Genomic DNA, 115343 nt, shown 5'->3' on the forward strand with positions numbered 1-115343 from the left:
TTAAACATTTAAAAGTAAGAATTCACGTTCCCATGAACTGATTACTTCATTAAATGTTTCGAATTCTTTACGCTTAACACCAATATAGGCATCGACGAAAGATTTACCCATGATGTCGGTTAGCTCAGGGCAATCCTCAAGCATACGTAAACCTTCTTCCAGTGTACGTGCAATCTCAACTTCATCATCAGGTGATGTTGATGTAGGCGCAGTTGGTTTTAGTTTTTCTTTCATACCAAGGTAACCACAGGCTAGGCTTGCTGCAATGGCAAGATACGGATTACTGTCGGCACCAGGAAAGCGATTTTCAATGCGTGTGGCTTCGGCTTCGGCTTCAGGTACACGAAGGCCCGCTGTACGGTTATCGATGCCCCAGTTCATGTTAATCGGCGCTGCGATTTCAGGTGCAAATCGACGGTATGAATTCACATTCGGTGCAAAGAAACTAATGGCACTGCCCGTGTATTTTTGTAAGCCACCAATGTAGTTCATGAAAACATCGCTGTAGCTACCATCTTCGTTAGCGAAGATATTATTACCGGTTTTCACATCTAATAGGCTTTGGTGAATATGCATAGAGCTGCCCGGCTCTTTTTGCATAGGCTTGGCCATAAACGTAGAGTAAATACCATGCTTTAATGCCGTTTCACGTAATGTGCGCTTGAATACGAACACTTGGTCGGCGAGACTTAAGGCGTCACCGTGTAAAAAGTTAATTTCCATTTGTGCCGCACCTGACTCATGGATCAGGGTGTCTACATCTAAACCTTGCGCATGGCAGTATGAATACAAGGTATCTATAACCGGGTTGAATTCATTAACGGCATCAATACTGTAAGACTGACGTGCGTTTTCTGCACGGCCAGAGCGGCCTGTAGCGGGTTTTATTTCATAATCAGGGTCGTGATTAGGCTGAATTAAATAGAATTCTACTTCTGGTGCAATAACCGGTTGTAATCCTTCTTTTTCATACAGAGCAAGCACTCGGCGCAAAACCGAGCGGCTAGAAAGAGGGTGAAGCTCACCTTTATTGGTGTAACAGTCGTTGATGACTTGTGCGGTTGGCTCATCTGCCCAAGGTACAACCCTTAATGTATTTGGGTCAGGCACTAGGAACATGTCTTTATCTGTGGGATCGACAATATCGTCGTGGTTACTGGCCCAGTCACCGGTTACGGTTTGGACCAATAGGGTCTCTGGAATGCGACCGCCTTTCTCACTCAGGAATTTTTTAGTTGGGTAGAATTTACCACGTGCATTACCTGTCATGTCTGGCAGAGTTGATTCTACCTCGGTAATGCCATTTTCTTTAAGAAACCTAGCAACGGCTTCCATAAATCACCTTCTTGGTCTGTATTGACTGCTTAGTAGTATTGACGAAATCACTTAATTAGCAAATCGTGTCACTATAAATAGAGCTACAATAGATAACTAATTTGATTAAAACAATACTCTTATAATTATTTGAATTCATATACCTCATAAGGGGTATTTGAATCAAGCATGTAAATTTATAAACCGAATTATTATTCGAATTACAGCCTATTTTAAAGACTTCTAAAAAGCAACAAATAGACACGCTTAATATGAAAAAGTTGTGTACTTGTTAGAAAACCAAATTAGAAGTATTATTCGGTTTTATGCAGATCAACTGCGCCGTTTTAGCGCTTGATAATTGACGGAGGTGCACATGTCATATGTAGAATCCTATTACTCGGCCACAGCCAATCAACACTTTAATTTACCAAAGCTTGAAGGTGAAACTCAGGCTGATATTTGTATTATTGGTGCCGGTTTTACGGGCTTGTCTGCTGCGTTGCACTTAGCCCAAATGGGGTACAGTGTAAGCGTACTAGAAGCCGAAAAAGTGGGTTGGGGGGCTTCTGGGCGTAATGGCGGTCAGGTTGCACCTGGGCAAAACATGGACCACGATGAACTCATCAAAAAAGTAGGCAAGCCTATGGCGGATATGCTTTGGGATATGTCGGTTGAGTCGGTTGAGTTAGTAAAAGAACTGATTGCCAAGCACAGTATCGACTGTGACTTGAAAGCCGGTATTTTACATGTAGCCGCTAAGTCTCGCCATGAAAAGCACATTAAAGAAGGCGTTGAGTATAAGCGTAACGTGTTGGGTTATGATGGAGTTGATTACCTTAATCAGTCTGAAGTGCAAGCCATGCTTGGGACGGATCGGTATTTCGGAGGCGAATATGCCAAGGATGCAGCACACCTGCATCCACTTAATTACGCATTGGGCTTGGCAAAAGCTGCCATCGATGCTGGTGTAACGATCTACGAAAATAGCCGTGTGACTGATTATAAAGGCGGCAATGGCGCGTATGTTAAAACAGGCGCTGGTACGGTCAAAACCAAGTATATTTTACTGGCATGCAATGGCTATTTAGGGAAGTTAGAACCGAAGATAGCAGGCAAAATCATGCCGATAAATAATTTTATTATCGCTACAGAGCCATTATCTGATGAGTTGTGCCGTAAAATTAACCGTGATGATGTGGCGGTGGCGGATTCAAAGTTTGTTATTAATTATTTTAAATTATCGGGTGATAATCGCTTGTTGTGGGGCGGTGGCGAAAACTACACAACCAAATTCCCTAATGACATTCCTAATTTTGTTCGCAAATACATGCTTGAATTTTATCCGGAATTAGCCGATGTGAAGATTGATTATGGTTGGGGTGGCACGCTTGCCATTACACTAAACCGTATGCCTTATTTTAATCGCTTAGAAGACAACGTTTTTGCGGCGCAAGGTTATTCTGGTCATGGTGTGGCACTGGCGACACTTGGTGGTAAAATTATGGCGCAAGCGGTGAGTGGCAGTGCTGAAAAATTCGATATATTTGCATCAGTGCCAACACCGACGTTCCCCGGTGGTACGTTATTGCGTTTTCCGGGATTGGTAGCGGGTATGCTGTACTACGCAATGCGTGACCGTTTCTTTTAATGGTTTGAGATGTTTACTGATTATATGACGTCAGTACGATTTTAATGGTTTATGGGATGATATGACCAACTTAAGTAAAAAAGTGTCACCTAGCACCACCAATACAGAGCAAACCAAAGACGTGGCGCCAAGGAATGCGCCTGTACAAGGGCGTTCGAAATTACGCTCTAAGCAAATTATTGATGTGACGGGTGAATTATTAGAGCGTGTTGGGTTGGATGATTTAAATACAATCTTAATTGCCAAAGAAGTGGGTATTTCCATTGGCTCGCTTTATCATTATTTTCCAAATAAGCATGCAATATTATATGCCATGGCCACACGCTGGTTAGACGAAGTCGAAAGCGTGTTGAATGAATTTGAAGCATGGCCTATTGAAACCATGGACTTTGATGAACTGATCAGTAAGTTGCTGAGTACAAACCTTAAGGTTTACAAAAAACAAAAAGCGATTTTAACCTTGGTACAAGCCATGTTTTCAGTGCCGGAGCTACGCCAGTTAGATGCCCAGCATGATGAATTAGTGATCAAAAAAATGGCCAATGTGTTTAAGCGCATGGGTATTAATCATCACTTAAAAGAGCGAGAGCGTCTTGCTCGCGTGTATTTGGAATCCACTCATAGCTTATTTTTAGTGGTCGTAAATCAAAAAGGTGAGCGAGCTAAGCGCAGTTTAAATGACCTTAATCTCATGGTGAAAATGCTGCTTAAAGTGTATCTGAAAGATGAAAATTATTAATCAATAATGTGTGAGTAGATAATATGTCGGCTGTTAAATTATTGCGTGTAAGCCCTTCATTAGACGGGCAAGAACAAACTCCTGTTGCAAAAGAGCGCTTAATAAAAGGTGCGCCCTTAGAGCGATTAAATAACGTATTTACCAACACCAAAGAAAATTTCTTTTGCGGTGTATGGGAGTCAACCACTGGCAAGTGGAATTTAAATTACACAGAAGATGAATTTTGCTACATGATCGAAGGCAAAGCCATATTGACCGACGCACACGGTAATGCAGAAGAAATCAATGCCGGCGATGCGTTTGTCGTGCCAGCGGGTTATCAAGGCACATGGGAAACCATCGGAACTGCGAAAAAGTTTTATTCGATTTATGAAGAAGCTTAATCAATAAACCTAGCCATATATAAAACACATAAAAAGCCAGTCATTGACTGGCTTTTTTGTTTTTTATTGGTGGTTAGCCTAGATTTTTTGCGAGTGCGCAAATAATGTTTTAACCCAGCTTGATGTGAATTGTCGCTTAACCGTAATACCGTAAAAGTTTTCATAAATTTTGGGTAGCGGCATATAGCGAGTCAGTAAGCCTTGTTCAATTTCGTCTTTTACCACGACCTCAGGTAGAACGGCGAGTGCGCCACAATCACGTGCCAGTAATCGCATCATGGCCATGTCATCGGCTTCGGCTAAAATATTGGGTTTAAACTGATATTGGCTGCAAAAACTATCAAATCCTCGGCGAATTTCACTCTTTTCACCCGGTAATACCCAACGAAATTGGTCATAGTTAAGTGGAAAATCAGTATTAGGTTTTTGAAGAGTAGGGCCAACAATGGCCAGTGGCTGACGGGCAATAAGCTGGCTTTGCCAAGGGGTTCCATCGTTTTCGGTATTGATCACCTGTGTATTGGTTAAGATTAAATCAAATTCATGTTTGGCTAGGCCGTTGAGTAAGTTAGACATGTCACGTGAATGCAGGCTAAAGCGTACCTTTTTTTGATCATCTAGCAGGATCGGTTTAATAAAGCCCTCAATAAAATTTCGCGACATGGTTGATAAAATACCAATGCGAATGTGTTGATATTCGGGCTCTACGCCTCTGCGCATAAGGGATTCAAGCTCTTCACCTTTGGTAAAAATATCTTGTGCGTAAGCCAAAACCTGCTGGCCGGCATCGGTCAGCAGCAGTTTACGCGCACGCCGTTCAAATAAGCTGGCCCCCATGTTGTCCTCAAGTTGCTTGATCTGCGATGACAGCGCACTTTGTGAAACATGCAGCGTTTTTGCCACTTGGGTTAGGTTGCCATGGGTGGCCACCTGCCAAAAATAATAAAGGTGATGGTAGTTTAAGCGGCTCATTTTCGTTCACTTAAATAGAATGAATTGTTACTTTATATCTATTTTACTTGTTTGTCCTGTCAAACCCATACTAAGGAAAATCTAAGAGAAGGGACAAACCATGCAGATCTCTCAATACATACCGCTTATGTTGGGTATGTCTATTCCGCTTATCCTCTTACTTGGTATGACACTTTCATTAATCGCAAAGCCAAATAATGTGTGGCGACATGCGCACTTGACCAGTTTTATAGCCTTGATTGCGAGCGTACTTTTATTAGTGCTTACTTTAATTCAGGGGCCTTACGGCGCGTTTTTAGATTGGGTGAACCTGACGAATGTGAGTGCTGTGGTCTTAGTGGCGGTTTCGTTGATAGCGTTTGTTGTTTTACGTTTTAGTGAAAACTACATGGCAGGTGAGCCCAGACAGCAAAAATTTGCGGGTTTATTGCAACTCACCTTTGCGGGAGCATCAATTGTGATCGTGAGTAACCATCTACTAGTGTTAATGGCCGCTTGGATGACCGTCAGTCTAGCCATGCACCAGTTACTTCTGTTTTATCCTGAGCGTCCAAGAGCAGCGCTTGCTGCCCACAAAAAATTCATTTACGCCCGTTTAGCTGAGCTGAGTTTATTTTCAGCGTTTGTGCTTTTGTATATACAAAACGGCACTTGGGTTATCAGCGATTTAATGGGCCACTATTCAACCACGACGCTGGCACTCAACGGTCAAGAAAACCTAGCCGTTTGTTTAATTGCGTTAGCCGTGATTATTAAAAGCGCTCAGTTGCCAGCACACGGTTGGCTTATACAGGTGGTCGAAGCGCCTACACCGATATCGGCGGCCCTGCATGGTGGAGTGATCAACATGGGTGGCTTTATGTTAATTAGCTTTGCTCCGTTATTCGGTTTGTCGAGCATGGCACAATGGCTAGTGTTGGTGGTTGCGGGTTTATCGACACTTATTGCCGCACTTGTTATGACAACTCGTGTGAGTGTTAAGGTTCGCTTAGCGTGGTCAACCAGTGCGCAAATAGGCTTAATGTTAATAGAGTGTGCCCTTGGTTTATATGAGCTTGCGTTACTTCACTTGGTTGCTCATTCATTTTACAAAGCCCACGCATTTTTAAATGCCGGTAATGCGATTACGTATCACATGATGGCGCGCTCAGCGATTGAATGCCCACCTAGAATTTCGCAGTGGTTATCTTCACTTGTGGCTGCGGCCATTATTGTTGGCGGATCGGCGTACGTAGCAACATCCGTGTTTAATATTTTTGATGGCATTGTAAGCCCTTGGTTATTGCTGGGACTGGCTCTTGTGATGTTACTCGCACAACGAAGCAGCACGCACACGGCCATTAATTTTGTGCCTCACATGCTGTTAGCCGCTGTTATTGTGGGGCTGTATATCACCTTAAAAAGTGCGTCGCACACATTACTTCAGCCGTCACAGCATACCTACAATGTTTGGGCCGATGCTTGGGTCAGTTTGTTGTTTGTTGCCTTGTTTATTGGCAGTTACCTTCAGCGCTATCAGTTGCATCGCCTATGGGTGCAAAAATTTAATTTAGTCTTGTTCGCGGGTTTGTATATCGATGAATGGAGCACCCGTACCACATTAGCCATATGGCCTAAATTGTTGCCTGTGCGCATGAATGCAAAAAAAATGAAGCCAGTTAATAAGGAGAGCTTATTATGAACGCACCGCAATCGATAAATAAAGTATTAACGGCGTTTCAAGAACAAGCCATTAATAATGCGTGCTCAAACGTCGCGCCGAGCTGGCCATTGGATCAAAATATTGCAGTGAACCCTTTTTGGAATATGCGTAATGAATCGTTTGAAAATGTATCGGTTAAATTGTCGGCACTTGGAAAAATTAATACATTAATGCCTGTAAGTTATTACATGGCACAATTTCAAAACGGGACGATTACTGAGGATCACTTAAAGTTAGCGGCCCAAAGCTTGGGCTTAAAATACATGAATAAAAATGTATTGAGTGTGATAAATAAGCAGAGCAACCTAAGCCATTGGCATAACGTTAGCGATTTACTGGATAGCGAAAGAAAAAACAAAGTGGCATGGCGTGATGAAATAACCCATCAAATTAGTCAATTTTGTGCAGCTTATTTTCAATATGATGGTCCACTAAAGCCGATTCATGACACACACCAAGCTGGTTTTTATCAAACTTGGCTCAATATCATTCAACGTGATAAAGGCATTGCTATTTTAATGGGTGAGCCTAAGTTAAATCAATATTTTTTGAACTTGCCCAATGATCAAGACGGTTTATTTGCGCAAGCCATAGACGAACTTGGCATCGATGACGATACTATTGAGCTGTATTTACAGTCGTTATTGCTCGAAGTAAATGGCTGGGCATCATGGGTGGCGTTTCAAAATTTTCATCAAGAAAACCATAAAAAAGACGCCACACTGTTTAACTTTTTAGCCATTCGCTTAGCATGGGAGCTGGTTTTATGGCGTTATTATAATGATCAGTCTACCGAAGACAGTCGTCGATTGAGCTATCAATGGACTCAAGAAAAAGTACAGTTGCCACGAGTTATTGATCAACATAAAGAAGTGCAAGAATCACTCTGGGTTTGGCAAAAAGCCATGGAAATAGCGTATCAAAGCTCCGTCGTTAAAGGGTTGCAAGCCACATTACAGCATGACGTTGTGCAACATGATATTAAAGTACAAGCCGTATTTTGTATTGATGTGCGCTCTGAAGTCATGAGGCGTGCCTTTGAGTCGCAAAGCCCATCGATACAAACTTTTGGGTTTGCAGGTTTTTTTGGTATGCCCATAAGCTATTCACAGCAGGGCAGTGATGCGACGCGTCCACAATTGCCTGGGTTAATTCAAGCCCCGTTTAATGCAGAAGAAGAGGCTTATAATATCGATGTTAAGCAAGCCGAAAATGCAAAGGCGTTTAATCGCACTGCGCGTTTGCAAAACTGGTCGCAACAGCCCAGTGCAACCTTTAGTATGGTTGAGGCAAGTGGTTTGTTTTACGGTTATAAATTATTAAAAAATACACTCTTTTCTAAGAAAAAAGAAAAAGATAAAGGCGAGTTTCAGTCGTCGCCTTATTGGTCTTTAAAGCAAGGGCACCGTCCTGTAACGCTTGCGCAAAAATGCACGCTTATTGCCAATGCATTAAAAGGCATAGGTTTAACTCAAGCCTTTGCACCCAAAGTATTAATGGTGGGCCATGAAAGCCAAGGGGTGAATAATCCACACCAGCACAGCTTGAATTGTGGTGCATGTGGTGGTCAAAGTGGTGAACTGAACGTTCGCATATTTTGTCAGCTGGCCAATGACGAAAGCATTCGTGCCGCACTTAAAAAAGACGGTATTAACATTCCTGACAGCACAGTATTTTTGCCAGTGGTTCATAACACAACAACTGACGACATGCGGGTGGTGAGTGACGCCTCCATCGAGGATGAATTGTTATCTTGGTTAGATAATGCGCAACAGATTACGCAAAAAGAACGCGCTACCAACTTAGGGTTATCTGCTAATGACGCTGAATTATCCGCTAAAATTCGTGCACGTAGTCAAGACTGGTCACAGGTTCGCCCAGAGTGGGGGCTTGCCAATAATGCATCTTTTATTATTGCACCGCGCTCGCTCACAGCGGGATTAAATTTAGAAGGGCGCGCATTCTTGCATGATTACAATGCGAGCCAAGATGAAAACTTTAATGTTCTTAGCAGCATTATGACCGCACCCATGATAGTAACCAATTGGATCAACATGCAATACAACGCATCGGTGATGGATAATGCCAAATACGGCAGTGGTAACAAAGTATTGCATAATGTGGTGGGCGGTAATATCGGTGTGTTCGAAGGCAATGGTGGTGATCTCAGAATTGGCTTGTCTAAGCAGTCCATTCATAATGGCGAAAAATGGATGCATCAGCCTTTGCGTTTGAGTGTGTTTATTGCTGCGCCGTGTAATGAAATTGAAAAAATCATTAACGCCAATGAAAGCATTCAAAGTTTGGTTAATAATAACTGGTTGTTTATTTTACAGTTGGACACCCAAACAATGGATGTTAAGCAATACACCAATCAAACATGGCAGCCATTTTTGATTGCAGAAGGAGGTGAGGTTTAAAGTGAGTACTTAGATAATGTGTGTTTTTTTGTAAGAGTACGATTAAAGAACACGGTTAAAGGGTGCAGCAGAAAACAAAAAAATGCGGCTATCTATTTAGATTGGCCGCTTTTTTTATGGTTAATCATGAATCCAATGACTAACCAATAGCCCTAATATTTAAGACCAATTTTTTGAAAAATGAATGACATTAACCAAGCTGGCCCAATCATTAAAAATTGTACGTCTTTTAAAAATGACGGTTTTTTACCTTCGACTTCATGCCCGTAAAACTGCAATGCCCACAGTGCCACAAACCAAATACCTGCAAACCATAATAAATAACCAGGGAACGCGGCATCAAAAGCCAGAACGGTTGCATAACAAACGCCAGTAAAAACGGCCATGCCAATGGCTAATGGAATCGATAAACGCACATAAAACAAAATTGCCATAACCGACACAATGCTTGCCCAATTAAGATGTGGGCTGACCTCAGCCATGATGGCAGGTACAGGGATGGCATAAATAGCCGCCATCACCGTCCAAACAATTTGCGGTACACAAAACCAATGAATGCGTTTATTGGTTTTGTTTTGGTGGCTAGCACCGTATTCGTCTAACCACTGTTGAATATCTCTCGCCATAAGGGCCTCCTATGTGCCTGTTGTTATGATATTGGCAGCTTTTAACAGTAACAAAATTAAACAAATTATCACTGCCATTATGGGCCTTGTTGATTGACCTTGTGGGCCAATTAGGCCTTAATTGCGAAAAATAATGATAATACGGCCCGTTAGAACATGAATACAGATCATAAGCGTGTCTCGATACATTGGGTGAAAGCCATCTTAGCCGCTGCGCAATCACTGGGTGTTGAACCCAGCTCCATTTTAAAAGAGCTGCATTTACACCTTGATTTAGACGCAAATGAACCCGCTTATTTAACGTTGGACCAAACCCAAGATATTTGGGCTAAAGCCGAAGAAAAAAGCGGGCATGATTTTTTTGGTTTAATGATGGGTCAGCGAGTGCGCCCTGCGTATTTTCACGCGGTTGGCTATTTAGCCATGACCAGCGAAAACCTCATGCAAGCCTACGAGAATTTTATGGCTTACATGCCGCTGATCAGTGAAGGGGCAGAGTTGAGCATGTCGTTCGAAGGACAAAATGTTTGGATTTACTTTTCGCCCAAACCAGATAATAAACCGTTTAGTCGCCACCAGCATGAATCTATTATTGCGTTACTGCTCGCCTTCAGTCGGTGGTTATTGGGCGATGAAACTGTGACACCATTACAAGTGACATTTCCCCATGCTGGCGCAACCGATTTAGCATTTTACCAAACGGTATTGTCGGTTGTGCCGACGTTTAAGCAAGCTGAAACCGCGATTCAATTTCCTAAAGAAATCTTAAAGCGCACACTGCGTGAAAGCGATGCGGGTTTGCATGCACTGCATAAAGCGCATGCTGATCAAATGCTAGCCGCCCATGGTAATACCAGTTGGCGCGCCAAAGTGATTCATTGCATTGTTGCCAGTTCCCACTTTCAGTTATCACGGGAGCAAGTAGCGGATAAATTAAATGTTAGCACGCGTACGTTACAACGCCGCTTACAAGAGGAAGCAACCAGCTTTTTAGAGATTTTAGATGAGCAACGCAAGCAAAAAGCAGAAGAGCTCATTTTCAATACATATAAAAGCTTAAAAGAAGTGGCAATGGAATTAGGCTTTGCAGAGTCGTCTACGTTTTATCGAGCGTGCCACCGTTGGTTTGATGACACGCCCAGTGCATTACGAATGAAACACAATGATGCAGATTGATGCTAGATGAAACATGGTTGTTTATGTGTGAAGAATGAAACAGATAAAATGGTTGCCTATTTTTTTAGTGAGCTCGCTGATCGTAAGTTGTGTTCATCAGTGTTTTCGAATTTTATAGACCATGCTTGTTTTTCAATTGGGTGTTCCAAGCGTAGAGTTTTACATGATGTACTTGGTTGCAACCCTCAGCTTTTTCTTTATCAAGCATTGTTGTCGTGAGTTCATAACCTGCCCAGTTTTCTGAGCGCAGGTGGTCGTGATCACATTCATTAATTTCAAGTTTGCTGATCATTGAATCGATAGAGGCTTTTAGTTTTTTAAGTCCACTTAAATCGAGGCTGTTCAAAATTCTGTGTCAGTTAAATTTTCTACAGGTCGATGTGTTCATCCAGTCGACCTTCAAAATGAATCGCCAGCTGCGACAGCGTAAGATTCCAATTTTGCACGGGATGCGTCCAGCGCTCCGAGACTTTTAAAATACCCGCGTACAATAATTTCAGCAAGCTGTTTTCGTTGGCAAAACCGCCTTTGGTTTTTGTCAGTTTTCTAAATTGCCGATGTACCGCTTCAACGGCATTGGTGGTATAGATGGCTTTGCGCACGTAATCAGGGTATTTAAAATACGTTGTAAGGGTATCCCACTTGGTTCGCCAAGACTTAATCACCATAGGGTATCGATCGCCCCACTTAGCTTCTAGCTCGTCGAGAGCGCTTTCTGCAGCATCCAGGTTAGTCGCCTTATAAACGAACTTTAAATCCGCCATGAACGCTTTCTGATTTTTACTGGCAACGTATTTAATTGAGTTGCGGATTTGATGAATAATACAGTGCTGGATTTCAGTGTTGGGGTAGATGGTCGTAATCGCTTCAGGGAAGCCTTTCTAAGCCATCAATACAGCAGATTAAAATATCTTTAACACCGCGATTGTTTAAATCGGTTAACACACTTAGCCAGTGATGAGCGCCTTCAGAGTCCGATAAATACAGGCCAAGCAGCTCTTTTTTGCCTTCAATATTCACCGCCAAAATGGTGTAAATAGCTTTACTCACGTAACGGCCATTGTCTTTTATTTTATAGTGAATAGCGTCAAGCCAAACAATGGGGTACACCGCATCTAACTCACGCGTACGCCATGCCTGAAGCTCTGGCAGGAGTTTATCGGTAACGGCATTGAGAGTGCCATTGGAGAGGTTTACACCGTACAAATCTTCGATGTGTGAGCGGATATCTTGATAGCTATTGCCCAGTGCAAACAAAGCCAATACTTTACGCTCGAGCTCATCCGTAAGCTGTGTCTGATTTTTCTTAACGATTTGAGGCTCAAAGGTTCCGGCGCGGTCACGAGGGGTTTCTAGCTCGAATTTGCCTGCGGGAGATTTCATGGTTTTTTGGGTTTTGCCATTTTTACGATTATGATTGGGATCATTAGCAAGGTGATCTTCGAGCTCAGCTTGCAAGGCGGCTTCAGTGAGTTGCTTGATTAGAGGGGTAAGAATACCGTCTTTTCCAGTGAGGTCTTGACCTTCACGTAGGGCTTTAAGGGCGGCTTCCATATCGAATGTTGGTTTGGTCATATGTCATCTCTTTTTTAGTGATTTTAAAGAAATGACACAGAATTTTGAACACTACCCTTAAATCTGCGTGAAGGTAAACGGCATCACCTTCTTTATTGGTTATAACACTAAGTAATTCAGGTTTTTCAATCATAATTTATATCGCTGTGCTTATTAAGTGCTTCTAGCACTTTTACAATTTTATTTTAAGGAATATAGCACTCAGTTAATTAAATAGCAGTAAACTTCATTCTCAAACTTATTAGCCCAAGAATTTGAGAAACCCACTACTGCGATATTTTGCATATCTTCCTTTGTACTCAGTTAGTACCGCATTAGCTTAATAAAATAGCGATTAATAATGTAAAGCTAATTGGGATTTTAGCCATTTATGTATTTGCATAAATACGTTGGCGCCTATGATGCTAGTTCCCAAGCTACCTGTATGAGCATAGCGATTAATACAAAACACCCAATCAAAAACAGACGAAGCCTCATTGGGACATAATTAGTACCAATATGCACATAAGCATGAGCGAACCGGCTGAGAGTGAATAGCCATGCGAGAATTATGGCTACAATGCCGACAGCATCAATGCTGTAAAGCACCAGACTGAGTACGTAAAACAATATAGGTGCTTCAAATTGGTTGGCAATGTTGTTAGAGACTTTGACCACATAATCAGGCCACTCTCGATTGTTAAGCGCGGTTTGCTTACGATTTACTTCACCTGCTTTTACCGCCTTAGACTTTCTTACCCCCAAGATAATAAACATTATTAGAGTCAGAAAAATTTGCGCTAGAACAGGCCAGATAATGAGGTTTGAGTTCATTGGGTTTCTCCTTAGTTAATGGATAGTAAAGCGCCTAATTTAAGGTTTTGCCCTTTTAGGCCCGATTACCCATTTTCGCTAAAAACACAGGCTGATGTTAAAATGGACAGTGTCAGTATGAATAATAAAATGGACGGTGTCAATTTGAAGGTAAAACAGAAGCGTACCGCTGGGCAAAAGCACGGCGACTTAAGGATGGAGCTGCTTCGAGAGGGGTTAAAATTGCTCGATACTCAAGGAATCGAGGGCATTACTATACGTGCCGTAGCTCGTAACGCAGGCGTGGCTCATTCAGCCCCCGCTAACCACTTCCCTAATAGGCGAGCCATGCTGACGGCCATCGCGGCTATCGTTTTTGCCGATCTGGCTGATTTGATCACAAAAGCCATAACCGATTTAACGGGTAAACCAGAGCAGGCGATTCAGGCCTTTGCTGAAACTTGCTTTCAGTTTGCTTTCGATAACCCCAGTCGCTACCAATTGCTCTGGCAGCGCCAATTAATCGATCAAGATGACCCATCAGTAGCCAAGGAAATGGAGCGTGTTTATTCAGCATTGCTTTCACTACTGCGACAAGACAACGTAAACCACCGTGTGGACACTGAAACAGACGCCATTGCCATATGGTCAATGATTCACGGTTACATAAGTATGCGATTGGATGGCAACCTTGTAGCTGGTGAAGATACAGTGACGAACTTACCACGACATAAAGCAATTCTGCTGTCACTCATTGATGGTATTTATTATCGCGATAATTGAGTGACAGCAGGGACGCTTTTAGATATCAGCAGGGCATAGCGTCTTGCTAAGCGTTCGCAATAATCGATAGAAATAAATGGCTAACTGGAATCAGCTGTTTTTGAATAAAAATTAAATATGGTTAGCAGGGCACTAAACTTGCGGCATGGCCAATTGCGTGTAAAAAAGTATTAATCATTTCGGTCGTTACTTTTGCTTTGTTGAATGCAATATCACAGAGCACTGCGAAAACAAAAGTGAGGTAGCCAATATAAGTAAAACCAGTGTAATTATTGTAAATAATAGTATAAAACCAGTTTTGCTCGAAGATATAAAAATAAGAACATAGCAACGTTGAAATAAACATTAATACACTAGGAAGAAATAGATGTTTAATTGCTGATGGTTTTAAAAATGAAACCAGCATAAGGAATAAAAATACAACGCCATTTACACTAGCAAAAATACGTACATCAAGGGTAAGCTTTTTAACTATCGCCATATATTTAGCCTGCGTAAAATTGATTAGTTTCAATTTGGCTGCCTCTAAGGAGGCCAATTCAATATTCATTGAATTGCGTGATTTCACCTCCCAATATTGACGACACTCACAATCTATATTGCGAAGCTTTGCTATTTGTGTGGCAATTAACGAAGGAATCTCATTTTTAAACTGCTGTTTTAGGTTTTGGATTTTTGCCTCGGTTTTCTTTCTTAGCTCTTTAGTCTTGTTACCTAATAGCCTTTCAAATTTGCTTTCATCGGGGAGTTTTATGGCATCAATTTTGGCATTTGTTGATTTTTCGAGTTTCCATTCAATAAATGCTTTCCCTGAATGCTCAATTAACTGAGGATTTAAAAATGAGAGCAAGAAAATAGGAATGAACAGAAGCATTCCTAGGAAACCAAATAATCTTAATGTGAAATGCTGCATGGATATTCCTTTAGCCATTTAAAGCACAAGTAGGGCTGAGAAGTTATTCCGATATTATAGCAAGCTGGTCTTGTTATATAAATTAGTCTCCACCAGAGTCGCTTGACCCACTTGAATCCGATGACTCATTATATCCTGTAAACCCAGATGTTCCTCCGTATAATAACCAGCCAGAAAGAGCAAAGAGGGTTGTGGTTATTGCGGTCCAAGTCAAAACTTTTTTTATATCGAAAGTACCCGGTTCGAATGATTGAGTTACTAATAGTAACCCAATAAAAAAGCCAATTAGAGCGCCGCCTTTGAGCCCTTTAAAGCGGTATGCTTTTACAATTTTTTGTCCGTTAGTCAAATGACTCTCCTTAGATAATACTTCAATCATGTGCATGCTTATTCCCTAGACGCTCTTAAACCGTAAAACACTTTTTATTAAACAGGGTGGTATTTGTAAATGCCAATCGGTTTGGTAAATTTTTGCATGCCGCTTATTTATCGAAATAGCGAAGTCCGATTATTTCTGAATCTGATTTTATCATTGTTCAAAATTTAATTATTTTTAATTTATTAATTAGGGGGATGATTATTCTATTCAGTGGTTTTGGCCATGCTCTTTTCTTTTTATCGGTTTATGCCAGTTTGAGTATGTAGGGCGGGCATTGCCCGCCGAGAATGACTTTTGTGTCAGGCGGTGCCTGACCTACAGGTTATTTTCGCGTAATAAGCTCCCTCATTGAATGAGGACCTGATTGGTTTTTACAGTATGTAGGGGGGCATTGCCCGCCGATAACGACTTTTGTGTCAGGCGGTGCCTGACCTACAGATTATTTTCGCGTAATAAGGTCCCTTATTGAATGAGGGCCTGATTGATTCTTACAGTATGCGATATGTTTTTTCGAATGATATTGTTATCACAACTCAATATCTTGTAAAAATGCTCGGAACCACTTGCTGCTGGCGTCGTTGTCGTGGGTGGCGTGCCAATATAAATACACATCGACGCTGCTGGCGGCAAAGGGCAGTTCGATTAATTCTACATCATTAAACTTTTCGGCTAATACGTTGGCGTAGCGCTTGGGCATGGTTAGCCATAAATCACTGCTGGCCACTACCTGACACGCAGCAAAGTAATGTTGGCAGCGTAGAGCAATGTCTCGTTTTAATCCTAACGCGCTAAGGGCGTAATCAACCAAACTTGGGCCAGAGGGTCTTGAGCTGACCACAATGTGTTGGGCGGTGAGGTAATCGTTTTGGCTTATGTTTGCTTTGTTTGTTTTGTCGATTCGTCTTAGCACGACGAGCTCATCTTCGATGAGCTTTTGTTGCCTGATGCTCGCAGGGCTAGGCCGTAAGACATCGACTGCAAAATCCCATTCACCGCTGGCCAGTTTAGCGTCTAGGCTTTTGCGTTCCATGGTGACGCTGGCCACTGAAATATTGGGGCCAAGCTCGGTTAATTTACTGACGAGTGGTGGCAGTAATGTGGCTTCTATGACATCACGCATGGCCATGGTGAAGGTTTTATTAGCTTGTGCTGGGTCAAAGCCATGGGCGTGTTGTACCGCTTGGTTTAATTGGGCGAGTGCGCTTTGAATCTCAGGTAATAGATTTTGCGCCAGCGGCGTTGGGCGCATTTTATGGCCATGGCGTATAAATAGCGGGTCATCTAGGCGATCACGCAAACGCCCAAGGGCATGGCTAATCGCAGGCTGAGTTAAATTCAAGCGAGCGGCAGCACGGGTGAGGCTGCCTTCGCTGTAAATGGCCTCAAAGACGGTAAACAAATTCAAATCTATTTTCATAAGCTATTTGGCAGTTTATGACTGCGAGCCTCATTCGTTATGGCTGATTTTTACTATTAATAACACTAATAAATAAAAATTCAAAATATTCATTAGATTTATAGTTGATAGGGTTTTACTGTAGAGGCATATAAACCAAACGAATAAAGGCATCACCATGGATTTTAACCCGTCACCTCAAGGGGCTGAGCTTCTTAAAAAAGTAACTGATTTCATGAATAACGAAATCATCCCGATTCAAGATGCCTACTACAAAGAACTAAGAGCGTTAGAAAATCGCTGGGTGGTATTGCCTGTTATTGAAGAGCTTAAAGACAAGGCAAAAGCTCAAGGGTTGTGGAACCTGTTTTTACCAAAAAGCGAATATGGTGCAGGCGTGAGCAACAGTGATTACGCATTAATGGCCGAGCAAATGGGCCGCAGCTTCATTGCCCCTGAAATTTTTAACTGTAATGCCCCAGATACCGGCAACATGGAAGTGTTGGTGCATTACGGCTCAGAAGAACAAAAAGAGAAATGGTTACTGCCATTACTAGAAGGCAAAATCCGCAGTGCGTTCTGTATGACAGAGCCCGATGTGGCCTCAAGTGATGCAACCAACATGGCCGCCACGGCGATTATTCAAGGTGATGAAGTAGTGCTTAATGGCCGCAAATGGTGGAGCACAGGTATTGGTCACCCAGATTGCCAAGTGCTTATCTTTATGGGGTTAACTCACCCCGATGCACCTAAGCATGCGCAGCACTCCATGGTGCTTGTGCCTAAAGACTCACCGGGTGTCAAAATCGAGCGTATGCTGCCTGTGTTTGGCGAATACGATGAACCTTACGGTCATGGTGAAGTGAGCTTTGATGATGTACGTTTACCATTAAGCGCGATTATTAAAGGCCCAGGTGCAGGGTTTGAAATTGCACAAGGTCGTTTAGGGCCTGGCCGAGTGCATCATTGCATGCGTGCCATTGGTGCGGCTGAGCGCACATTAGAGTTAATGATTAACCGCGGTATTTCACGTGAAGCGTTTGGTAAGCCCATTATTAATTTAGGCGGTAATCGTGACATCGTAGCCAACGCGCGTATGTCTATCGAGCAAGCCCGTTTATTAACGCTTAAGTGTGCATGGTTACTTGATACCAAAGGCGTTATTGGTGCGTTAAGTGAAGTGTCACAAATTAAAGTGGTGGTGCCTAATATGCTGCAAACCATTGCTGACCAAGCCATTCAAATGTATGGCGGCGCGGGTGTGAGTGATGAGTATTTGTTAACCAGTATTTTTGCTTATGCACGCTGCTTACGTTTGGCCGATGGCCCAGATGAAGTGCATCGCGGCATGGTGGCCAAATGGGAAATGAAAAAATACGCGCAAGCCATTAGTAACCAAGCTAAATAAACACGCTAAATAAAAGGTGTCCCATGAAAAGAATTATTATCACTGGTGCGGCGAGTGGCTTAGGTGAAGCGCTCGCAAAAGAATACGCTAAACAAGGTTGGTCGGTGTGTGTGGCCGATATCCAGCAAGAAGCGGGTGAAGTGTTAGCCCGTCAGTTGGCATCAGCACATGGAACAGACTGCTTTTTTCATACGCTGGATGTGACCAGCGAAGATCAATGGCGCACACTCTACAATGCGGTTGCTCAGCGTTGGCAGGGACTTGAAGCACTCATTAATAATGCCGGTGTTGCATCAAGCGGTGACATTGATGATTTACCCCTAAAAGATTTTCAGTGGACGGTGGATGTAAATTTAATGGGTGTAGTGAAAGGCTGTTACTTTTTTGCGCCGTTACTTAAAAAGCAAGGCGGTTATATTGTCAATGTGGCATCTATGGCAGGCTTATTACACGTGCCGGGTATGTCAGCTTACAATGTGTCGAAAGCGGCGGTTGTGGCATTAAGCGAAACCTTGTGCGCTGAACTTGAAAGCTATGGCATTAAAGTATCGGTATTGTGTCCTGCGTTCTTTCAAACTAATTTAACCAAAAATATGCGTGCAACTCATGCTGGTGGTATTAAAGTGGCAAACCGGTTGATGGAAAAATCGTCAATCAGCGCCGCCGATATTGCCGCTAAAGTACACAGACAATCGCTTGCGGGTAAATTTCATATTTTAACCCACACCCGCGAAAATATGTTTTGGCGTTTAAAGCGCTTTTTGCCGCGTATTTATATGATGCAAATTAAACGCACAGGCCAAAAAATGCATAAAAAAATGACGGAGAAAACAGCATGAGTTTAGAAGATACCGCTGGTTTGATTCGCCAAGGTGAAGAGTTAGATAACGCTGCGGTTAAAGAGTTTTTAGCTCAGCACATTGATAACGCCGAAGGCGAATTAGAAATTTCGCAATTCCCTGGTGGCGCCAGTAACTTAACGTATCAGTTATCTATTGCAGGGCAGGACTATATTTTGCGCCGCCCGCCATTTGGCAAAATTGCAAAAAGCGCACACGATATGCTGCGTGAAGCCAATATTATTGATGCGTTAAAACCCGTTTATCAATATGTGCCAGACATCATCGCTAAATGCGATGATCATGACGTATTGGGCTGTGATTTTTACATCATGGAAAAACTGACCGGCATAATACCGCGTCAAAACATGCCCAAAGAATTAAACATGAACAAAGCGGATACCCGCAGCTTATGTTTAAACGTCATTGATAAACTAATTGAGTTGCATCAAGTCGATATCAAAGCGGCAGGACTGGATAGTCTCGGTAAAGGTGAAGGGTATGTGGCGCGTCAAATTAATGGTTGGAGTGACCGTTACATTAAAGCCAAAACCGAAGACGCCACCGATTTTAAAACCGTGATCGATTGGCTAAAGGCAAACATGCCAGACGATGTTGGTCAGTGTTTAATTCATAATGACTTTCGTTTAGATAACGTGGTGCTTGAAACACAAAACCCGCTAAACGTTATTGGTGTTTTAGATTGGGAGATGGCTACGATAGGTGATCCACTAATGGACTTGGGTAATAGCTTGGCCTATTGGGTACAAGCAGATGACGAGCCTCAGTTCCAAATGATGCGTCGTCAGCCGACGCATTTAGCGGGTATGTTAACCCGCGATGAAGTCGTCGCTTATTACTTAGAAAAAACCGGACGCAGTCTTGATTCGTTTGTATTTTATGAAGTGTATGGTTTATTCCGCTTAGCTGTGATTATTCAGCAAATCTATTACCGTTATTTTCATGGTCAAACGCAAGACAAACGCTTTGCAGGATTTGCCCATGCCGCGCGTTATTTAGAAACCCGTTGTTTGCGTTTAATAAAAGGCGAAGGGTAGTCACGTGGCTGAGTTATACTTGATTCGTCACGGTCAAGCCAGCTTTGGTCTGGCCGATTACGATGCGTTGTCTGATCTGGGTGCGCAGCAAGCACAAGTGTTGGGGCACTGCTTAGCGTCTTCTATTAAGCCAACGCAGCTGATTTGTGGTTCGCTTAATCGTCAACAACAAACAATGGATAACTTGCTGGTGGGTTTTGAAAGTGCAAGCGCTGAGAAATTGGCTTTGCCAATAAAAGTAAACCCTGACTTTAACGAGTTTGATCACGAAAATGTACTTGAAGTCTTTAACCCTGAGTTTAAAGACCGCGAATACATGGCCAAGCAAATAATGGCGCAGAAGAACCCTGAAAAAGTATTCCATAAAGAATATCGTAAAGCGGTTTTGCAATGGCTAGACAGTGATCACAGTGATTACAGTGAAAAATTTCAGTCTTTTTATCAGCGAGTTAATCAGGCCGTTAATGCTGTTGTGAGCAATGCTCAACGACAAGAGTGTGTGGTGGTGGTGAGTTCAGCAGGGGCGATCTCAATGTGTTTGCAGCAAGTCCTCGATATTAGCCCGATAAAAGCATTTGAATTAAATGAAATGATGGCGAATAGCGCCGTCACTCGCTTAGTATTTAATGAAGTAGGCGATTTAAATTTATCTTACTTTAATAACTACCAGCATTTATCATTGGCTGGTACCAAGATAACGTATCGCTAAATAAAAATAAGGAGAGCAGTATGTCGACAGAATTATTTAACCTAAGTGGTAAAGTTGCACTCGTCACGGGTGCCAGTCGTGGTATTGGCGAAAGCATTGCCAAGTTACTGGCCCAACAAGGCGCGCATGTTATCGTATCAAGCCGCAAGCTTGATGGTTGTCAGCGTGTAGTCGATGAAATTAAAGAAGCAGGCTACAGCGCACAAGCCATTGCGTGTCACATTGGCGAGATGGATCAAATCAGCGCAGCGTTTGATCAAATTAAACTGGAACACGGTAAGCTCGATATTCTTGTGAATAATGCCGCGGCCAACCCATATTTTGGCCATATTTTAGATACAGACGTCATGGCGTTTCAAAAAACAACCGATGTAAATATTCGTGGTTATTTCTTTATGTGTGTTGAAGGTGGCAAGCTAATGAAAGCCGCTGGTGGCGGCAGTATCATTAACGTTGCATCGGTCAATGGCGTGACACCAGGTTCGCTACAAGGCATTTACAGCATTACCAAAGCATCTGTTATTTCTATGACAAAAGCCTTTGCTAAAGAGTGTGCGCAAATGGATATTCGTGTGAATGCGTTGTTACCTGGGGCAACAGATACCAAATTTGCCGCAACCCTAGTTAAGAACCCAGCTATCTTAAAAAAAGCATTAGAGCATATCCCAATGGGCCGTATTGCTGAGCCAGATGAAATGGCTGGTACGGTTTTATATTTAGCCAGCGATGCATCAAGTTACACAACCGGAGCCTGCATTAATGTAGATGGTGGGTATTTGTTGGCTTAATGGTCAATAAATGATGAGAATGAGCGCGCACGATTAAGCGGTTTTTAACGGACTTAACTTACGTGCGCAGTTTTCTATTTTTATTTTAAAAGCGTTGATTGAAGATTGCCCGTTTCTTCATTCAGCGCTTTTTTATGTGTCAAAAATGTTATTTTAGACAACTATTTTTAGAATAATAAAAACTGAACGTTAATAACGGCACCGAAAAAATATTTTTATAAATTTTAATGCATGTTGTATGAACTAGATCTATTGAATAGTAAATATACTATTTTAAAAACAGATTATCTTTTAGACCCACATTTTCTTTACCCATAAATAAACTCAAAAGACAAAACCCTAAATTGCACTATTTACCTTTGGTTTCCCGCTGTTAACCTTTGCGTCTTTTGAATTTTACGATCAATTTTGGGTTAATTGCATGAATAAAAAACTGTTAAATCCGTTATTAGGGACTGGCATCGTGCTGATTTTGACTGCATGCGGCGGGTCTGGTGGAGGATCAGGGACTGACGATGGATCTGGTGATGGTGGTGGCGAGCCAAAAAACACGGCCCCTAGCGTATCTGAAATAATTATTATTGATAACAACGGCGGGTCTTTGTACACCCGTGACGAATTATCGGTGCAGTATCAATATAGCGATGGGCAGGAACGATCTAGAAGGATCAACCGTTGTGCGTTGGCTTGTTGACGGAGAGCAAGCTGATACAGGCTTAAGCTATATTGTAAGCCCAGCCGATGCTGGTAAGTCTATTTCTGCTGAGGTAGTACCCGTTGCACAAACAGGGTCGATTAATGGCGTTGCGGTAAAGAGTGAAAACGTGACGGCCAAGGCCCGTAGTTTTATCTTATTTGAAGCGCGTGACACTGAAGGTAATCAATCCACTTGGGCGACTGATGGCACAAATGTTGGTACGCAGATTATTGCAAACTTCAATACGAATGAGGACGGTGTTGAGTTAGTGGATGCCATTGATTTTGGTGACAAGAAAATACTGTCAGTTAACTCTGATGGCAAACGAAAAATGGCTGTGACTGACGGGACTACTGAAGGTACTGTTATTTTCAATGATAATGGCCTCGATACATTAAGCCCTGCTGGATTCACAGAGTTTAAGGATAAAGTCTATTTTAATGGTTACAGTGCAGTAAATGGCCATGAGCTTTGGTCTACTGATGGCTCTCAGGAGGGTACATCACTCGTGAGGGATATTGCCTTGGGTAATTTTGTTGGGAATCAACCTCATAGCAGTAGCCCTTCTCATTTAACCGCTCTAAACGATACGCTATATTTCAGCGCGTATACGGCATTCGAAGGGCCTGAACTTTGGTCCAGTAAAGGAACTTCTAGCCAAACAGCAATGGTCGTTGATTTACACCCAGGATTTTATGGTTCATCGCCTACGCACCTTAATGCGCTAAGTGATAAACTTTTTTACACCGCTGAGTTTTACGCATTCCCTGCAAGAGGAGTGTATGTTTATGATCAGTCAAAAGGTACGAACACGCGATTACACAAAGCCTTTTTAAATCGTGCACATCATTTTGCGGCTTATAATGACAAAGCATTTTTTGTTTCTTCTGAGCGTGGTCAAAAAGGTTGGCTAAGTGATGGCACAATGGCAGGAACTCAACCATTAACGATGCCTCAAGGCTCCTTAACCGTATTTCAATCGATTGTTTTCAAAAATTCATTGTATATTGTTGCAGGTAGTAATCTCTATAAGCTAAATGATGACACTAACGTGTTCGAAATAGCCCACGCATCTCTTAGTAACGTAAGCAGTGTGCAAGAATTTAACGGTGAACTGTTCATGGTGGCTGTTAGCACTGAGTCTGTTAATACAGGAGAAGAAGTACACCGCTTCGATGGCAATACCGTTAAGCTTGTAAAAGATATTGCAGAAGGTGATTCTGTCAGTAGTAATCCATATAATTTTCATGTGTTGAATGATCATATGATTTTTACCGCAGAGAATGATGCAAATGGACGAGAGTTATGGATTACGGATGGAACAGAAGACGGTACGCATTTATTAATTGATATTAATGCGGATGCTGCTAGCTCAATGCCCTATTTTTGTTATATTGATGCTTGCAAATAAAAACTTCAGGGCGACTGAAAGATAAACTTTAAACCTCTTAGGTTAATATGATTTATCATTGCAGTGAAAAATTTCGCCGAGTGTCTATTGCAGCTAGCGCGGATGTATTTTATGAGTCAATACATTCGTGCACTTAATGCCGCTTACTAATAATGGGTATACTTATTATATGAGTTTGGTATGCATTTTCATTTACACTCTAAGCTTGAACGTTGATTGATTTTTCAGAGTACCAATATACTGAATTATATTAATTCAGATCTGATCCCGCTTACGTCATGACGGCCTTTAGGCATGGTTATACAGACCACCCCTTGATAATCGCACTAGCTTTGCATGTTCAAATGATTGCTTTAAAATAATGATAAACATTTCTTTATAATCTTATTTTCAATTTATTGTGTTCATTCAATATTTTGTCTGCGCAACAGAACATAGTTGCTATTTATTTCCATTGAAAAAATAAATCTGATATACAAACCTAACGAATGGCTATTTTATGGCTCTAGGGGTCATTTACTCTATGCAAAATAGGGTAGAGTAATGTTACTCTCAAAAATATATGATAAGTCTTTCAAAAATAGTTTGCTTGATTTTGCTTACCTGAGTGAAAGCAGTACAGTTGAGAAAAGATAAAACTAGGTATTGTAAAATTTCAGTAAAATCAATAGCTTACCGTGCTATATTGTAAGTATAAAAATAAAAAATAGGACTTATTGCGTGAAAAAAATAATTATCAGTTCAGCGGTCGTATTGGTTGGTTACCTTGCTTTTTGGCCGGTCAAGATTGAGCCTGTTGCATGGCAGGCACCGGATAATCAAGGCTATACAGGTTCATTTGCACAAAACCAACAGCTGAGCCAAGTTAATCGCATTGAATTGAATGGGGATATCGGCCCAGAAGACCTAGCATTAGACGATAAGGGTAATGTTTATTTTTCATTATTAAGCGGTGATATTAAATACCTAGATCAAAAAGGCCAGATTAAATCTTGGGTTAATACAGGAGGTCGTCCATTAGGTATTGAGTTTGATCAGCAAGGTAATTTATTAGTCGCCGATGCCATTAAAGGGCTGTTGAGTGTGACGGCCACAGGTAAAATTACAACGCTCGTGGACACCGTCGATGGTGTCGCCGTTAATTATGCTGATGATGTTGACGTGGCGAGTAATGGCAATATTTATTTTTCTGATGCCTCGACTAAATTTCATGCAAAAACCTACGGCACTTATGGTGCCAGTTTGCTTGATATAAATGAGCATGGTGGCCATGGTCGCATCATTGAATACAATCCCAAAACAAAAATCGCCACGGTGTTGGCCAATGATATTAATTTTGCTAATGGCGTCGCGCTCAGTCATGACGAGCAATATGTGCTGTTTAACGAGACGGGCAGTTACCGTGTTTTACGCCTAGCGTTAAATGGAGAACTGCGTGGCACGCTTGATGTGCTGATTGATAATTTACCGGGTTTCCCCGATAACTTGGCCCAAGGCAGTAACGGCTTATATTGGTTGGGACTAGTGAGCCCGCGCAGTAAGCTGTTGGATATGATATCGAACTCGCCTGGTTTGCGCAAAATGGTGCAACGCTTACCTGCCTTTATGCGACCTAAAGCCCAGCACTTTGGTCACATCATTGCGATAAACGATGCAGGTAACGTCGTGTTCAATTTACAAGACCCACTTGGAATGTATGGGCAGACCACAGGTGCGATTGAAGTAGGTGAAAAAATGTACATTAGTAGCTTGCATGAAACGGCATTGGCTGTGACGCAAAATATTAATTTGGGTAAAGGCAAAACGTTAAACGTAAAACACGATCTATAAGCCTGCCTGTCATTTAACTGTCATATTTCATGGTTACTGTCCTAAAAAAAGGACATGACCATGAAACCACAAATTAAATACTTTCTATTTACTTCTTCGTTGTTTTTGAGCGCAAAAGCTTTAGGCCAAGAGCCTAATGAGCTAGATACTAACATTTTGAATAATTTAGCTGGAAAATACGATGTGCATTTGTCTGTGCTAGAAGACTTCGTGCAGAGCTATAACTTTAAGTGCCCACAAACATTATCAGCCAATGATCTTGTTGGTATTTTAAACACAGAAGAAGAAGACACAGAGCTGAGCGTCATGATAGAAAGTGATCGTCTTCAGTGGCGTGACATTTATGTCGAAGCACGTTCCGGTATTAGCTGTTTACAAGATGGCTTTGTGTCTAAAGGTTACTGATATTTGCCATCTTGAATCCGCTATTCTTTAGGCAGGTGATCTTTGATTATTTTATAGAGTTCAGGTCGACCTTTGGCCATTTCTTCATTACTCAGCCCTTCAAGCGAATGAGGGTATTTGAGCCATGCTTGTGTCTCATGAATATAAAAGTCAGGTACGCGCCCTGTTTGATTTCGAGAGGGCTTATAATAAGGCACGGCAACTCGCACATCATTGGGCATATTAAGTCGTGTACGGCGTTGCAACTCATCAATAATGGCCTCGATAGAGCGGCCGGTATCAAATACATCATCCACGATTAATAAACGATCATCATATTTGATGTTCTTCATCAGATAGTTCAAACCAAACACTTTAACTTCGCGTGATTGCATATCGATACCGGCGGCATAAGACGCAGTGCGGATCGCAATGTTGTCTGTTTCAACGCCGTGATAAGCCAAAAATTCTTGTACAGCGATACCCACAGGCGCGCCACCACGCCAAACCGCAATGATAAATGTAGGGCGAAAGTTAGATGCTAACACTTGAGCTGCCAGAGCAAATGAGTCGTCTAGTAAACCTTGGGCGCTTAAGTATTGTTTTTCACTCATGTGAGCATCCTATCGTGTGCGAACTATACTAATAACAGTATAAACAGAGGTATAAAAAGGCTATTGAGCTTCATTTTAGCCTATGGCCTAGTTAAAAGCTGACCAATCGGTTATTTTATGTGATTAATGATTCAATCACTTGTCAGCGTTGGAGGCAAGATGGAAAAGCGTTTTTTAGATGAAGAAAACTTGATTCAAGATGCTTTTCGCCTAGGCGTAAAGATTTTAGAAAGTGGGTTTAGACCAACCTTTATTGTGGGCTTATGGCGTGGTGGCAGCTCTGTGGGGATTTACGTACAAGAATGCTTGCAAACTTTGGGTGTGAAAACTGACCATATATCCCTTCGGACATCGTATAAAGGCCAGCCTGCTTACCAAAATATGGTGGATAACCCGGACGAAATCAGAGTGCATGGTACGCAATACTTGGTTGAAAATTTAAATGCAGACGATGGCTTGTTGATCGTTGATGATGTATTTAGTACTGGGCACAACATCAGTGCAGTATTACGTCGTCTTGAAACACATTTAAAGCGCAACTTACCCAATGACATTCGAGTTGCAACGTTGTATCAAAAGCCAAAAATGAATCAAACCAATATTAAGCCTGATTATTGTTTACATGAAACCAATGACTGGCTTGTGTTTCCTTATGAGTTATCTGGTTTAAGCGTAGACGAAATAGCACAGTACAAGCCCAATGTGAGTCCTTTGCTTGCCCATAAATATTTGAGTTGAACAGTCGTAGCGCCATAAAAAAACAGGGATGTTAGTCCCTGTTTTTTTATGTTTATTAAATAGATTCAAAATAGCTAGAGTACGGGCAGGTCGTAAATCTGTTCATAATGCATTTCGATTATCTGCCACTCACCATCCACTCGCTTAAGGTTTACCGCAACAGGCAGTTTGCTGTTTTGACCGGTGACTAATAAAACGAAACTTGCTTCACCGTCATCATTTTGAATAAACAAATTACTGGTGCTGCCCACATCGACCGATTCGATCGGGCCAATTAATTGCGTAATGCCAGGCTCTTCCATGATGGCTTGTTCTGCTATTTCAAATGCCTGTGAATGCTCTACAACGTATTTTGATAAGTCATTAAAGCCTTGCTCTGAAAAATCAATACTGGGCAAGCTAGGCGTGAACATATAAACGCAAATAATGAGTAATGCAGCTAAGCCACGATGACTCGATGAAATCGCCGTATCACGCTTGACCTGTGTGCTGGCTAAATAATCACCTAGGCGGCGTTTATTTGAATTGGCTATCATTGTGATGGTTTCAATTGGCCATGCTATTAACGTGAGGTTACGTATAAACGTGGTGGCAGGTGAGGCGGGTTCGCCGGAGTCTTTGAATACCCGAATGCCCATGACTAATTTACCCAAGCCTAGGCCTTTTATACCGTCTTTATTGGCAAAAATAATAAAACCCATTAAGCCAATCAGAGACTTTAAGCTCATACCGTCTTGAATAAACGGTGCATCCCAAGGTGTTTTAAGCACAAAAAAGACAAAGTATACGAGCAGGGATGTTAAATAACCGTAAAACCAAAAATCAATTAAAAGGGCGGCAATACGGCGTTTACGAGAGGCGATGGGGTTATCCATTAATCATTTCCTAGTACTAGCTAGGAACATGTTAACGGATTTGAAGCAGAAACCATACATCACATACTCAAGATAGGCAGAGCATGTGATGTAAGTTTAGTGCTATTCGGTTACTTCTGCGTAACGTACATATAGATTGCCACTAGGTAATGTACCGTCTTCCCCATAGTTACTTACAACTTGAGCTTTAAAGTAACGGTCGCCATCTTTAAACAAATAAGTGGTGAAGGTTGGCCACATTTTATGCCCACCCGCTACATTGTAATGTAACGCACCATAGTTACCCGGTGCTGAAAGCGCGGTAAGGGCTGTATCATTGAAAAATTTATAAATATCGTTGCCACTGGCTTTAGGGTTAGTGACATCAAAAGCCGAACCAGAGTCAGTTAATACGTGCCCGATACCAGCCGTACCATTACCAGAAACGGATGCATTGACTTGAATGTTCCAGCTTTGGCCTGCGCGTTCTATGCTCAGTTCCCAGTTATCATTTGCAGTAACCAGTGCATTGGTTTCCATGTCCCAGTATTGGCGTTCGTTTGTAAAGTTAATAGCATTTGATTTATCTGCAGCAACAAATACTTGAGCATTATCATCCCATTGTTCGACAGAAAAATTGATCGCATAACTAACACCAGACTGGTAGGTAAGGTCAGAAACTTTTACACGCCCATAATTATAATGACCGTTTCCATCGTCTACAGCGGATCTTACAATCCAGCCATTACTTGTGGTTTCGTTTAATGTGATGGCATGTGTGGCTGGGTTATAACTCGCCCAATCACTAAAATTAATGTAGGTATTAATGCTATCAGAAATGAAGTCTGATTCTTCACAGCTTGTTTTTGTTATGGCATTGAATGCGGCTTCTGTATTGTCACGTGTTAATGCTTCAAATGCTGACTGTACTGGTTTTTTATCCGCATCGTATAGTCCGTCAGGTGTATGCGCCGCACATCCCGTTATATTGCCACTGCCTGAAATACCGCCGTTGACAGTAAAACCAACACTTTTTTGATAAGAGAAGTGCCAATTTTCATTTTTTGTAACGGTTGTTCCAGACTCTAAATTCAAATAAGCCGGCGCTGTTATAGCCTCAAAGGCGGCATATTGTGATTGGCTATTGTCAGTTTTTGGATCGCTGGCTGCGTTATCTGAACTACTGCCACAAGCACTTAGTAATGCACTAAGGGCTACGATTGAAAGGGTAGAAGTGTGTTTCATTGTTAAGCTCCTATATTTTTTTGGTTTGTTTAAATAATTGAAAAACTAAAAATTTAATCGTGTCAATGCGATACCAACATACGTATAGCGGCCAGCATCAGGGCGAAGGTCACTGCCAATACTAAAGTCACGCTGTACGTCAGTGATATTGTCGATGCCGGCAAACACGTTCATATGTCGGGTTGGATAGTAATTCCACTTAAGATCAATTTGAGAATAAGCGGGGGTGATTAAAGTATTTTCTGCGTCAGAGAATTGCTTCGAATAATATTGATATTTAAGCGCCAATTTATTTTTATGGGTAAGGTAAAAGTCGAAACTGGTTTTGATATCGTGCTCTGGTCGACTGGTGAGTGCTTTGCCAGTTTTTTTGTTTTCGGCGTTCAAGTAGGCGTAACCCAGGTGCGTGGTTAACCATGAACTGACTTCATAAGATGTGCTTATTTCAACGCCGGATGTTCTCGCGCGATCAATATTGCCATATACATTTGCAACCACTTCAGTGCCGTATTGGCCGGTTAACTCGTTGGTTTTATCTTGATTTACATAAAAATCGATGAGGTTTTTTATGTCATTTTGATAAATGCTCATATCAAAACTAAGTTGTTGGTTGTTTGAGTACTCTAAGCTTGCTTGCACATTAACGGAGGATTCTGGCTCAAGATTACCATCGCCCATTAATACATAGCCAATGTGGCTATGGTCAAAAAAGTGGTATAGTTCTTTTAGTGTTGGGGTACGATAACCATGACCACCGCCAAGGCGAATATTCAAATATTGATCATTACCCACAAATGGCGTGTATTGCAGGTTTAGCATAGGCGAAAATTCAGTACCGTATTTAGGGTTTTTGTTGATACGGCCGCTAATCAGAATTTCTAAGTCTTGGTTAAACTGATTACCTAATTGGAAAAAATGATTGTAGTTTTCGATTTTTTTACTGTCGACTTCAGTTGTCACCGTAATGGCTGTGCCATCATTCTTGTGCGACGTTGCATTCATCTCGTCTTCTAACAACTCAAGGCCAAATAAAACGTGGCTAGTGTAATTATGGTTGTATTTATATTGAGCAGTGACACCGCTATGAGTAATATCAGTCACACGGTTTTGTTCGACATGAGACGTGTTTATTAAGTCTTGGCGTGATTCATTTTCATAATCTTCAAAGCTATAACTTAGTTTAAACTGACCTGCTGTATCGTTGTCTTTTTCGAATACTGCAACAAGGGCGTTTTTTTCAGTGACGTCTATTTTATCTTGAGGCACATTACCAATACCGCCAATAAAGTTATCTTTAGTTGTTTTGATATCTTCACGATACAAGCGAGGCGAAATCATTAACGAGCTAGAGGGCGTTAACTTAGTGATACTTTTTGCACTTATGTTCGACTTATAGCCTTCCCAGCCTTGCGATTCTGTCGTGTTATCGGCGCGAAAGCCGGTAGAGGTTTGAGTGTCCGAAACAAATTGCAGTGAGCTGCTTTCATTGGCTTGGCTGATATTAATATTCAGGTGCTGTTTGCCAACTGGGACAGCATTATAAGGTAAATCTTGATCCCCCCAAGAGCCGCCGATGTAGCGTACGTTTGCTTGACGACCTATTTCTGGCTTGCGAGTGACTACGTTAACAACGCCGCCCATGGCGCTGGTGCCATAAATGGCTGACATAGAGCCCTTGCTCACTTCGATTCGCTCAACATCGCCAATCGCAATCTGAGAGATATCAACGCTGCTTCCTGTACCAGCTGCCACAGGAGTACCATCAATCAGTACGGCTACTCGGTCTGAGTCATAACCTTGCAACCAAACCCCTACACCGGATTTACCGGTAATCGGTTTTAGTTGCACTCCGGCTGTATAGGCCAGCGCTTCGGCTAAGTTTTGGGCATGACTTTCTTCAATGGCATCACGGCTAATCAGCTCAACCCTGACAGGTTGTTCACTTAAATGAGGGTAATGCTGACCATGACCAGTGACTTCTTGAGTATCTAATTGAACGGCAGCAAAGGTTGTTTGAGATGCAAGCAATCCCATAAGTAAAAGGCACGAAGTTTGGTGATTTATCATAAGTGATATTGATTCTTAAATGCTTATTATTATCGATAGTATTGCATATGATAATCATTCGCAATAGAATGTAGTGAATAATTATGAGTCTTGTATGAATAACAACCATGCAAAATGTCAACTTTGAACCTAATAACCGCTCGGAAATAACCATGATCTCCTCAATTGAATTCTTTATGTATCGCATTAGCGATCTTTTGTTGGCGCCTGTGCTATTGGCCATTTTGTTTGTTTTCTTTTTTGGATTTTACAGCTTGGGACAAGTAGCGATGCAGGCTTGGCAGCGCAGAGCAGGGCAGGCTGTGGCGTTAAATCGTGGTTTTGAATTACACCAATATCAAGCGGCTACGCAGACAAGGGATTTTGACGAGCTAGAACTGTTTGCATTTAAGCGCTTAGAGTTTTTGAAACTAGTCACAAAAGTTGCCCCAATGTTGGGCTTAATTGCCACCATGATTCCTATGGGGCCAGCACTTAAAAGTTTAGCCGACGGTAATATTCAAGGAATCTCTGAAAATTTATCCCTTGCATTTGCAGGGGTTATTTTTGCGCTTGCCGCGGCCTCTTTAACGTTTATTGCTGTGTCGATTAAAAAGCGTTGGTTGGCTCAAGATCTAGTGGATATGAAGCAAACCTTAGAAAATTCGCAATCATCTAGCGTTTCATTGAAAGCTGTTAAAGAGGCTTAATCATGAAGTTTTTAACAGACGATGATGATCTAGACCCAATCACAACCGCGGTGAATTTAGTTGATGTATTTTTAGTAATTATTGCTGCATTGATTATCTCTATTGCACAAAACCCGCTTAATCCGTTTAGCAGCGAAAATGTCACTGTCATTAAAAATGAAGGTGAACCCAACATGGAAATCATTGTGAAAGAAGGTAATGAGATTAAGCAATTTAAATCCAACGGTGACATTGGCAGTGGTAATGGCCAGAAAGCGGGTACCGCCTATCAAATGAAAGATGGCTCTATGGTATATGTACCGCAAAATAAAGATGGAAAAGGAAGTAACAATGATTAAACGTTATTGCTTAGCCCTATTGGGCTGGCTACTGATAGTGGCCACTAGTCACGCACAAAACAGCCAAATTTTGTTTTTAGGTGATAACCATTTATCAAAAGCAAAAAGTACTATTTTAATCGAATCGGCTAAAAAAAATGGCTTAACTCTCGATGCGATGAGTGCAGGTAAATTTGCCAAAGATAAAGGTTTGAAAACACTATGTAATTATCAACTAGTGCTCATGCAAGCGGTAAGTGAGGAAGCCGCAGCGGGTATGTACGGCGCTTATCCTAGAGCGTTATCACAATGTAAGAATGTGAGAACATTAGCCAATGGTTTTAATCAATTTAAAGGCTTAAATAAAGACATTTCAGTAGAGCATAAACAAGCCATCGATATGTATTTGTCGAATGGTTTACGAGTGAATTTTGAAAACATGTTTGCGTACATCAATACTCACTTATTTAATACGCAGCAACCCTATCAGACAGCAATTATTTTACCGCAAAATGGATTTTATCATCCTGAATTCCCGACATTATTAACAGGGGATAAAACCTCATTTTATAAGTGGTTAGATACTAAAAACAGCAGTGACAATAAGGTGGCTGTTTTATTTCACAGAAGTGCAATCGAAAGCGAACAAACAAACGTCGTAGATGCCACGTTAGCGGCCCTTGAAAAACAAGGCGGTAGCGGTTTTGCTGTTTTTTTTGAAGGCTCTGATAATGAAGCGTTTACCTCTTTAATTAAAGGTAAAGTAAACAGCTTAATTAATTATCGTATGTTGCATGAAGCGCAAAAGAATAAAGAAAATTTTTCTGAACTAAACGTACCCGTATTACATGGTTTGATTTATCGCGAAGGGGACCGTGCTTCATTTGATGCAGATCATGCTGGTATTAGTGCCATGATGTCACCTTATTTTTTAATGATGCCAGAAAGCGCCGGTATTATTGATCCAACTATGATTGCAACAACCGACCCGACGACTCGCACCGCTCAGCCTATGCTTGATCATATTGATGCCATTGCACAGCGTGCGATTAAGCAAGGCCAATTGAGTATAAAAGCGAACGCAGATAAAAAATTATCCATGTTTATTTGGAACTACCCGCCAGGGGATAAAAACATGGGCGCGGCGTTTTTAAATATTCCAGACTCCATTTTTAATATTGTTTCAGCCATGAAAGCAGAGGGTTATAACGTTAATTTAAAATCCCCTGAGGTTTTAATCGAAGAAGTGGAAGAGATATTACGTCCGTTTTATTCAAAGCAAGGTTTAGAGTCCTTAATGGATAAAGGCCTAAGCGATTACTTGCCAGTAAAAGATTACAGTAAATGGTTGAATACATTACCACAAACCCTACGCGACGATATTTTAGCGCACTGGGGCGACCCAACTAAGCACCAGTATGTGCGCATGGTTAATGGTGAGCCTGCATTTGTGATTCCTCAAATGAAATTAGGTAACTTAATTGTTATGCCGCAACCCTCACGCAGCGATGAAGCGGATAAACATAAAGCTCTATATCACAATACAAATGCCCCCATAAATCACTTTTACTTGGCGGTTTATTTATACGCTAAGCAAAAGTTTGGCGTGGATGCGTTTATTAATCTTGGTACGCATGGATCACAGGAATGGTTACCGGGTAAAGAGCGTGGGCTATCTATGTACGACGCGCCACAGCTAACAGTGGGTAATGTCCCTGTTGTTTACCCATACATTATGGATAACGTAGGCGAAGCCATGCAAGGCAAGCGCCGTGGCCGTGCCACTATGATTTCACATATGGCACCAGGCTTTGCAGAAGCGGGTTACTACGGCGATATGGCCGAGATAGAAGAATTATTAGAAGAGCACATGTTGCTAGCGAATGGTAAGACTAAGCAAGTGGTTGAAACGAATATTATTGATTTAGCGGCAAAATTAAATATTTTTGAAGATGTTGGTTTTACCGAAGCACAAATGCGTGAAAACTTTGGCGGGTTTATGGATGTACTCCATGACTACATGCATGAGCTAGCAGCGGAGTCACAACCTTTAGGTATGCATACCTTTGGCGATACGCTTAATAATATTCATCTTATGACAACTGTCTCACAAATGTTGGGTTCTGAATTTAAAGTTCAGGCCAGTGCGTATGAAAACATAACGGATATTAAACTGAGTAATCAGCCAGGTGTGTTCTCACAAAAAATGGAAGACAACAACGTTGTGCAGCTTGATGATACACCAGGGTTTAAATTATTGTGGGCCACATTAGTTGAACAACAAGCCCTTGATGTACCCGATAAATTAGCGCAATACCTTACACAAGCCGATGATTTCGCTAAGCGCATACGTGATCAGCAAGAAATGCCAAGTTTGCTATCCGCTCTTAATGGTGAATTTATCGACGTGGGTTATGGTGGCGATCCGATACGCTCTCATGATGCGGTGCCAACAGGCAAAAACTTATTGGGGTTCAATCCAGCTAAAGTGCCATCAAAAGCAGCATGGCAGGTGGGTAAAAAGCTAGTCGAAGACTTAATTGCTAACCATTATGCTGAAAAAGGCCAATACCCAAATAAACTAGCATTTTCCCTTTGGTCACTTGAAACCATGCGCCATCATGGTGTGCTCGAAAGCCAAGTATTAGCGGCCATGGGGGTTAAGCCTAAGTGGGATGAAAACGGCTTTTTACGCGGCACCGAAATTATCCCTTACAGTGAGCTAAAACGTCCACGTGTGGATGTAGTCATGTCGGCAACAGGATTATACCGAGATGCGTTCCCTAACGTCATGCTGATGTTAGCAAAAGCCATTAAACAAGTGGCTGAGTTAAAAGAAGATAACAATTCGATTTATAAAAACAGTGAAATTTTAAAAGCAGCGTTACTGGCAGAAGGTCAAACCGAAGCAGACGCTGAGTACTTATCAAGTGTGCGTATTTTTTCTAATGAGACAGGCGCCTATGGCAGTGGGTTAGCAGATACAAGCTTGGCCAGTGATACTTGGGAGACTGACTCTAAACTATCTGATTTATACCTAAAGCGTATGGGTTATGCTTTTGGTAGTGATGCAAAGCGTTGGAGCGATAAAGTGTCTGGCTTATATGGCAAAGCCCTGTCAGGGACTGACGCTGTCTTGTTTAGTCGCTCTTCTAACTTATACGGCATGATTACCAGTGATGACCCTTTTCAATATTTTGGGGGCATGTCGTTAGCCATTCGTAATCTTGATGGTAAAAGTCCAAAAATGTACATCGCTAATTTACGTGAAAAAAATCATGTGAAAAGTGAAAACTTTGATCGTTTTATGGCACGTGAATTACGCAATCGTAGTTTTCACCCCCGTTGGATTGAAGAAGTACAGAAAGAAGGCTACGCGGGTGCGCTACAAATGCTTGACCGCATGAATAACTTTTGGGGCTGGACCGTCATGCATCCGGATGGTATTACGGATAGCCAGTGGCAAGAATTCGCAGACATTTATGTGAAAGATAAATACGATATGGATATGCGTGAATTCTTTGAAAAATCGAACCCCGCTAACTTAGCGCAAATGATTGAACGCATGTTAGAAGCCGAACGCAAAGAATATTGGCAAACAGATGACGATACCATTAAACAATTGGTTGAAACATATCTTGAAGTTAAACGTGATCACAAAGTATTGACCGATAATCAAACCTTTAATGATTATATGGCTGATAAAGCACAAGGCTTTGGTTTAGGCGCTTTACTCGCCGCCAGTGATTCGGCAGTGGCACAAGATTTAGCCGAGCAAGCACAAACTAACAGTGCAGAGGAAATGGTAGAAGGGCAAAAACTTGAACAGCAACCGGTACAACAAACCGATGATGAATTTGACTGGCAAAGCCTTGGCTTTACATTGATTTTGTTGCTTGCATTTGTAATTGGCAGCTTAGTACAAATTCGGCCAGTACGATTGCAGGGGGCTTAATATCCTTTAAAGAGTCTTAATATATAAAAGGCACTGTATGAATACAGTGCCTTTTTTGTTTTTACGCAGATTGTGATTATAAATTATGGGTGTACATCAAAAATACGCGTTGATCATCGGAATGATTATCAGTATGGGCAATAAAGTCGGCATAGCGAAGTAATATGGTATTGCCGCGGTTGAGTTTCAATATAAGGTCAATATCGAGTTCTTCCCCAATTTTTGAGTCGCTATTATCCGTATGAAATACATGGTAGCGGGCATCGATTTTAAGCGGGTTTTTTCGCCATATATAGTGCAGTTTATAATCGCGTAAGCCTGTATTGGGTGTGGCTAAAAACTTATCTGCCCAACCATTTTTATCATGTAATGAAGCCAAAGGTGTTACAAAGCTAATGCCGTCGTTTTCAGCTAGCCGTTGGTAATTGACTGACATTTCATTCGTTCGATAACCCATGCCTACCCCTATGTCGTGGTATTGTAAATTAGCATTATTATTAACCTCGGTGCGCTGTTGTAATGCAAATTCACCATGAGCAAGTGTGCGCAGTTTATGCCAGCGCCCTTTATATTCGTAACGTATGCCTAAGGTTTGATTAGAAAGTGCATTGGCATCTTTGATGTCCATGTGAAAATAATAAGCGTGTATTTTTGAAAAATCCGATTCGTTTAATTCAGCAAATAATAGATGAGTATTATGGTCATGGTCTCCAAGAAAGGGAGCGGGGCGTACGCCGTTGTTTGCTACAAAGTTAGAATCTGATGGACTTAATTTTTTACCTGCATCTTGGCCATTGATGCGATTAGCATTATCAACGTAGCGATACACCACACTAGATGCAGAGCCAAACTCATACTTAAAGCCTGTAGTATCAAGAGTTTGCTCGTTTTGCCAAAAGCCATTTGTGCCCACGAAGCGTTCATTGCCAAAATTAACGGCTTCACGCCCCAATGTGAATGTGAGGGTGTTTACGGGTGTGTAACGCAGTAATGCTTGATTCAAATCGTTTCCAGCTGTATCGGGTATAACGGGTTTGCCATTAAAGTGCTCGCCATTACTAAATTTGTCTTTCCAGCCCAGTGTCACATGATCAATTTCGAATAAGGTCGAAAATTGTGTATTCCATTCACTTGTGGCATTTAAACGCAATAAAACGGATGCAGCACGGGCATTCTTATCCGCGTTAATGTGTGCGATACGGCTACGGGAACTGAATTCAAATGTGTGGTTGCCATATTCATATTCAAGTGTGAGAACAGGCTGTGATGTACTTAAGAGTGTAACGATAATTGCAATCAACCCAAGAACGAAAGTGAGTGGATTACCAATCTTCGGCGTTACCGTCGTGAAGGAAGGTGACATTATCTTGTTGGTCCATTTCGTCGTAGAGCGAATCTGGCATTGGGTTTTGTCGACAGTCCATGTAGTGTAATGAGGGTACGTCATAAATATTAATGGTTTCTAGTTGATTGTTGAAAATATATATTTTCTCTAGCTGTGGGAGGTTAGAGTAAGTGAAGTGTTCAATTTTATTGTTGTTGGCTTTAAATTGTTTAAGTGTTACTAAATTTGATAGTGTTAAGGTTTTTAGCTGGTTATCAAATACATACAACTTATTAAGCTTGGATAAATGGCTAACCGTTAAATGAGTTAAGTTATTGCGGGCGATGTTTAATATTTTTAAATTTGATAATTGCGCCAGATCAATATCAATGTGTTTAAGTTTGTTGTTGTAAAGCGAGAGTACTTCTAAGTGTTTAAATTTCTCTAAGCCACGTAATGATCGAATTCCTTTGCTGTGGCATTTTAGTTTTAGTACGTTGTTTGTGTGTTGCCATTTATGAGTGTCGGCAAGCTCTTGCAAGCAGGCTTGTAATTGCTCATCTTGCACGTTAAGCGTCGTAGCTTTAACGTGCGTCATCGTTAGCATTACGAGCAGTGTAATAATGATTGGCGAGCCATAATGGTTGCTTGGTATCATGCGCTGTCTTTTGTTTCAGCTAGACGAATACAAACACCTTTCGCAATAATTATGTCACTGGGTTCATCAAGTGATGAGCCTCCCACTTCTTCTTGCGTAATGATTAAGTGAGAAGAATCATGAATTAAACGTAATGTGGCTTCGTCTAATACGATGTGTTTAAGCTTATTGTTGCCAAATACCAATAGCGGTCTGATTTGGCCATCACGACGAGATTTAGCCCACAGTTGCATGCTGTGGTTGTCCATTGACTGCCATTTCTCCCATTTTAACCAAAGAGTACCATTATGGCGGGTAGTAAGCGCGGTTAAAATTGGATTATCACTGTCATCCACAAGTATCGCTACATAGTCGGTATTATGATGTACCTCTGGGTTAAGTGTATTGTTAAGTAATACACCACTAACCACTAATAACATGGCAAAAGCGGCACTGGTGATGATTTTCCAAGGCAGAAGTTTTTCCCATATGCTGATGGGTTTTTCTTTTTTTGCAGAATTCGCAGGGTTAATAGCGGCTTGAATTTTTTTCAATGTACTGGCTTTGGGGGCTAATAATGGCACGCTGTCAGGGGCGGGCATGAGTATGTTTTCCCAATAGTGTACGGCTTCTTTTAAGCTGTCATTGGTGGGTAATTGTTTCGCAAACGCTTTGCGTTCTTCGCCTCTTAATGTACCGAGCACATATTCAAGGGCGAGTGCGTTTTGATCATCTGGGTTAATCATTGTTTGAACCCTCACTTCTGCCTTCCATGCAGTTTTTTAGTTTCACGCCACCGCGCTTTAACCAAGATTTCACTGTATTAACATTTGCCCCTAATGTATCTGCCAATTCTTCACGTGAGTAACCGTATAAATAGGCTAACTCAATACTTTGTTTGAATTTATGATTCATGGCACTTAGACACTCTTGGAGTTGTTCATTTAAGCGAAAGCGGCTAAAAACCTCTTCCTGTGTATCGTCACAGGGCGTGTTTAGTAAAATGTCCGATTCTTCTTCATGGTGGGGACGATTTTGATGACGTTTTTCATGTCTTAGTTTGTCGATAGCACGATATCGAACAATGCTCGTCATCCAGGTGGTTGGGTTTCCTTGAGCCTGAGTATAGCTTGCAGCATTCTCCCAAATTTGTATAAAGGATTCTTGCAACACATCATTGCTACTATCACTTGAGCCGAGAATACGATAAGCCACAGTATTAAGATAAGCGGCGGTTTTTTTGTATAACGTTTCTAGTGCTTTTTGATCACGTAATGCGCAGTGTGCCAATAAATCTGTTAACTCATGGTTATCCAAGGACATGTACTCATATACCTATACGTGCCGCGACCTAATAAAGTTGCAGTCAAGTGAACAATTGTTTGTCATTCTACAATTGAGTTTAATAAAGTGATAGACCTTAAATTTTGAATTGTGGGATGTGTGATGATTATTTCAATTTTATTAATATTTTTTATTGGAAAGAAAATGCTATGTGTATAGTTATAGGAAAAGCTAGCCAATGAGTTTTTAATGGCGTATTTAGTGGAAGTAATAAAATAGGTTGAGGTTTGAATGAATAGTGACAAAAAAGATTAATATTAATGTTTTATTCTTTCTATTTTTTATAGCATATCCAATAATAACCGTAATGCCTGTGGCATGCGCTTACGTGAATGATATACAGCATAAATACCGAGTATTTCTAACTGATATTGAGGTAATACTTAGAGCAATTTACCATTGTTTAAGTAAGGTTGCGCATCTGCTCTGGGTTGGCAAGTTATACTGGCATGATGTAGTGCAGCTTTTAATAAAATTTCTGAGTCGTTTACGACTAAATGCCCATTAACAGGTTGCGAAATTTTTTCACCGTTTTTCAAATCGCCGCAATCATACTGCCACGCTCAACAATTTCTATGAACACTCTCGCGGCCTGAATCCTGTCCATTTGCTTTATCTCAGTTATTAAGCGTATTTAGATTTGAGATTGCTCTATATGTTCGAATTATGCCGCAAACTAGACTGGTTGGTTGGGTTTTTCGATCGATTATAGATACATATACTGCCAGTCAGCTTCTATGAGCACAGATAACTTACTTTAAATTAGGTAATATATGACGAATTTTTGCAACGGTAGGTGCGCTTGTGTTAGCGGCTTTAACGGCTTGTTTAGTGGGCAGCCTGGGGGTACTGCGACGTTTGATTTACAGGTTTATAATCCAGTTGAGCAATTATTATTCCCAGCAACCTCTACTTTAGTGGTAGGTCCGAGTGAAGCGATTTTATTTGATGCGCAATTTCAAAAAATGATGCGCAAAGATTAGTAGAAATGATTGAAGCTAGCGGCAAGACGTTGGCCACTATTTATATCAGCCATGGTGATCCCGACTTTTATTTTGGGTTAGATGTGTTCAATGCTGCGTTTCCTGACGCTCGCATTGTCGCCACTGCTGTAACGGTAGAAAAAATAAAAAATCTATGCAGGACAAAAAAGCATACAGGGAGCCAATTCTTAAAGAGAATACGCCAGAAAAACTACTGTTACTTGAAAAGCTAACAACGACCGACTTATGATTGATGGTAATGAAATTAAAATAATTGTGTTTAATTACCATGGTCCTGCGCATGCATTTGCTTGGATAGCGTCAGATAAAACCGTGTTATGTGGTGTGGTGCTATCTGAAAATATGCACTTATGGATGGCCGATAACCAAACCAGTGAATCTCGAATGGCTTGGATTAAAACACTTGAAAACATGATTGACCTTAAGCCAAACCGAGTAATTGCAGGGCATGTTCTTGGCGATGCGAAGAGAAATATTGATGTTGTCCATGCTACAAAAAACTATGTGTCAGGCTTTGATGATAGTGATAAAAAATCGGACAGTGCCACGTAATTAATAAAGAGTATGTTAGAGAAGTATCAAAATTATGAGGATGCTAAAATATTAGGGTTCAGTTTAAAAGTCATTAAAGGTGATGTTCAGTGGCCTGAGTAATCAACATAAATACTTAGATTTTGGCCTTTCATCGAGAATGAAAGGCCATTTAACGATATGAGTTTATGGTCAATGTATAATCTTAATTTGACGAATTATGGATTAACGGAATAACTAACTTAAATTCGGTTGAAGTTGACCCGTCAGAATCAACGGTTAATTCTCCACCCATTTTTTTGGCTAAATTATAAGAGACTGATAAGCCAAGTCCTGTTCCTTTACCAATCTCTTTAGTCGTATAAAAAGGGTCAAATATCTGTGTCTTAATGCTGCTAGGGATGCCAGGCCCGTTATCAGAAACACTGAATATAATGTTGTTATTGGACTCATATACCTTGAGTATGATGGCTTTATCTTTGTTTTCAGGTTGATCTTCTAATGCATGATTCGAATTTTTAATAAGGTTAGTTAAAATCTGTTGTATAAAACCTCGATGAGATACTAATTCAGAGGATGCGTTAATTGTATGTGAAAGTGTGACATCATCATTTATGTCATATTTTAGTAAGCGCAGAGTTTCATTTATCATGAGTTCAATATTAACGGTGTTTGTTTCAAGTTGATCTTTGCGAGTGAAGCTACTTAGGTCACTGATGATATCCCTTACTCTTAATAAGCCTTCGCGGGAATCGTTAACAATTGCTTTTACATCCGAAATGACAAAGTCCAAATCATTGTCTTCTTTTAGTGCGCTCACTTCATTTTTAACGCCAGAGGTATCCGTAGATTCATCTAATGAGGTTACAAATTTATCATGCAGATTCAACATATCAATAATAGTGCCGACATACTCTTCTAATGGGCCAAAGTTACCAATAACAAAGGCAAGTGGGTTATTTATTTCATGGGCAAGGCCTGCGGCCATTTGTCCAACGGATGCCATTTTTTCTGAGTGAATTAACTGGTCTTGAGTGACTTTTAGCTCTGAGATGGTTTCTTTAAGTCTTTGATACTGACTGGCAAGTTTTGACTCTGAAAATCGTCTTTCAAGTATGATTTGTAACTGATTTGATGTGTCACGCATGACATTCAGTTGAGTGGTGGATATTTTATCTAAATCTTTTTCGGCAATGAAGCACACAATAGAGGCAATTATGTTGTTATATATAACAATTGGAAATGTAATATAACTGCCAATTTCAATGTCGATAATGTGTAGAATTTTTTGGTCATTTAAGTTTTTTGGTAGTAGCTCTATTTTAGGTGTCTTACATTGCATTACGGTATTAATAAAGTCGTTCACGTCTTGCGTGGTCATCTCATTAATGGTGCTCTCAGGAATCTCCCAGTGGACATTTTTTAATGCTTTTATTTTTTTTGGTGTAACTAAAACGGCGGAATAACCATGGCAAAATTGAGTGAGGGCCTCTGCACATGACTGAACTAACTGTTGCATGGGCTGACGATGATGAGAAAAACGATTGATAGAGGATAGCATTTGAGTCTGTGCATCTTTTTCTTCTATTAATTTTTTATTTGTATCAACATGATCAATTAGTTGGGTATTAGACTGATTGATCAGAGCTTTATGATGATTACCCAATATAATGATGTCATTAAATAATGCAGACTGGCTTAATTTTTCTTGTTCGTTAATTAAACCCTCTTCAATGAATATACGTAACCATATTGACCCGTTACTTAACCCTGATCGTATATATTCTCCGATGCCTAAGACAATATCGACTTGATCTAATTCTGTGATGTGCAAAAACAATTCAGTCGGAGCGTTGGATCGCACCGTTTTGTTCAGTGACTTTGCATTGCTAAAAAATATGGATTCATATTGTTTAGGTATGAAAGGTTGTAGTTGATCAGCTTCAGTCGAGTAAACGAGAAGTTTGCGCATCTATGCTACTGCCTTTAGTTGATGTTTAGTAAATGTTGGGCTAATACTTCAAACTATAAACCATAAAACTGAAATAGCATGGTGTTGATATAATGAATTCTTTGGTCCGTTTACTTTATTATAGTTCTGCTAGTCGAGAGATGTCGCTTTCAGATATGAAGGACATCTTAACCGTCGCTAGAGAGAATAACAGTGGCAAAGGCTTATGCGGCATGCTGTGTTATGACAATCGCTATTTTGTACAAGCACTCGAAGGCGAGATTAATGCCGTTAATGAATTGTTTTTTCATATCGTTGATGACCCAAGGCATTCTGACGTTATAATTGTAAGTTATGAATACATTGAGAAACAGACGTTCAAGGAATGGAATATGGGGTATGCCGGGAGTACACCTGTTTTTATGCAACTACTAGCAAAGCTAAATCAAAGTGTATTTGAACCGGCTGATTTGTCACCCAAGCAAGTATATGCATTGTTGCGACACTTGGCTGCCAATCAAGATAATACTTAATGATACAGCCACATTCTAAATGTGGCTGTCATGCATGTTGTTAAATATAGTATGTCACGCTGTATTTTACGGTGCTTAATTCGTAATTATACTTTATCAGGCTCTCGCTCATAGAGAGCTTAATAATATTTATATTGTGAATTATAAGATATCGCTCATAGTGCTATTTTAATAGTATTTTGCACAACTCAAAAATATAGAAGCTTAATTTCCCAATTTATCCTCCCAAAAAACTGACTTTTTTCTCTCATTATTAATGAATAACTCGTCATTCAGTTATAGATATTTATCGCGCAATATCTCTAGCTGATTATGCTTGTTCGTAAGAGTGTTCTATCCACGTTTGATGATTTTACACTCTAGTTGTTTGTTTTTTATTAGTAGCGATAAAGTCGAGAGTGCGACTGAAGCAATGCACGGTTGAACCATATTTTAATACGGTGGGGTATGTAATAAGTGCTATCAAAATATAATCAGTATAAGATAAACTACTAAGTGTAAGATTTAGGTAAAAGTCACATGCAAAATATAATGATTAGAAAAGCATTAATACAGGATAAGACCGTTTTACTTCAATTGGAACAAGCTATTATTGACGCTGAGCGGCCATATAACCAGACAATAAAACTCAAAGATGCGTCTTATTATGATCTTGATAACTTACTTCAAGATGCTTCGTCGAATTTAATGGTTGCTGAATCAAGTGGCCGTATTATAGGCACAGGCTATGCGCAAATTAGAGTGTCTAAGCAAGCCCTTGAACATGTCAAACATTCATATTTAGGGTTTATGTATGTCGTGCCAGAATATAGGGGACTAGGTATTAATAAACAAATATTGGATACCCTTATAAAATGGAGTAAAACGCAAGACGTAAGTGACTTTTATTTAGATGTTTATAATGAAAACGACGCTGCTGTTAATGCCTATAAGAAAGTAGGATTTGTTAAAACACTTGTTGAAATGAAACTTAATATCAATAGTGATTAAGTTATATATAAATAATTTTAATTTTTGTAATCTTACTTTATTATAAGTTGTTATATATTTAGGTGTTATGTGTGAGTGAAATTAGTTAGAGATTTTATAAACAAAGATCACGCTTATCGTTTCGCTTTAAAATTAAGAGAGAAGGTATAGCGATTCATGTGACGATGTTTAGGGGGAATAATACTCATAAATATGGTGGTGGGATTAAAACGTGGGCGTTTGGGTTCTGCTAGATTCTCAGTATGATATGCAACTAAATTGATCAAAGGAAACCGCCATCAAGTTGAGAATCCATTAACACAAGAGCAGATAGTCGTAATGGAAAATTAAATTATAATAAATAATAAGAAAAACCTATTAATAGGCCTGTCTTTACTTTTAATTTAGATTGCACTGTTAACAGTGGTTACCTTAGTGGTATGGTTTTATGCACATACATAATATAATCAGTAGAAATTTAAAATAAATGATTAGATATCGTTTAACTTACCTTGTCAGGTAAGTATTAGGAATGCTTATAAAAGGAATAGTGAATGAAAAATTTGAAAAGACTAGCTGCACTATGTTTACTGCCCACTTTTCTTTTAGGGTGTGAGCTTGATGATTATGATAGTGATAATGAAACGAATAAATATAGACCTGTTAATTTTAAAATTTCATCTGAAGGAACGCAGTCTGACGTTGCAGGTGGTCAAATTTTAGTGGCAAAAACAGCAGCAGCTTTAATGATATTTCGTTAGATATCCCTAGTATCTCAGGAGCGGCTCCTAATCCTAATTTTGAAGTGAATGAGGTGGTTGTATTGCTGACAAATATAGGCGTTTGTTCAAACTTGGAGATAACTGAGGTTTCTGAAAATAATGAGACAAGGTTGATTACGGCAACCGAAGTATATGAATTTAACCCAGGGCTTTGTGATCCTTCGGTAGAGGCGTTAGATAAACTTGATTATGCAATGGTTGAGTTTGAACGTTCAAGCAAGCCTGTTTCGGTTGTCTATAAAACGCGTAACGACTATTAATACAAATATAAAAAACAAGCTGTAACACCAGCTTGTTTTTTATCTTTTAACGCTCGAATTTAAAAGCGAACACTCGCGCCAAGCATAACGGCATCTAACTCTAGAGTGTCACTATTAGCGTAGTTATATTCTATATTGAATCCAATATGTTTAAATCCCCAGCTTAATCCAGCAGCGATTTCGCTACCAAGACTGGTTTTATCGTAATCTTGTGATTGATTTTCAGTTTTGTAGGTGTACTCAAGTTCGTAATAAGTAAGGCCTGCTTTTGCGTATATACTAAAAATGTCACCAAAAGGATAATCGGCATAGGCACTTACTCTAGGGCCGCTAAAGCTAATATCCTTAACGCTGTTCAATGAGCTTACCAATATTGTGCCAATGCCATTCACCGCATCTTTATAGCCTGCTTCTATCCCTAAATTTGGTTGAATCATATAGCGGTAGTGATATTCGGCAATAAACATGTCACCCTCTTCATTCTTGGCGTGCTTGGTGTCTAAAACGGTTGAGCCATACCCCCAGTTAATCCCGATAATGTGCTGGTAAGGTGCTTCATCAGCATTAGCGGTCATAATCATAGTGGGTAAAATGGATAGTAATACTGCTAGCGTGATTATTTTCATAGAGTCTCCGGATTTGACTACAGCTCTAGTTTTGAGCAGCGGCATTCTAGTGGTTAGAACCTTCAGAATCAATCGCTCTTTGTTGGTAACATCAGTTAGTTTTAGCTTTTTAGCTTATCGTATGACCTTGCTGTTTTTAATCATATTTTCACTATTAACACCATACCCTTTACTAGGTAAAATCTGCAGATGATAGATGCGCTTTATAGCGAATATTTTGTAAACGATATAAAGCTTCTTGAGCCTGAAATGTTCGACTATAAGGTTATTAGCAATATAGTGATGGTTAATAGTCTTACAAAAGAATCCGTATCGCGCAGCTATCTAAAGGCAAGGGCCTATTTACGATCTACTTTATTGAATGGCTGGGCGTAGAAAGGGAACCCAATTTAATTTTAATATGTAGCCTAGATTTAGCAGTAAAACACTCAATTGTGGCGTGGGCTTATTATCAAATTGAATGCGATATTGAGTTGCGCGACTTTAAAGCTATTCCTCGTATTAAAATTTCTAGATAGGGTAAATGATATAGTATAAGCATAAAGTTAATCAGAAAAGATGCTTGTCTGCATTTTATGTGCTTATTAATGGATAAGGCTAACGGGGGCTTGTATATATGAGAGGAGTGATCAATCGACAATTGATTTTTATTTTGATTCAAATAATCGTTGTATCGTTCTTGTTTAAAGTCAGTTATTTATTTGTAATGACAGTTGTTCTAATACCAAGTTTTATTAAGGGTGTCATTCAGTCTTCTGCTACAAAAAAATATTGTAGGTTACAAATTTTTATTTGTAATCTTTGTTATTATCATGCTTTGGACTTTTGCTTTATTGAAATATGATAATTTATTTGATTATGGGTTTAGTTAGAATGGATGATAAACCCCGAATTAACTTTAGGTTAAATGAAAAATAACTAACGGTATTTATAGTTTTATTATTGTGATTTTAATATCGCGAGTGAAATTCAGTATAATAAATATATTTCAATAAGTTGGCTGTATTTTAAGAGAGAATAAGAGTATCTATGCAAAAAAGTAAAGTTTTAATTCTTGGTGGTTATGGGAATTTTGGCAAGCGAATTGCTGAAAATCTATCATTGATTGAAAATATTGAAATTATTATATCAGGTAGAAATGAAAAGAAAGCTAATGCTCTTTGTAATGAATTAATTTTAAACGGGGCAAGTGCTGATGTTAAGTCTGCTATTCTCGATATTCACCATTCTGACTTTTCTCATAGATTAAACGCATTATCTCCAAATATTGTGATTCATACAGGTGGGCCATTTCAAGGTCAAGATTATCGTGTTCCAGAGGCATGTCTGAGTGTTGGCAGTCATTATATTGATTTGGCTGATGATCGCCGGTTTGTTTGTGATATAACTGAATTAAATGATCAAGCTAAAGATAAAAAAGTATTATTAGTATCTGGTGCTAGCTCAGTACCAGGCCTTTCATCTGCTGTCGTTGATCATTTTATGGCGCGCTTTTCAAAGCTTGATGAAATTGATATGGCAATTGCCCCAGGTAATAAAGCTGAGCGTGGTGAGGCAACAGTGAAAGGTATTTTATCTTATACAGGTCATTCCTTTCAGGCTTTTAAAAAAGGGCGATGGATTGAGCAGTATGGTTGGATGTCGCCAAGAAAATTATGGTTTGGCAAAGCTATTGGTAATCGATGGTTGGCTAATCTTAATGTTCCGGATTTAGAGCTTTTTCCTAAGCGCTATACTTCTGTTAACACGGTTAATTTTCAAGCCGGTTTAGAACTGCCGATATTGCATTTCGGGATGGTTTTAATGGCTTTTTTAACGAAAAAAGGGCTTGTTAAAAACTGGTCAAAATTTACAGCGCCTATTTTTCATTCAAGTGAGGTGTTTAAATATTTAGGTACCAGTACAGGAGGCATGCAGGTTAATCTTTCTGGTTATGATGTAAATAATACTCCGATCAGTGTTAAATGGAATTTATGTGCAGAGGATGGTGTCGGTCCTTTTATCCCAACGATTTCAGCTATCATATTAGCTAAAAAATTAATTATGGGGTCAATAAATGAAACAGGTGCAATGCCTTGCCTAGGTTTATTCACCATGGATGAATTCGATAAAGAAGCAACGCGACTTGGTATCTATCATCAAACGGAGGTGATTAATGGATAATTATTTACTTTTAAAAATGATACACATATTAAGTGCAGTGGTTGTAACGGGCACGGGTGCTGGGATTGCATTTTTTATGTTCATGGTGAGTCGCACATCGAATTTGCAGGCTATCGCTGTGACGGCTCGACATGTTGTATTAGCGGACTGGATATTTACAGCTCCAGCAATTTTGGTTCAATTTATTAGCGGTGTGCTATTGATGAATCTTCTTGGGTATTCATTTACAGCCAAATGGTTTTTTGTCGTCATTTCACTATTTATATTTATTGGCATATGTTGGGTTCCAGTTGTGTTTATTCAATATAAATTAAAAGCATTAGCGGATGAGGCTTTACAAACAGGGTGTTTTGATCCTGAATTTAATGTGATGATGAGGCGCTGGACGTTACTTGGTATACCTGCATTTATTTCAATACTGGTTATTCTTTGGTTGATGGTGTTTAAGCCATTTCCGGTAATATAGGATTTATTGTGTTGCCTTCAAATATTTGTTTTATTTCAAAAATGAGTCTTAGTTTTCTTTGGATAATGACGGGACTCACATCAGCGTTTTTTGCTAGAGAGATTGGTTACGATATTCTCGTGAATAACGGTTTTACAGCGTCTTTAGCAAATCTGAGTATATTGCTGGGTAGCATAATAGACGTATCAATTGGAATTTGGTTGCTGACAGGGAAAAACTTGAAGCTCTGTTATTTGATGCAATTACTCATGATTATTACATACAGTTTACTTTTAACGGCCATTGAACCTGTTTTTTGGCTTCACCCCTTTGGTCCGCTTACTAAAAATATTCCCTTAATTGTCATGATATATATTTTATATTCTCATGAGAGGTCATTGCAGTAAAATTGTGAATAATGAGGGTATTACGATTTTAATACATCTTTTGTTAATAAATGGTTCGTAGTTATTAAGTTAAGATTTGAAGCATCAGGCTCCCTTGTGTGGGAGCGGACGTTTATTTATAAAGTTATAATGCTAATAGTTATGCTTCTTAGTTTTTAAATTCATCTAGCCCATATGATTGCGTAGTAAATCCAGGTTCAACCAAAGGTGCTCGCATCATAGGTATTGTGACTTTGGCAAGGGATACATTCTTTAAAACATACGGGCCGTTCTCGCCGGCATCTTTAATCATGACCCCTGCAAAACTCAGAGGTAGCCAATGTAAACCTGCACTTAATTGTATTGAGGTTTGTGTGACGCCAATGGGTACTTCAGTGGCACTATACAAAGAAGCTTGTACGTAGTATTGGCTGCTCGAACCAATCAATACCTGAACTTCTATTATTAATTGACCATCATTGTCAATGCGCTCTTTAAACTCGCCAGTGAGTTCAATATCGGGTTGTGTGAGGGTAAAGGTGACGGCATCAATGAGTTTATGTTTGGGGTCATTAATAAGCACCTTGTAAATGCCTGCACTTAATTGTGTGCTAGAGAAGTCAGCAAGATTAATACTGGTTTGATAGGTGTTGTCACCAGTACTGGTGAACGCTAATTTAGCGATTTTTTGTTGTCGAATGTCCAATAGTTCAGCGTTAAAATTGGTTGATAGCTTTTTCCCTTCGTTGTTTTGCACAAAGGCAAATACGGTGACAGTGTCTGTTTTTAAATAGAATTTTTTATCGCTCCAAATCGTTAATCCCATGCTTTTGTCTTCGTTCATGGTGGTGCGCTCATCGACCTCATAGCGTTGCAGTACAGGGTCATGGTCGACATCGGGGATAGCGGCATTGCCTTCGGGATAACGTTTGAATTGTTCGTGGTCGCTGATAAGGCTGTCTTGCAGCTGTGTGCGCTCTTGTTGTTCTTTGATGCGTGCAATGGTGCTAGCAATGGATGATGTTTGTGGTACCTGTGCCTGTAATGGTGGCGATAATTTTTGTGTTTGGTTTTGGTTTTGCAAGCTTGTGGCGAATGTAGGGAGGGTGCTCAACACAGAGGGTGTGTTTACAGTTTGTTTGGCTAATGAATTGTGGCGTTCTATGAGTGAAATATCGTTGTTGAAAGCGTATACGCCAATAAAAAAAGTGACTGCGAAAATTATTATTATTTTTTTGTACATACTGCTGAGTCCATTAAAAATAAAAAAAGCCCCAAACTTTAATAGTAGGGGGCTTTATGGTTAACGCTTATTACTCGGTGCAAATACCGATGCGTGCTGCCATGTTTCGACCATTACCACAGCTTAAGCCGTTTTCGATATTGGTGTAGTCTGTGGTAGCTGATGCCGCCGTTACGTTCTGCATCATGGTCGGTGTAAACACTGGCCATGTTGTAAGTACGTGGTGTGCCTTTATTGGCATTGTTACAGCGGAACTTAGGGGAGCCATAGGCTATGCCTAGGAATGTTTTGTATTGGTTTAAGTCATCCCAAAGACTGCGCTTAGGCGAGCCTGCGCAGCTCATTTGTGATGCAAGGTTGATGTAGCCATCGTCTTCACCATTTAAGAAGCCAGCTGATGCCCCTTGAATGCCAGGGAAGCTTTTGTAGCCACCCATAACATACATAGGCGCTGCTAGGTTTGTACCAATTAGATTACGCGCAAGGTATGAATCGTTAGTTTGCATCCACTTAACGCTGTCGTTGCAGTCTTTACCTAAGAACGCCGCGTTGATTAACGAGTCTAACCAATTGCCGTTGCAAATGCGGTCTGCGCCTTCCGTACCGCTAATTGCACCACCCGTGGTAAATACACCTAAGATGCCGCTCATGGCACTTTTGTAGTCAACCGTAACGCTAGAGCCATTGGCATTAAATGCGGTGTTGTAATACGGTGAACCAGAGATCGCGTTGCCAGAAATAAACGTCATTTGCTGCGCGCCTTGGCTGTGACTAACCACCCAGAAGTCATCTGTGCTGTTGCACTGAGTGCCTGCTTGGTCATGGTTATAGCCGTCGCCGTTGCCTTGTTTAATGGCGATGATTTGGCGGGAGATTTCACCTGCGGTTTCATTGCGCCAATACGGGTAACCAGCTTCATCGGTGGAGTTATAGCCCACAATGCCGTAGTTATCATTGGCGCTCAGTAAATGCGCTAAGAAGTCTGCGCCGTTATATTGGCTAAAGTGAGAACTGCGCCAGTAGTCTAGGGCAGGCTGGTTGCTGCCACTTTTGACGCTGCCGTCGGTACCATGGCCATGAACCATGATGTAACAATTTTCAGCCATTGCACTTTGGCTGAAAACAAAGCTAGTCAGTAATGCGGTCACGCTTAACACTGAACGTGTCAGATGCTTAAGATTCATTTGCATAATTTGAGGCCCTTTGGACAGACAATAAGTCTATCGGTGTTTAATTATTATTGTTGTATCCTTTTGTAACGCTTCCCTTTGCTAAATCATGACGGCATTTCTATGACATAGCTCGAATGAATCTTAGTCTGCTGTGGCGATCTCGCCATTACTTAACAGGACAAGTGTTAATACTCTAGTGGCCAAACAGTTAATTTGGCAGACATGGACTACCCCTTTGTAGGTGTGTCGCCTTTGTGTTCGACCACGCTGTTTTGTCTGTAGTGTAATGGGGCGACACCAAACCAGCGTTTGAATGCGCGGCTAAAACTTGATGCATTTAGATAACCCAATTCATGGGCGATGTCGTCAAGGGAGCTGTCGTTAGATTCGATGCGTTTTAATGAAAGGCGCTTACGTTCGTTTTCGAGTAACGTTTTGTAATTAACCCCATGGTTGTGTAAATGCCGGCGCAAACTTCGTGGGCTCATGTGCAAGTTTTCAGCAAGGTGTTCTAATGACACCTGTGTAAAAGGAATATCGCGTATGACCTTTTTGACCCGTTTAATAATAATTTCATCGGATTGAATTTGACTTAAATTTTGCTGACAAAGCTTCTCATTCTCGATGGCGGTTAAGGTGTTCGCAAAAATAATGGATTGTTTTAACGTATGAGCTGGAAAAATCACTCGATTGGCTTTTGCGTTAAAGCGAATAGGGTTATTAAAAAATCTTTCAAAAATAGGTTCGTCACTTGGGCATGGGTAAGAGAATTCAATTTCAATATCCATGTGTGCTTGACCAAGACAAAACCGCCCTAAACAAAAAAGCGCTGAGAATGTAAATTCGATAAAGTGAGGCAAAATATTGCCTAATGGTATTTTTTCTTCAATGGTAAAGACGCCACCGTTTTCATTACTTTCAAAACGAAAGTGCAGTAATTGGGTAAACAATGTTTGATAGGTTTCGAGTAGCGCCATGGCTTGATCTGGGTTGTCACTGCTCATGACGCGGCAAGCTAATACACCATCGTGATTAATAAAAAATTGTTCCCCCAGTTTTAACGCGTAGCTGCTGTCTTGGGTTAAACGTCGAGCGTTATTGAGTAAGCGGCGGTATTGTTCAAAAATAACATTATGATCAAGTTGGGTGAAATCATTCAGGCTGATACCGGTATCGGCTAATAATGTTTCAAGTTTAACCCCTTGAGTAACGAGTAATTTTACTAAGGGCTTAAAGTTGGCAACAGGAATGCCAAAGTCTTGCATCCCCTGATGAATCAATCCCGGGGTGCTTAAGCTAATGTATGAGGCAATTCGATTAGGCATGGTACTACTGTATCACTCTTTATTCTTATTTTGATTGTTATTTAGGCTACATTGCAGGGAGATTAAGGGAAAGTGTCACGTGTATTTGGCTTAATATGATGGTCTTGTTGTCATAATAAGTCAGTCTTATTGTTACGATGGTTTTAATAACTTAAAGTCATAACCACTTTTTTAGAGTCAGTCTCATGTTAAATGGTTTACGTTATCCTATTGTTCAAGCGCCCATGGCAGGTGTGCAAGACGAAGTGTTGGCTGCAGCGGTCTCAAACGCTGGCGGATTAGGGTCATTGCCGTGCGCTATGTTGAATCTTGATGCCTTACAAATGAGTTTAGAAAACGTATGCAAACTGACAGATAAGCCTTACAACTTAAACTTTTTTGCTCATAAAACCGTGCCACTAACAGCAGAAGCAAAACAGGTTTGGCTTGACACCTTAGCGCCTTATTTTAAAGCGCTTAATCTTGACGCCACGCAATTGGCTGATGGACCAAAACGCCAAGCGTTTAATCAAGAGATGCTTAACGTGATCGCGCCATTTAAACCATCGGTGGTAAGTTTTCATTTTGGTTTGCCAGATGTAAATTTAATTTTGGCGATTAAACAATGGGGTGGCCAAGTTTGGTCGACGGCGACCACCGTCGCAGAAGCAAAATGGTTAGCTGAAAATGGTGCAGATGCGATAATTGCTCAGGGTTTAGAGGCGGGCGGTCATCGCGGTCATTTTTTAAAATCGGATTTAGACGGTCAATTAAACACACTGCCTTTGTTAAGCGCGATTAAACAAGTTGTTACCATTCCTGTGATTGCGGCTGGTGGTATTGTAGATGCTAAAACGGTTAATCAAGCCATCACGTTAGGTGCCATTGCCGTGCAAGTGGGCACGGCCTATTTATTATGTGATGAGGCAAAGACAAGTGATATTCATCGCCATATTTTGCAATCAGATGATGCTCATCATACGAAAATTACCAATGTGTTTTCGGGCCGTGCGGCACGAGGAATCGTTAATCGAGCCATACGTGAGCTAGGGCCAATTAGCAAAAATGCGCCCAGTTTTCCCCATGCAAGTGATGCAATTACGGCCCTTAGAAAAGCAAGCGAAGCAAAAGGTCTTGGGGATTTTACGCCCTTATGGTGTGGGCAAAATGCAACAGGCTGTAAAGCGGTTTCGGCTAAAGCACTGACAACAATATTAGCAAAAGGGTTAAATGCATAATTAGCCGTTAACCCTTTTTATGATCAATATATTACGCAGGCTGCTCCATATAATTTGGGTAGTCACTGTATCCTTTTTCGGTGCCGCCAAATAATGCATCGCCATTCAATTGCGCAAGCGCTAATCCATGTTTAAAGCGTTTTGGTAAGTCAGGGTTAGCGATAAACGGGCGTCCAAATGCCACTAGGTCTGCATAGTCTTGTTGTAAAATATGCTCAGCGCTTTGTTGGCTATAACCACCGGCTACGATTATGCTTTGGTTAAATAGACTGCGCAGTGTTTGACGAAAAATTTCGGGTACCACTGGTGCGTCATCCCAATCGGCCTCTGCAAGATGCAAGTATTCAATTCCAAGTTCATCAAGCTGTTTTGCAGCGTATAAAATAGTGTCTTGAATTTCAGGGCAATTCATTCCGCGAGCGGTAATAAATGGCGCAAGGCGTACGCCGACTTTGTCGGCACCAATTGCACCGGTAATTGCGTTGGCGACTTGCAGTAATAAGCGCGCACGGTTTTCTATTGTGCCGCCGAATTCGTCTTCACGTTTGTTGGAGGTGCTTCGTAAAAATTGATCCAGTAAATAGCCATTAGCGCTGTGAATTTCAACGCCATCAAAACCCGCGGCCATCGCGTTTATTGCGGCTTGGCGGTAATCATTTACGATGCCAGGAATCTCTTCTTTTGTGAGTGCGCGCGGTGTCGGGCAGGGTTGCATCGCACCTTGACCGTGCTCATCTACAATCCATACCCGTGCATCTGGGTTTAATGCTGAGGGCGCAACCGGTAAGCCGTCTTCATGGAACGACTCATGGGACATTCTGCCCACATGCCATAGTTGTACAAAAATACGGCCTCCTTTTACATGAACAGCATCTGTGATTAATTTCCAACCGTCAATTTGTGCTTGCGAATGAATACCAGGGGTAAAACTATAGCCCTGGCCTTGAGGGGATATTTGAGTCGCCTCTGTCACGATAAGCCCAGCACTGGCACGTTGCGCATAATATTCGGCCATCATGGCATTAGGAATATTGCCGGGTTGGGTGGTGCGGCTGCGTGTCATGGGGGCCATTGCGATGCGATTAGGCAGTGTGAAATGGCTGAAAGCGTGATTATTGAAAAGTGTCATGGTGGCTCCGTACATGGGTTTTTAGTGAGGTTTAAGTCATGTAAGGAGCTTAATTGATAAAATATATTTGAAAAACTAGTATAATTAACTAACACCTTCAAAATAAATTTGAAAATGAAATCACTTCAAGACCTCTCTATTTTTAATCAAACGGCTCAACTTGGCTCGCTAACCGCGGCAGGACGTCAGCTTAATTTAACGCCAGCGGCTTGCAGTGCCGCGGTAAAACGACTTGAAGCTGATTTAGGTGTGGCGTTGTTTGTTCGCTCGACTCGCCATCTGCGTTTAACCCATGACGGGGAGCGTTTTCTAGTGCATGTACAGCAAGCGCTCGAAAGCCTAGACGTTGGTGTGGCGGCTATTAAAGATGGTCAGAGCGTGGTGCGTGGAACATTAATGTTGTCTATTCCGTCCGATTTAGGTCGTAACTATTTGTTAACTTGGCTTGATGAATTTATGAATCAGTACCCAGATATTACGCTGCGCATTCAACTAACGGATCACATCGCTGATATGTATCGCCAACCTGTTGATTTAGCCCTACGCTACGGAATGCCAGCGGACTCATCATTGATTGCTATGCCAATCATGGCAAATAATGTGCGTGTTTTGTGTGCCGCACCTAGCTATTTAGAGCGTTTTGGCAGCCCCGAAAGCCCTCAAGCATTAACTGAACATAACTGCTTAACCTTTATGGTGGCTGAGCACCTGCATGATCGCTGGCAATTATTTAAAAATAATAAAGAGGTAAATGTGAAAGTCAGTGGTGATCGCAGCGCTAATGACGGTGACGCGGTCAGACGTTGGGCGGTAGCAGGCAAAGGCATTGCCTTTAAATCGTTATTAGATATTCAAGGGGAATTAAACAGTGGTCAACTAACGCTTGTGTGTGAATCGTGGGAGGGCGAGAACACACCGCTTAATTTGATCTGTGCGCATCGGCGTCAACTTAATCCAGCCGTACAGGCATTGCGTGGGTTTTTAATGAAGCAGTGCGCACAACAAATGCTTTAAGATTTAAGAAAAGTCTCCACTTCTTCTGCCCATTGTAACCATGCTTGCTCACCTAAAATGCCTCGTCTTAATGTGAGGTAGGGTAACTCGAACGGTTTTTTCTTGGTTTTGCTTAACGCCAGGTATTCTTGCTCGAGTGCTAAAAATGTTTCTAACATGCGCTGGTGAATGGTTTTGTGCTCGGTTAATTCTAATTGCATTTTTTGTTTATCAATTAGATGGCCCGCATACATTTTTACCAACAATGCATCATTTACTTTGTCTACTTTTACGGGCTTTTCTAGCCATTCAATTAACGTCTCGTGACCTGCTTGTGTCATATGATAAACCTTACGGTCAGGCTTGCCTTGTTGAGGCTCTAACGTGCAGTCGATGAGTCCATCTTGATGAAGTGTTTTAAGTTGGCTATAAATTTGCTGGTGGCTGGCGTTCCAAAAAAAGCCAAGCCGAGCTTTAAAGCGCTTGAGCAGGTCATAACCTGACCCTTCTTCGGTTTCGAGCAGTGTGAGTATGGCGTGCTTAAGTGACATGGTACGGGTCATGACGGAATAAGCGTAAAGTGTATGATGCTTAGATCTTATATGCAAATAGTTGCATATGTCTTTGAAGCGTTTTATAGTCAAAATAGATATGCAATAAATTGCATATAAAAATAATAATATCGCGTATCAATCTGGAGACTCCGATGGCAAAAGTAAAGGTTAGAACGGGTAAGCGTTATCGCAGTAGTCGAGCCGATGAGCACTATGATGCCATTGTGGTCGGGTCAGGCATTGGCGGTTTAACCAATGCGGCCTTATTGTCGTTAATGGGTAAAAAAGTGTGTGTGCTTGAGCAACATTATACCGCTGGTGGCTTTACTCATGCTTATGAGCGTGAAGGGTATGAGTGGGATGTTGGCGTCCATTACATCGGTGAGGTGCATAAACCTAGCTCGTTAAAACGCATATTCGATACCATTAGTGAAGGGCGCTTAAAATGGGCGGCCATGGAGCCTGTTTACGATAAAATCATTATTGGCGGCAAAGAGTTCGATTTTGTTGCGGGGCGTGAAAATTTCATTAATGAACTCAGTAAGCACTTTCCTGATGAGCGTGCGAATCTTGAAACGTACGTGGCATTGATTCGTAAAATTTCCACACAAACCCCTAAGTTTTTTGCCGCCTCGGCCATGCCAAAGTGGATGGGAGTGTTATATAACAAAGTGCGCCCGTTACTTGTTGATAAAGCCTTTTTCAAAACCACTCGCGAAGTCTTAGAAGGCATTACGCAAAACCAAGAATTAATTAGTGTGTTAACGGGGCAGTGGGGTGACTATGGTCAAACACCAAACGAAGCCGCTTTTATGATGCATGCATTAATCGCAAAACATTATTTAGCCGGTGGTGCTTACCCTGTTGGCGGTGCATCAGAAATTGCCCGCAGTATTATTCCTACCATTCAAAAAAGCGGCGGTGAAGTTTTCACCTATGCTGAAGTAGATGAGCTGTTAGTCGAAAACAATGTTTGCAGCGGCGTAAAAATGGTAAACGGCGATGAGATCAAAGCGGATGTCGTGTTTACGAATGTGGGTTTTATGAACACAATTAAGCGCTTGTATCCGCAAGCGAGCCGTGAGAAACACAACGTTGAAAAATGGTTGAACACAGGTGCCATTGAATATTCAAAATCCACCCATTGCTTATATGCAGGCTTTAAAGGCACAGCAAAAGAATTAGGATTAAATACCACCAACCTTTGGATTTATCCAAATGGTGATCACGATGGTAACGTTGCTAACTATATTAAAGACAGCTCGAGTCCATTACCGTTAATTTATGTGTCATTCCCTTCATCAAAAGACCCAGATTGGGATAATCGTTTTCCTGGTAAGAGCACGGTTGAAATCGTCACCATTGCCAATATGAACGACTATGAACAATGGAACGGCACCACCTGGCAACAGCGCGGCGATGATTACGACGTTAAAAAAGAGCAGCTATCTAAACAATTGTTAGAAGTATTGTTTACTCGTTTACCTCAGCTACGTGATGCATTGGATTATTATGAATTTTCAACGCCGCTTTCGACGCAATTTTATCAGCTTAACGCTAAAGGTGAAATTTACGGGCTGGATCATTTTGTCGACCGCTTTAAACAATCGTGTTTGCACCCACAAATGCCAATCAAGAATTTATACATGACAGGTGCCGATGCAATGACGGCAGGCGTAGGCGGTGGTTTAATGGGCGGCGTCATGAGCACAATGTGCATGCTTGGCCTTAAAAAAGGCAAAGCCGTTATGGGGTTATTTAAAAACTATCAAGAACCAAAAGCACAAGCAGATAGCCCAAGCACTAAGCAAAAAGCGGCTTAGCTTAATAGTACACAATGTGTTTGTGTTATAATGCCCATCCTTTGATGGGCATGTTTTTTTAAGGCTTAAGTATGTTGGGTGTATTGTATTCGTTTCGTCGTTGTCCTTACGCTATGCGTGCGCGCTTGGCGCTTGCCTATTGTTTAGACGCCAATTGTGTTGAATTACGAGAGGTGGTTTTAAAGGATAAGCCGCAGGCTATGCTGGATATCAGCCCAAAAGCCACTGTGCCTGTTTTACAATTAAGCGATGGGCGCGTAATAGAAGAAAGCATTGAGATTATGCAGTTTGTTGTCTCTCAAAACGAATCCGTTTCGCGAAAACTCTACCCATTAAACCAACGATCAGAAATCGATGCATTAATTACAACCAATGATGGTGAGTTTAAGTGGGCACTTGATCGTTATAAATACGCCGATCGTTTTGAAGAGAGTGAAGTGTTTTATCGTGAAAAAGGTGAGACTTTTTTAGCGCAGTTAAATCAGCGATTAAGCCAGCATACATGTCTTTTTTCTGATGAGGTGAGTTTGGCAGATTTAGCTATTTTCCCATTTGTACGTCAGTTTGCGCATGTCGATAAAAATTGGTTTGAAAATAGCGAGTATGCACATTTAAAAGATTGGTTGGAGCATTGGTTAGCAACACCATTGTTTATAGATAGTATGCATAAATATAAACAATGGCAGTTAAATGCTGACCCCATATATTTCCCCTAATGTTTATAGGTATAGAGACGTTCGCCGAACAGTGTAGGTTTTCTGATTGCTGGCATGAATTTAAAAGATTGTGCCATGTAAAGGGCTATTGAGGCAGGTGAATTGGATTCTAGAAGGCTAACTATCAAAATATTTTAAAAGTTAATGCTTTCAATTCTGCTGACTTATCAGAGCGACAAGCCAGCAATAAAGCGTTTGGTTGATTTTATAAAAACATTCAAGCGCAAGTGGTTGTTTTAAAAAGTCGATAGCGACTAACCTTTATTTCAACTTTAATGCTGCAAAAGTTGATACAAATTTTCTAAGTCACTGCCTGCCCATAATTCTAATAACAAGTTGTCAACTTTAGCTTCTGTATTTATTTTCCATTGCTGGTTTGCTCCAGCGTGGCAGCCATAAGTAATCAAACGGCGTCTAGCCCCATCATAATCAACACACTCACGACTGCCTACAATTTTAAGCGTACCATCATCGGCAAAGTTCCAGGCCTGAGTCTTTGTATTGTTTTCACAACTCGCTAAACCTACACGTCTATTGTTTGCGTATATGCACATAGACGGCTGTGAGGCCAAATGAATACGTCGTTTTTTGTCAACGATCCAGCTAGCAGCATCCGCAGCATCGGTTGATGCAGTGAGATAACCATCTGCATTAAGTTTGGCAGTAATATAGCGCTGGCCTTGTTGAATAATGGAACCATCCATTGGCATTGATTGTCCTTCTGCAATAATACCGTTGGCGATTAATTCTGTCCGCATCTGCTTCGCTTTTTCAGCCATAGTTGTTTGCTTTTGCATAAGCTGTTGTAACACCAGCTTTAAGTCTACTACAGCTTTTTGCTGGCTAGTATACTTTAGCCATATGGGTTTGGCCTGGGCTGTTAAACCCGCCGTTAACTCTTCAGTGCTATAGCTAGCAAGTATGTCATACATAGACGAGCTTAGTGAGAGAATAGCATCCATTGATATTGCGCTAAAGGCTTTACTTAATTGCGCCATCTCATGTGGACGTAGGCCAGTATATCCTGCTTCTTGGCCCACAATTGCAAGCTCAGGCAAAGGAGGAATAATTCCATCAAATTCCGTACGAGCCAACTCAATATCCCTTCCCATTTGACGACAGGTTACTTTGGCAGAAGTTGGTAAGTAATCAGCTGCAACATTAATATGCAATTGATTAATACTCTTTGCATTGTGACGAGTACCAGCCAAAGCAATATTGCGTGATTGGTTTGCAGCATTGTTAATGGTTAACCAACAGATACCATCTGTTTTCGAAAGGTCCGGTGCGGGCAAATTAAAAACATTACCGTAGTTACCATGAAATACAGGGTAGATTAATGCGTTTGTGCCAGTAGGATCATAACCCCCTAAAATGGTCGCTACAGGAACACCGACTTGTTGGGGTGCTAATCGCTGATCTTCTGCAGGGAAATCAAATTGTTGATAATTACCGGTGCTCTCATCCCATTTTTTATAGCCACTGTTAAAGTTATTATCAGCTACTGGAAACTGCTCTAAATGCTTTTGCATAATAAGTGCCGAGTAACCAGTATGGAACGTATATTTAGAGAAGCGAGAGGTATTAATAGCCGAAGACATTGGGTCATTGTGATAGGAATAAATACCTTTATAGTACTCTGGGCTGGATTGAACATCTTTATAATAAATATTGCTACGAAGACGCTTACGGTGAGCAATAAAACCCCAACCGCTATCTGCGTGATGACGCTGAAAACGCTTATCTTCGGTTAATATACTGCCTGGATAATGTCCCAAACCATAAGCGTGCCCCCACTCGTGACTGGCTTCATTACCTTGTGTAGAGTAGAGGGTGCCAATACCATTACCACCACTTAAGCCATGAACTTGGCGACCATTTTGATAATTTCCCCAAGCGTGGTGAGTAGTCACTTGCTTGAACAAATGTGGGTAAGACTGGAGGGTGTTGTTGCTGCTGATGCCATAATTTGCCAAATTAATACCTGTACTCACCTGTGCTTTTGCAACGTTCTGACGCATATCACCAGAATAAATGCCACCTTCGCCAGCGCTAACCGTATCGTATATTGTGCCGTTGGCAAGGATGGTTTTATTTAATGTCATATCTGCATAGCTCGCGACGACTAATTTGGATACTGGCGATATTTGAAAATAATCAGCAGCTGCTAACCAAGGGTTATTTAAGGTTAAATGCACCGGTAATTTATCAAAATGAGTTAACATACCTAAACGAATAGTTTGTATGATCATTTGGCTAGCATCACCAATATCGATATTAGCCGCGATTAATTCACCACTAGTTTCAATTGCGCTGCCTTGATTACTTGTGAATTTTAACGACATGCCATTACGAATTAAATTCCAAGGAAGCTCAACACTCCAAGCTGAGTGAGAATATTCAATTTTTTCCGGGCCATCGAAATCCGATTTATATAAAGCATAAGGATGCATCATAGGATAGTGTCCTTGCACCTCTCCATTTAACGACACCTCGACATCAACACTAATTGGCATTTGTGCTGCATCGGGTGTAAATAAAAGCAATGCATCACGTAATGCAACCAGGTTTGGCATATACCGGCTTTGTGTTTCATCCGCAGCATTTTTTACTTCATTGTTATTGGGTGCGATCGAGTGTGTCTGCACAAACGTAACTTGACCCGGTAAATCACCAATGAGGTGATTATTCAAAGGGCGGGCATTTCCGTCGAAGTCTGTCGCATTAAAATCCAACGAGTCGGGAGTTAATAAACTTTCTTTATGCTGTACGGTTAATGACGTCTCTAAGTTTACTTGAGCCAAGCCTCGGGTCGCGATAAGAGTGAATGGATACGCAGCATGAACATCAGCGACTGCTGGAGTTCCTCTAATAGCGCCCGTACTTTTGTCAATCTGAGCCCAATTAGGCAGCGTATTAGCACTAAATTCGATGCCGGAATTTAGTGTCGAAAAAGCTGGTGATTGGAACATCATATCAACTGTAGCTTTAAGATTAACTGGGCTAATATCATTTAGCGCAGCAGACAGCTCAGCGAGTTCCGCCTGACTAGGTTGTTGAATTTGAGGTTCGGGAATTATTTCTTCAGGGGGCTCTGAGCTGGGTGAGCAGCCACTGCAAGCTAGCAATGATGAAAGCAGCCCAGTAATGATTGTGGTTCTATTCAGCATGTTTGACTTTCCTTGTTATTTATATTTATTTTTATTTTTTCGCTGCGAGAGAGTAATAAAAAATTCTGAGAATCAGTAGATAAAAAATTTTTAATCTCAATATTTGTGGGGCAATCTCCACTTTCGGTGTACATTTGTTTACCCATAATGTTTAGACGTATTGGGAGGTCCTAATCACTTTCCTAAATTTTATTAGAGTTTTAGAACTAGAGTGTTGTTGCGAAAATGAGTAGCACTCCTGTCCCATTAAGACGTGAATTCAACTTGTAAATGCAACATCAGGTCGGAATAAAGAGGACGGTATAATTCATAAAAGTGCATACAGTATAAATGCAACCAAATACTATGCCTAAAAAGGAGAGTGTAATGACATGTTTTTTAGTTGATCACTAAAACTTTTGTGTAGATATGATATTTAACTTATGCAAGTTAATATCCGTTCTGGAAGCTCGCTTAGAATTTTCACAAGGTGATGCCAGATTTCCGTAATGATAATGGGGTGATTTTAACGATGTTTTATATTAAAAATATTGTTGATAGTTTTTTACAGTCATATAATTTTTGTAATTTAATATATCTAGATTCAGTTTTTCACGTATAAATATTTATAGGGATACTATGGTTTTTTTACAGGTTTAGTTTTTCTAATATCTTTCCATTAATTTTTATATATAAAAATAAAGTATCAGATTTTAAAGGTTTTAAAATCTGATACTTTATCTTAGTCGAAAAGTTTATAGGGATGTTTATTTATAATATAAGTTAGTGTATTTTTTATTTTCAACACTATTTTAGTATTAAATTAGAACTTTCGATAATATTTTTATTAAAAAATAGGATTTATTTATAATTAATCGATTGTGGGTGTTAAAATATTTGGTAGAAATGTATAAAATTAATTGCAGGATAGTAATTATGGTTAGACTATTAATCTTTATTTCCAATGATTTATAGTTAACAAATAAAAACATGGAATAAGTTTACAAGGGAAGGCTGCCAGTTTAATTTTTAAAAGTTAATAAAATAATTATTAGGTAAGAATGCGGTATTTATACCTATATTTATAGAAAGTGTCCTTATTACTACGGCTATTTCAAGCTTAGTGTTGTTAATAGTATTTTATAATATTTCTATGAGTAGACCATATTACTGGTTGTCGGCGATCAATTCAGTAGATGGTGTTAATTTTAACTAGTCAGCAGTTAAGTAGTATAAGTGATGGCAGTTAATCGAGACCACTGACCTTATAGGCTTTCCTTAATTTAAGCCGCAGCATCATCTTCGGCGTCATCATCGTTAGCCGCGTCGCCGTCCGCACCATCATCAGCCGCTGCAACATCTGGTGAGAACTTCGTCCATAAAAACTCATTGGGTTGCTGTGCAATTAAATGTAGGTTACCTTCGCCATCGATTAAAGCGAATCCGTCTGTGGGTGAGTCTACTGGCTGGTTAAATTCAGCGCATAGTTTACGTTCTATGCTGAGGGTTAAAAAATTATCGTTAAACGATGTTAGTTTGCCTTTCCACTGGCAGCCTGTGGCACTGTTGCTGCCTTGTAGGCCGCCCTCATCGTTAATGTATAAAATGGAGTCTGTGGTTGTCCATGTGCCGCGTACACGTTTTAGAGTCATGTTTGATGCACGGCCAGCATCCAGTTCAAGCGTGGCACTGCCAGATCGGGTGCTGCCATCAAAATTCAGAAATAAGCTTTGGTCTGACGCAAATAATGCATCCACTTCAATACGATTACTCGTGCGTGCTCCCACGTAAAAATTATTATCAGTATCAGGCGCAGCATAGGTGAAAATGGTGGTGTCAAGCAGCGCACTGTCATTTTCTAACACTTCATAAGAGCCAATATGGGCTTCATCTTCTCGCAATATAAAAACTTGATCTTCATAAAATAATACCGACGTGGTGAGCACTTCCGTGACACCTTGTTCTTCAGTTTCGCCCAGCCATAAACCGTTTAATTCTTCTGGGCCACTTGAGCTGCTGTCATCGAGTGCGCCGCACCCGGTGATATAGGCAAATACGACGATTAGGGAATATTTTAAAACGGCCATGTTCATATCCAATCAATACCTTTAATAAGCATAGCACTGGTTTTTTTCTTGTGGCATTTGATTACTAAGTAATGTTTATGGCTTTTATTAGAACAGATTGTCATACGGTGGAATGAAAACACACTTCTATACTGATTAAACGTGCTAGTCGTTTCGAGAGGGAACTCTCCTATCAGCAGAAGGTTTAGCTATGAAAAAGATGTTAGCTTGTTGTTTTTTATTCCCAATGGTTTTAATGAGTGCCTTTTCTTGGTCCAGTGCGACGCTTGTAGAGGGCAGTGAGAATCGCATTATTGGTGGTGTCGACAGCAGTGAGGCGTATCCTTGGATGGTCTCCATTCAACGGGGTTCGCATTTTTGTGGCGGGGTATTGATTGCCAAAGATTGGGTGTTAACGGCAGCCCATTGTCTTGATGATAAAATGGCAGAAGAATTAACATTATATATTGGCTTAGAAAGTTTATCGTTTGCCGCTGGTGGCGATATTCGTAAGGCCGATTGGATCTTACTGCATCCTGATTATAACGACAGCCTGTATTACAGTGATTTAGCTCTTATTAAACTGAATCAAAGTGCGACCAAAACCCCTATCGATATTCTTAGCCGAGCAGATACCTTAGCACTGCAACAAAATGAACAACTGCGCATTTTAGGTTGGGGTGTGACGGATTCGGGATCGACATCAAGAGTGTTACAAGAAGTAGATGTCAGCTATCAGCGTGACGCTATTTGTAATAGCACTTACCCCATCAATAGTATTGGTGATTACTGGGATCGCAGTTTCTGCGCGGGTGAAGTCAGTGGTGGCAAAGATTCCTGTCAAGGTGATAGCGGCGGCCCCATTTTAGTTAAAGCGAATAACGAATGGGCATTGTCAGGATTGGTAAGCTGGGGCAGTGGTTGTGCAGAGCCCGGTTTATACGGTGTTTACACTGAAGTCTCTGCCATGGTGGATTGGATTGAACAAAGACAAAATGGCGTGACGTTATTAGGTGAAGGCAAAATTGGATTTATGGGACGCGGTAGAGACAAGCCTCAAACCTTTACTGTGTTTAATACATCGCAAGAAGCAGAAGCTATTAAGCAAAAATCGGTTAACAATATATATTTCGATATTGATGATGCTGACTGGTTATTAGGTGATTCTGTTCCTGCAGGTTATGCCTGTGAATTTAAAGTAAACGCTCAAGCCGATATTATAGGGGAGCATTTTGCGCAATTGGAATTAGAGTTGGCTGATTATAATGTCACTCACGATTTAAATTCAAAAGTACTAGATTCTATTTCGGCACCGGCACTGGATACGCAATGGGAGTTCTTTAGCGGTACATCTAAAAACACAGAGCATGGTGCATCGTGGTACCAGCAAACCGATGCACAGCAGGGCGCTGTTATGAAGTCAGGTAATGCTTCATTAGGCGGCCGCTCAGTATTGCTCACATATCTTAATGGCCCAGTGGGTGATGAAACCCAATATTTGAAGTTTGAATCACAGGTTGTCAACGGTGGCAGTAATTATTTGGGCGTGTATGTTAATGAGAAAACCCCAACCATAATTAATAATCAAAACTGGTCGACCTATACGGTTACGTTAGAGCAGGGTATTAATCATGTGATGTTTATTTATTTTCAATCTCTTGTTTCATTAGGCTATGTGCAACTTAATAATTTAAGGGTGTGCTCAGACCGATTTAATGAGTCTACTTGCTCAAGCGCCAGTGGCTTTTATAACACAGATGATTTAGCCAGTGTTGATGATCCTGCTGTGTCCGATACTTGGCAATCTGTATGCTCAGCCTTGGATTACAGTAATAATGCCATGGTTTATGCTAACCGAGTGTCGAGTGATATTGTATTCAAAAGTGAAGAGGATCGTTTGTCGGGTAGTAAAGTAACAGGCGGCATTATCGAATCTCGACAGGGTGGTGGTGTCTTTAACGCTTGGTTAGCCTTACTGAGTTTATTGATAATGTTTGGCTTTAATATTAAACGGCAGTAATTTGCTTTAGCCGTTTAATGTAATAATTAAGAGAGAACCCTAGTTTTTTGGCTAGGGTTTTTGTATGAGCCGGTAATAAAAAGTCGTCGAGAGGGTAAGATTTACCTGCATAAATAATTAAGTTGCCACCACCACTATTGCACGTATAAATACAATTAAAATCATCATGCAATTGTTGAAGAATGTCACTGTTTAAATCATGGTCTAGCCAATAATTGAGTACAAACCAGCCGTTTTCTGATACTCGTTTTGCGCAATTTTTCAAGAAATCACGCTGCATTTGAACATCGTCTATACCATTATGGTGATACAGGTCTGCTACCAATATATCAAAACACCCTTGCGCTTCTTCCATGTATGATGCCGCATCTTCGTTGACGATGTTTAGTCGTGTTTCATTTTTAGGCAATGCAAAGTAACGATGTGCGATTCTGACAACATCCGCTCTTAATTCGATGGCGGTAATATGGGCTTGCTCGCAGCTATTGAGAAACGAATAAACCAGTGTGCCGCCGCCTAATCCTAAAACCGCTACCGTTTTTGGCTGGCAAAATAGCAGAGAGAGCATGATGGCCCGCGTGTATTCGTGTTGTGGAATATGAGGCTCATTCTTTACTTGGCAGCTTTGCTCGTGTTCATTACCAAACGTCAGATAGCGTTTAGCGCCATCATCGAGTACTTCGATGGTGCCGAGCGCATCAATGGTTTTATGAATGGATTTTAGCATTTAGGTGATTTGCCCCTCTTTGGGCAGATTAGGTGTAGTCGTTACGTGACTGAGCCAATTGAGCTTTAAAATACGTAATGGCTGAATATCGCCATGTTATAGAACTCTACGTGTGAATTAAAGGTTGGTATTGGAGGTGGGAGCGGGTGAGCAGGCATAAAAAAACCGCCATTGGCGGTTTAGTGATGAGACTTAAATCAGACTAAGCGACTTGTGCATCATAGAATGCACACTCTTGACTGGTCTTGATCATCTCTTTACAGGTGTTACCGCATTGACCGCAGTCACTGGCAACGCCAAGTTGCTCGCGCAAAGCCTTATAATCAGCGCCTTCATCGATGGCTTGCTGAACTTGGCGCTCTGTAATTCCTTTGCAAAGGCACACATACATAGTGATGAACCCATTAAATTTGTCTATGGGTCTAATAGTAGTGTGAATGAGATGGATTATCAATAGCATTATGCAATAAATCTTATTTAGCTAACTAAGACTAAACATTGCGGCTAGCAGTAAGACCCCAGCTGAGAGCCCAAGGTAGGTTGTAAGCCTATATTTAGGCATGCCTAGTCCCATTAGGACGCCACTGATAAGAATAACTAATAGACTCACCGCCATGAGGGCTGCGTACAGTTTGAACGCCGCGCCACCTTTTGCTTTATGTAATTGAACAAACTGGCGATAAACCGAGGCCCTAGCCACTTCTAATTTGGCTAGGTCGCTGCCTTTATCTGAGCTTAATGTGATGTCTGATTCACGACCTGCCCATTGTAAAACATGACTGTGGTCTGTGGATTTGAGCTTTGCAGCCCCGCTTGGGTAGGCATGATTCTGCTTATCAAGCTCTTGCTGGGTGTAGTTAATTAAGCTTCCTAGGTCACTTTTCAACGGTTCTGCTAAGGGCATTTTATAGGTTTGCTTGTCATAACCGCCTTTTACACCCCAAGTATAAAAGCCACCGGTGATGGCAAACATAGCGATGGCAGGCAGCAATATGGCCGCTAGAATCAAATGCAAATTGATGAGTTGGGTGCGCTTCATAAATACCTTTAATACTCTAAATTTGATGATGCGTTATTGTGACGCGGTGAAACTTAACACAACCTTAAAGACGCTTTTATGAATCAGATCAGTGTTGGATCAAATCAGTGGCAATAGGTTTGTAAATAAGTCGTTTCGATTCGAATGCCATACCGTCATGTTTTAAATACACATTGTGATTAGTTAAGCACTGATTAAGAAGACGACTCCATATTGATTAAGCTGGCGATGGCTTGATTTAATTTGAACGTTAGTCAAATTTAAGTAGATGATCGTGCTGATGTAGTGATGTTAGAGCCTGTGTGTGGTCGGTTTATTCCTACGACATGATGTGAATACCTAATTGTGCTGGCTTAATTCGCATAAGAAGTTGTCTTAAGAAGACACCACATATTCTTAGTATCTTGTTAAGCTAGCATGACAAAAAATAATAAGTAATTTAAAAATGATGAAATTTAAAACAGTGGTAATTACCGGTGGTTCAAGTGGTATCGGGTTAGATTTAGCAAAAGCCTATGTTGAGCAAGGTTGCGATGTCGCTTTGTTGGCTCGTAACCAAGATAAGTTAGATGCAGCCGTTCAGGCTTGTCAGATACTTGCTAAAACAGCGGATCAAAAAATAAGAGCATACAGTGTTGATGTTGCGGATGCTCAAGCGTTGTCATGCTGTGTGGCGACAATTAAGCAAGACTTGTCTACGCCTGACTTGTTGATCTTAAGTGCAGGTATTGTGGCCAGTGAGCGATTTATCGAACAAAGTGATGCGGGGTTTGAGCGTATTATGCAAACCAATGTAATGGGTAGCCGCTTAGTGGTGCGTGCGTTTATTAACGATATGATGGCACAAAAGCGCGGTCAAATTTGTTTTGTCAGTTCCCTAGGTGGAATCATTTCAACGTATGGTTATAGTGCTTACAGCGCTTCTAAATTTGCAGTGATTGGAATGGCGGGTGCGTTACGTCAAGAGGTGCATGAATACGGTGTGGGTGTCAGTGTATTGTGTCCACCCGAAGTAGATACACCAATGGTGGCGAAAGAGAGCGAGCATATCTTGCCGCAAACTCGCTTTATTAAAGACATTGGTGGCACGTTAAATGTGAAAACCGTGACTAAGTCTGCAGTTAAAGGCATTAATAAAAACCAATTTATTATTGTGCCTGGACTCATGGCCAAATTATCGTATGCGCAAGCGCGCTTTATGCCCAGAGTGTTTGGTTGGTTTATGCAATTAATGGTGAAATTTTCGAGTAAATAATTTTGTATTTTATTCATACAAAAAAGGCATACTCAGTATGCCTTTTTTGTTTTTAATTTTTCGCAGGCGCTTGCCAGTCATAGTAAGCTGAATAAAAGTAGACTGCGATTAAGAGCGCCAGCCACCATTCAATGGCGTTGACAATGTCATCGCCACTGTCGAGTGCCTTAAAGGTTAATGCAACGGCGATCATGATGCCTTGCACGCCCACCGTTACCCACTTTATTTTTAGTGAAATCGATTTCAGTGTCGGTTTGATTTCTTTGCGTGAACATAAAGCAAGATGCAGTGCCTGAGCTACGAATGTCACAAGAAAAAACAAAATTGCTCCTGCCACATGAACATCCCAGTTGATGGCGTCTCTTGGGGGGATCAACACTGCCGTGGCCACAATCAATAATATGGCACCGATCACACCAAGAATGGTGCTAGCGGGGTTTAACCAGCTAGTGCTGATGGATTTTAATTGCTTAAAGCTCACCGCCCACCACATAATGAAAAATGCACAGGCCATAATCATACCGCCACGAAACACGTAACCTTCTGGACTATAAATGCCAGCATCAGTAATGTTTAGACAACCTTGAAAGAAAGGGTTACAACTTTCTACTTTGGGATGATCAAATTGCAAAGCAATAAGATAGCTGACCAAAATAGTACCCTGACTAAGAATCAAACAAGTAAGAGCTAATAGCGGTTTTAAACCCATAAAACACCTCTTTTAATATATGCGCTGATGTTAGCACTATAATGCTTTATTATGACTTTTTCTAATTTTGTAAGGCCTAATCTTGGACGCCCATTTCAGCATGATCGTTAACCAACAACAGCAAGAGACAGGCTTATTAGCGTGTCTGTTGCCGTGTATTCCTTATTTAAGTGTAGAGCAATGGCAGCAATTGCTAGGAAAAGGCTTAATAAAATTAGATGGCCTAGTGGTGAATCAAGATTGTGCGATTAGCCAAGGGCAGGTGATTGATTACACAGTGCCTGATTATCAAGAAGATGAAGTGGATACAAATTGGACACTGCTTTGGCAAAATGAACAGATTGCAGCGGTACATAAACCTGCCAATTTACCGGTGAGCCGCACCACGCGTAATGTGTACAACACACTTATTCAATTGTTGCGCCGTGAAAGCCCATGGCCAGATGCACACTTGTTACACCGCTTAGATTTAGAAACATCGGGCATACTATTAATTGCCCAAGATAACGAACAAGCAAAGTATTACCAGCCAAAGCTTGCGCAATTAATGCAACGCAAAAAATATCGCGCCATTATTCATGGTGAACCAAGTTGGCAAACGCGACAGCACCAGAGTTATTTGAATACCTTAAAAGACAGTGCAATACGTTGCCAGATGCATAGCGTCGCGCAAGGCCAAGGCAAGTTAAGTGAAACCCATTTTACGGTATTAAAAAGCACTAATGGTTTTAGCTTGGTTGAATGTGAGTTATTAACCGGGCGCAAACATCAAATTCGCGCTCACCTATCTGAGTTAGGCCACCCAATTGTCGGTGATAAAATCTACAGCAATGACGGTGCGTTTTATTTAAAACGTTTGGACGATAATCTAGCGCAGGCGGATTATGATACGTTATTAACCGAGCACCACTTGTTACACGCTTACGAAATTCAGTTGCACAATATGTGGCAAGAGAATGCGCCTAATATCATTATTCATGACGAAACATATTCAGATGAATGGCTGGCCTTTGTTGAAAAAGTAGGGCTTGCATAACATTAGAATGTATTCACATCACAAGTCGTATTCCCTTAGTATTAATGAGTGGTATCTAAATGCTGTTGCAGGTAATCCACCAATTGCCGAATCTTCGCGGATAAATGTCGATTATTTGGGTACACCGCCCAAATATTCTCTTGTTTGACTTTATATTGTGTCAACACCTCGATTAATTGTGACTGCTTTAAGTATTGGTCTACGTAGTAGTTAGGCAGTTGCATCAATGCCGATGCCTTTTAGCGCAGCGTCCACCAAACCATAGCCACTGTTACAGCTTAAATTACCGGTGACTTTTATGGTTCTTTCCTTTTTGTTGTCGGCAAATCGCCAATAACTGTGTTGTCCCATTAAACAATTGTGCTGGCTAAGTTCGGTGAGTGAATGGGGCGTGCCGTGGTGCTGCAAATATTCAGGGGAGGCGCACACGCGATAATCACGCTGGCTAATGGGTTTGGCCATTAAGCTTGAATCTTTTAACTTGCCTAGGCGTATCGCTAGGTCGTAGCCGCCTTCAACCAAATCAAGTTGTTGATTGGTTAAATTAGAGGTGACTTCGATGGCGGGGTGTTGGCGCATGAAATCATGAATCAGCGGTAATATGTAAGTTTCACCATACATCACAGGTGCTGTGAGCTTAATACTGCCTTGTGGCGTGTCTTTTAAATTGCCCAGTGCACGTTCGGCATCTTTAAGGTCGTTTAATACTTGGCGACAGTGTCGGCTGTAAATCTCGCCTTCTGCGGTCAGCGATACTTTGCGTGTGGTACGGTAAAGCAATTTACTGTCTAGACGCTGCTCTAGTTGGGATACTTGTCGGCTCACTTGTGCAACAGATACATCAAGCTTGGCGGCAGCCAGTGTAAAGCTGCCCAGTTCAGCTACGGTGACAAATTCCGATACGCCTTCCCAAATACGCATGATTATTACCTATATGTAAAAGTATTTTAATTTTAAAGGTGATTATCTTTATATGAGAAGTAATTACAATGATATTGAATCAAACATGAATAAATAGACAGGTATAAGCCTGTGAGCTGTACTGAGTGGCAGACACAGGTTTCTTCATAAAACGGAGTTCATATGACAGATACATTCATCAAATCAAAAGCCGCCATTGCGTGGGGCCCTAAGCAGCCTTTAAGCATTGAAGAAGTAGACGTAATGATGCCTCGTAAAGGCGAGGTGCTGGTTAAAATCATTGCCACAGGCGTATGCCATACCGATGCGTTTACGCTGTCAGGCGAAGACCCTGAAGGTGTGTTCCCTGCGATTCTGGGCCATGAAGGCGGCGGAGTGGTTGAAGCGTTAGGCGAAGGCGTAACCAGTGTGGCCATTGGCGATCACGTGATTCCGCTTTACACCCCAGAGTGTGGCGAATGTAAATTCTGCCAATCAGGTAAAACCAATCTTTGTCAGCAAATACGTGAAACCCAAGGTAAAGGTTTAATGCCAGATGGCACCACACGTTTTTACAAAGACGGTGAGCCGATCTATCACTATATGGGCACGTCGACATTTTCTGAATATACCGTCCTACCTGAAATTTCATTAGCCAAAGTGAACAAAGCGGCACCACTTGAAGAAGTCTGTTTGCTAGGCTGTGGTGTGACCACCGGCATGGGCGCAGTGATGAATACTGCAAAAGTTCAAAAGGGCGATACCGTTGCCATATTTGGTTTGGGCGGTATTGGCTTGTCAGCCATTATTGGTGCCACCATGGCAAGGGGCGTCACGCATCATTGGTATTGATATTAACGAAAGTAAATATGAATTAGCCAAACAGCTTGGTGCGACCGATTGCATTAACCCAAACGATTTTGATAAGCCGATTCAAGACGTCATTGTTGAAATGACCGAAGGCGGGGTGGATTTCTCATTTGAGTGTATTGGTAATGTCGATGTCATGCGTTCTGCCCTTGAGTGCTGTCATAAAGGTTGGGGTGAGTCGGTGATTATTGGTGTGGCCGGTGCCGGACAAGAAATTTCGACCAGACCGTTCCAATTGGTGACGGGGCGTGTATGGCGCGGCAGTGCATTCGGTGGCGTAAAAGGGCGCAGTGAATTGCCTGGCATTGTTGAAAAATACTTAGCAGGTGAATTTAAATTGAATGACTTTATTACCCATACTATGGGTCTTGAAGACATCAACGAAGCCTTTGACTTAATGCACGAAGGCAAAAGCATTCGTTCTGTGATTCATTACAATAAATAAATTGCGGGCCAAGCCTGATGCTGAGCATCAGGCGCATTTTATTTTCTCAAAGTGAGAACACAATGAGCTTAGAAAATATTAACAGTACAAAAAGTTTTGATGGCTGGCATAAGCAATACAGTCATTTATCTAAAAGCAATAACTGCACAATGCGCTTTGCGATTTTTTTACCGCCGCAAACGGCCACGGGTGAAAAAGTGCCGGTATTGTATTGGTTGTCGGGATTAACCTGCACCGATGAAAACTTCATGCAAAAAGCAGGTGCGTTTGCTGAGGCGGCAAAACTTGGTATTGCGATTGTAGCACCTGATACCAGCCCGCGTGGTGAGGGTGTGGCCGATGATAAAGACGCCAGTTACGATTTTGGTTTAGGTGCTGGGTTTTATGTGAACGCCACGCAAGCGCCATTTAATCAACATTATCAAATGTACGATTATGTAGTGAATGAATTGCCTGAATTAATTGAGGCTAATTTTCCGGTGACTCAGCAACGTGCTATTAGCGGCCATTCTATGGGAGGCCATGGTGCGCTGAGCATTGCGTTAAAAAATACGGATCGTTATTCGTCTGTGTCGGCGTTTAGTCCAATTGCGAACCCTATTAATTGCCCTTGGGGGCAAAAAGCCTTAAGTGGTTATTTAGGTGATAACCAGCAAGATTGGTTGCAATATGACAGCAGCGAATTGATGAAGCAAAGTGATGGTAAGCAATTGCCTGCGCTGGTGGATCAAGGGGATGCGGATAACTTTTTACAAGAACAGCTCAAACCCGAAACGCTACAAGCGGCTGCGGATGTGAGCGCGTATCCGTTAACGCTGCGGATGCAAGCGGGTTATGATCATAGTTATTATTTTATTAGCAGTTTTATCGCAGAGCATTTGCGTTTTCACCGCCAGTATTTTTAATCACTCGATTTTAAGCCCCAAGGCTGAGTCCTGCTAAGTGAGTGCGTAATAGTTTCATGGCTTAGCACGGACGCAGTTATGGTGCTATTTGAGTCGTGCCATTTTCAAAAACAGGCTTGTGTTTGTATAAATGCTTACAGCCACGAAAGTCATTAAATAGTGTTTTATGAGCACTGAGTGAAAACGTATCGTCTCGTTGCTGGTATTGTTTTATCCAATCTAATAGCATGGGTAAATTAGCATCTTGCGCGGCTTTACTGGCATATTTATGCGGCTCCCACGGTCTTTTTTTTGCGTTCTCTATGCAATCTTCAACTGATAAATTCATGAAATACATTTCGCTGCACTGATCTAATGTCAGTTCAATTAAATCGCTGTAGCAGCCTTCTATCACCCAGGTTGAATTATTGGCCATGAAGTCGTTCATTAATGACTTTGATAGCTCAATTGGGTTTCGTGAGGGGGGTTGTGTGTCTTGCCAAGCCAAAGTGTCTAAGTCTAAGTGAGCTAGATTATGTGTCGTACTTAAATGTTGAGCGAGTGTGGACTTTCCTGAACCGGAATTACCAAAAATGACGATGCGTTTCATAGTCGCTCCTTAAGTAAAAAAAGAATAGGATAGATCCATTTACAACTTAAGGCCAGTGATAGACGTGATGGATTAAAGTCAAATTGTGAAATGGTCAGCGAAAAACTTATTATCAATAATGTCGACCAGCACAATTGTGCAGGCCGAATTACTTTAGTGTTTAAATTGTCAGATTAAACGATTGCACTGGTACGCGGCTGAGTCGGAAAGCTATATCGAATAATACGGCGAACAACACTAAAATATTGCTTAAAGAAACCAGCACTATTATAGGGAATATTGTACTTTTTACAGACTTTTCGAACTTCTTTTGCCATAGCAGGGTAGTGCCTAGCCGGAACATCTGGGAATAAATGGTGTTCCATTTGGCAACTTAAGTGGCCAGTCATAATGTGAAAAAAACGGCCACCTTCAAGATTAGATGATCCTAATACTTGGCGATAAAACCACTGCCCCTGCGTTTCGTTTTGGCAGTCTGATGCTTTAAATGTGTGTATATCTTCTGTGAAATGACCACAAAAAATAATGGTGTTGGTCCATACATCTCTTAATAGGTTAGCGACAAAATTCCCCGCTAATACTTGTAAAAAAACAGGGAAGCATATTAACGGGTAGAACACGTAATCTTTAAACAACTGGCGAGCGGCTTTATTAAAAAAGGCGAATTTTAATTGCTCACGTGTAATTGGCAGTTTACTGGTTTTACGAGGTTTACCCATAAAAATGCGCTCGCCTGCTAATTCGTGATAGGCGATGCCCCATTGGAAATTAAAGCAAAGTGCGATGTAGGTGAAAAATTGCCAGATATTTTTTGGTTTCCAGCGAGTATCATCGCTTAAACGCAATAGCCCATAACCAAAGTCTCGGTCTTTACCGATGATGTTGGTATAAGTATGGTGTTCATGGTTGTGGTAGCGTTTCCATGACTCGCTATCGCCCGCATTATCCCATTCAAAATTTCGACTGTTTATATTTGGGTCATTCATCCAGTCATATTGACCATGCATGATGTTGTGGCCAATTTCCATATTGTCTAATATTTTGGCAGTGGCCAGTGCTAATACGCCTAAAATCCAATAAGCAGGGTGTAAAAAACCAAGCACTAACAATATTCGCCCGCTGAATTCGCTAAAACGCTGTACACGAATAACTGTGCGAATGTATTTTGCATCCGCTTTACCGACTTTGGTCATGGTACGTTCGCGTATGTCGTTTAGTTCTTGTGCAAACAAATCAAGTTCATCAGAAGTTGGGTGTTCATTATTTAAATATTGTGTGTCTATCGCATTGGCTTGCATGTTCATGTTTGTCTCCTTTATTTATAAGTCCAAAACGACATCGTTGACCGGCACGTTAATACACAGCTGAATTTCTTCTGCACCAGTATCACTATAGGTTTTTGTTTTGGTGTTATAAACAACGCCACTTTTCTTCTGACAAATACATTGATGGCAAACCCCTATGCCACATCCGCTGACGGGGTGTATTTGGTTGGCTTGCGCTAACTCAAGTAAGGTTTGATTGTTTGAGCCACTGTCTATTTGCTTATTTGAATGACTAAATAAAATCAAACTGTTTTCGGTTTGAATATCCGTTAAAGGCTCTGGGCCAAAAAATTCATAATGTATATGACTTGTACTGACGTTTAAGTTGCTTAAGATTTTTCGACTCAGCGTAATCATTGGGCTTGGGCCGCATATATAAAAATGAGTATGACCGTTTAGTTGCTCGGCCAAACTAATATGGGCTGCACTGACGTTGCCCGTTAATTCGCTATCCATCAGTTGTAATTGAAAAAGTGGATGCTGTTTGGAGAGTTGTTCAAACTCTTGTTTAAACAAAAAGTGATCTGCACTGCGAGCGTAATAAAGTAGGGTGATCTCTTGTTGAGCATTATTATTAGATGCTTGCAAACCGAGTTGTTGAAGCATGGCTCGAAAGGGTGTGATGCCACTACCACCTGCAATCATGCAAACTGATGCATATTTAGGATTTAGCGTAAATTCCCCCATGGCATGTGAAATATTGACAACGCTGCCTGTGTTTAGCGCAGTGGGGAGCCAAGGTGTGATTCGGCCTTTGTTTTGAATGCGGATGGTTAATTCAATTAACCCTGTGCGAGCATAATATGCAGGACTAGACGAAATACTGAAGTAGCGGCTGACCCATGCGCCGTTTTTTTCGACGGTTAATTCGATGTATTGGCCTGCTTTAAACTCTTGCAATTGCGCGCTTGGCTTAATCACTAAGCTAAATGTATCTGCATTCTCATGGCGAATACTATGAACCTTGCTACGAACTTTATCTGCACGCCAGCTAGGCAGCATGATTTGGATCACGGGCTCGAAGTAGGCCCCAAAACTCGTGTGATTGGTGAGGCTGCTGATAAACCAATGCCAGGCTTTAGATGTTCTGCTTATTGTGGGGGTGTTCATAAATCCCTCCTAAATATTTCAGTAAACAAGTGTATGCTGAAATATTTGTAAGGTAAACTATTTTATTGGGTTATAGGTGTTATAAAGGTTCATGGTCGGCCTATTTTGGGAACAGTTGTTTATTAAAACCTGTGATTTGTTGTTTTTATACCGTTATCCTTATTTAGGTTGTTGATATTTGAAAATCAAAGAAGTTGATACCAGTAGAAGGGGGGGGGGAGGGAGATAATGCTTGACCCGCATCTGTTTGATTTAAGCATATGCCGAGTCAAATCTGGGTTACTGTGGTTGCTCTAGTAAGGTGTAAAGCACCATTGCGAGCTGTTTGGCGAGTTGATCAGCAGGGACTTTAAGATTGGATGAGGTAATGCAATAGCCCTCAATGAAGGGGAGTAAAATAGCGACGGCATGATTAATAGATTGTGTTTCACATTTTGCGGGTGCCATTTTTTTTAACGCATCAAATAACAGTTGGTGAAGTTTCGTGTAGTAATCGTCGATGGCTTTTTTTACGCCCTGGTTGCGCTCTGCAATGGCCCATATCTCTTTGAAGACCATGGCGCATTCACTTTTTTCAATATCGTTTAATATGCCCAGTGTTAAGTGATGCAGTTTTTCTTTTGAATTCAGTTTGTCAGGTAACGCAAGAGTGCGCATTGAATCTGCGTACTCTAATAGAAAGCCTTCTAGCAGTGCCGCTAATAATAATTCCTTTGTTTTAAAATAGTACTGTACGTTGCTTAGTCTCATGTCAGCGGTTTCAGCGACTTTTCTCATAGACAGCCCTTGATCACCTGATGCCTTCAAGATGGTCATGGCGCAACGCAATATATGCTCTATTTTCTGGTTCATCGGTCTCGTACAGATAGCTTGCTTAGAGGGCAATATATAGACGTTGACATCTTAGGTCAATTGACCTACATTATTTTAGGTCGAGTGACCTAAAATAATGTAGGAGCAATGTTATGAAAGGCTTAGTAGTTGATAGTAATAAGAGATTTGTATTGAAAGACGATTTAACGCGTCCCGTGCCTGATAAAGATGAAATTCTGGTTAAAGTACACAGCGCATCGGTGAATCCATTTGATGCAGAAAGTGCGCAAGGGCGTTTTGATGCGTATTTTACTGAATATGGCGTTGATAAAGCGGTGCAATCCGGATTGGAATTTTCAGGTGTGGTGGAATCAGATGGCAAGCGCTTTAAGCGTGGTGATCAAGTATTTGGTTATGTAAATATGATAACAGGCTGGAAGAGTCATGCAGAATTCATTGCCATTAATGAAGACTTCCTTGCGTTGATGCCTGCTAATTTATCCTTTTCTCAGGCGGCGGCTTTACCTTTGGGGGCATTAACTACCTTGGTTGCTTTGCAGGATTTAGGTCACCTTAAAAGTGGAATGAGAATATTAATAAATGGTGCTGCGGGTGGCTTAGGCATACAGGGTATTCAAATAGCCAAGCTGCTTGGCGCTCATGTGACGGCGATTGCAGGCAGTTTGCAGGCCGAATATTTACACTCTTATGGTGCTGATGACGTTTACGATTATAACCAAGTGGGTATCGATGAACTTGCTGGCATTAATGTGAAAGGTTTCGATGTTATTTTAGATCTAACCAATAAACAAAAACTTGAAAATATGAAACAGCTGTTGTCACCCAGCGGTGTTTTTATTCCGGCTGAACCAAGTGAGCACAATGGTGGTGAATCCGAAGATCCGCAAGTGGGTTACTTGATGGTCATGCAAGGGGACTATGAAAAGTTAACAAGAATCTCTAACTGGGTCGCAGAGGGTAAGTTGAAGCCTGTGGTTGATAAAGAATTTCACTTCTCAGATTATCTAGCGGCACTGTCGCGTTTAGAAGAAAAAGGTCGTCGTGGCCGAATTGTGATGAACTGGTAATCTCAAATTGTAGTTATTGAGACTCAACCTAACCGTTATCTGTACTTTTTGGTAACGGCTAGATTGTTTTGAACGTTTTAATACTCGCTGAATTTTGCTTTCGGTTATTTGTCACTGTTTAATCAGAAGCGACGCCCACGTGCAACTTTTCAAACCAATCGAAAAACTTTTGTACATCATCACCTTTGAATAAGCGGCCGTGTTGGGGTGCCATGATTTCGATGTCTAGGTGTTTTACGCGTTCTAACCAGTGTTGCTTTGCCTTATCTGAAGGCATCCAGCGTTCATGAAAATAACGCATTTTGTCAACGTGGCTATCAAAATCTTCTACGAACAGAGACGTGCCAGGTGGCTCAAGTGCTGCGCCAATATCGCCACTGAATAGAATTTTAGATTTAGAGTCATAAACATGAAAATTGCCTGAGCTATGTAAATAGTGAGCCGGTATAAACTCTAGATCAACATTGTTAAGTGTAAGGTGGCCGCCTTCATCATCTATGGCATTGTATTGTATTTTGTCCATGCCAAAGTGGCGAATAAAGCCCTCCCATAACCAAGATGCATGCAATGTTGCATCGGGCAGTACTTGGTCCCACATACCCAGTGAAGAAATGATATCTGGATCTTGATGGCTAGCAAATAAATCGGTGATATGGTCAATATCAACGTACTTTAAAACCGATGCCAGCATGGTTGAAAATATTTCAATACCACCAGGGTCCAATAGAATGCTGCGGTCGCCATCGACAATCATATATTGGTTCGTGTCGATGATCTTTTCGGGCTTTTCTGGATCTCGCCCAAAAACATACCATTGATGGCCGTTGTCATAAATTTTAAGTGCGTCCATGCTGAGCCCTAATGTTTTTTAATTTTAAATTGCGTTAATTGATTTTGACTTGATGTAATGTGGTGCTTGATATCGTTGCTAAGGCCGTCAATGGTGTGGGCCATATGCTCAAGTAATGGCTGAAACTCGCCCGTTTGTGTGGCCTCTAGACGGAAGGTAACGGCAACAACACTACTTGATTGCATGTATTGGCGTATATCAATTAATTGCCCGCTTAGTTGTGAAAGTTGAAGCTGCATATCCTTGCTTAAGCGATCAAGACTGGACTCACTTTCTTCTACCGCTTTGTTTAGTTGCGAGGTTCTATCTTGATCCATTTTACTTTTGGTGTGGTTAACATAAGATAAAAACGAATTGGTGCGCCACTGGCGTACTGAGTTTTGCGAGATGGTAATGGCGCATTGATTGATTGTGCTAGACAAGTTGATGGTTTTACCCGCAAGTTCATCGAAATAATCGCTGATGACTTTTAGGCCTGCGGCTTGGGCTCCGGCGCGCAAAACCATCGCACGAGAATTTTTTGCAGCCAGCGCCATGCGCTTTGCAATGATGCTGGCTCGGTAGAGGTGGCCCGATATAGTGGCGGCTGCAGCCGTTTGAGACGCTATATTTGATGTGTCTCTGGTCACGATGAGCCTCTAGTTGTATTTAAGCCATAATTTAAGTTATATCACTTTACTATAGCGTATGCCTTGCTGTGGGCGAGTTAGATATTCATCAAATTCCATACAGATGCTGCGAATCAATAACACACCTTTATCGTGAACCTGTATTCCCTGCGGGCTTAGACTTAATAGGCCGTCTTCTTCGAAGCGCTTTAGGCTTTCAAGTTCTTTGGCAAAGTGTTGCTGAGGCTTGATGTGAAAGCGCTGTTCAATATCATCAAAGGCTAAGTTGAAGTGACAAATGAGCTGTTTGATAACGGCTTGTCTTAATTCATCTTCTTGGGTGAGTGTTAAACCTCTGTTAATAGGAAGGGTGTCTTGCGCTAATTGATCTTGATAAACCGCTATATCGGCACTGTTTTGCAAATAGCTGTGGCCGATCTGACTTATGGATGACACACCAAGCGCCACTAGATCACAATCAGGATGAGTGGTGTAACCTTGAAAGTTGCGGTGCAATTTTCCCGCTTGCTGGGCTTGCGCTAGACTATCGCTGGGTTTGGCGAAGTGATCCATGCCGATATAAACATAACCGGCCTGTGTGAGCAGTTGAATGCTGTCTTGCAACATGTCTAGTTTGGTTTCTGGGCTGGGCAGGTCTTCTGTTTGTATGCGCCGCTGTGGCATAAAGCGTTCAGGCAAATGCGCATAATTAAATACCGAGATACGATCAGGGTTTAGTTCAATGATGTGCTGAAGCGTGTTTTGAAAGCCGTCTCGGTTTTGTAAGGGGAGCCCGTAAATGAGATCGATATTGATCGATTTAAAATTAAGCTGACGAGATTGCTCCAGTGAGTTTCTTGTCATTTCTAGTGGCTGAATACGGTTCACGGCTTTTTGCACAGCAGGGTCCACATCTTGAACGCCTAAACTAACACGATTAAAGCCAATGCTTTTTAGGTGGGCGAGTGTGTCGTCTTGTAGCTCTCGTGGGTCAATTTCAATTGAAAAGTCCCTGTCTTGTGCGTTTGAAAGATTAAAATGCGCCCTTAGCTTATGCATTAAACGGGTCATTTGTTCGTGGCTTAAAAACGTAGGCGTGCCGCCACCAAAGTGCAATTGGTCTACTGTGCGGTTGTCGTCATAGCCTTGCGCGCGCATTTCTATCTCTTTAAATAAAGCAGCAAGATAAGGCTCGGCTTTTTCGCGACGTTTAGTGATGACTTTATTACAGGCGCAGTAATAACAAACATGTGCGCAAAATGGGATGTGCACATAGAGCGATAAGCCTTCATCTTGTTTGTGGCTACTTAGACGGGCTTGTTGGTATTGCTCGGCACTAAAGCCCGGTAAAAATTGTACCGCTGTTGGGTAAGAGGTATAGCGTGGGCCAGATTTGTCGTGGCGCTTAATGAGATCAATGTCCCACTGGATATTGGTTTGAAGGGTCATGGTATATCCGCACATTTGAATTGCCCTTATTTTAACAAGCAAAGGTGTTTGGATATTGTTTTAGGTCAAGCCAGCAGTGCCATAGGCACTAACGGGCTTAAAGAAGGAGGCTAAATGGAGGGTTAAAAGTAACTTTGCATCGGGACGCTGCACCACTTGCCGTTTGCGCAGATGGCTTTGACCCAAAGGCGATGTTTAATGCGATTTACCTTGCGCTCTTTAGGCGCCATCATTTGAAGGCCAGCAAGGGTTTGTTCATTAGGGTAGATGGTCGGATCGTTTAAAATGTCGGCGTCTACATATTGTTGTGCGTTTAACATGGGGCTTGGGTAAGCGGTAAAGTTAGAGTTACGACCAGAAATCTTTGCTGACATCATATAATCAATAAAGGCATAAGCCATATCTTTATTCGGTGCGTTTTTAGGGATGGCCATAATATCGATCCACATGGCGGCCCCTTCTTTAGGGATGACGTATTGTAGGTCTGAGTTTTCCGCAACTTCTGTCAGAATGTCACCTGAGTAACCGACGGCTAGACAAATTTTGTTGTCTTTTAAGTCGTCGGTATATTGAGTGCTATGCAAGTAGTTAATGTCGGCAATGGTTTCTTTTAATAACTGTCCTGCGGCTTGGAGCTCTGCCTTTGAGCTGGTGTTGAGTGAATAGCCTAGATATTTAAGTGCCGCCGCGAAAATTTCATCTCGCTCGTTTACTATGCCAATGCCACATTGCATTAATTTTTTACGTTTGGTGCTGTCGAATAATAACGCCCAAGGAATTGCTGTTTGGGTCGATGCCGACTTTTTTTACTTCTTTTGTGTTGATGCCAATGCCGGTTGTGCCCCACATATAAGGAATACTGTAGACATTGCCGGTGTCGAGTAATTCAAGCCCGCTCATCACAACAGGGTTTAAATCACTGAAATTATTAAAGCGTGATTTATCAAGGGGAATAATTAAATCGTTCTCAGCCATAATGCGAATAATGGATGATGTAGGGAAGATAACGTCGTATTTATTCTTCGAATCAAAAAATATCGAGGTGAACTCATCCACACTGTTGAACTCTGAATATTCGATGGTGACATTATTGGCTTGCTCGAATTCCTTTAAGGCATCCGGATCAATGTATTCACCCCAATTTAAAACACGTAAGGTTTGTGGTTCGCTATGGGCTTGGCTGGTAAATAAGCAAGTCAATAGTATGAGTGGTGTGAGCACTCTTATTAGGTTGTTCATCATTATCTCGGTTGTCGATTTATCGTCGACTTTTAAGAGTAGGGTGCATGCCAATATCGGAGTGAGTGTTGGCAACTTATAAATGAGTCCAATTGTCTCGTTAAAGCGACACTGAAAGATATATACCTTAGGGTATATATTGAGTCTAAAACCGCATATTTATTCGGGTTTTTGTGATGGGATTCTGATTTTTTACGCATGTTATCTTTATCTACAAAGCGCGTATTAACGACTGTAGATAGGGTTTGTTAGAAAGAAAATACACTAGGTGTTTGACGATATGACAAAACCCAGCATATATTGCACAGCTGGGTTTATTTAAGGAGAGGGTGGTGCAGGTGCAACAGGAGCAGTTACAGGCGTACCATGTTTATGTGTCAGGCAAAGTACAAGGGGTTTATTATCGAGCCTCGACAGCTAAGAAGGCACATGCTTTGGGTTTATCCGGTTGGGTTAAAAACTTAACGGATGGTCGGGTTGAGTTATTTGTACAAGGTCCAGCGGATTCCCTTGAGCAATTGCTGCGTTGGTGTAAAAGAAGGGCCAATGTTGGCCAAAGTCAGTAATGTAGAGTGCGAGGTGGCGCAAGTAGACGTTAATATGGCGCAGTTTGAGGTCATGCGCTGACTTTCCTGTAAGCCTTGAGCCTGTTAATCTAAGGGGGTCATTCATAACTTAAAAATAATAATAATGAATTCAAAACTTACTTCACTATTTCTTGTTTGTATCTCGTTAATTGCCTTATTAGTCACGGGGTGTAGTTCTATGCCGGGCGCGTTAGAAGGCAATGATCTAAGCCACTTAAGTCTGCGTGACAAACGAATGGCTGATAAGAAAGTACAGGTTTTAGATGCTAAGCCAAGCGTGAGTAATTCTCTGGGTACAGTTAGCTCTAAGCGTTGCCAGAGTTCTATGTTCAGTGAAACCCCAGAAGAAAAGACCCTGATTGTCGATATGAAAGCAGAAGCTTACCGCTTAGGTGCTAATGCGATTAGTGACATCAAGATTGAGCAACAAGGTGCGGTTGGCGATGGTTGTTGGAATGTTTTTACGGCAACTGCCAATATGCTGGTGGTTGAATAGTTAGAGGTTAACACGTCATATCGTGATGATAGAAAGCCAGCAATTGCTGGTTTTTTTATGCATGCTATTTGTTCGTTATATGTTTTCGTAACCTTTTGGTGCTTTACCTTGAATAAAAAACGCAAATGCTAAAATTTCAGCCACCAAGCGATATAATTCGGGTGGAATGTTATCACCAATGCTCAGGGCGCTTAACTGCTCAAGTAGCTCAGGGTTTTCATAAATAGGGATACCCGCTTCATAGGCAAGGGTGACTAGCTCGTTTGCTTTTTCGCCGAAGCGTTTCTCGCTGATGACGGGCGCTTGGCCGCCGTCATAAAATAGGGCGAGTGCCTGTTCAATCTCATGTTTTGGTATGTCGTTATGCATGATCAAACCTGCTATGTATGAACGTCAATTAACGATTGCTGGATCGGCTGGTGTAGGGGTTTTGGCGCACCATGTTTGCTTGTAATGCTGTCAATTTTAAAGCCCGCTTGTTCCAGTTTGTTTTTAATGAGTGGAATATTCTGATGCAAATGCTTGAGCTGTTGGGATTCGTTCGCCCAAAGCGTTACGGCCAATTGTTCTTGCTTAAGGTGGCTTTCAATGGCGAATGCGTATTGTGTTTGTTGTGCAAAGCGCAGAATTAAATGCCAGCCATTGGCTTGCTCGGTTTCTTGATTGGTTTGTGGTTGCTGTTTGCACTCAAAGTCACACCATTGAATTTGATTCTGGTGAAGATAGGGCAAAGATAACTGAAATTGAGGCGTGTCCTGTGTTTGTAAAAACCGATTTTGAATTTGGTCATGTGTTAATTTTGATAAATTTTGAGTGATGCTAAGCAGTTGTCTGAGTAACGCCGCTTCGCTGTCGTTGTTACTTTGATTAAAGCTATTAAGCAGTGCCGACAATGTTTGCTGCAGTTGAGGTTGTACGGCTAGCGGTTTAGGCCAGAGCGAATCGCCGTGATTGTCGCTGCTGGCTTTGGGCATCATTAATAACGTGAGCCACTGGCTTAAATCTTGAAATGTTTTAATAGAAGAGCCCGCACTGGCTCCCTGAAACTGCATCGCTGGCCAATTGGGTATAAAGCTGTCTTTGCGCTGCAATAATTGTTTACTTAGCTGTGTCAGCATTTGATTTTGGTTTTGGATAAGCCAATTTTTATGATCGTGTTTTAATGAATCGCTACTAATGCTGTTGGAGCTTGTCGGGTTTTGGGTATTTTTAAGGGCGTCTAATATTTTAGGTGCGACTGAGTTGGTACTTGATGTTGCCTCTGGCGGCTGATTTTGGGTGCTTGTTGACCCCGTTACTTTTTGCTGGAACTGGGATACCCATTTTTGAATGCTTTGCTCAACCTGAGTGATTTTACTCTGCATGTTTGTGTTGTTTGTATTGTGTGTTGCGCCAGCTTTGTTTTGGCTTGTTTGATTTTGAGCTGACTGTGGCAGCGACTGTGCTTGCTCGGCAGAGGGTTTGGTTGTCATAGGTTGCGATTGCAGCAGTTGCGCAATTTTTGATTCAAGATTTTGCCCACTGTTTATGAGTGCTTGTTTTAGGATGTTGGGCGCAAGGGGCACTTCACTTTGCAATGTTACATTGGGAATTGGAGTGAAAGTGAACCTTGTGCGGCTTTCTTTCGTAGAACTTTGACTGCCATCAATGAGCACAATGGGTTTTAGGGTAAAGTTCTGGGCAATAAATTGTGAGCGAAACTGATTCAATGGTGTTGGGTTTTGTGCATTGTGAATAGTGAGCTTACCTTCGGGGCTTTGACGTAATAAAACTTGGCTATTTGGCGTGAGAGGCCGGTCAGATAAGATGCTAATCGAGCCTTTGACGCTCATCAGTTTTACCAGTACTAATTTGAGGCTATCTGAAAGAACCTCGTTTTTGCTTAAGTTTTGAGCAAGATTCGAAAGGCTTAATTTTTCACTGATGCCTGATTGTGTTGCGGGGTCGGCTATTGGCCCCTTGGGATGATTACCTGTTAGCAAAGCCAATTGATTTAATACTTGCTGATTTTGTTTGTCCGGCAATGTTTGGCTGGATTCCACTTTGGCCCATGTGTTTATTAATGCTTGAATGGAGGCTGGTAATGCTTGTTGGCTCTTTGAAGGCGCAGAGGATTGGCTCACCTGAGCGTCGCCTGACGTAGGCTTTGCAGGTGATGACGATTTTATGTTGAGTGCGGGTTCGCTGGGTAGTTTCATTAAACCATCAAAATTTCAGGAATCTGCCGTAAATGCGCGTTATTTTGTATATAATGCCGCGCGCGTAGCTGGCTTGTACATCGTCTATATCGGCCAGTTATGTGATGAGTGTAGTAATCAGTATAGTAATTAGTATAGAGGTTATGTTTTAAACCTCACGAATAGGAGCCTTTGTGCCGCAATTAGATGAACAAAATACGCCTAAAGTGCCGACAGCATTGCTCAGTGGCCGCGCTTTGATGTGCGAACGCGATGATCGTGTATTGTTCAGCAAGTTGAATTTTGATTGGCATGAAGGGCAAATTGTTCGTATCTCTGGCCCTAACGGGGCTGGTAAAAGCACATTGATCCGCATTTTGTTAGGTTTATGTGCGTCTTACGACGGTCAATTGTATTTCGATGGCAAGCCTATGCACTCAGCGCGTTATGATTTTCGTAGCGAGCTTTTATATTTGGGCCATCAAGTTGGCATTAAGACCAGCTTAACCCCAGAAGAAAATTTAAAATGGCTGTGCCCTGATGCCAGTAGTGCCGATATCCATACCGCCCTTAAAAAAGTAGGCCTTTATGGGTTTGAAGATGTATTAGCACAGGGTTTATCAGCTGGTCAGCAGCGTCGTGTAGCATTGGCTCGTTTGTATTTAGAGCCTAAAGCGATTTGGATTTTAGATGAACCCTTTACCGCTATTGATAAAGAGGGTGTAGTCCAATTAGAGCAGCATATTATACAGCATGCCCAAAGCGGAGGTTTAGTGGTATTAACCACTCACCACCAGTTGGCGTTTGATGTGCAAGAGCTTGCGTTAGGGGTTCAAGCAGCCCAAGAGGTATTGAGCTAAATGGCACAAACTTCTTCTTTAATGGCCATTTTTAAACGAGACTTGCTCATTGCGTTTCGCAATCGTGGTGAGTTACTTAATCCCCTGATGTTTTTCTTAATGGTCGCCAGTTTATTTCCACTGGCAGTGACGCCTGATCCTAAGTTTTTAGGTTTGATTGCCCCCGGTATTATTTGGGTTGGCGCGCTACTGGCGACACTGTTGTCGTTGGACCTAATGTTTAAAAGTGATTTTGAAGACGGCAGTCTTGAGCAAATGTTATTGCAACCTCAACCGACTTTATTATTTGTGATGGTGAAAACCTTATTGCACTGGTTGATGGCAGGGTTGCCACTGACGTTAATGGCGCCTGTTTTGGGTGTGATGTTGGCTCTACCGGAAGGTGGTTATTGGCCACTGGTGTTTAGTTTATTGCTGGGCACACCCACATTAAGTTTATTAGGGGCCATTGGCGCGGCTTTGACCGTGGGTTTAAAAAAGGGCGGTATGCTAATGCCTTTGTTAATTTTGCCCTTGTATATTCCGGTTTTGATTTTTGCGGCAAGCTCGGTTCAAGCAGGTGTCGATGGTAATAGTTACACCGGGCATCTGGCGTTTTTGGGTGCGTATTTAGCATTGATGTTGGTGTTGGCGCCGGTTGCCAGTGCAGCGTCTTTGAAAATATCGATTGCGCGCTGACGTTAAGTTTTGTTTATTTCAAATTTTGTTTACAAGGTCGTTTTATATGTGGTCTGCACTTAAAAGACTCTATCACCAACTTGGCTCACCGAAGTGGTTTTATGAAATCACATCGCGCTGGTCGCCTTGGTTTTTATGGATAGGCAGCGCGCTGATGTTAGTCGGTGTGGTATGGGGCTTAGCATTTGCACCCGCAGATTATCTGCAGGGCAACAGCTTTCGTATTATTTATGTGCATGTGCCTGCGGCTTTGTTAAGTCAAAGCGCTTATATCATGATGGCGGTGGCGGGCTTAGTTGGCTTAGTTTGGAAAATGAAAATGTCGTTTGTGGTGGGCAAAACCATTGCGCCCATAGGCGCAAGTTTAGCGATTATTGCGCTGGTTACGGGAGCTATTTGGGGAAAACCCACTTGGGGAACTTGGTGGGTCTGGGATGCTCGTTTAACGTCAATGCTCATTTTGTTGTTTTTATATATGGGTGTTATGGCTATTTATAACGCCATTGAAAGTGAAGAAATGGCAAATAAAGCCGCGGCTGTTTTAGCTTTAGTGGGCAGTATTAATATTCCTATTATTAAATACAGTGTTGAGTGGTGGAATACATTGCATCAGCCAGCCACTATTACACTGACTAAAAAACCAACGATGGCACCTGAAATGTTCATTCCGTTAGTGCTGACGATTATTGGGCTTTATTGCTGGTTTGCGGTTTGGGTGTTTGCGCGTACACGTAATGAAATTTTATGGCGCGAGCGTCGAACTAAATGGGTAAAAAGCCTTCTTAATACGGGAGCTAATCACTGATGTTTTTTGATAGCTTCACAGAATTCTTGCATATGGGCGGTCATGGATTATTTGTTTGGTTAAGCTACGGCATTACTTGCTTAATTATCGCACAAAATTTCATTGGCCCTGTGCTTACACGAAAAAAAGTCATTAAAGATATTGAGCGCCAGATGCGCCGGGAGCAGAAGTAATGCATCCACAACGTAAACAAAGACTCTTCATTATTTTATTTATGGTTGGCGGTATCGCCTTAGCCGTGAGTTTGATGTTAGTGGCATTAAAAGAAAACATTAATCTATTTTATACCCCGCAGCAAATTGTGGCGGGGGACGCGCCCACTCATCGCACGATTCGCGCCGGCGGTATGGTTGTTGAGGGCAGTGTGACACGCGAGAAAGATGGTTTGACGGTTCAGTTTGGTGTAACGGATGGCAAAGATATTGTCACAATACAGTTCGACGGTATTTTACCGGATCTATTTCGTGAGGGTCAGGGCATTGTTGCGTTAGGCCAGTTAAACGACGACAACGTATTTATCGCATCTGAAGTATTAGCTAAGCATGATGAAAATTATATGCCCCCAGAAGTGGCTGATGCATTAGAAAAAGCCCACAACGATGGTCAACAAGACGTTAAAAGCGCTCGTTACTAATTTAGGAGAAAAAATATGTTACCTGAGTTAGGTCATTTTGCGCTGATATTAGCGCTGGTTTTTGCTTTTTTACAAAGCGTGATCCCATTACTGGGAACGGCTACTGGCCGCACACAATGGATGGTGATGAGTCGTCCTTTAAGTTGGGGGCAGTTCTTGTTTTTGTTTATCTCGTTTATTGCATTAGCAGCCAGCTTTGTGAATGACGATTTTTCTGTGGCCTATGTTGCCAATAATTCTAATAGTTTATTACCGGTACAATATAAAATCAGTGCGGTTTGGGGCTCTCATGAAGGTTCCTTATTGCTTTGGGTTTTATTGCTCAGCACATGGACGGTTGCAGTGAGTATTTTCTCCCGTAATTTACCCATTGATATTTTAGCGCGTGTGCTTGCCATTATGGGTTTAATCAGTGTTGGTTTTTTGCTCTTTACAATTTTCACCTCAAACCCGTTTGAGCGTGTGCTGCCCAACATCCCACTTGATGGAAAAGATTTAAATCCATTATTGCAAGACTTTGGTTTAATTGTGCACCCACCTATGTTGTACATGGGTTATGTGGGCTTCTCTGTTGCGTTTGCGTTTGCGTTAGCGGCTTTGTTAAGTGGCCGGTTGGATGCGGCTTGGGCTCGTTGGTCTCGTCCTTGGACAACGGTTGCTTGGGCGTTTTTAACCGCGGGTATCGCACTTGGGAGTTGGTGGGCATATTACGAACTTGGCTGGGGCGGCTGGTGGTTTTGGGACCCTGTAGAAAACGCATCGTTCATGCCTTGGTTGGTCGGTACGGCGTTAATTCACTCTTTGGCTGTGACTGAAAAACGCGGTGCATTTAAAAGTTGGACGGTTCTATTAGCCATTTTCGCGTTTAGTTTGAGCTTACTGGGTACGTTCTTAGTGCGCTCTGGTGTGCTTAATAGTGTGCACGCATTTGCCAGCGATCCCGATCGCGGTTTATTTATTTTGGCGTTATTGATTGTTTCGATCGGTGGCTCGCTGTTAATTTATGCATTAAAAGCGCCCACCGTTGTGGCACGTGTAAGTTTTTCTTGGGTAAGCAAAGAAAGTTTCTTGTTACTGAATAATGTTTTATTGATCGTGACGTGTGCCATGGTATTACTCGGCACCTTGTACCCAATGGTAGCCGATTACTTTTTTGATCAAAAAATAAGTGTTGGTGCACCGTTCTTTAATCTCTTCTTTGTGCCGCTTATGTCAGTGTTATTGCTGTTTATCAGTTTAGGTTTTATTAGTCGTTGGAAAAAAACCGATGGTAAATGGTTAGCATCTCAGTTGTGGCCTGCTGCTGTATTTACCGTTGTGTTGTCTCTTGTGTTTCCGCTTATCTATGGTGTGCACTATACGTGGCAAATTGTTTTTGGCGTGGCATTAAGTTCTTGGGTGATCAGCTCTACGTTGCTTGATCTTTATCGCAAGACGAACACTAAAAATGGTTTCGTAGCCGGTCTTAAAAAATTAAGTTTAAGTTATTACGGTATGATTTTGGCTCACATGGGCGTGGCAATTACCGCAATGGGGATTTGCATTGTGAGTAATTATACTCAAGAGCATGACGTGCGAGTGGTGCCAGGCGATACGGTTGATGCATCGGGTTATCATTTTATATTTGATGGCGTGAAAAAAGTAAAAGGTCCTAACTACATTGCAGACGAAGGTCAAATTCGTGTGTTTCATAACGATGAATATTACACCACCATGAAACCACAAAAACGTCATTACAAAGTGCAACGTAACATAATGACAGAAGCCGATATTGATGCGGGTTTATTCCGTGATTTATATGTGGCGTTAGGTGAAAAATTAGATGGGGGCGCTTGGGCGGTTCGCATTCATTATAAGCCTTACGTTCGTTGGTTGTGGCTAGGGGCCATCTTTATGTCACTGGGTGGCGTATTGGCCGTCTGTGATAAACGTTATCGTTTGTCTCGTACACGTACTTCAAACTAATAGGGCTCGACTATGAAACGCTGGGCATTATTTATACCTTTTATTATTTTTTCGTTACTGGGTTTTTTACTTTGGCGCGGTTTATATCTTGACCCTAAAGATATTCCGTCTGCCTTGGTCGATAAGCCATTTCCAGACTTTGCATTGCCGACGTTAGTCAGTGGTGAAACAAAAACAAAATCAAGCTTGCAAGGGGATGTTCACCTTGTAAACGTATGGGGCACTTGGTGCATCAGCTGTAAAGTTGAGCACCCATTTTTAGTTGAGCTGGCTAAAGAGGGTGTGCGCATTATTGGTGTGAACTATAAAGATGAAAATGATGCGGCGCGCCAATGGTTGATTGACCTAGGTAACCCGTATGTGTTTTCAGTGGATGATGAAGCGGGCACCTTATCTATGGACTTAGGGGTGACTGGTGCACCCGAAACGTTCTTCGTTGATGCCAATGGTGTGGTGCGTTATAAGCATCAAGGGCCGATTACACGAGGCAATTGGGCGCCGTTAGAAAAATTTTGGCAGTCGCTGGTTACTGAATCAAAGCAGGCGGTGCAACCATGATGAAATACGTTGTTTTGTTTGCCGCGTTATTATTAAGCCAGTTATCTTATGCCATTGTTGATGGGCATGAATATATTTTTGATGATGGCAGTGAGGTTGAAAATGAAAACCGGGCTCAGCTTTTTCAGACGTTAGCACAAGAGCTGCGTTGTCCTAAGTGTCAAAACCAGAATCTATCGGATAGTAACGCTATGATAGCCGGCGACCTGCGTCGAGAGTTATATCAGCAGGTTAAATCAGGTCAAGACGGTGAAAGCATTGTCAATTTCATGGTGAATCGTTACGGTGAGTTTGTTTTGTATCGCCCGAAAGTGAACGGCATGACTTACGTATTATGGTTTGGCCCTGTGGCATTGCTGATTATTGGTTTGATCTGTTTAATTGTGATTGTACGAAAACGCAAACAAAGTGTGCAGCCAGCAGAGCCATTAAGCGAAGCACAGCAAAAACGCATTGATCAATTATTAGCAAAAGATAAAGGGGATGATCATGTTTAGTTTATGGTTAGGTGTTGCTGTTTTATTAGTATTAGCCGTGTTGATGATGTGCCTACCTTTATTTGTCACATTACGTGGCAGTGAATTAAAGCGTCAGCAAAGCAACGTTGATATTTATAAATCCCAGCTAGCTGATTTAGAGTCTGATTTAAGTAATGAGCGAATTGATCAGGCGGAATATGAAGGTCTAAGCCAAGAGATTAAATCGAACTTGTTAATCGATACACAAGACCAGCAAGCCGTTCCACTTTCTAATAAAGGCAAATGGGTGTTTGCACCTGCCATTATTATCATCTTTGTTTTCAGCATAGGCTTATATATGAAGCTTGGTTCTGAAAATGAATTAGTCATTACCCAGTTATTGCAAAAAAGTGGTCAGACGAATTTTACTGAAGAAAATGCACACGAGCTAATTGAGCGACTTAATGTGCAAACCACTAAAACCCCTGAAGATACTGAAATGTGGTATTTACTAGGGCGTTTAAATTTCGATATGGGTCAGTTCGACCAGGCCGTGCTTGGTTTTACACAAGCCTTACAATTGTTACCTATCGACTCTAAACAAGATCAAGCGGTGGCTATGGCGCAATTAGCGCAGGCACAATTTTTTGCTAATGATCGAACATTAAATGCAGCGACGCAGTCTTTACTAAAAGATGTGTTGGCCATTAATCCTAATGATGAAACATCATTGGGATTGTTGGGGGTTTCTGCTTATGACAATAAGCGCTATGTTGAAGCGGTGGGTTATTGGCAGCGATTAATCAGCATGATGCCAGTAAATAATCCTAATGTGGCGGCAATTGAGGGTGGTATTAACAAAGCACTTGAACGGATGACTGATGAAGAGCGTGCGGCTATTAAAAAGCAGCAGGTGGCCGTTCAGCCTGCTGTCATACAAGTGACTGTTAATATTGCACAAAACATCATTTCGCGATTACCCAAAAATGCAGATTTATTTGTATTGGCCAAAGCTGAGAATGGCCCGCCTATGCCATTGGCGGTTCAACGTATTGATGTGAACGAATGGCCAGTAACAGTGACCTTGGATGACTCCATGGCCATGATGCCGTCATTGCGTTTAAGCCAGTTTAAAAATGTTGTTATTACGGCCCGTATTAGTAAAAGCGGTGTTGGTAATGCTAAACCGGGTGACTTGCAGGGTGTGAGTGCGGTTATTGGCAGCGATACTAAACGCGTATCTTTGCAAATTAACGAAGTCGTAAAATAGGCCACCACTTCACGTGTTTAATGCGAATGCACCACGAAAGCCTTATCTAGCAAAGGGTAGCAATGTAAAGCGCTGCCTTGATTGCTTAATGGCGGATGGCTATTGTTTGTGTGCTCATAAAAAAAGCGTACAGCAAGACGATTCTGTACCAGTGCATATTTGTTTGTTGATGCACAAAGAAGAAAGTTACAAACCCAGTAACACGGGCCGACTTATTGAACACATTCTACCTGATTACACTCATCGTTTTTATTGGCACAGAACGCAGCCCGATCCTGATTTTATCAGTTTGCTACAAAACCCCGTGTTTCAACCGTATATTATTTTCCCAGGTGACCGTGGCGGCTATGATGATAGAGTCGTTAAGAGTGCAAATGAAACAGATGGAAAAATTCCATTGTTTATCATTTTAGATGGCAGCTGGCGACAAGCAGGGCGCATGTTCCGTTTAAGCACATATTTGCAAACATTACCTGTGTTACCACTTAACACACAAAGACATAGCCGCTATAAATTACGCAAAGCGCCGGATGAATTTCATTTGTGCACGGTTGAGGTTGCCATTGAGTTATTGCATCAACATCAACAAAGTGACGCTGCGTCCACTTTGGACGATTATTTTCTGATATTCAATGAGTTCTATGCTCAGTCTCGCCGTCAACAAAAAGCCAGTTTACCGCCTGCGCAATAATCTAACGACAAGCCAATTGAAAAATACGCAGCACGTCATGACTGGCTTGCTGTAAATCTTGTTTTTCTAGGTGGCCTCTTAATCCATCTAAGCTTGCTAGAATCAATGTAGCCAATTTTCTTGGTGCTAGCCCGGTTCTTTCTAGTGTTATCGATTGCGCTTTTTCTGCCTTAGTTAAAACATCGGACAGCATGTTTTCAATGTCTTGCCTTGCTTGGGCAAAAATATCTTCGGCCACATGCTGAACATGGTATTTAAGGTCATTTAGAATGTGCTGATTGCTCACTTCATCGAATGTAGGGGTGAGCCATGTTTCCATGACTAAGCCTATGGTTTCCCAGCATTCAAGTTCCTGCGCTAAAATAGGTAGGCAATCATTATTGGCCTGTAGCTGAAACTGATGCACGACTTGTCTAAAGGCATCATCTTTATTTTTAAAGTACTTATGAACGGTTGCCCGCGAATAGCCGGCATGCTCGCTTATGAGCGTCATGTTACTGGCTTTATAGCCATGTTGGAAAAAGCATTGTCTCGCACCCGCTAGGACTTTTTGCTCGGTTTTTAAATGCAATGTCGTTACCTAATTGGTCATTGTTGCAAATATAGATAGGTGTTTTACGTTCAAAACACACTGTTATTGACAGATTAACACTATGTGTAAACCTGTCAATATGCTACAAATACGCACAAATTGTAGTGGCTGGCCTAAAAATGAGCCACGGCTATGCTTAAGATGGATTAATCTGGAGATAAACACATGGGATATAAGGGTTCATTCTTAGCCTTATTGATCGTAACCGCTTTGGCTGGTTGTGGTGATGGTGCTGAAGTTCAGCAAGCACAAGAAAAAGCAGTTGTCGTTCAGCTTGCTGATGTCAGAACAGCCACAACTGAGCATGAGTTTACGTTTCCTGCAAAAGTGATGGCAAAAACCACGGTTGATTCTGCATTCAGAGTGAGTGGTCGTTTAGAGTCGATTAACTTAGCTGAAGGTAAAACCATCAGAAAAGGCAGTGTCATTGCTAAATTAGAGCCAGAGCCATTTGAGCGTGCCGTGCGTATGGCTGAAGTAAGACTTAAGCAAGCACAGCTAGAGTTAAAGCGTGTTAAAGCAATTGCCATTAAAGGCATTGGCTCTGAAAAATCAGTTGATAATGCAGAAGTCAGTTTCGAGTTGGCTGAAATTGAGCTAGAAGATGCGAAAGCAAATTTAGAATATAGCGTATTAAGAGCGCCGTTTAATGCCATGGTGTCAAAGCGTTTAATTGAAAATAAAGGATTCATTAGTCCAGGTACACCCGTTGCTCGTTTACAAGATTTATCCCGCATACATTTTAAGTTCGATATCCCTGAGCGCCTAGTTAACCAATACAGTCGCTCTCAAATTGCAAAAGCGACAGCGTATATTGATGGTGCCATTAACAAAGAATTTGATATTGAGTATGTCGAATACTCAACAGAGCCTAACCCTGTGAGCCAAACCTATGAAGTGGTTTATGCTATGGATGCTCTAAAAGGCGTTGAAGTAACCCCAGGCGTGCGCGCAACCGTCAAGCTTAAAGGTAACGATGATAAAATGCCGCAAGTATTGGGTGTGCCTGTTAGTGCTTTGGTCACCGGTACTGATAACACAATGTCGGTTTGGGTGTATGACGAGAAAACAGAGCGTATCAGCAGTAAGGTCGTTGCTGTTGGGCCGATGGTTGAAGGCTGGGTCGCGGTATTGTCCGGTTTAGAAAAAGGCCAGAAAGTGGTGTCAGCTGGCGTGACTAAAATGAAAGAAGGGCTGTTAGTTCGCCCTTATAGCATGCAATAAGGGGCTGATTATGGATATCGCAAAAGCGTCCATTAAAACGCCCGTTAATACTTGGCTGCTAGTGGTTATTTGTTTGATTGGTGGTTTGATTGGTTTAGGGGAAATTGGTCGTTTAGAAGACCCTTCTTTTACCATTAAACAAGCCATGGTTATCACAGCTTACCCTGGTGCAAGTGCTGAACAAGTTGAGAAAGAAGTCACAGAGCCTCTTGAAACGGCGATTCAGCAAATGTCGCAAGTAGAAGAAGTTAAGTCGGTATCAAAGCCGGGTGTGTCGGAAATTACGGTTGAAATGAAACCAAACTTTGATGGTAAGGAATTGCCTCAAATTTGGGATGAACTGCGCAAGCGAATGATTGATGCGCAGAATGCACTGCCCACCGGTGTGCGTCCAATTCAAGTGGCGGATGACTTTGGTGATGTATATGGCTTGTATTACGCATTAACGGCACCTGATTTTACCCCATACCAATTACGTGAATTTTCTCGCGTGATCCGCCGTGATTTATTAACCGTGCCTAATGTGACCAAGGTGTCGGTTGAAGGTGTGCTTAAGCAACAAATCACAGTGCATATTGATACATCACAATTAGCCAATTTAGGAATTTCATTACCGGATGTGAAAAATGCCTTAGCGTATAGTTTACGTCCGTACGGCAGTGGCCGTTTACATGTTGATGGTCAGCGTATTCGCATTCCTGTGGGCGGGGTTGAGTCCCATGTTGATGCCATTGAAAACATTACCTTGGGGTTACCAGGCTCGACGAGTCAAATTCGAATTAAAGACATTGCACGAGTCACATTTGATGTGGTTGATATTCCTGATGTGTTGATTCGTCACAATGGCCAACCTGCAATCACACTGGCCGTCGCTGCCAATATTGAAGCGAATGTGGTGGAAGTGGGTATTGCTGTGCGTAAGCAAATTGATCAAATTCTTTCCCAGTTACCTTCAGGGATTATCCTTCAGCCTATTTATGACCAAGCGCAAGTGGTTGATGAGGCGGTAAGTGGCTTTATTACAAACTTAGTTATGTCGGTTGCGGTTGTAATTGCCACACTTTGTTTGTTTATGGGATGGCGCGCGGGCATTGTGGTCGGTGCTGTATTATTGCTTACCGTATTAGGTACGATTTTAGTCATGTGGTTGTATGGCTTAAATTTACAACGTATTTCCCTCGGTGCGCTCGTGATTGCAATGGGGATGCTGGTTGATAATGCGATTGTAGTGGCGGAAGGCATGATGCTGCGAATGCAGAAAGGTTACAACGCATTGGATGCATCAAGCTACGTAGTTAAGCAAACACAATGGCCATTATTGGGGGCGACCGCGATTGGCATTGCCGCGTTCTCCGGTATTGGTTTATCGAATGATGCAACGGGGGAATTTTTATTCTCACTGTTTGCCGTTATTTTGATCTCATTATTCTTATCGTGGATATTAGCCATTACAGTTGCGCCTTTATTTGGTTCTTACTTTTTTGAAGTGGGCGAGGAAAACGGTGAAGAGTCATTTAATAGTGGTCTGCATAAAACATACAAGCGTTACCTTTTGATGGCGTTGCACAATCGTGGCAAAACGGTTTTATTATTACTTGGTGTCACTCTAGTTAGCTACATGAGTTTTGGTTTTGTGAAGCAAGGCTTTTTCCCTGCTTCAAATACACCGATTTATTATGTGCATTACTGGGGGCCGCAGTCGCGTGATATCCGTGAAACGGCTGAATTTATGACACAGGCAGAAGCGTTTGCACAAGAACATGAAGAAGTGTCAGCGGTGACAACGTTTATAGGCAAAGGCGCCACGCGATATACGTTGACCTATGCACCGGAGCAGGCGAACGAAAGTTACGGTGTGATGATTATCCGTACAAATGAGCGCGATCAGATTCCGCTGGTGATGAGTAAATTAACAAAACAACTTCAAGATAATGATCCGGATGCACGCATTTATAATACGCGCGTTATTTTTGGCCCAGGCGTTGGTGCAAAACTAGAAGCGCGTTTTATGGGGCCTGACCAAACCGTATTACGTCAGTTAGCACAAGAGGCAGAAAATATTTTGAAAGCCGATGGTGAATTGTTAGATATTCGTCAAAACTGGCGTCAAAAAGAATTGATACTGGTGCCTCAGTACGATGAATATGCGGCCGGTATTGCCGGTGTAACACGAGCTGATTTTTCAGATGCTGTGCAGTTTTCTAGTAATGGCTTGAAATTGGGTAAGTTGCGTGATGGTGATTACAGTTATGACATTATTGCAAAAGCGCAAGCCCCCCATGAAACCGCACAAGAAACAGATGAGCTACAGCAATTGAAAGATGCTTTAGTTTGGAGCCAGTACCAACGCAGTTATGTGCCGGTTCGCCAGATTAGCCCACAGATGCAAATAGAATCAGAAGGGGTGCTTATTCATCGTCGTGATCGTATTCGCAGCATCAGCGTGTACGCTGAGCCTGGTGCGAACGATACCGCAGCATCGGCACTTGCTCGGGTTCGTCCTAAGATCGAAGCCATTTCATTACCAGACGGTTATAAAATCGAATGGGGTGGGGAGTTCGAAAGCGCAGGCAAGGCACAAAAAGCGCTAGGCGGTGGTTTACCGTTGGGCTTTTTAGTGATGATTTTAATCACGATTTTCTTGTTTGGTTCGGTACGGGAGCCTTTAATTATTTGGTTGATTGTTCCTATGGCTGTTTGCGGTGTCGTTGCTGGATTGCTTATCGCTGACTTGCCATTTGGCTTTATGTCCTTGCTTGGTTTCCTAAGTCTGTTTGGCATGTTGATTAAAAACGCCATTGTATTGATTGAAGAAATTGATATTCAGATTGAAACCGGTATGGATAAATTTGAAGCCATCGTTGAGGCAAGTCTCAGTCGTTTACGCCCTGTATCGTTAGCGGCGGTGACGACCATTCTGGGGATGGGCCCATTATTAACGGATGCATTCTTTGCCGATATGGCCGTTACCATCATGGGTGGTTTAGCATTTGCGACTATTTTGACGATGATCGCTGTACCCGTGTTATACAGCTTGCTTTATAAGGTTGAACAGAAGGCCTAGTGCCTTCTTTGTAGGTTGGTCAGGCATCTTTATTTGATTTGGGTGCCTTTGAATTATTTAAGGTCGCATTGCGGCCTTTTTTTATGTTTGAATAGGGTTAACAATAAAGACTTCATTAGAATAGGGGATTGATATGTCAGCCCATGAAAAAATAAACTATGTTGAGCTACCTGCAAATGACTTAGAAAAAGTGAAAGCCTTTTTTATTAAAGCGTTTGCTTGGAAGTTTACAGATTATGGCGCTGAATACACCGCATTCACTTATTCTGGAATTGATGGCGGCTTTTTCAAAGCACCGTTGTCATCATCCACTCAACAGGGTTCTGCTTTGATTGTGTTATATAGTGAAAATATTCAACACAGTTTAGATAAAGTAGAACAGGCAGGCGGTAAAATAATCAAACCTATTTTTATCTTTCCAGGCGGGCGCCGGTTTCATTTCTCAGACCCATGTGGCAATGAGTGGGCTGTGTGGTCGCTGTAAATACAGCGCAGGTTTACTGGTCGCTACTAGCCGTAATCCTCTTAGGCAGTGTAATGATGAATTGACTGCCTTCACCTAATGTTGATTCTACATCAATCGTGCCTTGCAGTTTGTGGCTCACAATATTGTAGATGATATGCATGCCTAAGCCTGTGCCACCGTTGCCTCTTTTGGTGGTGAAAAAAGGATCAAAAATTTTCTTTTTCACTTCGTCACTCATGCCAGTGCCATCATCGCTATAAATAATTTCTATATTGTCTTCAAGTGCTTTTACTTGAATTTTAATCGTGCCGTCATCGCTTGTCTCATAGGCGTGCATTAGGCTATTCATAATGAGATTGGTGAAAACTTGGGAAAGCGCGCCAGGCAAACTATGAATGATAATGTCCTCTTCACAATCTAAAATAATAGCCACTTGGTAGCGTTTTAAATTGGGCTTTAGTGTGTAGAGGGTTTCTTGTAAATAATCATTTAAATTAAAGTCACGGTCTTCATCGTAGCTTTGGTCTGCACTGACTTGTTTAAAGCTGGTCATTAACTCACTGGCTCGAATAAGGTTTGCCGTCATTAAATGAATACCGTCGTTAAATGTCTCTATAAATGCTTTTAAGTCATTTTTCGTTAACGTGCCTTCAAAAAAAGCGGTTTCTAATTTTTTTACGCTGTCTTCAACATAACTGGCACTGGTTCTCGCAACACCTAGAGGCGTATTGATTTCATGGCTAATGCCCGCAACTAGTGAGCCTAGAGACGCCATTTTTTCGCTTTCAACCAGTTGCGATTGTGCGTGTTTTAGATTTTCTAATGCTTGTTCGGCTTTGTCTCTTTCAGAGGTTAGCATGGTATCGTGTTGTACTTGCCTCTGTTGGGCTTCATTGAATGTTTCGACCAATGTGCCAATTTCATCTTTACTTTGCCAGTTGACAGGATGGTGCTTCCCGTCTTGTTGGGAGGCCTCAATGCTTTTCATGATGGATTCTATCGGGCTAACAACCCAACGTCTAAAGACTAAGAATACGACTAAAAAGATGCTCAGTAGAGCAACTAAGGCCGTTGGAATACGGCTTAATAATATAAACTTTAGGCGGTCGTTATCGAGCTCTATGCGAAACGATGCGACGACAACGCCAATATACTGGTTTTCAAAAATAATCGGTTCGCTGAATAATTTTACATTTTGTGATTTTGGGTGTTGGCATTCATCAGGTGCATTTTCTGTGAAATTGGCATCTGACATAAGCTCGATGCATAAAATATGGGGGTCTTGAGCGTATTGGTTGAGATAGCTGCTAATAAACTGTTGGTCAAGGTTCCATGTTGGAATTGCCACCACTTTTGCCAGTTGCTGTACTTGGGTCTTAACCTGAGACAATTGTGCTTCTTTTAGGCTCTGGCTTTCAATGTAGATAATAACAGCCGCATACAGAATACCCGCCATAAGAGTGAATGGCAGTGAGATAAAAAAGAGTCGCTTAACCAGACTGTTTTTTGTCATATTACGGGGCAAAGTACGGCCTTCTAAGTATTTGATGCTTATATGATTATTCTAACTTATAAAGGTTAGGCTGAAAGGGGAATTTGAGCCAGCTTTAAAAAATATTGTCTAACAAATGGACTGTCTGGGTGCATCGCGCCATAATGTACAGTACAAATTGCTATATGCTGATTTTTTTCAGCCAAAATATAATAAAAATAACAAATGCAGGCATCTCAATGAGTCAGGTTCATTCCCTTTGCGTAGTTGAATCATTCTCCCATAAACGGGTTTTAGTGACAGGTGTAACGGGCTTTCTTGGTAAGGCCATTCTTGAAAAAATGCTACGTGAAACCCCAAATGTTTCAAAGGTCTATTTACTTGTGCGCTCAAGCGCATCATGCAGCGCCCATGATCGGTGTATGAAAGACGTATTTGCCTCTAGTTTGTTCGATGTACTACGTGAACAGCATGGGGCTGGCTTTGATGCATTTATTGCAAGCAAGGTAGAAGTTGTAGCGGGTGAGCTTACTGCCCCTATGTTTGCACTGCCTAAAGACCAGTTTATTAAAATGGCGCAATCGCTTGATTTAATTATCAATTCGGCGGCGAGTGTGAACTTTCGGGAGGCCATGGATCAAGCCCTTAAAATCAATACACTTAGCTTGAATAATATTGTCTCCTTAGTTGAGCATAAAGGCGACCCGGCCAATCCCACGCAAGTTTTACAGGTATCCACATGCTATGTGAATGGCTTTAATCGGGGTGTTATGCGCGAAGATATCGCCGCTCCTGCATCAGGGTTAATTTCTCGTAAAGAGGATGATGTTTACGATATTCAACCTGTTATTGATCAGTTAAATGCAAAAGTAGATCGTATCTATCAAAGCATTACGAATAGCGATCAGCAGCAAAAAAAATTAATACAGTTAGGGATCAAACAAAGCCGCCACTTTGGCTGGAACGATACCTATACCTTTACTAAGTGGCTGGGTGAGCAACTGTTGATTGAGGCATTGGGTAAGAAAAACTTAACTATTCTGCGGCCGTCTATTATTGAAAGCGCGGTTAGTTCGCCGTTACCGGGCTGGGTTGAAGGCGTGAAAGTGGCTGATGCGTTGATTTATGCCTATGCGAAAGGGCGAGTGTCTATTTTTCCTGGAGAAGACAGTGGCATTTTAGATGTAATACCTGTGGATCTGGTCGCGAACTCAGCGTTAATGTGCGGCGCTCAAATGTTTCAAGACAGCGGGCAGTATCGTATTTATCAATGTTGCAGTGGTCGATTAAATCCGATTCGTTTAAAGCAGTTTATTGATTATGTGCAGCAGGCAGCATTGCAGCAATATAAGCAATTACCGAAATTATTTGCAGGTAAGCCGCAAGAAACATTTAAAACAGTGAGCCCTAAAACATTTAGGTTATACATGGCAGCACTTAAAGGGGGTACATGGTTAAAAACGATTGCTGGTCGGCTAATGGGCTCTAAAAGTGCAGGTCGCTTGATGGATAAAGCCAATACAACGGCCAGTTTAGCGATGATTTTTGGTTTTTATACGGCGCCTAAATATCGATTTGATTCGTTGCAACTAGAGCAATTACAAACGCTTTTTTCGGTGGCAGAGCAGGGCATGTTTAACGCAAAAGCAGATAGCTACAGTTGGCAAAAGTATCTACAAGAAATACATCTTGCCGGTTTACATAAATATGCACTGGCAGGTAAGCCTGACCTTACGAAAAAACGCGAGCCTGATACGCAAAAGCAAGCCGCTTAGAGTGTGCATAAAGGTTGGGTTTGATTATTTAACGGGCTCAACCGATTTTACTTCAATAATGCTTTCATCATTTAGGGTGTCATAAACCCAGGTGATGTTCTGGTTCTCTAAATTTGCCCCATAAATTCGGCTGCTATCGATTTTATGAAATGCTGGTTTAGGGTCTTGAGAGAGTACTTGAATAATGAGTGTTTTAAGTTCGGGCTTGGCTTGTAATGTTTGATCGGCATCGCTACAGAAGGTAACGGTTATATTATCAGGGGCTTTTTGTGCAAAAGGGTAAACCGCATCCGTAATACTATCGCTGTAAGGCACGTAAGGTTTGATATCGACGATGGGCGTGCCATCAATTAAATCTAAACCGCTTATTTTTAATATTACCTTGGCGTGTGATGCGATTACTTTATCAAGCTTTACAACCGACATACCCAGAGCATTGGGGCGATGCGTCGCGCGGGTCGCGAATACCCCCATTTTTTTATTGCCGCCGAGTCTGGGGGGGCGTACTTTTGCTTTCCAACCTTGATCAATGCATTGATGAAAAATAAAGTGCAGCCAAATATGGCTACAAGTTTCTAATCCAGCCACGCAGTCAGGATCATTAAAGGGTGGGACGAATTCAATCTCTCCTTTAGCTGCGGTAACCAGGCCGGGCTGACGGGGAGTAGCGAATTTCTCTTTATAGCAAGAGCGCACAAAGGCGATAGGCGTGACATCAAATTTCATGGCCGCATTCTAGCCATTAATTTGATTGGACTCCATTACCTTTTATAGCATTGTGGTGGCATGACTCTCTTTGCACACGCATACTTTATTACGGCCAGATTGTTTGGCTTGATAAAGGGCTTTGTCTGCGCGGTTGAGCAAGTCATTACTAGAATCATCTTCTTTGAGCATGGCAAGGCCAGTACTAAGTGTTACTTGTAATAGGCCTTTATCTGTTGAAATACACAAATCAGCAACCGTCATACGAATACGTTCCGCTATTAATCGAGCATTTGCCACATTCGCATTATTGAGCAGCACGACAAATTCTTCACCACCATAGCGAAAGCAAATATCGGTTTGACGAATGCATTGTTTAATCTGGCTCACAACAGCTTTTAAAACCTCATCACCAACCAAGTGACCATAGCCATCGTTAATGCTTTTAAAATGGTCCAAGTCGACCATTAGCACGCTTAGGTCATAATTAAGGCGCTTACTAAGCTCTATTTCTCGATTTAAATTGTCATCGAGTGCGATGCGATTACCTGCGCCGGTTAGTGGGTCCTTGAATGCTTGATCAAGGGCGTGGCGATATCGCATTGCGTTTCTTAATGGGTACACGAGTGTGCCCATTAATGCCTCGAGATTAGCCAGTTCATGCTCGCGAAATCGAGTGCTACGAAAAAATGTTAAGTCACCAAGGTACTTACCTTGTGCTTTTAGCTGGTAGTTGCTGCTGTGCACGCCAAGCTGACCCAAAGTGAAATGAATATTCAGCTCTTCGCTTTCATAGACGAGGCCGTCTATTAATACGGTGCTGGCAATTTCACGTTGGAAAATATCCAGCAATGCTTGGTAGTCTAAGCTTGTCTGCAAAAAAGTCGCTAGGCGGATGAGTACATCCGACTTGATCTGAGGTTTGGCTGCAAGCTGAGAGTAAGGCGTCAGCTTGTCATCTTGTAGTTCTGTAATATTCGAAAACTGAGTCGCCATAGTCGGGCCTCATACTTATAAAAGATCAACTTGAATAAGCGATTTCTGTGCCAATGTGACATTTTTATTAAAACGTTTTAATTTTCAATGGCTTACAGGATTTTGTGTGGGGTTGGGCTGATAAAAAGGGAAATTTGACAGGTTTGGATGCGAGTATAAGACTAAAGTGTCAGATTATTGAATGGTTGCACCGGAGTGATGAGCATTATTTTGACGCTTTTTGACTAGCTTGCAGTGATCCAAGCTAGTCGCCAATAAACGGCGCTTTATCCTTCGAATGTAAGCGCTTGGCCGTGAGTATCGTGGCCTGCATCGCTCATCAAATGAATGTATTCATCAACGATAGCATGCGGTGTTTTAACTTTTTCAGGATTTTCAGCAGGGTAAGCGGCCGCGCGCATGCCGGTACGAGTGCCGCCAGGGTTGTAGCTGTTCACACGAACTTGGCAGGTGTTTTCAAGTTCTGCGGCCATGGTTTGCATTAAACCCTCAATGGCGAACTTAGAGACCGCGTATGCCCCCCAGAATGCTTTACTTTCACGACCAACACTGGAAGAGGTGAAAATGATAGAAGCATGTTTGTTGCTGCTTTCTAACAAGGGTAATAGGGTGCGCGACATTAAAAATTGGCTGTTAACGTTAATGCTCATTACCTTGTTCCATGTTTGCCAGTTGTAATTGGCAATGGGCGTACGCTGCCCGAGCATGGCTGCGTTTAGTAATAAACCATCAAGCCTGCCAAACTCTTTTTCTATCATGTCTCGTAACTGGAAATAGGCCTCTTCTGGTGCTGTCTCTAGGTCAAACGCTACAATAACAGGCTCAGGTAAGCCTTGAGTCATAAAGTCATCATAAATGGCGTTTAATTTATCCTCAGTACGAGCGAGCATGATTACAGTGGCGCCTGCTTGGGCAAAACCATAGGCGGCAGCCTCACCGATACCGTAACTTGCGCCAGTGACTAAGATAATTTTGTCTTGTAGGGAGTGTTGGGTCATAACGTTTTCCGCAAATATTAACGTTCGGCCGCTTGCGGCGAATGCTTGCCGTTTTGCTGACGTAAAAGTGTTTTTAATAGGGTGCTTAATTTTTCAGGTGATTCTACGCACCAATCAGCTTGCCAAGACTGGGCTTCATTAATGCTATGAACATAACCGTAAGCCGCCGCAATGGTGGGCATTTTGGCGCGCTTGCCTGCCTCAATGTCACGAGCATGGTCGCCCACATATAGACATTGTTCGGGTGCTAGCTGAATTTCATCACAGGCTTTAAATAAAGGCTCAGGGTTTGGTTTGGTCTGAGTAACGTCATCCGGGCAAATAAGGGTGCTTATACGTTTTTCAAGCTTAAGGGCATTAAGTAATGCTTCACTATAAAGCCGAGGCTTATTCGTCACAATGCCCCATGGAATTTCATTATTTTCACACCAGCTTAATACGTCGTTTAAACCTTTAAAAAGGTGGCTCTTTCGCGCAATATTGGTGAGGTATAGGTCTAAAAATAACTGCTTCTTTTTTTCGAAGTCAGGGTGTGACTCTGTTATATCAAAACCGAGGGTGATCATAGCGCGTGCGCCATCACTTACCACTTTGCGTATTTCATTTGCAGGTAGTGGTGCTAAACCACTGTCGTGGCGTAAATCATTTAGGCAAAGAATAAAATCTTCAGCGGTATCAATTAAGGTGCCGTCTAAATCAAATAATACGCCATGATACGTGGCTTGGTTGTTATGTGTTTGGCTCATACTAAGTAGGCTTGCTGGTTTGCATTAGATAGTTTACATCGGTATCACGGCCTAGCTTGTAGGTTTTTGTGATGGGGTTGTAAGTCATGCCAATAAGTTCGCCAACAGTTAGGCCTGTGTTTCGAGCCCATGATGCAAGCTCGCTTGGGCGAATGAATTTTTTATAGTCATGAGTCCCTTTTGGTAGCATGTTAAGCACGTATTCAGCCCCCACAACCGCTAATAAAAAACTTTTAGGGTTACGGTTTAACGTAGAGAAAAATATTTGCCCGCCCGGCTTGCATAACTTATAACACGCTCGAATAATCGAGGCAGGGTCTGGTACGTGCTCTAGCATTTCAAGACATGTGACCACATCGAATGATTCAGGTTGTTGCTCTGCTAGTTCTTCGACTGGAATTTTTTTGTAATCAATATTTAAGCCGCTTTCTAAAGCATGCAGTTTGGCTATTTTTAGGGGCGCTTCGCCCATGTCAATGCCATTAACGGTCGCGCCGCGTTGTGCCATTGCTTCACTCAAAATACCGCCGCCACAGCCAACATCGAGTACGGTTTTACCTGCAAGTTTGGCATGCCCATCGATAAAGTTAGTTCGTAGTGGGTTGATGTCATGCAGGGGTTTAAATTCACTTTCTTTGTCCCACCAGCGACTTGCCAGTGCTTCAAATTTTGCGACTTCTGCGTGATCTACATTGCTCATAATATTACCTACGCCAAAATATAATATTTATTTACTGTCTTTTTTTGAACGAATTTTATCCGCCCAAGATTGCGCCATTTCAATGAGTTGTGATGTATTAAAATGACATAGCTGTTTGTTTTTAACCTGAAGCTTGCCCGCTACCCAAACGTGGTCAATTTGTGATGCGGATGCACTGTATACAATATGGGAAATAGGGTCGTAGACTGGTGTACAAGCGATGTCATTAAAATCAAAACTGATTATGTCGGCTTGCTTGCCAATTTTTAAAGAACCTATTTCGTGCTCTTTTCCTAGCGCGATGGCGCCGTTGATAGTCGCCATTTTAATGGCTTCAATTGCAGGCAGGGCGCTTGCATTTTTAGCAACGCCTTTTGCTAGTAGTGCGGCTGTGTGCATTTCACTTTGCATGTCTAAATCATTATTACTAGCCGAACCATCTGTGCCTAGCGCAACATTAATACGCTTTTCTTGTAGCTCATGAACAGGGCAAAACCCGCTGGCTAATTTCAGATTGGATTCAGGACAATGAATAATATGTACGTTGTGTTCTTTAAAAATATGCTGATCAATTTCATTGGCTTGCGTGACATGTACCGCTTGGACGTCAGGCCCCCAAAACCCTAGGTCTCTTAAACGCTCGCTTGGGCGCTGCCCTGTTTTTTCGACAGCATCGAGTACTTCAAACTCTGTTTCATGTAAGTGAATTTGAATAGGCATACTGAGCTGGTCGGCAAGTGATCGTACTTTTTTGATTGGTTCGTCGCTGACGGTATAAGGCGCGTGAGGGCCAAAGCCAATATTAATTAATGGGTGGTGCTTGAATGTATCGTGTGCGTGAACGATTTTTTCAATATATTCATCCGGGCCACTGCCATAGGGTGTAGGGAAGTCCAGTACGGGGCCATAAAAAATACCGCGCATGCTATATTCAGCCGCTACGTCAGCCGCTACTTCTGGGAAAAAATACATGTCAGAAAAACAGGTTGTGCCGCTTTTTAGCATTTCGGCGATGGCAAGCTTAGTACCGTCTGCGACAAACTCAGGGCTCACCCATTGGCCCTCAGCTGGCCAAATATGATCTTCTAACCATGTCATAAGAGGCAGGTCATCAGCGAGCCCTTTAAATAAATTCATTGCTGCATGGCCGTGGCAATTTATAAACCCAGGCATGATCAATTGATTTTCTAGGAGCAGTTCGTCTGCACTTGAATATTTTGAGCGAGCTTGTGAGGTTGGCAATATATCTTTGATTGTATTTTGTTCGATTACTAAGCTGTGATCGATCAATAAATCATCACCTTCAAGCGTTAGTATCCACTTAGGAGTAATTAAGCTCAATTGATGTGTCGTCATGCGCAACCCCTTTGATTAAAAAGTGAACGTAATTGAGTAAAGTGCTGCCAGTATAACTGAAAAGCCAGATTTTTGGCCCTTTTGATTAGTGGTAATACTTTCATTTATGGTAAAGTGGCAGGCTTTATTGGGGCCTGCAAGAGCGCCGATAAGAGAGTGATTAGACTCATTATTTGAGTGGCTCTTGTTATATAACAATAACGCCGAGTAAATTGGCGGAAGAATAAAGGATGCCTGCATGGGTGATTTAAGCAAACAGATCCTGCCCGTTAATATTGAAGACGAGCTGAAACAGTCCTATATGGATTACGCCATGAGTGTAATCGTAGGCCGAGCTCTGCCTGATGTTCGCGATGGTTTAAAACCTGTTCACCGCCGTGTTTTACACGCAATGAATGTTTTAGGTAATGACTGGAACAAGGCCTATAAAAAATCTGCCCGTGTTGTGGGCGATGTAATCGGTAAATACCACCCGCATGGTGATAGTGCGGTTTATGACACGATTGTTCGTATGGCCCAGCCATTTGCGATGCGTTACATGCTGGTAGATGGTCAAGGTAACTTCGGTTCTGTGGATGGTGATAGCGCGGCTGCAATGCGTTATACCGAAGTGCGCATGAATAAATTGGCCCATGAAATGCTGGCCGATATTGATAAAGAAACCGTCGATTTCGTTGATAACTATGACGGTACTGAACAAATTCCTGATGTTTTACCAACACGAGTACCAGCCCTGCTGGTTAACGGCTCTAGCGGTATTGCGGTTGGTATGGCGACAAACATTCCTCCACACAATCTAACAGAAGTACTGAATGGTTGTTTGGCACTTATTGAAAATCCTGATTTAACCATTGATGATTTGATGCAGTATATTTCAGGCCCTGATTTTCCAACGGCTGCTTTAATTAATGGTCGTGACGGCATTGTTGAAGCGTATCGTACTGGTCGTGGTCGTGTGCAAATGCGTGCTCGCCATCACTTTGAAATGGATGATAAAAACGGTAAAGAGTCGATTATTTTTACTGAAATCCCTTATCAGGTGAACAAGGCTCGCTTAATCGAAAAAATTGCGGAACTTGTAAAAGATAAAAAATTAGACGGCATTACTGAGTTGCGTGACGAGTCTGATAAAGACGGCATGCGTATTGTAGTAGAGCTGCGTCGTAATGAAGTGCCTGAAGTTGTTTTGAATAATTTGTTTGCACAAACGCAATTACAAACTGTGTTTGGTATTAACACGGTAGCCTTGGTTGATGGGCAGCCAAGAATCCTCAATCTTAAGGATATGCTTGAGGCGTTTGTTCGCCATCGTCGCGAAGTGGTTACGCGTCGTACTATTTTCGAATTGCGCAAAGCGCGCGAGCGTGGGCATATTTTAGAAGGCCTGACAGTTGCGCTTTCAAATATTGATCCTGTTATTGCTGCGATCAAGTCTTCACAAGGTGCTGCTGAAGCGAAAGAGAAATTAGTGAGCACCCCTTGGCAGCCAGGTGATGTGCTTGAAATGCTTGAACGTGCCGGTTCTGATGCTTGTCGCCCAGACCATCTAGAGGCTCAGTATGGCTTCCGCGATGGCCAGTACTATATGTCACCTGTTCAAGCGCAAGCTATTTTGGATATGCGTTTGCAGAAGTTGACGGGCTTAGAGCACGAAAAACTGATTGACGAATACAGAATCAAAGTTGAAGAAATTGCCGAATACTTGGATATTTTGGCGAGCCAAGAGCGGCTAATGGGTGTGATTCGTGAAGAGCTAGAAAATATTCGTAGTGAATATGGTGATGAGCGTCGTACTGAAATTGTAGCAACTCGTCGTCACTTAACGCTAGAAGATTTGATTGCTGAAGAAGATATGGTCGTTACCTTGTCTCACGGCGGTTATGCGAAAATTCAGCCGATTACGGATTACCAAGCACAAAAACGTGGTGGTCGTGGTAAATCTGCTTCTGCTATTAAAGATGAGGACTTTATCGAGCATCTATTGATCGCCAGTACTCATGATACGATTTTGTGTTTCAGTAATCGCGGTAAGGTTTACTGGCTGAAAGTTTATGATATCCCGGTTGCGTCGCGTCAAAGTCGTGGTCGCCCGGTTGTGAACTTATTGCCGCTTGAGGCTGATGAGCGAATTACCACCATTCTGCCGATCCGTGAATATACTGAAGGTCATTATATTTTCATGGCCACCGAAAAAGGTACGGTTAAGAAAACTGATTTGACGGCGTTCTCGCGTCAACGCTCAAGTGGTTTGATTGCGCTTGAATTGGATGACGACGATACCTTGATGGGCGCTGCTATTACTGATGGTACGAAAGATATTCTATTGATGAGTGACGGTGGTAAAGCCGTTCGTTTTGCAGAAGAAAATGTCCGTAAGATGGGTCGTACTGCCCGTGGTGTGCGTGGTATTAAATTAGCGGATGGCCAGAAAGTAGTCTCTTTAATTATCCCTGAAGAGGGCGGTACATTGTTAACGGCCAGTGAAAAAGGTTACGGCAAGCGCACTGATATCGCAGAATTCCCAACAAAAGGTCGTGGCACCCAAGGTGTTATTGGTATGGTCGTGAATGATCGTAACGGTAAATTAGTGGGTGCGGTTCAGGTTCATAATGGCCATGAGATTATGCTCATTAGTGATCAGGGTACCCTTGTTCGTACTCGTGTAAGTGAGGTGTCGACACTGGGTCGTAATACTCAGGGTGTTACCTTGATCAAAGTGCAGGAAGGTGAGCGCTTGGTGGGTGTTGCGCCGATCTTAGACGTTGATGACGATCTTGATACTAATTTACTTACGGATAGCGAAGAAATTGATGCCTCTGAAATTGATACGGGTAATGATGTGCAAAAGGATGCAAATGAATGATTGAAGAGCAAAAAACAGTTGCTGATACTTCAGATATAAATTCTATAAGAGACGGTGAGATCGATTTGTTTGATCTTTGGGATGACATAGTTGAAGAAAAACTTTGGGTGTTTATTGGCTTTTTTGCATGTGTGTTGCTTGCAGCTTTGTATTTGTTTAAGGCGACTGAAATATTCCATACCCAAGTTGTAATTAAGCCTGCATCTGCAAATAGTGTGGTTGAATTGAATGCGCCTCAATTTGCTCTGCATCTTTATAGTGGTGATGACGGAGTGCCTCAAGCTCAAGCTATTTATTCTAAAACAGTGGATGAGGCATTTTCCGATGCGCGTTCAGCGCTCTTGTCAAAGGAATATCGTCGTAATTTTTATCAGGCCTATTTAGATGAAATAAAGTCTGTTGAAGGGGTGTATGAGGAAGATTTAACGGAGGCGCAGAATTTTGCGAATTTTGATAAGCTTTTTTCATCAAAAGTATCGGGTAATAAGGATGTAGAAACGTTTCTTCAGGTGAATTTCGAATTGCCAGATGCACAAAAAGCAGCTGATTTATTAAATGCATACACGGAGTTTTCACTTGCTGCTAAGTTAGGCGATATTAAGAACACCATTGATAGTAAGATTGCAGCTCAATTGGGTAAGTTTGAGTATGATGCAATGCAATTGCGTGAGCAATATAGGGGTGATAAGGCACGCCGAAGTTTGATGCTGAATGAGGCTTATTCTATTGCTCAGGCAGTTGGTCAAACACACTCCTTATTTAGTAAAAGTGAAATTGTAGGTGCATACCAACCACCTCTTTATATGTTTGGTATGAAGGCGTTGCGTGCTGAAGATAAGGCAATCAAAGGGCGGCAGGAGTTAGCAGAAGATCTGCCTTATGGTGAAGATCATTTTATTTATGAGTTACCAAGCTTGTTGTTTAAAATTGATCAGTTAAATTCCCTTGAAATTGACTATGCAAAAGTGAGTTTGGCTGTTGTTGATGAGCAAGCGATTGCCCCTGTAGGTGCTATCAAGCCTAAAAAATTATTAGTTATGGCCTTTGCATGTGTAGCAGGCGGCTTTGTTGGTTTAATGATGGCGTTGTTGGTGGCATCATTTCATCGACATAAAGAAAAACTTAAATCAAAGATTAAGTCGCGTCGCTGGTCTTAATTGTTGTTGAAATTTATGAAGGGTAAGGCGTAAGCCTAAATTGATGTATGTCTCGAGTTTATAATTTTTGTGCAGGCCCTGCGGCGTTGCCAGTTGATGTGTTAGACAAGGCATCAAATGAGATGCTGGATTGGAATGGTAAAGGCCTTTCTGTGATGGAGATGTCTCATCGTAGTGATGAATATGTTTCGATTGCGACTCAGGCTGAGCAAGATTTACGCGATTTGCTGACTATTCCTGCTAATTATAAAGTGTTGTTCATGCAAGGTGGTGCTACGGCTCAGTTTGCAATGATACCAATGAACTTGTTGCGTGGTAAAAAATCGGCAGACTATATCAATACCGGTCAGTGGTCAGCAAAAGCAATTAAAGAGGCGTCGCGTTATTGTGATGTGAATGTTGTTGCAAGTTCTGCCGATGATAATTTCAGTTATGCGCCTTCGCAGGCTCAATTGGTTTTGAATCCTGATGCGGCTTATGTTCACTATACGCCGAATGAAACCATTGGGGGTGTTGAATTTGATTACATTCCTGATACGGGGAATGTGCCTTTGGTGGCTGATTTTTCTTCTAGTATTTTGAGTGAAGCGTTAGATGTTTCAAGATTTGGTTTGATATATGCCGGCGCGCAAAAAAATATAGGTCCGGCTGGCCTGTGTATTGTCATTGTCCGTGATGATTTACTTGGTGATACGATTGCAGGTACGCCTACTGCTATGGACTATAAAGTTGCAGCTGATAATGGCTCTATGTACAACACGCCAGCAACTTATTCATGGTACTTGGCTGGTTTGGTGTTTGATTGGTTGAAGCAGCAGGGTGGCGTTAAACATATGGCTGAAGTCAATAATCGTAAGGCGCGTAAGCTTTATGAATATATTGACGGTAGTGGCTTTTATGGTAATCCTGTGGCTAAGAATAACCGATCTCGAATGAATGTGCCATTTACATTAAAAGATGCAGCTTTCGATTCTCAGTTTTTAAAAGAAGCGAATGCTAAGGGCTTGCTGAACCTTAAAGGTCACCGGAGCGTTGGTGGCATGCGAGCCAGTATTTATAATGCAGTGACAGAAGATGCTGTGGATGCATTGATTGCATTCATGCAAGAATTTGCTAGTCAAAACGGATAATTTTTTCGTAATGAGTGAAGAAAAAGAACTGGGTTTACTGCGCGATCAAATTGATGCCCTTGATCAGAATATTCAGCAGTTGATTAATGAGCGTGCAGCGTGTGCACAGAGTGTAGCTCATGTAAAAGAAAAATATGCCAATGGTGAGGCGATTCAATTTTATCGACCTGAGCGTGAAGCTCAGGTGCTGCGAAAAGTAATGGCGCGTAATAAGGGGCCTATTGCAAATGAAGATATGGCACGCTTATTTCGTGAAGTTATGTCAATTTGCTTGGCGCTTGAAGAGCCATTAAAAGTCGCTTTTTTAGGTCCTGATGGTACGTTTACACAGGCTGCGGCATTAAAGCATTTTGGAAGCAGTGTGCGGTGTAAAAGCCAAGTTTCAATTTCGGATGTTTTCCGTGAAGTGGCAGCTGGTTCTGTTCAGTACGGCGTTGTGCCTGTTGAGAACTCGACTGAAGGTGTTGTGACTCATACCTTGGATAGTTTTGCGGAATCTTCTTTGCAGATCTGTGGGGAGGTAGCTTTGCGTATACATCATCATTTTTTGAGCAATGAAGACAAAGATCAAATCCAAAAAGTATATAGTCACCCGCAATCATTAGCTCAGTGTCGACAGTGGTTGGATACTCATTGGCCTAATATTGAGCGTGTTGCAGTGAGCTCAAATGCAGAGGCGGCAAGGCGCGCTGCTAAAGAGTCTAATGCTGCTGCTATTGCAGGTGATGCCGCGGCTCAATTATATGAGATTGCTGCTTTAGCAAGTAATATTGAAGATATGCCGGATAATACAACACGTTTCTTGATTATCGGGATTGACGAAACTCAGGCGTGTGGTGATGATAAGACTTCTATTATGGTATCAAGCCGAAATCAGCCCGGCGCGCTTTATCACGTGTTAGAGCCTTTTCATAAGGCGGATGTGAGCTTAACTCGTATTGAGACTCGACCATCTCGCAGTGGTGCATGGAATTATAATTTCTTTATAGATTTTGAAGGGCATCATGAAGAGCCTAATATTCAAGCTGTGCTGAATAAGGTTGGTATGGCTGCTTCAGATTTAAAAGTTCTTGGTTCGTACCCTAAAGCCGTTTTATAGTTTTATTACTAATAGGTGGACGCGTTTTTCGCGATAATTGAATGAAAGTTGATTTCTC

Annotated in this window: 109 protein-coding genes and 3 pseudogenes (1 of these 112 only partly in view); 61 read left to right on the forward strand and 51 right to left on the reverse strand. The window is 41.6% G+C overall.

Translation table 11 applies throughout. The features are described 5' to 3' along the window. Entirely contained in the window at nucleotides 1-1335 is a 1335-nt protein-coding gene (locus ACU6U9_RS04190; RefSeq protein WP_446733807.1) for a glutamine synthetase family protein, read from the reverse strand. Nucleotides 1336-1690: 355 nt separating this feature from the next. Here ACU6U9_RS04190 and ACU6U9_RS04195 point away from each other — a divergent pair, with 355 nt between their 5' ends. The 3 genes from ACU6U9_RS04195 to ACU6U9_RS04205 all read left to right on the forward strand — a co-directional run bounded on the left by ACU6U9_RS04195 (nucleotide 1691) and on the right by ACU6U9_RS04205 (nucleotide 4087). Beyond that, nucleotides 1691-2965: an NAD(P)/FAD-dependent oxidoreductase gene (locus tag ACU6U9_RS04195; RefSeq protein WP_446733808.1), complete on the forward strand. Its 1275-nt coding sequence runs from the start codon at nucleotides 1691-1693 to the stop codon at nucleotides 2963-2965. Nucleotides 2966-3026: 61 nt separating this feature from the next. After that, a complete protein-coding gene (locus ACU6U9_RS04200) occupies nucleotides 3027-3704 on the forward strand; it encodes a TetR/AcrR family transcriptional regulator (protein WP_446733809.1) in 678 nt (225 codons plus the stop codon). 23 nt (nucleotides 3705-3727) lie between these two features. Continuing rightward, nucleotides 3728-4087, forward strand: coding sequence for a cupin domain-containing protein (locus ACU6U9_RS04205; protein WP_446733810.1), 360 nt, complete (start codon nucleotides 3728-3730; stop codon nucleotides 4085-4087). A 78-nt stretch (nucleotides 4088-4165) separates the two neighbouring features. On the opposite strand, the gene ACU6U9_RS04210 is transcribed toward ACU6U9_RS04205, so the two are convergent. Further along, a complete protein-coding gene (locus ACU6U9_RS04210) occupies nucleotides 4166-5059 on the reverse strand; it encodes a LysR family transcriptional regulator (RefSeq protein ID WP_446733811.1) in 894 nt (297 codons plus the stop codon). A 100-nt stretch (nucleotides 5060-5159) separates the two neighbouring features. On the opposite strand from ACU6U9_RS04210, the gene ACU6U9_RS04215 reads away from it, so the two are divergent. Beyond that, nucleotides 5160-6740, forward strand: coding sequence for an NADH-quinone oxidoreductase subunit L (locus tag ACU6U9_RS04215; RefSeq protein ID WP_446733812.1), 1581 nt, complete (start codon nucleotides 5160-5162; stop codon nucleotides 6738-6740). Beyond that, a complete protein-coding gene (locus ACU6U9_RS04220; protein WP_446733813.1) occupies nucleotides 6737-9181 on the forward strand; it encodes a YbcC family protein in 2445 nt (814 codons plus the stop codon). The genes ACU6U9_RS04215 and ACU6U9_RS04220 overlap by 4 nt, the downstream gene beginning before the upstream one ends. Nucleotides 9182-9333: 152 nt before the next feature. Here ACU6U9_RS04220 and ACU6U9_RS04225 read toward each other — a convergent pair whose 3' ends face one another. Beyond that, nucleotides 9334-9807, reverse strand: a complete 474-nt coding sequence (locus ACU6U9_RS04225) for an Mpo1 family 2-hydroxy fatty acid dioxygenase (protein WP_446733814.1) — start codon at nucleotides 9805-9807, stop codon at nucleotides 9334-9336. 156 nt (nucleotides 9808-9963) lie between these two features. Between ACU6U9_RS04225 and ACU6U9_RS04230 the strand changes: the two genes are divergently transcribed. Further along, nucleotides 9964-10983 (forward strand): AraC family transcriptional regulator, encoded by a 1020-nt coding sequence (locus ACU6U9_RS04230; RefSeq protein ID WP_446733815.1) that lies wholly within the window; start codon nucleotides 9964-9966, stop codon nucleotides 10981-10983. A 112-nt stretch (nucleotides 10984-11095) separates the two neighbouring features. Here ACU6U9_RS04230 and ACU6U9_RS04235 read toward each other — a convergent pair whose 3' ends face one another. The 3 genes and pseudogenes from ACU6U9_RS04235 to ACU6U9_RS04245 form a co-directional block, all read right to left on the reverse strand. Continuing rightward, on the reverse strand, nucleotides 11096-11329 hold the full coding sequence (locus ACU6U9_RS04235) for a hypothetical protein (RefSeq protein ID WP_446733816.1): 234 nt from the start codon (nucleotides 11327-11329) through the stop codon (nucleotides 11096-11098). A 22-nt stretch (nucleotides 11330-11351) separates the two neighbouring features. Further along, a pseudogene (locus ACU6U9_RS04240) lies at nucleotides 11352-12558 on the reverse strand (IS256 family transposase). Between the two features lie 396 nt (nucleotides 12559-12954). After that, entirely contained in the window at nucleotides 12955-13371 is a 417-nt protein-coding gene (locus ACU6U9_RS04245) for an MAPEG family protein (RefSeq protein ID WP_446733817.1), read from the reverse strand. A 117-nt stretch (nucleotides 13372-13488) separates the two neighbouring features. Between ACU6U9_RS04245 and ACU6U9_RS04250 the strand changes: the two genes are divergently transcribed. After that, nucleotides 13489-14133 carry a TetR/AcrR family transcriptional regulator gene (locus ACU6U9_RS04250; RefSeq protein ID WP_446733818.1) on the forward strand — a complete coding sequence of 215 codons (645 nt, stop codon included), beginning with the start codon at nucleotides 13489-13491 and terminating at the stop codon, nucleotides 14131-14133. Nucleotides 14134-14254: 121 nt separating this feature from the next. Here the strand turns inward: ACU6U9_RS04250 and ACU6U9_RS04255 are convergent, their stop codons facing one another. The 3 genes from ACU6U9_RS04255 to ACU6U9_RS04265 all read right to left on the reverse strand — a co-directional run bounded on the left by ACU6U9_RS04255 (nucleotide 14255) and on the right by ACU6U9_RS04265 (nucleotide 16824). Beyond that, nucleotides 14255-15046 (reverse strand): hypothetical protein, encoded by a 792-nt coding sequence (locus ACU6U9_RS04255; protein ID WP_446733819.1) that lies wholly within the window; start codon nucleotides 15044-15046, stop codon nucleotides 14255-14257. An 82-nt stretch (nucleotides 15047-15128) separates the two neighbouring features. Continuing rightward, the gene (locus tag ACU6U9_RS04260; protein ID WP_446733820.1) at nucleotides 15129-15425 is read right to left on the reverse strand and encodes a hypothetical protein; all 297 of its coding nucleotides are present in this window, start codon (nucleotides 15423-15425) and stop codon (nucleotides 15129-15131) included. 526 nt (nucleotides 15426-15951) lie between these two features. Continuing rightward, nucleotides 15952-16824 (reverse strand): LysR family transcriptional regulator, encoded by an 873-nt coding sequence (locus ACU6U9_RS04265; RefSeq protein WP_446733821.1) that lies wholly within the window; start codon nucleotides 16822-16824, stop codon nucleotides 15952-15954. A 175-nt stretch (nucleotides 16825-16999) separates the two neighbouring features. On the opposite strand from ACU6U9_RS04265, the gene ACU6U9_RS04270 reads away from it, so the two are divergent. The 9 genes from ACU6U9_RS04270 (at nucleotide 17000) to ACU6U9_RS04310 (ending at nucleotide 25966) form a co-directional block, all read left to right on the forward strand. After that, entirely contained in the window at nucleotides 17000-18229 is a 1230-nt protein-coding gene (locus tag ACU6U9_RS04270; RefSeq protein WP_446733822.1) for an acyl-CoA dehydrogenase family protein, read from the forward strand. 23 nt (nucleotides 18230-18252) lie between these two features. Continuing rightward, the gene (locus tag ACU6U9_RS04275; protein WP_446733823.1) at nucleotides 18253-19068 is read left to right on the forward strand and encodes an SDR family oxidoreductase; all 816 of its coding nucleotides are present in this window, start codon (nucleotides 18253-18255) and stop codon (nucleotides 19066-19068) included. Further along, complete coding sequence (locus tag ACU6U9_RS04280; protein ID WP_446733824.1) at nucleotides 19065-20126, forward strand: phosphotransferase family protein; 1062 nt, start codon at nucleotides 19065-19067, stop codon at nucleotides 20124-20126. The genes ACU6U9_RS04275 and ACU6U9_RS04280 overlap by 4 nt, the downstream gene beginning before the upstream one ends. Before the next feature lie 4 nt (nucleotides 20127-20130). After that, nucleotides 20131-20835: a histidine phosphatase family protein gene (locus ACU6U9_RS04285; RefSeq protein ID WP_446733825.1), complete on the forward strand. Its 705-nt coding sequence runs from the start codon at nucleotides 20131-20133 to the stop codon at nucleotides 20833-20835. Between the two features lie 20 nt (nucleotides 20836-20855). After that, nucleotides 20856-21623, forward strand: a complete 768-nt coding sequence (locus ACU6U9_RS04290) for an SDR family oxidoreductase (RefSeq protein WP_446733826.1) — start codon at nucleotides 20856-20858, stop codon at nucleotides 21621-21623. A 463-nt stretch (nucleotides 21624-22086) separates the two neighbouring features. Further along, nucleotides 22087-22317: a hypothetical protein gene (locus ACU6U9_RS04295; RefSeq protein ID WP_446733827.1), complete on the forward strand. Its 231-nt coding sequence runs from the start codon at nucleotides 22087-22089 to the stop codon at nucleotides 22315-22317. Then, nucleotides 22301-23731, forward strand: coding sequence for a hypothetical protein (locus ACU6U9_RS04300; RefSeq protein WP_446733828.1), 1431 nt, complete (start codon nucleotides 22301-22303; stop codon nucleotides 23729-23731). The genes ACU6U9_RS04295 and ACU6U9_RS04300 overlap by 17 nt, the downstream gene beginning before the upstream one ends. A gap of 720 nt (nucleotides 23732-24451) precedes the next feature. Beyond that, nucleotides 24452-25561: an SMP-30/gluconolactonase/LRE family protein gene (locus tag ACU6U9_RS04305; protein ID WP_446733829.1), complete on the forward strand. Its 1110-nt coding sequence runs from the start codon at nucleotides 24452-24454 to the stop codon at nucleotides 25559-25561. A gap of 60 nt (nucleotides 25562-25621) precedes the next feature. Next, the gene (locus ACU6U9_RS04310; RefSeq protein WP_446733830.1) at nucleotides 25622-25966 is read left to right on the forward strand and encodes a hypothetical protein; all 345 of its coding nucleotides are present in this window, start codon (nucleotides 25622-25624) and stop codon (nucleotides 25964-25966) included. Nucleotides 25967-25986: 20 nt separating this feature from the next. Here ACU6U9_RS04310 and ACU6U9_RS04315 read toward each other — a convergent pair whose 3' ends face one another. Further along, entirely contained in the window at nucleotides 25987-26559 is a 573-nt protein-coding gene (locus ACU6U9_RS04315) for a phosphoribosyltransferase (RefSeq protein WP_446733831.1), read from the reverse strand. A 159-nt stretch (nucleotides 26560-26718) separates the two neighbouring features. On the opposite strand from ACU6U9_RS04315, the gene ACU6U9_RS04320 reads away from it, so the two are divergent. Beyond that, a complete protein-coding gene (locus ACU6U9_RS04320) occupies nucleotides 26719-27297 on the forward strand; it encodes a phosphoribosyltransferase (protein ID WP_446733832.1) in 579 nt (192 codons plus the stop codon). Between the two features lie 74 nt (nucleotides 27298-27371). On the opposite strand, the gene ACU6U9_RS04325 is transcribed toward ACU6U9_RS04320, so the two are convergent. The 3 genes from ACU6U9_RS04325 to ACU6U9_RS04335 form a co-directional block, all read right to left on the reverse strand. After that, the gene (locus tag ACU6U9_RS04325; protein ID WP_446733833.1) at nucleotides 27372-28172 is read right to left on the reverse strand and encodes an RDD family protein; all 801 of its coding nucleotides are present in this window, start codon (nucleotides 28170-28172) and stop codon (nucleotides 27372-27374) included. A 102-nt stretch (nucleotides 28173-28274) separates the two neighbouring features. After that, entirely contained in the window at nucleotides 28275-29396 is a 1122-nt protein-coding gene (locus ACU6U9_RS04330) for a hypothetical protein (RefSeq protein ID WP_446733834.1), read from the reverse strand. Nucleotides 29397-29441: 45 nt separating this feature from the next. Further along, nucleotides 29442-31430, reverse strand: a complete 1989-nt coding sequence (locus ACU6U9_RS04335; protein ID WP_446733835.1) for a TonB-dependent receptor plug domain-containing protein — start codon at nucleotides 31428-31430, stop codon at nucleotides 29442-29444. A 185-nt stretch (nucleotides 31431-31615) separates the two neighbouring features. Between ACU6U9_RS04335 and ACU6U9_RS04340 the strand changes: the two genes are divergently transcribed. From ACU6U9_RS04340 to cobN, 3 genes are read left to right on the forward strand one after another with little or no spacing between them, the layout of a single operon-like run. Continuing rightward, nucleotides 31616-32152: a MotA/TolQ/ExbB proton channel family protein gene (locus tag ACU6U9_RS04340; protein WP_446733836.1), complete on the forward strand. Its 537-nt coding sequence runs from the start codon at nucleotides 31616-31618 to the stop codon at nucleotides 32150-32152. Between the two features lie 2 nt (nucleotides 32153-32154). Then, the gene (locus tag ACU6U9_RS04345) at nucleotides 32155-32490 is read left to right on the forward strand and encodes a DUF2149 domain-containing protein (protein ID WP_446733837.1); all 336 of its coding nucleotides are present in this window, start codon (nucleotides 32155-32157) and stop codon (nucleotides 32488-32490) included. Next, complete coding sequence (cobN, locus tag ACU6U9_RS04350) at nucleotides 32483-36424, forward strand: cobaltochelatase subunit CobN (RefSeq protein ID WP_446733838.1); 3942 nt, start codon at nucleotides 32483-32485, stop codon at nucleotides 36422-36424. The genes ACU6U9_RS04345 and cobN overlap by 8 nt, the downstream gene beginning before the upstream one ends. 76 nt (nucleotides 36425-36500) lie before the next feature. On the opposite strand, the gene ACU6U9_RS04355 is transcribed toward cobN, so the two are convergent. From ACU6U9_RS04355 to ACU6U9_RS04370, 4 genes are read right to left on the reverse strand one after another with little or no spacing between them, the layout of a single operon-like run. Continuing rightward, nucleotides 36501-37787 (reverse strand): hypothetical protein, encoded by a 1287-nt coding sequence (locus tag ACU6U9_RS04355; protein ID WP_446733839.1) that lies wholly within the window; start codon nucleotides 37785-37787, stop codon nucleotides 36501-36503. Then, complete coding sequence (locus ACU6U9_RS04360) at nucleotides 37747-38406, reverse strand: leucine-rich repeat domain-containing protein (protein WP_446733840.1); 660 nt, start codon at nucleotides 38404-38406, stop codon at nucleotides 37747-37749. Before ACU6U9_RS04360 ends, ACU6U9_RS04355 begins: the two co-directional genes overlap by 41 nt. After that, on the reverse strand, nucleotides 38403-39131 hold the full coding sequence (locus tag ACU6U9_RS04365) for an anti-sigma factor (protein ID WP_446733841.1): 729 nt from the start codon (nucleotides 39129-39131) through the stop codon (nucleotides 38403-38405). Before ACU6U9_RS04365 ends, ACU6U9_RS04360 begins: the two co-directional genes overlap by 4 nt. Next, on the reverse strand, nucleotides 39124-39708 hold the full coding sequence (locus ACU6U9_RS04370; RefSeq protein WP_446733842.1) for an RNA polymerase sigma factor: 585 nt from the start codon (nucleotides 39706-39708) through the stop codon (nucleotides 39124-39126). The genes ACU6U9_RS04365 and ACU6U9_RS04370 overlap by 8 nt, the downstream gene beginning before the upstream one ends. Nucleotides 39709-40502: 794 nt before the next feature. On the opposite strand from ACU6U9_RS04370, the gene ACU6U9_RS04375 reads away from it, so the two are divergent. From ACU6U9_RS04375 to ACU6U9_RS04385, 3 genes are read left to right on the forward strand one after another with little or no spacing between them, the layout of a single operon-like run. Continuing rightward, entirely contained in the window at nucleotides 40503-40712 is a 210-nt protein-coding gene (locus ACU6U9_RS04375; protein WP_446733843.1) for a hypothetical protein, read from the forward strand. A 5-nt stretch (nucleotides 40713-40717) separates the two neighbouring features. Then, complete coding sequence (locus ACU6U9_RS04380) at nucleotides 40718-40945, forward strand: hypothetical protein (RefSeq protein ID WP_446733844.1); 228 nt, start codon at nucleotides 40718-40720, stop codon at nucleotides 40943-40945. A 13-nt stretch (nucleotides 40946-40958) separates the two neighbouring features. Beyond that, nucleotides 40959-41285 carry a hypothetical protein gene (locus tag ACU6U9_RS04385; RefSeq protein WP_446733845.1) on the forward strand — a complete coding sequence of 109 codons (327 nt, stop codon included), beginning with the start codon at nucleotides 40959-40961 and terminating at the stop codon, nucleotides 41283-41285. Between the two features lie 184 nt (nucleotides 41286-41469). Here ACU6U9_RS04385 and ACU6U9_RS04390 read toward each other — a convergent pair whose 3' ends face one another. Further along, nucleotides 41470-43236, reverse strand: a complete 1767-nt coding sequence (locus ACU6U9_RS04390; protein ID WP_446733846.1) for a sensor histidine kinase — start codon at nucleotides 43234-43236, stop codon at nucleotides 41470-41472. A 92-nt stretch (nucleotides 43237-43328) separates the two neighbouring features. Between ACU6U9_RS04390 and ACU6U9_RS04395 the strand changes: the two genes are divergently transcribed. The 4 genes from ACU6U9_RS04395 to ACU6U9_RS04410 all read left to right on the forward strand — a co-directional run bounded on the left by ACU6U9_RS04395 (nucleotide 43329) and on the right by ACU6U9_RS04410 (nucleotide 45759). Beyond that, on the forward strand, nucleotides 43329-43748 hold the full coding sequence (locus ACU6U9_RS04395) for a BLUF domain-containing protein (protein ID WP_446733847.1): 420 nt from the start codon (nucleotides 43329-43331) through the stop codon (nucleotides 43746-43748). A gap of 519 nt (nucleotides 43749-44267) precedes the next feature. Beyond that, nucleotides 44268-44738, forward strand: a complete 471-nt coding sequence (locus ACU6U9_RS04400) for a GNAT family N-acetyltransferase (RefSeq protein WP_446733848.1) — start codon at nucleotides 44268-44270, stop codon at nucleotides 44736-44738. A 533-nt stretch (nucleotides 44739-45271) separates the two neighbouring features. Further along, a complete protein-coding gene (locus tag ACU6U9_RS04405; RefSeq protein ID WP_446733849.1) occupies nucleotides 45272-45478 on the forward strand; it encodes a hypothetical protein in 207 nt (68 codons plus the stop codon). A gap of 62 nt (nucleotides 45479-45540) precedes the next feature. Next, complete coding sequence (locus ACU6U9_RS04410) at nucleotides 45541-45759, forward strand: hypothetical protein (protein WP_446733850.1); 219 nt, start codon at nucleotides 45541-45543, stop codon at nucleotides 45757-45759. A 59-nt stretch (nucleotides 45760-45818) separates the two neighbouring features. Here ACU6U9_RS04410 and ACU6U9_RS04415 read toward each other — a convergent pair whose 3' ends face one another. Continuing rightward, nucleotides 45819-46385, reverse strand: coding sequence for a porin family protein (locus ACU6U9_RS04415; RefSeq protein ID WP_446733851.1), 567 nt, complete (start codon nucleotides 46383-46385; stop codon nucleotides 45819-45821). A gap of 1029 nt (nucleotides 46386-47414) precedes the next feature. On the opposite strand from ACU6U9_RS04415, the gene ACU6U9_RS04420 reads away from it, so the two are divergent. Genes ACU6U9_RS04420 through ACU6U9_RS04430 form a run of 3 tightly spaced genes read left to right on the forward strand, consistent with a single transcriptional unit; the run spans nucleotide 47415 to nucleotide 49400 of the window. After that, complete coding sequence (locus tag ACU6U9_RS04420) at nucleotides 47415-48548, forward strand: saccharopine dehydrogenase family protein (RefSeq protein ID WP_446733852.1); 1134 nt, start codon at nucleotides 47415-47417, stop codon at nucleotides 48546-48548. Then, on the forward strand, nucleotides 48541-49014 hold the full coding sequence (locus ACU6U9_RS04425; protein WP_446733853.1) for a DUF2269 family protein: 474 nt from the start codon (nucleotides 48541-48543) through the stop codon (nucleotides 49012-49014). The genes ACU6U9_RS04420 and ACU6U9_RS04425 overlap by 8 nt, the downstream gene beginning before the upstream one ends. 8 nt (nucleotides 49015-49022) lie before the next feature. Further along, nucleotides 49023-49400: a DoxX-like family protein gene (locus tag ACU6U9_RS04430; RefSeq protein ID WP_446733854.1), complete on the forward strand. Its 378-nt coding sequence runs from the start codon at nucleotides 49023-49025 to the stop codon at nucleotides 49398-49400. Nucleotides 49401-49548: 148 nt separating this feature from the next. On the opposite strand, the gene ACU6U9_RS04435 is transcribed toward ACU6U9_RS04430, so the two are convergent. The 3 genes from ACU6U9_RS04435 to ACU6U9_RS04445 form a co-directional block, all read right to left on the reverse strand. After that, a complete protein-coding gene (locus tag ACU6U9_RS04435; RefSeq protein WP_446733855.1) occupies nucleotides 49549-50496 on the reverse strand; it encodes a DUF4785 family immunoglobulin-like domain-containing protein in 948 nt (315 codons plus the stop codon). 239 nt (nucleotides 50497-50735) lie between these two features. Beyond that, nucleotides 50736-51812, reverse strand: a complete 1077-nt coding sequence (locus ACU6U9_RS04440) for a hypothetical protein (protein WP_446733856.1) — start codon at nucleotides 51810-51812, stop codon at nucleotides 50736-50738. A gap of 209 nt (nucleotides 51813-52021) precedes the next feature. Beyond that, a complete protein-coding gene (locus ACU6U9_RS04445) occupies nucleotides 52022-53119 on the reverse strand; it encodes an AraC family transcriptional regulator ligand-binding domain-containing protein (RefSeq protein WP_446733857.1) in 1098 nt (365 codons plus the stop codon). A 185-nt stretch (nucleotides 53120-53304) separates the two neighbouring features. On the opposite strand from ACU6U9_RS04445, the gene ACU6U9_RS04450 reads away from it, so the two are divergent. Beyond that, complete coding sequence (locus tag ACU6U9_RS04450) at nucleotides 53305-54336, forward strand: NAD(P)H-dependent flavin oxidoreductase (protein WP_446733858.1); 1032 nt, start codon at nucleotides 53305-53307, stop codon at nucleotides 54334-54336. A gap of 31 nt (nucleotides 54337-54367) precedes the next feature. On the opposite strand, the gene ACU6U9_RS04455 is transcribed toward ACU6U9_RS04450, so the two are convergent. Next, a complete protein-coding gene (locus ACU6U9_RS04455; RefSeq protein ID WP_446733859.1) occupies nucleotides 54368-55465 on the reverse strand; it encodes an alkene reductase in 1098 nt (365 codons plus the stop codon). 114 nt (nucleotides 55466-55579) lie between these two features. On the opposite strand from ACU6U9_RS04455, the gene ACU6U9_RS04460 reads away from it, so the two are divergent. After that, entirely contained in the window at nucleotides 55580-56479 is a 900-nt protein-coding gene (locus tag ACU6U9_RS04460) for a LysR family transcriptional regulator (RefSeq protein WP_446733860.1), read from the forward strand. Here the strand turns inward: ACU6U9_RS04460 and ACU6U9_RS04465 are convergent. Beyond that, on the reverse strand, nucleotides 56476-57009 hold the full coding sequence (locus ACU6U9_RS04465) for a PadR family transcriptional regulator (protein ID WP_446733861.1): 534 nt from the start codon (nucleotides 57007-57009) through the stop codon (nucleotides 56476-56478). The genes ACU6U9_RS04460 and ACU6U9_RS04465 overlap by 4 nt on opposite strands. A 155-nt stretch (nucleotides 57010-57164) precedes the next feature. Between ACU6U9_RS04465 and ACU6U9_RS04470 the strand changes: the two genes are divergently transcribed. Further along, nucleotides 57165-58835, forward strand: coding sequence for a phytoene desaturase family protein (locus ACU6U9_RS04470; protein WP_446733862.1), 1671 nt, complete (start codon nucleotides 57165-57167; stop codon nucleotides 58833-58835). A gap of 71 nt (nucleotides 58836-58906) precedes the next feature. Next, entirely contained in the window at nucleotides 58907-59551 is a 645-nt protein-coding gene (locus tag ACU6U9_RS04475; protein WP_446733863.1) for a glutathione S-transferase, read from the forward strand. 272 nt (nucleotides 59552-59823) lie between these two features. Here the strand turns inward: ACU6U9_RS04475 and ACU6U9_RS04480 are convergent, their stop codons facing one another. Together ACU6U9_RS04480 and ACU6U9_RS04485 are read right to left on the reverse strand one after the other, a co-directional pair. Then, nucleotides 59824-62721 carry a M66 family metalloprotease gene (locus ACU6U9_RS04480; RefSeq protein WP_446733864.1) on the reverse strand — a complete coding sequence of 966 codons (2898 nt, stop codon included), beginning with the start codon at nucleotides 62719-62721 and terminating at the stop codon, nucleotides 59824-59826. A gap of 1262 nt (nucleotides 62722-63983) precedes the next feature. Then, nucleotides 63984-64787 (reverse strand): hypothetical protein, encoded by an 804-nt coding sequence (locus tag ACU6U9_RS04485; protein ID WP_446733865.1) that lies wholly within the window; start codon nucleotides 64785-64787, stop codon nucleotides 63984-63986. A gap of 190 nt (nucleotides 64788-64977) precedes the next feature. Between ACU6U9_RS04485 and ACU6U9_RS04490 the strand changes: the two genes are divergently transcribed. Continuing rightward, nucleotides 64978-66786 carry a S1 family peptidase gene (locus tag ACU6U9_RS04490; protein WP_446733866.1) on the forward strand — a complete coding sequence of 603 codons (1809 nt, stop codon included), beginning with the start codon at nucleotides 64978-64980 and terminating at the stop codon, nucleotides 66784-66786. On the opposite strand, the gene ACU6U9_RS04495 is transcribed toward ACU6U9_RS04490, so the two are convergent. The 3 genes from ACU6U9_RS04495 to ACU6U9_RS04505 form a co-directional block, all read right to left on the reverse strand. Continuing rightward, nucleotides 66773-67513 carry a spermidine synthase gene (locus ACU6U9_RS04495; protein WP_446733867.1) on the reverse strand — a complete coding sequence of 247 codons (741 nt, stop codon included), beginning with the start codon at nucleotides 67511-67513 and terminating at the stop codon, nucleotides 66773-66775. The two genes, ACU6U9_RS04490 and ACU6U9_RS04495, sit on opposite strands and share 14 nt — an antisense overlap. A gap of 202 nt (nucleotides 67514-67715) precedes the next feature. Beyond that, nucleotides 67716-67904 carry a (2Fe-2S)-binding protein gene (locus tag ACU6U9_RS04500; protein WP_446733868.1) on the reverse strand — a complete coding sequence of 63 codons (189 nt, stop codon included), beginning with the start codon at nucleotides 67902-67904 and terminating at the stop codon, nucleotides 67716-67718. Nucleotides 67905-67994: 90 nt separating this feature from the next. Continuing rightward, nucleotides 67995-68552, reverse strand: a complete 558-nt coding sequence (locus tag ACU6U9_RS04505; protein ID WP_446733869.1) for a PepSY domain-containing protein — start codon at nucleotides 68550-68552, stop codon at nucleotides 67995-67997. 445 nt (nucleotides 68553-68997) lie between these two features. On the opposite strand from ACU6U9_RS04505, the gene ACU6U9_RS04510 reads away from it, so the two are divergent. Next, entirely contained in the window at nucleotides 68998-69807 is an 810-nt protein-coding gene (locus ACU6U9_RS04510) for an SDR family NAD(P)-dependent oxidoreductase (RefSeq protein ID WP_446733870.1), read from the forward strand. Between the two features lie 52 nt (nucleotides 69808-69859). Here the strand turns inward: ACU6U9_RS04510 and ACU6U9_RS04515 are convergent, their stop codons facing one another. Then, a complete protein-coding gene (locus ACU6U9_RS04515; RefSeq protein WP_446733871.1) occupies nucleotides 69860-70516 on the reverse strand; it encodes a hypothetical protein in 657 nt (218 codons plus the stop codon). Between the two features lie 82 nt (nucleotides 70517-70598). On the opposite strand from ACU6U9_RS04515, the gene ACU6U9_RS04520 reads away from it, so the two are divergent. After that, complete coding sequence (locus tag ACU6U9_RS04520; protein ID WP_446733872.1) at nucleotides 70599-71552, forward strand: RluA family pseudouridine synthase; 954 nt, start codon at nucleotides 70599-70601, stop codon at nucleotides 71550-71552. A 41-nt stretch (nucleotides 71553-71593) separates the two neighbouring features. Here the strand turns inward: ACU6U9_RS04520 and ACU6U9_RS04525 are convergent, their stop codons facing one another. Continuing rightward, nucleotides 71594-71776: a LysR substrate-binding domain-containing protein gene (locus ACU6U9_RS04525; RefSeq protein ID WP_446733873.1), complete on the reverse strand. Its 183-nt coding sequence runs from the start codon at nucleotides 71774-71776 to the stop codon at nucleotides 71594-71596. Beyond that, the gene (locus tag ACU6U9_RS04530; RefSeq protein WP_446733874.1) at nucleotides 71763-72473 is read right to left on the reverse strand and encodes a LysR family transcriptional regulator; all 711 of its coding nucleotides are present in this window, start codon (nucleotides 72471-72473) and stop codon (nucleotides 71763-71765) included. The genes ACU6U9_RS04525 and ACU6U9_RS04530 overlap by 14 nt, the downstream gene beginning before the upstream one ends. Before the next feature lie 162 nt (nucleotides 72474-72635). On the opposite strand from ACU6U9_RS04530, the pseudogene ACU6U9_RS04535 reads away from it, so the two are divergent. Further along, nucleotides 72636-73767: pseudogene (locus ACU6U9_RS04535) on the forward strand (S-(hydroxymethyl)glutathione dehydrogenase/class III alcohol dehydrogenase). Nucleotides 73768-73829: 62 nt separating this feature from the next. Continuing rightward, on the forward strand, nucleotides 73830-74672 hold the full coding sequence (fghA, locus tag ACU6U9_RS04540) for an S-formylglutathione hydrolase (RefSeq protein ID WP_446733875.1): 843 nt from the start codon (nucleotides 73830-73832) through the stop codon (nucleotides 74670-74672). Between the two features lie 76 nt (nucleotides 74673-74748). On the opposite strand, the gene ACU6U9_RS04545 is transcribed toward fghA, so the two are convergent. From ACU6U9_RS04545 to ACU6U9_RS04560, 4 genes are all read right to left on the reverse strand, one after another. Then, complete coding sequence (locus ACU6U9_RS04545; RefSeq protein ID WP_446733876.1) at nucleotides 74749-75261, reverse strand: AAA family ATPase; 513 nt, start codon at nucleotides 75259-75261, stop codon at nucleotides 74749-74751. Between the two features lie 173 nt (nucleotides 75262-75434). Then, nucleotides 75435-76565 (reverse strand): fatty acid desaturase family protein, encoded by a 1131-nt coding sequence (locus ACU6U9_RS04550; RefSeq protein ID WP_446733877.1) that lies wholly within the window; start codon nucleotides 76563-76565, stop codon nucleotides 75435-75437. Between the two features lie 15 nt (nucleotides 76566-76580). Further along, on the reverse strand, nucleotides 76581-77696 hold the full coding sequence (locus ACU6U9_RS04555; protein WP_446733878.1) for a flavin reductase family protein: 1116 nt from the start codon (nucleotides 77694-77696) through the stop codon (nucleotides 76581-76583). A 279-nt stretch (nucleotides 77697-77975) separates the two neighbouring features. Continuing rightward, nucleotides 77976-78548 carry a hypothetical protein gene (locus ACU6U9_RS04560; RefSeq protein ID WP_446733879.1) on the reverse strand — a complete coding sequence of 191 codons (573 nt, stop codon included), beginning with the start codon at nucleotides 78546-78548 and terminating at the stop codon, nucleotides 77976-77978. Between the two features lie 113 nt (nucleotides 78549-78661). Between ACU6U9_RS04560 and ACU6U9_RS04565 the strand changes: the two genes are divergently transcribed. After that, complete coding sequence (locus ACU6U9_RS04565; protein WP_446733880.1) at nucleotides 78662-79597, forward strand: NAD(P)-dependent alcohol dehydrogenase; 936 nt, start codon at nucleotides 78662-78664, stop codon at nucleotides 79595-79597. A gap of 118 nt (nucleotides 79598-79715) precedes the next feature. Here ACU6U9_RS04565 and ACU6U9_RS04570 read toward each other — a convergent pair whose 3' ends face one another. The 5 genes from ACU6U9_RS04570 to ACU6U9_RS04590 all read right to left on the reverse strand — a co-directional run bounded on the left by ACU6U9_RS04570 (nucleotide 79716) and on the right by ACU6U9_RS04590 (nucleotide 83743). After that, nucleotides 79716-80447, reverse strand: coding sequence for an MBL fold metallo-hydrolase (locus ACU6U9_RS04570; RefSeq protein WP_446733881.1), 732 nt, complete (start codon nucleotides 80445-80447; stop codon nucleotides 79716-79718). An 8-nt stretch (nucleotides 80448-80455) separates the two neighbouring features. Then, nucleotides 80456-81076 (reverse strand): hypothetical protein, encoded by a 621-nt coding sequence (locus tag ACU6U9_RS04575; RefSeq protein WP_446733882.1) that lies wholly within the window; start codon nucleotides 81074-81076, stop codon nucleotides 80456-80458. A 36-nt stretch (nucleotides 81077-81112) separates the two neighbouring features. Beyond that, on the reverse strand, nucleotides 81113-82504 hold the full coding sequence (gene hemN, locus ACU6U9_RS04580) for an oxygen-independent coproporphyrinogen III oxidase (protein WP_446733883.1): 1392 nt from the start codon (nucleotides 82502-82504) through the stop codon (nucleotides 81113-81115). A 122-nt stretch (nucleotides 82505-82626) separates the two neighbouring features. Beyond that, a complete protein-coding gene (locus ACU6U9_RS04585; protein ID WP_446733884.1) occupies nucleotides 82627-83238 on the reverse strand; it encodes an extracellular solute-binding protein in 612 nt (203 codons plus the stop codon). Nucleotides 83239-83245: 7 nt separating this feature from the next. Further along, the gene (locus ACU6U9_RS04590; RefSeq protein WP_446733885.1) at nucleotides 83246-83743 is read right to left on the reverse strand and encodes an ABC transporter substrate-binding protein; all 498 of its coding nucleotides are present in this window, start codon (nucleotides 83741-83743) and stop codon (nucleotides 83246-83248) included. 338 nt (nucleotides 83744-84081) lie between these two features. Here ACU6U9_RS04590 and ACU6U9_RS04595 point away from each other — a divergent pair. Continuing rightward, nucleotides 84082-84370: pseudogene (locus ACU6U9_RS04595) on the forward strand (acylphosphatase). Nucleotides 84371-84508: 138 nt separating this feature from the next. Continuing rightward, complete coding sequence (locus ACU6U9_RS04600; RefSeq protein WP_446733886.1) at nucleotides 84509-84826, forward strand: hypothetical protein; 318 nt, start codon at nucleotides 84509-84511, stop codon at nucleotides 84824-84826. 75 nt (nucleotides 84827-84901) lie between these two features. On the opposite strand, the gene ACU6U9_RS04605 is transcribed toward ACU6U9_RS04600, so the two are convergent. Then, nucleotides 84902-85195, reverse strand: a complete 294-nt coding sequence (locus ACU6U9_RS04605) for an EscU/YscU/HrcU family type III secretion system export apparatus switch protein (RefSeq protein WP_446733887.1) — start codon at nucleotides 85193-85195, stop codon at nucleotides 84902-84904. A gap of 11 nt (nucleotides 85196-85206) precedes the next feature. Then, nucleotides 85207-87024 (reverse strand): hypothetical protein, encoded by a 1818-nt coding sequence (locus ACU6U9_RS04610; protein ID WP_446733888.1) that lies wholly within the window; start codon nucleotides 87022-87024, stop codon nucleotides 85207-85209. 206 nt (nucleotides 87025-87230) lie between these two features. Between ACU6U9_RS04610 and ccmA the strand changes: the two genes are divergently transcribed. From ccmA to ACU6U9_RS04660, 10 genes are read left to right on the forward strand one after another with little or no spacing between them, the layout of a single operon-like run. Beyond that, nucleotides 87231-87863 carry a cytochrome c biogenesis heme-transporting ATPase CcmA gene (gene ccmA / locus ACU6U9_RS04615; protein WP_446735054.1) on the forward strand — a complete coding sequence of 211 codons (633 nt, stop codon included), beginning with the start codon at nucleotides 87231-87233 and terminating at the stop codon, nucleotides 87861-87863. Then, entirely contained in the window at nucleotides 87864-88541 is a 678-nt protein-coding gene (ccmB, locus tag ACU6U9_RS04620; RefSeq protein WP_446733889.1) for a heme exporter protein CcmB, read from the forward strand. It begins immediately after the preceding gene. 46 nt (nucleotides 88542-88587) lie between these two features. Then, nucleotides 88588-89346 (forward strand): heme ABC transporter permease, encoded by a 759-nt coding sequence (locus ACU6U9_RS04625; RefSeq protein ID WP_446733890.1) that lies wholly within the window; start codon nucleotides 88588-88590, stop codon nucleotides 89344-89346. After that, nucleotides 89346-89519 (forward strand): heme exporter protein CcmD, encoded by a 174-nt coding sequence (gene ccmD, locus ACU6U9_RS04630; RefSeq protein ID WP_446733891.1) that lies wholly within the window; start codon nucleotides 89346-89348, stop codon nucleotides 89517-89519. Before ACU6U9_RS04625 ends, ccmD begins: the two co-directional genes overlap by 1 nt. Then, a complete protein-coding gene (gene ccmE, locus ACU6U9_RS04635; RefSeq protein WP_446733892.1) occupies nucleotides 89519-89980 on the forward strand; it encodes a cytochrome c maturation protein CcmE in 462 nt (153 codons plus the stop codon). The genes ccmD and ccmE overlap by 1 nt, the downstream gene beginning before the upstream one ends. A 15-nt stretch (nucleotides 89981-89995) precedes the next feature. After that, the gene (locus tag ACU6U9_RS04640) at nucleotides 89996-91945 is read left to right on the forward strand and encodes a heme lyase CcmF/NrfE family subunit (RefSeq protein WP_446733893.1); all 1950 of its coding nucleotides are present in this window, start codon (nucleotides 89996-89998) and stop codon (nucleotides 91943-91945) included. Nucleotides 91946-91957: 12 nt separating this feature from the next. Further along, entirely contained in the window at nucleotides 91958-92503 is a 546-nt protein-coding gene (locus ACU6U9_RS04645) for a DsbE family thiol:disulfide interchange protein (RefSeq protein WP_446733894.1), read from the forward strand. Continuing rightward, entirely contained in the window at nucleotides 92500-93000 is a 501-nt protein-coding gene (locus ACU6U9_RS04650; RefSeq protein ID WP_446733895.1) for a cytochrome c-type biogenesis protein, read from the forward strand. Before ACU6U9_RS04645 ends, ACU6U9_RS04650 begins: the two co-directional genes overlap by 4 nt. After that, nucleotides 92993-94231 (forward strand): c-type cytochrome biogenesis protein CcmI, encoded by a 1239-nt coding sequence (ccmI, locus tag ACU6U9_RS04655; protein ID WP_446733896.1) that lies wholly within the window; start codon nucleotides 92993-92995, stop codon nucleotides 94229-94231. The genes ACU6U9_RS04650 and ccmI overlap by 8 nt, the downstream gene beginning before the upstream one ends. 13 nt (nucleotides 94232-94244) lie before the next feature. After that, a complete protein-coding gene (locus ACU6U9_RS04660; protein WP_446733897.1) occupies nucleotides 94245-94922 on the forward strand; it encodes a tRNA-uridine aminocarboxypropyltransferase in 678 nt (225 codons plus the stop codon). A 1-nt stretch (nucleotide 94923) separates the two neighbouring features. On the opposite strand, the gene ACU6U9_RS04665 is transcribed toward ACU6U9_RS04660, so the two are convergent. Continuing rightward, nucleotides 94924-95493, reverse strand: coding sequence for a TetR/AcrR family transcriptional regulator (locus ACU6U9_RS04665; RefSeq protein WP_446733898.1), 570 nt, complete (start codon nucleotides 95491-95493; stop codon nucleotides 94924-94926). Between the two features lie 186 nt (nucleotides 95494-95679). Here ACU6U9_RS04665 and ACU6U9_RS04670 point away from each other — a divergent pair, with 186 nt between their 5' ends. The 3 genes from ACU6U9_RS04670 (at nucleotide 95680) to ACU6U9_RS04680 (ending at nucleotide 100286) form a co-directional block, all read left to right on the forward strand. Then, entirely contained in the window at nucleotides 95680-96738 is a 1059-nt protein-coding gene (locus ACU6U9_RS04670) for an efflux RND transporter periplasmic adaptor subunit (protein ID WP_446733899.1), read from the forward strand. A 10-nt stretch (nucleotides 96739-96748) separates the two neighbouring features. Beyond that, nucleotides 96749-99802 carry an efflux RND transporter permease subunit gene (locus ACU6U9_RS04675; RefSeq protein WP_446733900.1) on the forward strand — a complete coding sequence of 1018 codons (3054 nt, stop codon included), beginning with the start codon at nucleotides 96749-96751 and terminating at the stop codon, nucleotides 99800-99802. 133 nt (nucleotides 99803-99935) lie between these two features. Further along, nucleotides 99936-100286: a VOC family protein gene (locus tag ACU6U9_RS04680; protein WP_446733901.1), complete on the forward strand. Its 351-nt coding sequence runs from the start codon at nucleotides 99936-99938 to the stop codon at nucleotides 100284-100286. Between the two features lie 13 nt (nucleotides 100287-100299). Here the strand turns inward: ACU6U9_RS04680 and ACU6U9_RS04685 are convergent, their stop codons facing one another. Beyond that, nucleotides 100300-101781, reverse strand: coding sequence for a sensor histidine kinase (locus ACU6U9_RS04685; protein WP_446733902.1), 1482 nt, complete (start codon nucleotides 101779-101781; stop codon nucleotides 100300-100302). A 218-nt stretch (nucleotides 101782-101999) separates the two neighbouring features. On the opposite strand from ACU6U9_RS04685, the gene ACU6U9_RS04690 reads away from it, so the two are divergent. Beyond that, on the forward strand, nucleotides 102000-103535 hold the full coding sequence (locus tag ACU6U9_RS04690; protein WP_446733903.1) for an SDR family oxidoreductase: 1536 nt from the start codon (nucleotides 102000-102002) through the stop codon (nucleotides 103533-103535). 24 nt (nucleotides 103536-103559) lie between these two features. Here ACU6U9_RS04690 and tsaA read toward each other — a convergent pair whose 3' ends face one another. From tsaA to ACU6U9_RS04720, 6 genes are all read right to left on the reverse strand, one after another. After that, complete coding sequence (gene tsaA / locus ACU6U9_RS04695) at nucleotides 103560-104261, reverse strand: tRNA (N6-threonylcarbamoyladenosine(37)-N6)-methyltransferase TrmO (RefSeq protein ID WP_446733904.1); 702 nt, start codon at nucleotides 104259-104261, stop codon at nucleotides 103560-103562. A gap of 42 nt (nucleotides 104262-104303) precedes the next feature. After that, nucleotides 104304-105236 (reverse strand): GGDEF domain-containing protein, encoded by a 933-nt coding sequence (locus ACU6U9_RS04700; protein WP_446733905.1) that lies wholly within the window; start codon nucleotides 105234-105236, stop codon nucleotides 104304-104306. A 266-nt stretch (nucleotides 105237-105502) separates the two neighbouring features. Further along, entirely contained in the window at nucleotides 105503-106234 is a 732-nt protein-coding gene (locus tag ACU6U9_RS04705) for a YciK family oxidoreductase (protein ID WP_446733906.1), read from the reverse strand. A 17-nt stretch (nucleotides 106235-106251) separates the two neighbouring features. Next, a complete protein-coding gene (locus ACU6U9_RS04710; RefSeq protein WP_446733907.1) occupies nucleotides 106252-106980 on the reverse strand; it encodes an HAD family hydrolase in 729 nt (242 codons plus the stop codon). 1 nt (nucleotide 106981) lies between these two features. Further along, the gene (gene ubiG / locus ACU6U9_RS04715) at nucleotides 106982-107680 is read right to left on the reverse strand and encodes a bifunctional 2-polyprenyl-6-hydroxyphenol methylase/3-demethylubiquinol 3-O-methyltransferase UbiG (protein WP_446733908.1); all 699 of its coding nucleotides are present in this window, start codon (nucleotides 107678-107680) and stop codon (nucleotides 106982-106984) included. Nucleotides 107681-107707: 27 nt separating this feature from the next. Further along, entirely contained in the window at nucleotides 107708-109036 is a 1329-nt protein-coding gene (locus ACU6U9_RS04720; RefSeq protein ID WP_446733909.1) for a TRZ/ATZ family hydrolase, read from the reverse strand. A gap of 238 nt (nucleotides 109037-109274) precedes the next feature. Between ACU6U9_RS04720 and gyrA the strand changes: the two genes are divergently transcribed. The 5 genes in view from gyrA to hisC are tightly spaced (at most 47 nt apart) and all read left to right on the forward strand, a layout consistent with a single transcriptional unit that may run on beyond the window. Beyond that, nucleotides 109275-111899 carry a DNA gyrase subunit A gene (gene gyrA / locus ACU6U9_RS04725; protein ID WP_446733910.1) on the forward strand — a complete coding sequence of 875 codons (2625 nt, stop codon included), beginning with the start codon at nucleotides 109275-109277 and terminating at the stop codon, nucleotides 111897-111899. Beyond that, nucleotides 111896-113056 carry a Wzz/FepE/Etk N-terminal domain-containing protein gene (locus ACU6U9_RS04730; protein WP_446733911.1) on the forward strand — a complete coding sequence of 387 codons (1161 nt, stop codon included), beginning with the start codon at nucleotides 111896-111898 and terminating at the stop codon, nucleotides 113054-113056. Before gyrA ends, ACU6U9_RS04730 begins: the two co-directional genes overlap by 4 nt. Before the next feature lie 47 nt (nucleotides 113057-113103). Then, nucleotides 113104-114186 (forward strand): 3-phosphoserine/phosphohydroxythreonine transaminase, encoded by a 1083-nt coding sequence (serC, locus tag ACU6U9_RS04735; RefSeq protein WP_446733912.1) that lies wholly within the window; start codon nucleotides 113104-113106, stop codon nucleotides 114184-114186. 10 nt (nucleotides 114187-114196) lie between these two features. Then, on the forward strand, nucleotides 114197-115285 hold the full coding sequence (pheA, locus tag ACU6U9_RS04740) for a prephenate dehydratase (protein ID WP_446733913.1): 1089 nt from the start codon (nucleotides 114197-114199) through the stop codon (nucleotides 115283-115285). A gap of 41 nt (nucleotides 115286-115326) precedes the next feature. Next, nucleotides 115327-115343: the start of a histidinol-phosphate transaminase gene (gene hisC, locus ACU6U9_RS04745; protein WP_446733914.1), read on the forward strand. Its footprint extends 1093 nt past the window's final position; only the first 17 of its 1110 coding nucleotides appear in the window; the start codon lies at nucleotides 115327-115329; its stop codon lies off the right edge, out of view.

It is taken from the genome of Pseudomonas sp. HK3 (assembly GCF_052920985.1).

Excerpts from the sequence above, each read along its gene's own strand:
- ccmI (WP_446733896.1), top strand. The coding sequence starts at position 92,993 with ATGTTTAGTTTATGGTTAGGTGTTGCTGTTTTATTAGTATTAGCCGTG.
- ACU6U9_RS04710 (WP_446733907.1), bottom strand. The coding sequence starts at position 106,980 with ATGAGCCAAACACATAACAACCAAGCCACGTATCATGGCGTATTATTT.
- ACU6U9_RS04610 (WP_446733888.1), bottom strand. The coding sequence starts at position 87,024 with ATGAAACTACCCAGCGAACCCGCACTCAACATAAAATCGTCATCACCT.
- ACU6U9_RS04480 (WP_446733864.1), bottom strand. The coding sequence starts at position 62,721 with ATGCTGAATAGAACCACAATCATTACTGGGCTGCTTTCATCATTGCTA.
- ACU6U9_RS04335 (WP_446733835.1), bottom strand. The coding sequence starts at position 31,430 with ATGGGATTGCTTGCATCTCAAACAACCTTTGCTGCCGTTCAATTAGAT.
- ACU6U9_RS04440 (WP_446733856.1), bottom strand. The coding sequence starts at position 51,812 with ATGCAAATGAATCTTAAGCATCTGACACGTTCAGTGTTAAGCGTGACC.
- ACU6U9_RS04340 (WP_446733836.1), top strand. The coding sequence starts at position 31,616 with ATGATCTCCTCAATTGAATTCTTTATGTATCGCATTAGCGATCTTTTG.
- ACU6U9_RS04455 (WP_446733859.1), bottom strand. The coding sequence starts at position 55,465 with ATGACACTTTTCAATAATCACGCTTTCAGCCATTTCACACTGCCTAAT.
- ACU6U9_RS04500 (WP_446733868.1), bottom strand. The coding sequence starts at position 67,904 with ATGTATGTGTGCCTTTGCAAAGGAATTACAGAGCGCCAAGTTCAGCAA.
- fghA (WP_446733875.1), top strand. The coding sequence starts at position 73,830 with ATGAGCTTAGAAAATATTAACAGTACAAAAAGTTTTGATGGCTGGCAT.
- ACU6U9_RS04510 (WP_446733870.1), top strand. The coding sequence starts at position 68,998 with ATGATGAAATTTAAAACAGTGGTAATTACCGGTGGTTCAAGTGGTATC.
- cobN (WP_446733838.1), top strand. The coding sequence starts at position 32,483 with ATGATTAAACGTTATTGCTTAGCCCTATTGGGCTGGCTACTGATAGTG.
- ACU6U9_RS04205 (WP_446733810.1), top strand. The coding sequence starts at position 3,728 with ATGTCGGCTGTTAAATTATTGCGTGTAAGCCCTTCATTAGACGGGCAA.
- ACU6U9_RS04570 (WP_446733881.1), bottom strand. The coding sequence starts at position 80,447 with ATGGACGCACTTAAAATTTATGACAACGGCCATCAATGGTATGTTTTT.
- ACU6U9_RS04325 (WP_446733833.1), bottom strand. The coding sequence starts at position 28,172 with ATGGATAACCCCATCGCCTCTCGTAAACGCCGTATTGCCGCCCTTTTA.
- ACU6U9_RS04705 (WP_446733906.1), bottom strand. The coding sequence starts at position 106,234 with ATGACCCAACACTCCCTACAAGACAAAATTATCTTAGTCACTGGCGCA.
- gyrA (WP_446733910.1), top strand. The coding sequence starts at position 109,275 with ATGGGTGATTTAAGCAAACAGATCCTGCCCGTTAATATTGAAGACGAG.
- ACU6U9_RS04375 (WP_446733843.1), top strand. The coding sequence starts at position 40,503 with ATGACGAATTTTTGCAACGGTAGGTGCGCTTGTGTTAGCGGCTTTAAC.
- ACU6U9_RS04405 (WP_446733849.1), top strand. The coding sequence starts at position 45,272 with ATGAAAAATTTGAAAAGACTAGCTGCACTATGTTTACTGCCCACTTTT.
- ACU6U9_RS04355 (WP_446733839.1), bottom strand. The coding sequence starts at position 37,787 with ATGTCACCTTCCTTCACGACGGTAACGCCGAAGATTGGTAATCCACTC.
- ACU6U9_RS04640 (WP_446733893.1), top strand. The coding sequence starts at position 89,996 with ATGTTACCTGAGTTAGGTCATTTTGCGCTGATATTAGCGCTGGTTTTT.
- ubiG (WP_446733908.1), bottom strand. The coding sequence starts at position 107,680 with ATGAGCAATGTAGATCACGCAGAAGTCGCAAAATTTGAAGCACTGGCA.
- ACU6U9_RS04675 (WP_446733900.1), top strand. The coding sequence starts at position 96,749 with ATGGATATCGCAAAAGCGTCCATTAAAACGCCCGTTAATACTTGGCTG.
- ACU6U9_RS04270 (WP_446733822.1), top strand. The coding sequence starts at position 17,000 with ATGGATTTTAACCCGTCACCTCAAGGGGCTGAGCTTCTTAAAAAAGTA.
- ACU6U9_RS04700 (WP_446733905.1), bottom strand. The coding sequence starts at position 105,236 with ATGGCGACTCAGTTTTCGAATATTACAGAACTACAAGATGACAAGCTG.
- ACU6U9_RS04565 (WP_446733880.1), top strand. The coding sequence starts at position 78,662 with ATGAAAGGCTTAGTAGTTGATAGTAATAAGAGATTTGTATTGAAAGAC.
- ACU6U9_RS04380 (WP_446733844.1), top strand. The coding sequence starts at position 40,718 with ATGATTGAAGCTAGCGGCAAGACGTTGGCCACTATTTATATCAGCCAT.
- ACU6U9_RS04505 (WP_446733869.1), bottom strand. The coding sequence starts at position 68,552 with ATGAAGCGCACCCAACTCATCAATTTGCATTTGATTCTAGCGGCCATA.
- ACU6U9_RS04250 (WP_446733818.1), top strand. The coding sequence starts at position 13,489 with ATGAATAATAAAATGGACGGTGTCAATTTGAAGGTAAAACAGAAGCGT.
- ACU6U9_RS04600 (WP_446733886.1), top strand. The coding sequence starts at position 84,509 with ATGCCGGGCGCGTTAGAAGGCAATGATCTAAGCCACTTAAGTCTGCGT.
- ACU6U9_RS04190 (WP_446733807.1), bottom strand. The coding sequence starts at position 1,335 with ATGGAAGCCGTTGCTAGGTTTCTTAAAGAAAATGGCATTACCGAGGTA.
- ACU6U9_RS04220 (WP_446733813.1), top strand. The coding sequence starts at position 6,737 with ATGAACGCACCGCAATCGATAAATAAAGTATTAACGGCGTTTCAAGAA.
- ACU6U9_RS04280 (WP_446733824.1), top strand. The coding sequence starts at position 19,065 with ATGAGTTTAGAAGATACCGCTGGTTTGATTCGCCAAGGTGAAGAGTTA.
- ACU6U9_RS04225 (WP_446733814.1), bottom strand. The coding sequence starts at position 9,807 with ATGGCGAGAGATATTCAACAGTGGTTAGACGAATACGGTGCTAGCCAC.
- ACU6U9_RS04560 (WP_446733879.1), bottom strand. The coding sequence starts at position 78,548 with ATGAACCAGAAAATAGAGCATATATTGCGTTGCGCCATGACCATCTTG.
- ACU6U9_RS04485 (WP_446733865.1), bottom strand. The coding sequence starts at position 64,787 with ATGGCCGTTTTAAAATATTCCCTAATCGTCGTATTTGCCTATATCACC.
- ACU6U9_RS04200 (WP_446733809.1), top strand. The coding sequence starts at position 3,027 with ATGACCAACTTAAGTAAAAAAGTGTCACCTAGCACCACCAATACAGAG.
- ACU6U9_RS04230 (WP_446733815.1), top strand. The coding sequence starts at position 9,964 with ATGAATACAGATCATAAGCGTGTCTCGATACATTGGGTGAAAGCCATC.
- serC (WP_446733912.1), top strand. The coding sequence starts at position 113,104 with ATGTCTCGAGTTTATAATTTTTGTGCAGGCCCTGCGGCGTTGCCAGTT.
- ACU6U9_RS04255 (WP_446733819.1), bottom strand. The coding sequence starts at position 15,046 with ATGCAGCATTTCACATTAAGATTATTTGGTTTCCTAGGAATGCTTCTG.
- ACU6U9_RS04525 (WP_446733873.1), bottom strand. The coding sequence starts at position 71,776 with ATGCAACTGCCTAACTACTACGTAGACCAATACTTAAAGCAGTCACAA.
- ACU6U9_RS04585 (WP_446733884.1), bottom strand. The coding sequence starts at position 83,238 with ATGCAATGTGGCATTGGCATAGTAAACGAGCGAGATGAAATTTTCGCG.
- ACU6U9_RS04210 (WP_446733811.1), bottom strand. The coding sequence starts at position 5,059 with ATGAGCCGCTTAAACTACCATCACCTTTATTATTTTTGGCAGGTGGCC.
- ACU6U9_RS04650 (WP_446733895.1), top strand. The coding sequence starts at position 92,500 with ATGATGAAATACGTTGTTTTGTTTGCCGCGTTATTATTAAGCCAGTTA.
- ACU6U9_RS04365 (WP_446733841.1), bottom strand. The coding sequence starts at position 39,131 with ATGATTAACCCAGATGATCAAAACGCACTCGCCCTTGAATATGTGCTC.
- ACU6U9_RS04310 (WP_446733830.1), top strand. The coding sequence starts at position 25,622 with ATGAAACCACAAATTAAATACTTTCTATTTACTTCTTCGTTGTTTTTG.
- ACU6U9_RS04460 (WP_446733860.1), top strand. The coding sequence starts at position 55,580 with ATGAAATCACTTCAAGACCTCTCTATTTTTAATCAAACGGCTCAACTT.
- ACU6U9_RS04625 (WP_446733890.1), top strand. The coding sequence starts at position 88,588 with ATGTGGTCTGCACTTAAAAGACTCTATCACCAACTTGGCTCACCGAAG.
- ACU6U9_RS04550 (WP_446733877.1), bottom strand. The coding sequence starts at position 76,565 with ATGAACATGCAAGCCAATGCGATAGACACACAATATTTAAATAATGAA.
- ACU6U9_RS04390 (WP_446733846.1), bottom strand. The coding sequence starts at position 43,236 with ATGCGCAAACTTCTCGTTTACTCGACTGAAGCTGATCAACTACAACCT.
- ACU6U9_RS04315 (WP_446733831.1), bottom strand. The coding sequence starts at position 26,559 with ATGAGTGAAAAACAATACTTAAGCGCCCAAGGTTTACTAGACGACTCA.
- ACU6U9_RS04400 (WP_446733848.1), top strand. The coding sequence starts at position 44,268 with ATGCAAAATATAATGATTAGAAAAGCATTAATACAGGATAAGACCGTT.
- ACU6U9_RS04690 (WP_446733903.1), top strand. The coding sequence starts at position 102,000 with ATGAGTCAGGTTCATTCCCTTTGCGTAGTTGAATCATTCTCCCATAAA.
- ACU6U9_RS04470 (WP_446733862.1), top strand. The coding sequence starts at position 57,165 with ATGGCAAAAGTAAAGGTTAGAACGGGTAAGCGTTATCGCAGTAGTCGA.
- ACU6U9_RS04260 (WP_446733820.1), bottom strand. The coding sequence starts at position 15,425 with ATGATTGAAGTATTATCTAAGGAGAGTCATTTGACTAACGGACAAAAA.
- tsaA (WP_446733904.1), bottom strand. The coding sequence starts at position 104,261 with ATGAAATTTGATGTCACGCCTATCGCCTTTGTGCGCTCTTGCTATAAA.
- ACU6U9_RS04385 (WP_446733845.1), top strand. The coding sequence starts at position 40,959 with ATGATTGATGGTAATGAAATTAAAATAATTGTGTTTAATTACCATGGT.
- ACU6U9_RS04495 (WP_446733867.1), bottom strand. The coding sequence starts at position 67,513 with ATGCTAAAATCCATTCATAAAACCATTGATGCGCTCGGCACCATCGAA.
- ACU6U9_RS04415 (WP_446733851.1), bottom strand. The coding sequence starts at position 46,385 with ATGAAAATAATCACGCTAGCAGTATTACTATCCATTTTACCCACTATG.
- ccmE (WP_446733892.1), top strand. The coding sequence starts at position 89,519 with ATGCATCCACAACGTAAACAAAGACTCTTCATTATTTTATTTATGGTT.
- ACU6U9_RS04425 (WP_446733853.1), top strand. The coding sequence starts at position 48,541 with ATGGATAATTATTTACTTTTAAAAATGATACACATATTAAGTGCAGTG.
- ACU6U9_RS04645 (WP_446733894.1), top strand. The coding sequence starts at position 91,958 with ATGAAACGCTGGGCATTATTTATACCTTTTATTATTTTTTCGTTACTG.
- ACU6U9_RS04275 (WP_446733823.1), top strand. The coding sequence starts at position 18,253 with ATGAAAAGAATTATTATCACTGGTGCGGCGAGTGGCTTAGGTGAAGCG.
- ACU6U9_RS04680 (WP_446733901.1), top strand. The coding sequence starts at position 99,936 with ATGTCAGCCCATGAAAAAATAAACTATGTTGAGCTACCTGCAAATGAC.
- ACU6U9_RS04590 (WP_446733885.1), bottom strand. The coding sequence starts at position 83,743 with ATGAACAACCTAATAAGAGTGCTCACACCACTCATACTATTGACTTGC.
- ACU6U9_RS04245 (WP_446733817.1), bottom strand. The coding sequence starts at position 13,371 with ATGAACTCAAACCTCATTATCTGGCCTGTTCTAGCGCAAATTTTTCTG.
- ACU6U9_RS04685 (WP_446733902.1), bottom strand. The coding sequence starts at position 101,781 with ATGACAAAAAACAGTCTGGTTAAGCGACTCTTTTTTATCTCACTGCCA.
- ACU6U9_RS04605 (WP_446733887.1), bottom strand. The coding sequence starts at position 85,195 with ATGCATAACGACATACCAAAACATGAGATTGAACAGGCACTCGCCCTA.
- ACU6U9_RS04290 (WP_446733826.1), top strand. The coding sequence starts at position 20,856 with ATGTCGACAGAATTATTTAACCTAAGTGGTAAAGTTGCACTCGTCACG.
- ACU6U9_RS04720 (WP_446733909.1), bottom strand. The coding sequence starts at position 109,036 with ATGACGACACATCAATTGAGCTTAATTACTCCTAAGTGGATACTAACG.
- ACU6U9_RS04730 (WP_446733911.1), top strand. The coding sequence starts at position 111,896 with ATGATTGAAGAGCAAAAAACAGTTGCTGATACTTCAGATATAAATTCT.
- ccmB (WP_446733889.1), top strand. The coding sequence starts at position 87,864 with ATGGCACAAACTTCTTCTTTAATGGCCATTTTTAAACGAGACTTGCTC.
- ACU6U9_RS04370 (WP_446733842.1), bottom strand. The coding sequence starts at position 39,708 with ATGTCCTTGGATAACCATGAGTTAACAGATTTATTGGCACACTGCGCA.
- ACU6U9_RS04445 (WP_446733857.1), bottom strand. The coding sequence starts at position 53,119 with ATGCCTAATCGAATTGCCTCATACATTAGCTTAAGCACCCCGGGATTG.
- hemN (WP_446733883.1), bottom strand. The coding sequence starts at position 82,504 with ATGACCCTTCAAACCAATATCCAGTGGGACATTGATCTCATTAAGCGC.
- ACU6U9_RS04395 (WP_446733847.1), top strand. The coding sequence starts at position 43,329 with ATGAATTCTTTGGTCCGTTTACTTTATTATAGTTCTGCTAGTCGAGAG.
- ACU6U9_RS04320 (WP_446733832.1), top strand. The coding sequence starts at position 26,719 with ATGGAAAAGCGTTTTTTAGATGAAGAAAACTTGATTCAAGATGCTTTT.
- ccmD (WP_446733891.1), top strand. The coding sequence starts at position 89,346 with ATGTTTTTTGATAGCTTCACAGAATTCTTGCATATGGGCGGTCATGGA.
- ACU6U9_RS04195 (WP_446733808.1), top strand. The coding sequence starts at position 1,691 with ATGTCATATGTAGAATCCTATTACTCGGCCACAGCCAATCAACACTTT.
- ACU6U9_RS04345 (WP_446733837.1), top strand. The coding sequence starts at position 32,155 with ATGAAGTTTTTAACAGACGATGATGATCTAGACCCAATCACAACCGCG.
- ACU6U9_RS04555 (WP_446733878.1), bottom strand. The coding sequence starts at position 77,696 with ATGAACACCCCCACAATAAGCAGAACATCTAAAGCCTGGCATTGGTTT.
- ACU6U9_RS04330 (WP_446733834.1), bottom strand. The coding sequence starts at position 29,396 with ATGAAACACACTTCTACCCTTTCAATCGTAGCCCTTAGTGCATTACTA.
- ACU6U9_RS04475 (WP_446733863.1), top strand. The coding sequence starts at position 58,907 with ATGTTGGGTGTATTGTATTCGTTTCGTCGTTGTCCTTACGCTATGCGT.
- pheA (WP_446733913.1), top strand. The coding sequence starts at position 114,197 with ATGAGTGAAGAAAAAGAACTGGGTTTACTGCGCGATCAAATTGATGCC.
- ACU6U9_RS04465 (WP_446733861.1), bottom strand. The coding sequence starts at position 57,009 with ATGTCACTTAAGCACGCCATACTCACACTGCTCGAAACCGAAGAAGGG.
- ACU6U9_RS04450 (WP_446733858.1), top strand. The coding sequence starts at position 53,305 with ATGTTAAATGGTTTACGTTATCCTATTGTTCAAGCGCCCATGGCAGGT.
- ACU6U9_RS04530 (WP_446733874.1), bottom strand. The coding sequence starts at position 72,473 with ATGCGTATTTGGGAAGGCGTATCGGAATTTGTCACCGTAGCTGAACTG.
- ACU6U9_RS04515 (WP_446733871.1), bottom strand. The coding sequence starts at position 70,516 with ATGGGTTTAAAACCGCTATTAGCTCTTACTTGTTTGATTCTTAGTCAG.
- ACU6U9_RS04420 (WP_446733852.1), top strand. The coding sequence starts at position 47,415 with ATGCAAAAAAGTAAAGTTTTAATTCTTGGTGGTTATGGGAATTTTGGC.
- ACU6U9_RS04490 (WP_446733866.1), top strand. The coding sequence starts at position 64,978 with ATGAAAAAGATGTTAGCTTGTTGTTTTTTATTCCCAATGGTTTTAATG.
- ACU6U9_RS04545 (WP_446733876.1), bottom strand. The coding sequence starts at position 75,261 with ATGAAACGCATCGTCATTTTTGGTAATTCCGGTTCAGGAAAGTCCACA.
- ACU6U9_RS04670 (WP_446733899.1), top strand. The coding sequence starts at position 95,680 with ATGGGATATAAGGGTTCATTCTTAGCCTTATTGATCGTAACCGCTTTG.
- ACU6U9_RS04360 (WP_446733840.1), bottom strand. The coding sequence starts at position 38,406 with ATGATACCAAGCAACCATTATGGCTCGCCAATCATTATTACACTGCTC.
- ACU6U9_RS04215 (WP_446733812.1), top strand. The coding sequence starts at position 5,160 with ATGCAGATCTCTCAATACATACCGCTTATGTTGGGTATGTCTATTCCG.